Annotated in this window: 111 protein-coding genes; 52 read left to right on the top strand and 59 right to left on the bottom strand. The window is 70.3% G+C overall.

Translation table 11 applies throughout. The features are described from left to right. Positions 1 to 109 precede the first annotated feature (109 nt). Positions 110 to 604 (bottom strand): hypothetical protein, encoded by a 495-nt coding sequence (locus ACF088_RS30550; RefSeq protein WP_392379110.1) that lies wholly within the window; start codon positions 602 to 604, stop codon positions 110 to 112. Then, a complete protein-coding gene (locus ACF088_RS30545) occupies positions 604 to 1,092 on the bottom strand; it encodes an ATP-binding protein (protein WP_392379109.1) in 489 nt (162 codons plus the stop codon). The genes ACF088_RS30550 and ACF088_RS30545 overlap by 1 nt, the downstream gene beginning before the upstream one ends. 344 nt (positions 1,093 to 1,436) lie before the next feature. Here ACF088_RS30545 and ACF088_RS30540 point away from each other — a divergent pair, with 344 nt between their 5' ends. Together ACF088_RS30540 and ACF088_RS30535 are read left to right on the top strand one after the other, a co-directional pair. Beyond that, positions 1,437 to 2,306: a helix-turn-helix domain-containing protein gene (locus tag ACF088_RS30540; RefSeq protein WP_392379108.1), complete on the top strand. Its 870-nt coding sequence runs from the start codon at positions 1,437 to 1,439 to the stop codon at positions 2,304 to 2,306. 14 nt (positions 2,307 to 2,320) lie between these two features. Then, a complete protein-coding gene (locus ACF088_RS30535; protein ID WP_392379107.1) occupies positions 2,321 to 2,545 on the top strand; it encodes a DUF397 domain-containing protein in 225 nt (74 codons plus the stop codon). Between the two features lie 182 nt (positions 2,546 to 2,727). Here the strand turns inward: ACF088_RS30535 and ACF088_RS30530 are convergent, their stop codons facing one another. Further along, complete coding sequence (locus tag ACF088_RS30530; RefSeq protein ID WP_392379106.1) at positions 2,728 to 4,035, bottom strand: helix-turn-helix domain-containing protein; 1,308 nt, start codon at positions 4,033 to 4,035, stop codon at positions 2,728 to 2,730. Between the two features lie 183 nt (positions 4,036 to 4,218). On the opposite strand from ACF088_RS30530, the gene ACF088_RS30525 reads away from it, so the two are divergent. Then, complete coding sequence (locus ACF088_RS30525; protein ID WP_392379105.1) at positions 4,219 to 4,680, top strand: hypothetical protein; 462 nt, start codon at positions 4,219 to 4,221, stop codon at positions 4,678 to 4,680. Between the two features lie 105 nt (positions 4,681 to 4,785). Further along, positions 4,786 to 5,487 (top strand): class I SAM-dependent methyltransferase, encoded by a 702-nt coding sequence (locus ACF088_RS30520; protein ID WP_392379104.1) that lies wholly within the window; start codon positions 4,786 to 4,788, stop codon positions 5,485 to 5,487. Positions 5,488 to 5,591: 104 nt separating this feature from the next. Here ACF088_RS30520 and ACF088_RS30515 read toward each other — a convergent pair whose 3' ends face one another. The 9 genes from ACF088_RS30515 to ACF088_RS30475 form a co-directional block, all read right to left on the bottom strand. Then, positions 5,592 to 5,852, bottom strand: coding sequence for a hypothetical protein (locus ACF088_RS30515; protein ID WP_392379103.1), 261 nt, complete (start codon positions 5,850 to 5,852; stop codon positions 5,592 to 5,594). A 104-nt stretch (positions 5,853 to 5,956) separates the two neighbouring features. Next, positions 5,957 to 6,241 (bottom strand): hypothetical protein, encoded by a 285-nt coding sequence (locus tag ACF088_RS30510; RefSeq protein WP_392379102.1) that lies wholly within the window; start codon positions 6,239 to 6,241, stop codon positions 5,957 to 5,959. Further along, positions 6,238 to 6,903, bottom strand: a complete 666-nt coding sequence (locus tag ACF088_RS30505; protein ID WP_392379101.1) for a hypothetical protein — start codon at positions 6,901 to 6,903, stop codon at positions 6,238 to 6,240. The genes ACF088_RS30510 and ACF088_RS30505 overlap by 4 nt, the downstream gene beginning before the upstream one ends. Continuing rightward, positions 6,900 to 7,160, bottom strand: coding sequence for a hypothetical protein (locus tag ACF088_RS30500; RefSeq protein ID WP_392379100.1), 261 nt, complete (start codon positions 7,158 to 7,160; stop codon positions 6,900 to 6,902). The genes ACF088_RS30505 and ACF088_RS30500 overlap by 4 nt, the downstream gene beginning before the upstream one ends. A gap of 235 nt (positions 7,161 to 7,395) precedes the next feature. After that, positions 7,396 to 7,527, bottom strand: coding sequence for a hypothetical protein (locus tag ACF088_RS30495; RefSeq protein ID WP_392379099.1), 132 nt, complete (start codon positions 7,525 to 7,527; stop codon positions 7,396 to 7,398). A 630-nt stretch (positions 7,528 to 8,157) separates the two neighbouring features. Continuing rightward, complete coding sequence (locus ACF088_RS30490) at positions 8,158 to 10,095, bottom strand: ABC transporter ATP-binding protein (RefSeq protein ID WP_392379098.1); 1,938 nt, start codon at positions 10,093 to 10,095, stop codon at positions 8,158 to 8,160. Positions 10,096 to 10,151: 56 nt separating this feature from the next. Next, complete coding sequence (locus ACF088_RS30485) at positions 10,152 to 10,871, bottom strand: lasso peptide biosynthesis B2 protein (protein WP_392379097.1); 720 nt, start codon at positions 10,869 to 10,871, stop codon at positions 10,152 to 10,154. Continuing rightward, entirely contained in the window at positions 10,868 to 12,631 is a 1,764-nt protein-coding gene (locus ACF088_RS30480; RefSeq protein WP_392379096.1) for an asparagine synthase-related protein, read from the bottom strand. The genes ACF088_RS30485 and ACF088_RS30480 overlap by 4 nt, the downstream gene beginning before the upstream one ends. Before the next feature lie 186 nt (positions 12,632 to 12,817). Beyond that, positions 12,818 to 12,946 (bottom strand): lasso RiPP family leader peptide-containing protein, encoded by a 129-nt coding sequence (locus ACF088_RS30475; protein WP_392379095.1) that lies wholly within the window; start codon positions 12,944 to 12,946, stop codon positions 12,818 to 12,820. 203 nt (positions 12,947 to 13,149) lie between these two features. Between ACF088_RS30475 and ACF088_RS30470 the strand changes: the two genes are divergently transcribed. From ACF088_RS30470 to ACF088_RS30460, 3 genes are all read left to right on the top strand, one after another. After that, positions 13,150 to 14,397, top strand: coding sequence for a twin-arginine translocation signal domain-containing protein (locus tag ACF088_RS30470; RefSeq protein ID WP_392379094.1), 1,248 nt, complete (start codon positions 13,150 to 13,152; stop codon positions 14,395 to 14,397). Then, positions 14,384 to 14,599, top strand: coding sequence for a hypothetical protein (locus ACF088_RS30465; RefSeq protein ID WP_392379093.1), 216 nt, complete (start codon positions 14,384 to 14,386; stop codon positions 14,597 to 14,599). Before ACF088_RS30470 ends, ACF088_RS30465 begins: the two co-directional genes overlap by 14 nt. A gap of 204 nt (positions 14,600 to 14,803) precedes the next feature. Then, complete coding sequence (locus ACF088_RS30460) at positions 14,804 to 15,223, top strand: hypothetical protein (protein WP_392379092.1); 420 nt, start codon at positions 14,804 to 14,806, stop codon at positions 15,221 to 15,223. A gap of 248 nt (positions 15,224 to 15,471) precedes the next feature. Here the strand turns inward: ACF088_RS30460 and ACF088_RS30455 are convergent, their stop codons facing one another. The 9 genes from ACF088_RS30455 to ACF088_RS30415 form a co-directional block, all read right to left on the bottom strand. Next, entirely contained in the window at positions 15,472 to 15,696 is a 225-nt protein-coding gene (locus ACF088_RS30455; RefSeq protein ID WP_392379091.1) for a hypothetical protein, read from the bottom strand. Positions 15,697 to 15,729: 33 nt separating this feature from the next. Next, positions 15,730 to 17,526, bottom strand: coding sequence for a hypothetical protein (locus ACF088_RS30450; RefSeq protein WP_392379090.1), 1,797 nt, complete (start codon positions 17,524 to 17,526; stop codon positions 15,730 to 15,732). Positions 17,527 to 17,806: 280 nt separating this feature from the next. After that, complete coding sequence (locus tag ACF088_RS30445; RefSeq protein ID WP_392379089.1) at positions 17,807 to 18,496, bottom strand: hypothetical protein; 690 nt, start codon at positions 18,494 to 18,496, stop codon at positions 17,807 to 17,809. A gap of 352 nt (positions 18,497 to 18,848) precedes the next feature. Next, positions 18,849 to 19,487, bottom strand: coding sequence for a hypothetical protein (locus ACF088_RS30440; protein ID WP_392379088.1), 639 nt, complete (start codon positions 19,485 to 19,487; stop codon positions 18,849 to 18,851). 363 nt (positions 19,488 to 19,850) lie between these two features. Beyond that, positions 19,851 to 20,312 carry a hypothetical protein gene (locus ACF088_RS30435; protein WP_392379087.1) on the bottom strand — a complete coding sequence of 154 codons (462 nt, stop codon included), beginning with the start codon at positions 20,310 to 20,312 and terminating at the stop codon, positions 19,851 to 19,853. After that, positions 20,309 to 20,662 carry an HNH endonuclease gene (locus tag ACF088_RS30430; protein ID WP_392379086.1) on the bottom strand — a complete coding sequence of 118 codons (354 nt, stop codon included), beginning with the start codon at positions 20,660 to 20,662 and terminating at the stop codon, positions 20,309 to 20,311. The genes ACF088_RS30435 and ACF088_RS30430 overlap by 4 nt, the downstream gene beginning before the upstream one ends. 113 nt (positions 20,663 to 20,775) lie before the next feature. Next, a complete protein-coding gene (locus ACF088_RS30425; protein WP_392379085.1) occupies positions 20,776 to 22,251 on the bottom strand; it encodes a DNA-methyltransferase in 1,476 nt (491 codons plus the stop codon). 98 nt (positions 22,252 to 22,349) lie between these two features. Beyond that, positions 22,350 to 22,688: a hypothetical protein gene (locus ACF088_RS30420; RefSeq protein WP_392379084.1), complete on the bottom strand. Its 339-nt coding sequence runs from the start codon at positions 22,686 to 22,688 to the stop codon at positions 22,350 to 22,352. A 118-nt stretch (positions 22,689 to 22,806) separates the two neighbouring features. After that, complete coding sequence (locus tag ACF088_RS30415; protein WP_392379083.1) at positions 22,807 to 23,130, bottom strand: hypothetical protein; 324 nt, start codon at positions 23,128 to 23,130, stop codon at positions 22,807 to 22,809. A gap of 375 nt (positions 23,131 to 23,505) precedes the next feature. On the opposite strand from ACF088_RS30415, the gene ACF088_RS30410 reads away from it, so the two are divergent. After that, on the top strand, positions 23,506 to 23,748 hold the full coding sequence (locus ACF088_RS30410) for a hypothetical protein (RefSeq protein WP_392379082.1): 243 nt from the start codon (positions 23,506 to 23,508) through the stop codon (positions 23,746 to 23,748). A 579-nt stretch (positions 23,749 to 24,327) separates the two neighbouring features. Here ACF088_RS30410 and ACF088_RS30405 read toward each other — a convergent pair. After that, a complete protein-coding gene (locus ACF088_RS30405) occupies positions 24,328 to 24,681 on the bottom strand; it encodes a hypothetical protein (RefSeq protein WP_392379081.1) in 354 nt (117 codons plus the stop codon). A gap of 220 nt (positions 24,682 to 24,901) precedes the next feature. Next, positions 24,902 to 25,105 (bottom strand): hypothetical protein, encoded by a 204-nt coding sequence (locus tag ACF088_RS30400; protein ID WP_392379080.1) that lies wholly within the window; start codon positions 25,103 to 25,105, stop codon positions 24,902 to 24,904. 393 nt (positions 25,106 to 25,498) lie between these two features. Between ACF088_RS30400 and ACF088_RS30395 the strand changes: the two genes are divergently transcribed. Then, positions 25,499 to 26,116 carry a hypothetical protein gene (locus ACF088_RS30395; RefSeq protein ID WP_392379079.1) on the top strand — a complete coding sequence of 206 codons (618 nt, stop codon included), beginning with the start codon at positions 25,499 to 25,501 and terminating at the stop codon, positions 26,114 to 26,116. Positions 26,117 to 26,300: 184 nt separating this feature from the next. Beyond that, positions 26,301 to 27,698, top strand: a complete 1,398-nt coding sequence (locus ACF088_RS30390) for an IS1380 family transposase (RefSeq protein ID WP_392379078.1) — start codon at positions 26,301 to 26,303, stop codon at positions 27,696 to 27,698. A gap of 194 nt (positions 27,699 to 27,892) precedes the next feature. On the opposite strand, the gene ACF088_RS30385 is transcribed toward ACF088_RS30390, so the two are convergent. From ACF088_RS30385 to ACF088_RS30340, 10 genes are all read right to left on the bottom strand, one after another. Then, positions 27,893 to 28,192 carry a hypothetical protein gene (locus tag ACF088_RS30385; protein WP_392379077.1) on the bottom strand — a complete coding sequence of 100 codons (300 nt, stop codon included), beginning with the start codon at positions 28,190 to 28,192 and terminating at the stop codon, positions 27,893 to 27,895. Positions 28,193 to 29,003: 811 nt separating this feature from the next. After that, the gene (locus ACF088_RS30380) at positions 29,004 to 30,332 is read right to left on the bottom strand and encodes a DNA cytosine methyltransferase (protein ID WP_392379076.1); all 1,329 of its coding nucleotides are present in this window, start codon (positions 30,330 to 30,332) and stop codon (positions 29,004 to 29,006) included. Positions 30,333 to 30,508: 176 nt separating this feature from the next. Continuing rightward, on the bottom strand, positions 30,509 to 30,838 hold the full coding sequence (locus ACF088_RS30375) for a hypothetical protein (RefSeq protein WP_392379075.1): 330 nt from the start codon (positions 30,836 to 30,838) through the stop codon (positions 30,509 to 30,511). 280 nt (positions 30,839 to 31,118) lie between these two features. Next, entirely contained in the window at positions 31,119 to 31,628 is a 510-nt protein-coding gene (locus ACF088_RS30370; RefSeq protein WP_392379074.1) for a hypothetical protein, read from the bottom strand. Between the two features lie 60 nt (positions 31,629 to 31,688). After that, the gene (locus tag ACF088_RS30365) at positions 31,689 to 32,540 is read right to left on the bottom strand and encodes a hypothetical protein (RefSeq protein ID WP_392379073.1); all 852 of its coding nucleotides are present in this window, start codon (positions 32,538 to 32,540) and stop codon (positions 31,689 to 31,691) included. Between the two features lie 67 nt (positions 32,541 to 32,607). After that, complete coding sequence (locus tag ACF088_RS30360) at positions 32,608 to 33,438, bottom strand: hypothetical protein (protein WP_392379072.1); 831 nt, start codon at positions 33,436 to 33,438, stop codon at positions 32,608 to 32,610. Between the two features lie 187 nt (positions 33,439 to 33,625). After that, positions 33,626 to 34,429: a hypothetical protein gene (locus ACF088_RS30355; RefSeq protein WP_392379071.1), complete on the bottom strand. Its 804-nt coding sequence runs from the start codon at positions 34,427 to 34,429 to the stop codon at positions 33,626 to 33,628. A gap of 87 nt (positions 34,430 to 34,516) precedes the next feature. After that, positions 34,517 to 34,891, bottom strand: a complete 375-nt coding sequence (locus tag ACF088_RS30350) for a hypothetical protein (protein WP_392379070.1) — start codon at positions 34,889 to 34,891, stop codon at positions 34,517 to 34,519. A gap of 182 nt (positions 34,892 to 35,073) precedes the next feature. Further along, on the bottom strand, positions 35,074 to 35,295 hold the full coding sequence (locus ACF088_RS30345; RefSeq protein ID WP_392379069.1) for a hypothetical protein: 222 nt from the start codon (positions 35,293 to 35,295) through the stop codon (positions 35,074 to 35,076). A gap of 112 nt (positions 35,296 to 35,407) precedes the next feature. Continuing rightward, a complete protein-coding gene (locus tag ACF088_RS30340; RefSeq protein WP_392379068.1) occupies positions 35,408 to 35,695 on the bottom strand; it encodes a hypothetical protein in 288 nt (95 codons plus the stop codon). Between the two features lie 261 nt (positions 35,696 to 35,956). On the opposite strand from ACF088_RS30340, the gene ACF088_RS30335 reads away from it, so the two are divergent. The 12 genes from ACF088_RS30335 (at position 35,957) to ACF088_RS30280 (ending at position 46,558) form a co-directional block, all read left to right on the top strand. After that, positions 35,957 to 37,351 (top strand): hypothetical protein, encoded by a 1,395-nt coding sequence (locus ACF088_RS30335; protein ID WP_392379067.1) that lies wholly within the window; start codon positions 35,957 to 35,959, stop codon positions 37,349 to 37,351. Between the two features lie 185 nt (positions 37,352 to 37,536). Further along, entirely contained in the window at positions 37,537 to 37,899 is a 363-nt protein-coding gene (locus ACF088_RS30330) for a hypothetical protein (protein ID WP_392379066.1), read from the top strand. Between the two features lie 83 nt (positions 37,900 to 37,982). Next, on the top strand, positions 37,983 to 39,002 hold the full coding sequence (locus ACF088_RS30325; protein WP_392379065.1) for a hypothetical protein: 1,020 nt from the start codon (positions 37,983 to 37,985) through the stop codon (positions 39,000 to 39,002). A 164-nt stretch (positions 39,003 to 39,166) separates the two neighbouring features. Further along, entirely contained in the window at positions 39,167 to 39,589 is a 423-nt protein-coding gene (locus ACF088_RS30320) for a hypothetical protein (RefSeq protein ID WP_392379064.1), read from the top strand. Between the two features lie 92 nt (positions 39,590 to 39,681). Further along, the gene (locus tag ACF088_RS30315) at positions 39,682 to 40,611 is read left to right on the top strand and encodes a hypothetical protein (RefSeq protein WP_392379063.1); all 930 of its coding nucleotides are present in this window, start codon (positions 39,682 to 39,684) and stop codon (positions 40,609 to 40,611) included. A 91-nt stretch (positions 40,612 to 40,702) separates the two neighbouring features. Further along, entirely contained in the window at positions 40,703 to 41,056 is a 354-nt protein-coding gene (locus ACF088_RS30310; protein WP_392379062.1) for a hypothetical protein, read from the top strand. Between the two features lie 79 nt (positions 41,057 to 41,135). After that, on the top strand, positions 41,136 to 42,236 hold the full coding sequence (locus ACF088_RS30305; protein ID WP_392379061.1) for a phosphoadenosine phosphosulfate reductase family protein: 1,101 nt from the start codon (positions 41,136 to 41,138) through the stop codon (positions 42,234 to 42,236). A 36-nt stretch (positions 42,237 to 42,272) separates the two neighbouring features. Continuing rightward, positions 42,273 to 43,340, top strand: coding sequence for a hypothetical protein (locus ACF088_RS30300; protein WP_392379060.1), 1,068 nt, complete (start codon positions 42,273 to 42,275; stop codon positions 43,338 to 43,340). 145 nt (positions 43,341 to 43,485) lie between these two features. Further along, the gene (locus ACF088_RS30295; protein WP_392379059.1) at positions 43,486 to 44,373 is read left to right on the top strand and encodes a hypothetical protein; all 888 of its coding nucleotides are present in this window, start codon (positions 43,486 to 43,488) and stop codon (positions 44,371 to 44,373) included. A gap of 92 nt (positions 44,374 to 44,465) precedes the next feature. Continuing rightward, on the top strand, positions 44,466 to 44,894 hold the full coding sequence (locus tag ACF088_RS30290) for a hypothetical protein (protein WP_392379058.1): 429 nt from the start codon (positions 44,466 to 44,468) through the stop codon (positions 44,892 to 44,894). Positions 44,895 to 45,010: 116 nt separating this feature from the next. After that, positions 45,011 to 45,463 carry a hypothetical protein gene (locus tag ACF088_RS30285; RefSeq protein ID WP_392379057.1) on the top strand — a complete coding sequence of 151 codons (453 nt, stop codon included), beginning with the start codon at positions 45,011 to 45,013 and terminating at the stop codon, positions 45,461 to 45,463. 69 nt (positions 45,464 to 45,532) lie between these two features. After that, complete coding sequence (locus ACF088_RS30280; protein ID WP_392379056.1) at positions 45,533 to 46,558, top strand: esterase-like activity of phytase family protein; 1,026 nt, start codon at positions 45,533 to 45,535, stop codon at positions 46,556 to 46,558. Positions 46,559 to 46,630: 72 nt separating this feature from the next. Here ACF088_RS30280 and ACF088_RS30275 read toward each other — a convergent pair whose 3' ends face one another. Genes ACF088_RS30275 through ACF088_RS30260 form a run of 4 tightly spaced genes read right to left on the bottom strand, consistent with a single transcriptional unit; the run spans position 46,631 to position 49,410 of the window. After that, positions 46,631 to 47,203 (bottom strand): hypothetical protein, encoded by a 573-nt coding sequence (locus tag ACF088_RS30275; RefSeq protein ID WP_392379055.1) that lies wholly within the window; start codon positions 47,201 to 47,203, stop codon positions 46,631 to 46,633. After that, entirely contained in the window at positions 47,200 to 48,366 is a 1,167-nt protein-coding gene (locus ACF088_RS30270) for an MAB_1171c family putative transporter (protein WP_392379187.1), read from the bottom strand. Before ACF088_RS30270 ends, ACF088_RS30275 begins: the two co-directional genes overlap by 4 nt. A gap of 52 nt (positions 48,367 to 48,418) precedes the next feature. Then, positions 48,419 to 49,006 carry a toxin gene (locus ACF088_RS30265; RefSeq protein ID WP_392379054.1) on the bottom strand — a complete coding sequence of 196 codons (588 nt, stop codon included), beginning with the start codon at positions 49,004 to 49,006 and terminating at the stop codon, positions 48,419 to 48,421. Further along, positions 49,003 to 49,410: a hypothetical protein gene (locus ACF088_RS30260; RefSeq protein WP_392379053.1), complete on the bottom strand. Its 408-nt coding sequence runs from the start codon at positions 49,408 to 49,410 to the stop codon at positions 49,003 to 49,005. Before ACF088_RS30260 ends, ACF088_RS30265 begins: the two co-directional genes overlap by 4 nt. Before the next feature lie 334 nt (positions 49,411 to 49,744). Here ACF088_RS30260 and ACF088_RS30255 point away from each other — a divergent pair, with 334 nt between their 5' ends. After that, the gene (locus ACF088_RS30255) at positions 49,745 to 50,230 is read left to right on the top strand and encodes a hypothetical protein (RefSeq protein WP_392379052.1); all 486 of its coding nucleotides are present in this window, start codon (positions 49,745 to 49,747) and stop codon (positions 50,228 to 50,230) included. Positions 50,231 to 50,794: 564 nt separating this feature from the next. Continuing rightward, on the top strand, positions 50,795 to 51,175 hold the full coding sequence (locus tag ACF088_RS30250) for a hypothetical protein (protein ID WP_392379051.1): 381 nt from the start codon (positions 50,795 to 50,797) through the stop codon (positions 51,173 to 51,175). Between the two features lie 868 nt (positions 51,176 to 52,043). Here ACF088_RS30250 and ACF088_RS30245 read toward each other — a convergent pair. Further along, complete coding sequence (locus tag ACF088_RS30245; protein ID WP_392379050.1) at positions 52,044 to 52,931, bottom strand: LysR family transcriptional regulator; 888 nt, start codon at positions 52,929 to 52,931, stop codon at positions 52,044 to 52,046. Positions 52,932 to 53,449: 518 nt separating this feature from the next. On the opposite strand from ACF088_RS30245, the gene ACF088_RS30240 reads away from it, so the two are divergent. From ACF088_RS30240 to ACF088_RS30230, 3 genes are all read left to right on the top strand, one after another. Next, positions 53,450 to 54,223 (top strand): gamma-glutamyl-gamma-aminobutyrate hydrolase family protein, encoded by a 774-nt coding sequence (locus ACF088_RS30240; protein ID WP_392379049.1) that lies wholly within the window; start codon positions 53,450 to 53,452, stop codon positions 54,221 to 54,223. A 174-nt stretch (positions 54,224 to 54,397) separates the two neighbouring features. After that, complete coding sequence (locus ACF088_RS30235) at positions 54,398 to 56,137, top strand: carbamoyltransferase (RefSeq protein WP_392379048.1); 1,740 nt, start codon at positions 54,398 to 54,400, stop codon at positions 56,135 to 56,137. Between the two features lie 362 nt (positions 56,138 to 56,499). Further along, complete coding sequence (locus ACF088_RS30230; RefSeq protein WP_392379047.1) at positions 56,500 to 57,156, top strand: LysE family translocator; 657 nt, start codon at positions 56,500 to 56,502, stop codon at positions 57,154 to 57,156. A gap of 242 nt (positions 57,157 to 57,398) precedes the next feature. Here ACF088_RS30230 and ACF088_RS30225 read toward each other — a convergent pair whose 3' ends face one another. Next, positions 57,399 to 58,397: a LuxR C-terminal-related transcriptional regulator gene (locus ACF088_RS30225; protein ID WP_392379046.1), complete on the bottom strand. Its 999-nt coding sequence runs from the start codon at positions 58,395 to 58,397 to the stop codon at positions 57,399 to 57,401. 576 nt (positions 58,398 to 58,973) lie between these two features. Here ACF088_RS30225 and ACF088_RS30220 point away from each other — a divergent pair. The 7 genes from ACF088_RS30220 (at position 58,974) to ACF088_RS30190 (ending at position 66,890) form a co-directional block, all read left to right on the top strand. Further along, positions 58,974 to 60,008 (top strand): SGNH/GDSL hydrolase family protein, encoded by a 1,035-nt coding sequence (locus tag ACF088_RS30220; RefSeq protein ID WP_392379045.1) that lies wholly within the window; start codon positions 58,974 to 58,976, stop codon positions 60,006 to 60,008. A 249-nt stretch (positions 60,009 to 60,257) separates the two neighbouring features. Further along, on the top strand, positions 60,258 to 62,492 hold the full coding sequence (locus ACF088_RS30215) for an iron-containing redox enzyme family protein (protein WP_392379044.1): 2,235 nt from the start codon (positions 60,258 to 60,260) through the stop codon (positions 62,490 to 62,492). Further along, positions 62,489 to 63,106 carry a LysE family translocator gene (locus tag ACF088_RS30210; protein WP_392379043.1) on the top strand — a complete coding sequence of 206 codons (618 nt, stop codon included), beginning with the start codon at positions 62,489 to 62,491 and terminating at the stop codon, positions 63,104 to 63,106. Before ACF088_RS30215 ends, ACF088_RS30210 begins: the two co-directional genes overlap by 4 nt. After that, a complete protein-coding gene (locus tag ACF088_RS30205) occupies positions 63,106 to 63,858 on the top strand; it encodes a YggS family pyridoxal phosphate-dependent enzyme (RefSeq protein ID WP_392379042.1) in 753 nt (250 codons plus the stop codon). Before ACF088_RS30210 ends, ACF088_RS30205 begins: the two co-directional genes overlap by 1 nt. Beyond that, entirely contained in the window at positions 63,851 to 65,683 is a 1,833-nt protein-coding gene (locus tag ACF088_RS30200; protein ID WP_392379041.1) for a carbamoyltransferase, read from the top strand. Before ACF088_RS30205 ends, ACF088_RS30200 begins: the two co-directional genes overlap by 8 nt. 49 nt (positions 65,684 to 65,732) lie before the next feature. Beyond that, complete coding sequence (locus ACF088_RS30195; RefSeq protein ID WP_392379040.1) at positions 65,733 to 65,897, top strand: hypothetical protein; 165 nt, start codon at positions 65,733 to 65,735, stop codon at positions 65,895 to 65,897. 261 nt (positions 65,898 to 66,158) lie between these two features. Then, entirely contained in the window at positions 66,159 to 66,890 is a 732-nt protein-coding gene (locus ACF088_RS30190) for a hypothetical protein (RefSeq protein WP_392379039.1), read from the top strand. A 460-nt stretch (positions 66,891 to 67,350) separates the two neighbouring features. Here the strand turns inward: ACF088_RS30190 and ACF088_RS30185 are convergent, their stop codons facing one another. Then, the gene (locus ACF088_RS30185) at positions 67,351 to 68,355 is read right to left on the bottom strand and encodes a hypothetical protein (protein ID WP_392379038.1); all 1,005 of its coding nucleotides are present in this window, start codon (positions 68,353 to 68,355) and stop codon (positions 67,351 to 67,353) included. A 565-nt stretch (positions 68,356 to 68,920) separates the two neighbouring features. Between ACF088_RS30185 and ACF088_RS30180 the strand changes: the two genes are divergently transcribed. After that, positions 68,921 to 69,652, top strand: a complete 732-nt coding sequence (locus ACF088_RS30180; RefSeq protein WP_392379037.1) for a helix-turn-helix domain-containing protein — start codon at positions 68,921 to 68,923, stop codon at positions 69,650 to 69,652. Positions 69,653 to 69,698: 46 nt separating this feature from the next. On the opposite strand, the gene ACF088_RS30175 is transcribed toward ACF088_RS30180, so the two are convergent. The 4 genes from ACF088_RS30175 to ACF088_RS30160 all read right to left on the bottom strand — a co-directional run bounded on the left by ACF088_RS30175 (position 69,699) and on the right by ACF088_RS30160 (position 74,216). Beyond that, positions 69,699 to 70,676 carry a phytoene/squalene synthase family protein gene (locus ACF088_RS30175; RefSeq protein ID WP_392379036.1) on the bottom strand — a complete coding sequence of 326 codons (978 nt, stop codon included), beginning with the start codon at positions 70,674 to 70,676 and terminating at the stop codon, positions 69,699 to 69,701. 249 nt (positions 70,677 to 70,925) lie between these two features. After that, a complete protein-coding gene (locus ACF088_RS30170) occupies positions 70,926 to 72,254 on the bottom strand; it encodes an NAD(P)/FAD-dependent oxidoreductase (RefSeq protein ID WP_392379035.1) in 1,329 nt (442 codons plus the stop codon). Between the two features lie 164 nt (positions 72,255 to 72,418). Then, positions 72,419 to 73,708 (bottom strand): MAB_1171c family putative transporter, encoded by a 1,290-nt coding sequence (locus tag ACF088_RS30165; protein ID WP_392379034.1) that lies wholly within the window; start codon positions 73,706 to 73,708, stop codon positions 72,419 to 72,421. Next, on the bottom strand, positions 73,701 to 74,216 hold the full coding sequence (locus ACF088_RS30160; RefSeq protein WP_392379033.1) for a hypothetical protein: 516 nt from the start codon (positions 74,214 to 74,216) through the stop codon (positions 73,701 to 73,703). Before ACF088_RS30160 ends, ACF088_RS30165 begins: the two co-directional genes overlap by 8 nt. A 1,034-nt stretch (positions 74,217 to 75,250) precedes the next feature. Here ACF088_RS30160 and ACF088_RS30155 point away from each other — a divergent pair. Next, positions 75,251 to 76,963, top strand: coding sequence for a CocE/NonD family hydrolase (locus tag ACF088_RS30155; protein ID WP_392379032.1), 1,713 nt, complete (start codon positions 75,251 to 75,253; stop codon positions 76,961 to 76,963). A gap of 51 nt (positions 76,964 to 77,014) precedes the next feature. Here ACF088_RS30155 and ACF088_RS30150 read toward each other — a convergent pair whose 3' ends face one another. Beyond that, positions 77,015 to 78,091, bottom strand: coding sequence for a peptidase (locus ACF088_RS30150; protein ID WP_392379031.1), 1,077 nt, complete (start codon positions 78,089 to 78,091; stop codon positions 77,015 to 77,017). A gap of 359 nt (positions 78,092 to 78,450) precedes the next feature. Then, positions 78,451 to 79,386 carry an SDR family oxidoreductase gene (locus ACF088_RS30145; protein ID WP_392379030.1) on the bottom strand — a complete coding sequence of 312 codons (936 nt, stop codon included), beginning with the start codon at positions 79,384 to 79,386 and terminating at the stop codon, positions 78,451 to 78,453. Positions 79,387 to 79,694: 308 nt separating this feature from the next. On the opposite strand from ACF088_RS30145, the gene ACF088_RS30140 reads away from it, so the two are divergent. The 4 genes from ACF088_RS30140 (at position 79,695) to ACF088_RS30125 (ending at position 84,966) form a co-directional block, all read left to right on the top strand. Then, a complete protein-coding gene (locus ACF088_RS30140) occupies positions 79,695 to 81,323 on the top strand; it encodes an alkaline phosphatase D family protein (protein WP_392379029.1) in 1,629 nt (542 codons plus the stop codon). 125 nt (positions 81,324 to 81,448) lie between these two features. Further along, positions 81,449 to 82,783 (top strand): multidrug effflux MFS transporter, encoded by a 1,335-nt coding sequence (locus ACF088_RS30135; protein ID WP_392379028.1) that lies wholly within the window; start codon positions 81,449 to 81,451, stop codon positions 82,781 to 82,783. A 56-nt stretch (positions 82,784 to 82,839) separates the two neighbouring features. Further along, complete coding sequence (locus ACF088_RS30130; RefSeq protein WP_392379027.1) at positions 82,840 to 83,916, top strand: serine hydrolase domain-containing protein; 1,077 nt, start codon at positions 82,840 to 82,842, stop codon at positions 83,914 to 83,916. Positions 83,917 to 83,976: 60 nt separating this feature from the next. Continuing rightward, complete coding sequence (locus ACF088_RS30125) at positions 83,977 to 84,966, top strand: small ribosomal subunit Rsm22 family protein (RefSeq protein ID WP_392379026.1); 990 nt, start codon at positions 83,977 to 83,979, stop codon at positions 84,964 to 84,966. Positions 84,967 to 85,156: 190 nt separating this feature from the next. On the opposite strand, the gene ddaH is transcribed toward ACF088_RS30125, so the two are convergent. Both ddaH and ACF088_RS30115 read right to left on the bottom strand, forming a co-directional pair. Further along, positions 85,157 to 86,005, bottom strand: a complete 849-nt coding sequence (gene ddaH, locus ACF088_RS30120; RefSeq protein ID WP_392379025.1) for a dimethylargininase — start codon at positions 86,003 to 86,005, stop codon at positions 85,157 to 85,159. 144 nt (positions 86,006 to 86,149) lie between these two features. Then, entirely contained in the window at positions 86,150 to 86,302 is a 153-nt protein-coding gene (locus ACF088_RS30115; protein ID WP_392379024.1) for a DUF6243 family protein, read from the bottom strand. Between the two features lie 196 nt (positions 86,303 to 86,498). Between ACF088_RS30115 and ACF088_RS30110 the strand changes: the two genes are divergently transcribed. Further along, entirely contained in the window at positions 86,499 to 87,125 is a 627-nt protein-coding gene (locus ACF088_RS30110; RefSeq protein ID WP_392379023.1) for a TetR/AcrR family transcriptional regulator, read from the top strand. A gap of 162 nt (positions 87,126 to 87,287) precedes the next feature. Continuing rightward, positions 87,288 to 88,034, top strand: coding sequence for a bifunctional DNA primase/polymerase (locus tag ACF088_RS30105; RefSeq protein WP_392379022.1), 747 nt, complete (start codon positions 87,288 to 87,290; stop codon positions 88,032 to 88,034). 119 nt (positions 88,035 to 88,153) lie between these two features. Here the strand turns inward: ACF088_RS30105 and ACF088_RS30100 are convergent, their stop codons facing one another. The 4 genes from ACF088_RS30100 to efeO form a co-directional block, all read right to left on the bottom strand. After that, positions 88,154 to 89,026 carry a hypothetical protein gene (locus tag ACF088_RS30100; protein WP_392379021.1) on the bottom strand — a complete coding sequence of 291 codons (873 nt, stop codon included), beginning with the start codon at positions 89,024 to 89,026 and terminating at the stop codon, positions 88,154 to 88,156. Next, entirely contained in the window at positions 89,013 to 90,005 is a 993-nt protein-coding gene (gene efeU, locus ACF088_RS30095) for an iron uptake transporter permease EfeU (RefSeq protein WP_392379020.1), read from the bottom strand. Before efeU ends, ACF088_RS30100 begins: the two co-directional genes overlap by 14 nt. Positions 90,006 to 90,090: 85 nt before the next feature. Beyond that, positions 90,091 to 91,458: an iron uptake transporter deferrochelatase/peroxidase subunit gene (gene efeB / locus ACF088_RS30090; RefSeq protein WP_392379019.1), complete on the bottom strand. Its 1,368-nt coding sequence runs from the start codon at positions 91,456 to 91,458 to the stop codon at positions 90,091 to 90,093. Positions 91,459 to 91,481: 23 nt separating this feature from the next. Continuing rightward, a complete protein-coding gene (efeO, locus tag ACF088_RS30085) occupies positions 91,482 to 92,636 on the bottom strand; it encodes an iron uptake system protein EfeO (protein WP_392379018.1) in 1,155 nt (384 codons plus the stop codon). 277 nt (positions 92,637 to 92,913) lie between these two features. Between efeO and ACF088_RS30080 the strand changes: the two genes are divergently transcribed. Then, positions 92,914 to 93,579, top strand: a complete 666-nt coding sequence (locus ACF088_RS30080) for a PhzF family phenazine biosynthesis protein (protein ID WP_392379017.1) — start codon at positions 92,914 to 92,916, stop codon at positions 93,577 to 93,579. Positions 93,580 to 93,608: 29 nt separating this feature from the next. Here ACF088_RS30080 and ACF088_RS30075 read toward each other — a convergent pair whose 3' ends face one another. Next, positions 93,609 to 94,241, bottom strand: a complete 633-nt coding sequence (locus tag ACF088_RS30075) for a heme oxygenase (biliverdin-producing) (protein WP_392379186.1) — start codon at positions 94,239 to 94,241, stop codon at positions 93,609 to 93,611. Between ACF088_RS30075 and ACF088_RS30070 the strand changes: the two genes are divergently transcribed. Beyond that, positions 94,189 to 94,434 carry a hypothetical protein gene (locus ACF088_RS30070; protein WP_392379189.1) on the top strand — a complete coding sequence of 82 codons (246 nt, stop codon included), beginning with the start codon at positions 94,189 to 94,191 and terminating at the stop codon, positions 94,432 to 94,434. The two genes, ACF088_RS30075 and ACF088_RS30070, sit on opposite strands and share 53 nt — an antisense overlap. A gap of 91 nt (positions 94,435 to 94,525) precedes the next feature. On the opposite strand, the gene map is transcribed toward ACF088_RS30070, so the two are convergent. After that, positions 94,526 to 95,383, bottom strand: a complete 858-nt coding sequence (gene map, locus ACF088_RS30065; RefSeq protein WP_392379016.1) for a type I methionyl aminopeptidase — start codon at positions 95,381 to 95,383, stop codon at positions 94,526 to 94,528. Positions 95,384 to 95,448: 65 nt separating this feature from the next. On the opposite strand from map, the gene ACF088_RS30060 reads away from it, so the two are divergent. Continuing rightward, complete coding sequence (locus ACF088_RS30060) at positions 95,449 to 95,685, top strand: hypothetical protein (RefSeq protein ID WP_392379015.1); 237 nt, start codon at positions 95,449 to 95,451, stop codon at positions 95,683 to 95,685. 68 nt (positions 95,686 to 95,753) lie between these two features. Here ACF088_RS30060 and ACF088_RS30055 read toward each other — a convergent pair whose 3' ends face one another. Continuing rightward, positions 95,754 to 96,389: a hypothetical protein gene (locus tag ACF088_RS30055; protein WP_392379014.1), complete on the bottom strand. Its 636-nt coding sequence runs from the start codon at positions 96,387 to 96,389 to the stop codon at positions 95,754 to 95,756. A 185-nt stretch (positions 96,390 to 96,574) separates the two neighbouring features. Continuing rightward, the gene (locus ACF088_RS30050; RefSeq protein WP_392379013.1) at positions 96,575 to 97,534 is read right to left on the bottom strand and encodes a dihydrodipicolinate synthase family protein; all 960 of its coding nucleotides are present in this window, start codon (positions 97,532 to 97,534) and stop codon (positions 96,575 to 96,577) included. 163 nt (positions 97,535 to 97,697) lie between these two features. Between ACF088_RS30050 and ACF088_RS30045 the strand changes: the two genes are divergently transcribed. From ACF088_RS30045 to ACF088_RS30020, 6 genes are all read left to right on the top strand, one after another. Further along, entirely contained in the window at positions 97,698 to 98,384 is a 687-nt protein-coding gene (locus ACF088_RS30045; RefSeq protein WP_392379012.1) for a FadR/GntR family transcriptional regulator, read from the top strand. Positions 98,385 to 98,839: 455 nt separating this feature from the next. Next, a complete protein-coding gene (locus ACF088_RS30040) occupies positions 98,840 to 100,174 on the top strand; it encodes an ABC transporter substrate-binding protein (protein ID WP_392379011.1) in 1,335 nt (444 codons plus the stop codon). Next, a complete protein-coding gene (locus ACF088_RS30035; RefSeq protein ID WP_392379010.1) occupies positions 100,171 to 101,157 on the top strand; it encodes a carbohydrate ABC transporter permease in 987 nt (328 codons plus the stop codon). Before ACF088_RS30040 ends, ACF088_RS30035 begins: the two co-directional genes overlap by 4 nt. Beyond that, the gene (locus tag ACF088_RS30030) at positions 101,154 to 102,002 is read left to right on the top strand and encodes a carbohydrate ABC transporter permease (RefSeq protein WP_392379009.1); all 849 of its coding nucleotides are present in this window, start codon (positions 101,154 to 101,156) and stop codon (positions 102,000 to 102,002) included. Before ACF088_RS30035 ends, ACF088_RS30030 begins: the two co-directional genes overlap by 4 nt. A 146-nt stretch (positions 102,003 to 102,148) precedes the next feature. Beyond that, positions 102,149 to 102,880 carry an NADPH-dependent F420 reductase gene (gene npdG / locus ACF088_RS30025; protein WP_392379008.1) on the top strand — a complete coding sequence of 244 codons (732 nt, stop codon included), beginning with the start codon at positions 102,149 to 102,151 and terminating at the stop codon, positions 102,878 to 102,880. 127 nt (positions 102,881 to 103,007) lie between these two features. Beyond that, on the top strand, positions 103,008 to 103,217 hold the full coding sequence (locus ACF088_RS30020) for a hypothetical protein (protein WP_392379007.1): 210 nt from the start codon (positions 103,008 to 103,010) through the stop codon (positions 103,215 to 103,217). A gap of 63 nt (positions 103,218 to 103,280) precedes the next feature. Here ACF088_RS30020 and ACF088_RS30015 read toward each other — a convergent pair whose 3' ends face one another. Further along, the gene (locus ACF088_RS30015) at positions 103,281 to 104,087 is read right to left on the bottom strand and encodes a site-2 protease family protein (protein WP_392379006.1); all 807 of its coding nucleotides are present in this window, start codon (positions 104,085 to 104,087) and stop codon (positions 103,281 to 103,283) included. 174 nt (positions 104,088 to 104,261) lie between these two features. On the opposite strand from ACF088_RS30015, the gene ACF088_RS30010 reads away from it, so the two are divergent. Further along, complete coding sequence (locus ACF088_RS30010) at positions 104,262 to 107,780, top strand: BTAD domain-containing putative transcriptional regulator (protein ID WP_392379185.1); 3,519 nt, start codon at positions 104,262 to 104,264, stop codon at positions 107,778 to 107,780. A gap of 52 nt (positions 107,781 to 107,832) precedes the next feature. Here ACF088_RS30010 and ACF088_RS30005 read toward each other — a convergent pair whose 3' ends face one another. Together ACF088_RS30005 and ACF088_RS30000 are read right to left on the bottom strand one after the other, a co-directional pair. Continuing rightward, complete coding sequence (locus ACF088_RS30005) at positions 107,833 to 108,663, bottom strand: ABC transporter permease (RefSeq protein WP_392379005.1); 831 nt, start codon at positions 108,661 to 108,663, stop codon at positions 107,833 to 107,835. Continuing rightward, the gene (locus ACF088_RS30000) at positions 108,660 to 109,691 is read right to left on the bottom strand and encodes an ATP-binding cassette domain-containing protein (protein ID WP_392379004.1); all 1,032 of its coding nucleotides are present in this window, start codon (positions 109,689 to 109,691) and stop codon (positions 108,660 to 108,662) included. Before ACF088_RS30000 ends, ACF088_RS30005 begins: the two co-directional genes overlap by 4 nt. Positions 109,692 to 109,930 lie beyond the last annotated feature (239 nt).

Here is a 109,930-nt window from a genome sequence, read left to right as displayed (position 1 = left end):
GCAGCGCAGTCACGAACCGTCGGTCGGTGTCCACGGAGATCTCCAATCCCGACGCCGAGTGCGGCGTCGGATCGTCGGCAGATGGAAGGGAGGTGTAACGGAAGAGGAGTCATTCGTCGTCGCCCATCAGGTCGAGGAGCCCGCTGATTGCGAGGGCGTACCGGCGCAGGTACGACAGCGCGTCGCCGGGCGCTGGCTGTTCGTCACGCAGGGCGAGCAGTCGGCGCAGTTCCTCGGTGGGATATGCCGCGACGCGGTACGGGACGACCTGCATGAGCTGGCGGGTGGCTCGGCGGAACCGATCGGTGATCCTGGCCGCTTCCTCCTGAGTCAAGGGCCTTACACCGGTTGAGCGCTTGCGCCGAGGGAGAGGCAGGCCGAGGCGGACTAGTACCCCGTCGAGCTTCCGGACGGGGACTGCCCCGTCGGGGCGGTCGGTGAAGATCTCTTCAACGGTGTCGATCAGGTCCTCGCTGATCCCCTCAGCCGCGAGCGAGCGGGACAGGGCGTGGATAAGCCACCGCTTGTCCTCGTCCTCAGTGGAGAAGGAGACTGGTTCGCCCAACGCCGCGGCGGCAGTGATGACGTCGTAGAGGGGAGCCATCACGACCCTCCAGCAGGAATCCGGAAGGTTGCCCACGTCGTTGTGCCGTCGGCGCTGACGCCCCAGTCGCGCGCGAAGGCGGCGACGAGGTACATGCCGCGGCCGGATACGTCCTGGTCACGCGCAGTGCGTAGCCGGGCGGGGGCCGGGCTGGCGTCGCGGACTTCGATGCGGAGTTCGCCGTCGTCGGTGTTCAGCATCCGCAAGCTGACGGTCCCGAGCCCGTGCTTGATCGCGTTGGTGACCAGCTCGGAGACGACGAGTGCCACGTCCTCTGTCAGCGAGCGAGGTACGGCCCGCCTCCGCAGGAACGTCGAGGCGTCGTGCCGGACGCCGGAGACGCGGACCGGGTCCGGGGCGATGGCCACCTCGAAGACCTGCGACATCAGCGGGCGTAGCCTCGCTGTTGAGACTGGCGCCCCGTTGGTGCACTGCTGCCGCTCCAGGTCCATCGAGTCCGGAGCCCTGCTGATGGTGCTCTGGCGCATTGCTGGCCTCGGCTCAGTCGGAGGGGTTGGGAGTCTTGCCGGCGCGGCCCGGCCCCCGAGGTTTCCCCGGTTTGGCCGCCACCAGGGCCGGGACCGCGCACAATCACGGGGACACACCCCATGGGTGGCGCGGATAGCTGCTCGCCGTTCCGCGCTCTCAACTACCGTGCTGCATGTGCGATTTACTGTGCAAGGGCAATCGCGATTGTTCAGAGATTGGCAAATGCCCAAACACAGGCAAGGGGTTGTTCAAGGGGGTACAGGGGGTGGCACACTCAGGGGCACGACCCGCAACGGCATGGGACAGAGGGCGTGTTGAGCACCGACAGGGCTGGGGAGACTTAGTGGCAGCGAAGCGTGGAGCTACGTTCCGGCGCAGAGAGCTGGGCAAAGAGCTGAGGAAGCTCCGGGAGAAGAAGGGGGAAACGCTTCAGGAGGTCGCTAAGGCGCTCCGCTTCTCTCACACGAAGTTGGCGAGGGTCGAGATCGGAGAGAACGACCTTCCACGCGTCGGCGACCTGGAGGCGCTCATCGACTACCTCGACGACGGACTCCCGAAGGAAGACTTGGAGACGCTGCTCCAGCTGCACCGAGAATCGCTGAGCAAGGAACCGTGGACGCCTTACCGGGCGTACATGCCCTCGAAGATGCCGACGTACCGGGGGCTGGCGCAGGACGCCACAGTGATGCGTGCCTGGCAACCGAACTTCGTGTTCGGCTTGCTCCAGATAGAGGGCTACGCACAGGCGCTGTACCTGATCGCCAAGCCGGTGGATGAGACGACGAGCGAGTACATCGAGCAGAACGTTCGGCTGAGACTGGAACAGAAGGAACTGATCACTCGCTCCGAGGACCCGCTGGAGCTACGGGTCATCATGGACGAGACGGCCGTACGCCGCATGGTGGGCGGCCCCGAGGTGATGCGCGCTCAGTTCAGCGAGATCGTGGAGCTGGGCGAGCTGGAGAACGTAACCGTTCAGATCTTGCCTCACGATGTCGTGACCTACCGCTCGGAATCCAACTTCATTCTGCTGGACTTCTCCGAGACTCTTGACCCTGTCGTGCAGGTCGACATGCCCAACACCATCAGTGTTACGGACGAGCGGGCCGAGGTTCAGCGAAACGTCCGCCGCTTCGACGCGATGCGCGACAGCGCTCTGCCCCCGGCTCGAACGGCCGGGTTCCTACAACAACTAGCACGAGAGTGGAAGTAGCCATCAATACCAAGATGACGGCCTTTGATGTGGCCCCAGAATCCGCCTGGTTCAAGTCCTCGTACAGCAACGATACTGGTGGCGCATGTGTCGAGGTCGCGGACCTGACTGCTCAGGTCGGCATCCGTGACTCCAAGGACAAGTCTGGTCCGGCGCTCGTTGTGCCGGCCGCCGCCTGGTCCTCGTTCGTCGGGCTCGTGCGCTCCGGCGCCGCGGACTTCGGTGCACTCGACGCGTAGCGACTGACTCAGCTCAAGCGATAGGCGGCCTGTCTCCCCCCGCCCGTAACGGGGGGAGACAGGCCGCACTCGTACAGCCGTACCCGTATGGCGTCTGGAGCGTACCCGCGTGATCGCCGTTGAGGAGATGTCCGTGAGGGGGCGCTAGCCGCGTCAGCCTCGACTGGTGGGCCTCCTCGGCCTCAACGTCTTGTTGACACGGTGCGCGGCTGGCTCACGGCGGTGTGCAATTCAGCGACGCCGCTTGTGCGAGGGTGCCGCTCTGCCAACTCGTAGACGATGGTGCGGATGGCGGGCCGGTCTCGCACTTCGCCAGGGCTGGAGCGGTACGCGGACAGCAGCGCTTGGGCTGTCTGCTCCGGCCGCTGCCAGGCCCACCAGGCTCGTGCCATGTCGGTGCCCAGTCGGGCCTTGCGCTCGGCGGTCGGGAACTGCGCCGGGCACAGGTCTTTCCCGGCTTCCAGGGCGGCGCCGGCGTCACCGAGGGCCCAGTGCACGCCAACGGCGTACAGGTCCACGGCAGCCGAGCCGATGGGGAACAGGCGGCCTGCTGGCGCGGCCTGAGGAAGCCGCCGGGCGGCGCGGCGGGCTTCCCCCGTCATCGCCAGGGCCTCGGCGCGGCACCCACCACGGGCGGCGGTGTAGGCCAGGGTGCAGAGCATCTGGGCGTATGCGGATGCCGACGCGTCGGTCCGCAATCCCGTGGCCTCCACCGCGGAGGCCGCAGTGGCCATCAGCCGTTGAGCCTCCTCGTTGCGGTCTTGGTGGCGCAGAACGATCGCCAGTTCGCGAGCGGCGGCCGCCGATGCGAGTGGGGAGCCGGATACCTCAGCCCAGGTGCGGGCCCGGTCGGCGGTGAGGCGTGCCTGTTGGTAGGAGCCGAGCTTGCTCAGCACCGCGGCCGCGAGGCTGTACACGGTGGAGAGCCGGGCCTGATCGAGTTCCCTGCGCGACGAGGCGGCGGCGTGGCCGTCGGCGATGAGGCCGGGCAGGTCGGCAAGCAGGCGTCCGTGAGTGCCCTTGTCGTAGAGGGCGCGGGCGGTGGCCAGTCGGGCATCCAGGGACCCGCCCCCTGTCGGTGCGGGAGTATCCGCCAGAGCCTCGTCCAGCCCCAGCAGCAGGGCGGCCGGTCCGGCGACCGCCGTGGCGGTGAGCAGCGTTCGGCGGCGCATCGGGTCCTCCTCGGCGTGCGGACTGGCCGACACTCTAGTGGCCGTTGGCGCCGCCGGTGCGGGGGGCGCCAACGATCTCACCAAGACGTGTCGCGGTACACCGACTGCGAGGGCGGCTCGGTGTACCAGGGCCAGGTCCACGACTCTGCTGCGGCGTTCGAGCCTGGAGATCGTGGCTGGTGAACAGCCAAGCTCCTCGCCGAGGGCCGCGAGGGTCCATGAGCGGTGTTCGCGGCCGAGGCGGATGAGCGCACCGGGGCGCCTCTGCTCAGCTAACTCACGCGCCCTTGCGGTGTTCCAGAGCGGGTCAACGGGCATAGGCCCCTCCCACGCCGCACGACCGAGGGCTTCCACGGTACGGACACAGGGCCGACCCGTCGAGGTCGCTTGCATGATGTGCAAAACCAGTGCGCAGGAAGAAAGTTGATCTCCGCGGGGGCCTGCGGTGCGGTCTCCTGAGTGCAGCGCCCCGACTCGCGGGGCCCGTCCATCGGAGGCACCATGGCAACCGCAGTTGCACCCCCGGCCACCGACCCGACGACCGGCCCGTTCCGCTCCGCGCGGGAAGTCGTGCCGGCCGACCTGTGGGACAAGCAGGTCGGACTCCTTATGCGCGACTACCCCTACGACTCCATCATGGCCGCCCGAGTCCTCGGACAGGGGTACGCCTACCTGCTGACCGCGATGGCACACCGCGGTGAGTCGCTGGGGCTGGCGCCCAGCACGCTGGTCGACATCGGTGTCCACACGATCATCCTCGACACCATGGCCTACGCCGAGCTGTGCGACCGCTTCAACAGTGGGGACTTCCTGCACCACGTGCCCAAGGTCGAAATGAAGAACGACGGCTCCGTGATGAAGACGGCGCACTGGGTCGCGGTCGACGGCTGGGAAGTCGACCTGTCCCTGTGGACGGACGCTGCAGCATGCGGACCCTGCCACCACGGCAACGACTCGCACTGACCATCCCGCGCGACACCCGGGGCCCGGCCGATGATCGGCTGGGCCGCGGGCCCGCTCGGGTGAGATTCCGCAGAACCGGCCCGCCGCCCGACTGTGCCCGCCAGGATGGGGCGGGTGACGACCACCAGCACAGACCTCTGGCACCACTACGGCCGCACCCGGGCTGCCACCGACCGCGCAGTTCCCGCGACCTTCCACTGGAACTGGAGCCAGGACGGCGGCCCCGGAGCTGAACTCCTTGGCGACCTGTCTGGACGAGTCGTTGGCGACCTGGGGGCGGGTGCCTCCCGGCACGCTGCTTACCTGGCTGCCCACCACGACCTTGCCCAGATCGATGCTGTAGATGCCTCACCAGCGCAGTGCGTCATGGCCACCGATCTCTTCGGCCACCTTGCACCGCGACTACGCGTCGTTCCCTCCGATGTCGTGCAGCATCTGTGTGCTGTGGCCGACGCATACGACGTGCTCTACAGCGTCTTCGGAGCGCTTGACTTCACCGACCCCCGCGCCCTCCTGCCAGCAGCCGGGCAAGCGCTTCGCCCCGGCGGCCGGCTGGTGTTTTCCAGCCTCGCCCACTACCTGAACGGCGCGCCCGCTCAGCCGGAGGTGATGCCGGCCAATGTTCCGGCGAAGACCCCGACGGGGGAAGCGACCACGATGCGGCGCTGGGTACTCCAAGAGCAGGTCTGGACAAAGGTCCTCGACGAATCCGGGTTCACTCAGATCAGCACTGAGGTGCTACCTGCGACGGCTGAGGGGTCACGCGCTGCCGACACGCTGCTGGTGACCGCGGTCCGGCAGGGCTGAACCAGTCGCCTTCACTCCGTTCACTGCCCTCGGTCAGGTGGAGAGCGCTGGCGACGTTGGCTCCTATGTTCGCCTGTGGGTTCGCGGTGGGCTGGCTCCCGCGGCTACCTCTTCGGCGTGTTCTTCTCTGTGGCCGGCAGGTCGCGTTCCACGGTCTTGTCCCACCAGGCGTACGACCACTCGTGCCGGACAGTCATCCGCTCTGCCCACGGAAAGACCTGTCCTGCGAGACTCTGCACCGCGGCGACAAGAGCCTGTACGGCCTCGAAGCGGCGTTCATTCCGGATGTTGACGCGCAGCCCACGCGGTACGTGGAACTCAAATGTGAGCCGCAGGACTCTCGGCGAGTCGGTCTCGGTCGGCATCGGTACCCCCTCTGGATCAGCAACAGCCCTCAGTGTGCCGACTTTTCAGAGAGATGGTCCGTTCTCGCCGAGATTGGTCTATCTCGGCGAGAACTACGACTTGATCACCTGACCCCCTCGTTGAAGATGCGGATGATCTCCGTAGCCTTGTCGGTGCACGCCGTGCAGGAGTGGCGGTGATCGGAGCCGCAGATGGCCATGGAGAGCGCGTCGACAGCGCCCGTCGAAGCGATCCGCAGGAGGATCGGCCCCTTCCTTTGGTGGCTCTCGCACGCCTGGGTCTTGCCTTTGCGGACACCGCACGCGACCAGCGCCATGTGCTGTTCCAGCTCGACGAATTCTTCGGAATCGGGTGCCGTGTCGGGCACGGCGGTGAAGGTGGTACTCATCGGTTGCAGTCCTTCGGGGCGCGCGACTTGTGGTGGGCGATGGTCTTGAGGTCTCCGCCGACCTGCTCGTACGCAGTCATTTCCTGGCACGCGGTGCAGCGATAGGCGATGTAGCGGCGTAGGGGATCGGTCCACGACATCGGGCTGCCTTGGCGGCCGCCGGCCATCTCGCCGGGGCCCGGGTCCCCACACCACTCGCACGAGGGGTCATGGTGGGTGATGACGGGGGCGGCCGTCCACCGGGACCACGTGACTGGGCGGCCGCCGTGCTCGGCGGGCAGCTCCGCCTCGGCGTACATCACCGGGTCCGGAACGGTCTGGAGGTGGCGGCCGCGGCGGTCCGGATCGGATGCCGGTACAGGCAACTCCTCGACGGCGCCGGCGGGGACGAGCCGGGGCCCCTTCGGCTCAGGCTCTCCACGCAAGGAGCGCCGGCAGGCCAGGCAGATGCTCGACTCGGTCACCGGCCCGTCCCACGGCCGTACGCCCGGTGCCAGCTCTGCGTCCGGCTGGCACTCCAGGGGCACAGTGAACATGGGCACCGCTGGGGCCGTGACGCCCTCACTCGCGACGTGCAGCAGAGGACGGCCCGCGGCACGCACGACCAGGCGGCCGTCCCACTCGGGCGGGGCGGCCGGAGCCTCGACGGCAAGGGCGCTCACGAGTGCTCACCCAGCTCGGCGAGTTGGAGGGCGCCGGCAACGTTGGCCCACATGTTCGCCATGTCCACGGCCGTGCCGCGAAGTCGCACCCACTCCTCGGCGCGCGATGCGTAGGCGGTGGCTCCGCCGTGGTCCCGCTGGGTCGCGAACTCCCTCGCCTGCTGCTCATACTCGTGCGCGTACTTGTTGGCGTCCTCGGCGCAGTGTGCCCAGGTAGCAGCCTTCCCGGCGGCTTCGGCCGCGGCGGTCTCGCTCATCGGGTACGAGCCACAAGGAGAGGCCCAAGGCCGGTCGTCTCCGGGTTCTGCAGGTACGCGTTCCGGCGGGCGGTGTGCACGTTGCGCCGGGCGAGGCAGAGCACGCCGGCCGGGACGTGGCACTCCGGGCACGGCACGGAGTAGGAGCTTTGCCGGAAGCGGGCGGCGGTTACGTGCGCGGCGTCGTGCGCGGCATCGGCGGCCGGGGAGGGGATGACGGCGGTGAGCAGGGGTGTCACGCGTGGCCGACCTTCTTGTCCAGGACGGTGATGTTCGGGCGGGCCCCCTCTGGAACATCCTCGGTGAGGTGGACGTCGATGCCGTCGCGGTCATAGATCTGGAGGGACACGGGCTGTCTGTTGCTCATGGAGGGGCATCTCCTTGTTGTAGCGAGGGCGGGCCAGCCCTCAGCTCCTGTACGTCGAAGTGCCGGTTCTCGTTACAGTTTCTCCGTTCTCGCTGGTCAGAGGGCCGTGCAGTTCGACGATGACGAGGGACATCCGGGCCAATCCGGGGCGTACGGCATGAGCAGGGTCCAGTGCTTTCCTGGGCTGGGGAGTCCGGCGAGGAGCGGCTCGACCGCGGGCGGCGGCGGTGTGGATGGCGGGCTCGGGTCCGCGGCCGGCTTTTTTCGTGTCGCCTACTTCGGGGCGGCGGCCGCCACGGGCTGAGCCCCGCGGCGGCGCGCCAGGATCTCCTGGTACTGCTTGGCGGTGATGCGGACCACGGCGTCAGCCCTCCAGTGCGGCGGTACCGGCTTCGGTGAGGCGCCAACGGTGGCCGAGTACTCCCTTTTGCGTCGCGCCGTACTCCTGGTCTTGGTGAACCCAGCTCTTCTCCTCCAACCCCCTCATACAGCTCACCGAGAGGAGCCGGTCCGCGACGCGTCGGGAGCGGACTGCGCCGAGCAGGCACTGCCTGGTCCTTTCAACAGCGGCCGTCAACGTCGCCGTCAGCGACGGTGAGTACGAGCCGGGCCGAGGCCATGGCCTGGTGGCTACTGCTGAGGCCGAAGTTGATCCCCGTATGTCTGGGCCTGGGTTCGCCACATGGCCGCGTACTCGCCGTCCAGGTCGAGCAGGGACTCGTGGGTGCCCTCCTCGATGAGCCGGCCGCGGTCGAGCACGACGATCCGGTCCGCGCCCCGGGTCGAGCCCAGCCGGTGGGTGATGAGGATGACCGTCCGCCCGGCGCCCAGCGCCCTGATCCGCTCGTACATCGCCTCCTCAGCCCGGGGGTCGAGCGCGGAAGTCGGCTCGTCACAGATCAGGACGGGCGCGTCCTCGCGGTAGAAGGCTCGTGCGCCGGCCAGGCGCTGCCACTGTCCGCCGGACAGGTCCCGGCCGCCCCACTGCGACGGCGCCAGGTTGGTGTCGAGCCCGTCGGCGAGCTGTTCGATCACTTCGTCGGCCCCCGCCAACTTCGCCGCTGCCATCACGGCTTGGTCGTCGCCATTGCCCTGCCCGAGGGTGACGTTCTCCCGCGCGGACACGGGCCACCGGGCGATGTCCTGCGGCAGCATCGCCAGCTTCGACCACACTGTCTGCGGGTTGACATCGGCCAGGTCGACGCCGCCCCACTCGACCACGCCCTGCGTCGGCTCGTACAGACCCGCCAGCAGTTTCGCCAGCGTCGACTTCCCCGACCCGTTGGCGCCGACGATCGCCAGGGTCTCGCCGCGCCGTACGGTCACGTTCACCCGGTCCAGGGCGGGTGTTGTGTGCCCGGGGTAGTGGAAGGTGACGTCTTTCGCTCGGATCACGTCCGGCTCTGCCGGCACCGAACTCGTGAATTCCACGGCTCGCGTACGTCGTTCCCCGTCCGAGACGAAGTCGGCCCAGTCTCCCAAGTAGAGACCGGACTTGTAGGTCGTGTTCATCCCGGACACGAGTCCGGCTAGCATCATGCGGCTGGCCTGCACTGCCACCACCGCCGTGCCCGCTGCCGCTAGCGGCACCCGGCCGGAGACCACCAGCGCGGCCAGCGCCGCGTACACCAGCATCGCCGCCGCACCGGCCATAGCGTCGCCCAGGAGCTGGTAGCGGCCGGTCTCCCGGCCCACGCGGGCGGCATGCACCGTCAGCCGCTCGGTCACCTCTTCGAAGCGGCTCATCAGCCATGGCCGCATCGTCGCGGCGCGCACGTCCAGCGCGGTCGCCCGGCCGGCAGTGTTGTAGATCAGGGTGTGCCGCAGTCGCCGGTCGGCCAGGGTGTGGCGCTCCGCGCGGTGCGCCGAGCGGGCCGCCTGCACGGCTGCCGCCCCGCGAGGGACCACAGCCAGGAGCAGCAGAGGCAGAAGAAGAGGGTGGAGCGCGGCGAGGATGCCTGCGGAGGCGAGCAGCCCGATCAGAGCGGTGCTGACGGAGACCAAGGCGTCGACCATCAGGTGGGCATCCTTCGAGGCCCGGTTCGCGGCCTCGCTGTGGTCGCACCAGGCGGGATCGTCGTATGAGGCGAGGGGGACGCTCGTTGCGGCGTGGAGGTAGCGGAGTTCGGCGATGGCGTCGACTCGCGGGCCGATCCGGGCGGTGGTGGCCAGGGTGGCTGCGCCGATCAGGGAGCGGACGGCGGCGGCCGTCATGATGACGATGATCGCGGGAAGTGCGGCGCGCAGCCGGTCGGCAGCCGGGCCGGAGGCGAACAGCGGGGAGAGCGCGCCCTTGGTGCCGTACAGGCCGATCGCGGTGACGATGCCGGTGCCGATCTGGAGCAGGGCGGTGAGCAGTAGTGCGGGCCGGTCGGCTTGCCAGGCCAGGCGCAGGGCCGTGGCCGACAGGGCGGGCAGGCGCCGGGCCATGGTGGCGAAGGAGTCGTTCAGGGCGTCGTCGTGGCGTTCGGCGCTGACCGCGTAGTGCGGGAGGGCGTCCGTGGCGGCGGGGTGGGGGCGCCGCCGCCACGGTACGCGGGGCTGTGGTGCATGGTGCGTGGTTGTCATACCCGGCGCAACGCATCACCCGTACGGGTGGTTGTGGTGGCGAGGGGTGGCGAATTTCAGTTCGACGATTCCACCGTGAGGGCGGCCCGATACGGCCACACTCGGTCGGCGGGTTCCTGCCCGTGTACGGCGCCGGCGGTGGCGATCCAGGCGTGTGCACCCTGCGGCACGAACCGGGCACCTAGCACCCACGCCACCCGGCGGCCGATCAGCGCGGCGGCCAGGTAAGCGGCCAGCGACTCCTCCAGGCACGCCGCCCTGCCGGGCCACCACCCCACCGCCCGTCTTACCGCCGCGCACACCGCGTCGGCTTCTTCCGCGGAGGCGGCGCGGCCGCCCGGCAGCCGGCCCGCGAGCCGGGCGGCGCGCACCACCAGCCGTACGGGCAGGCAGCGCAACAGCACCAGCGCCGCCCCCAGCCCCATGTGCCCGGCCGCCCGCACACCCGGCCGCGGTCGGGTCCCGGCGTCGATGAAGCGGACCTCGACCCCGGCCTTCGCGGGCGGGTGGGGCGCGGCGGCGAACAGGTCCTCGGCGTCGAGCTGGTCGGCCAGGGCATCCATGTCGGCGCGCACCTGTCCCCGGGCGCCACCGTGCTGCGCCCAGTAGATGACCAGTTCCTCCACGGCGTGCTCGCGCGGTGTACCGGAGACGACCCTCCGCCAGAGCTCTGCTCCCACCGGATCGAGGAACTTCCACCTTCCGCGGGCGGTCCGCAGGTCCATCAGGGCCACCCCGTCCTCGGTGTCGGCGGCGAACACCGTCGCGGCAGTCACGCCGCCACCCGGGCTACGCTCGTTCGCTCCCACCACGCGGAGCGGCCGAGCGGCAGCAGCGTCAGCCACAGTTCGGCTACCACCAGGCCGTGCAGCGCCGCCAGCGGGATCGTCTCACCGCGGGCGCCGGCGTCGAGGGCGCCCATCACCCGATGCCGGTCAAGGAGCCCGGCCTGCACGAGGATGGAATCGGCCAGGATGCGGCGCACCGCCGGGGCGTGCGCCCGCAGCCCGTCGTACAGGCTGCCGGTGAACGGCGTCTTCGTCCGCCGCTCCAGTAGCACGTCCGGCACGAGGCCGTTGAACGCCGACCGCGCGAGCGGCTTGAACACGCCCGGCCGCGTTCGCTCCCAACCGGGTATCGCGTGACACAGGTCGACGACACGGTTGTCCAGCAGCGGAGCGTGCACGGGTAGACCCCACAGGGTGCGCGACATCTGGTCGAAGCTCGAGTGCCCATCACCCGTCAGTTCCAGGGCCAGCCGCTCGTGCAGCTTCCCCGGTGTCTCTCGCCGGTCCGCGCCGACGGCTCGCGCGCCGACCAGATCGGCCACCATCGAACGGCCCGACCGAGTCAGCCACGGTAGGGCCGCGGTGACACCGCACCACGCCAGGATGCGCGCAGCTCCCACCGGCCCGTCCGTACGGCCCGCCGCGACTTGATTGGCCAGCGCCTCCAGCGCGCGAGGGTAGGGGGTGGCGGCCGTACGGGCAGCCTGGGCCAGCAGCCCGACACCTGACGTACGCCGCGCTCGGGCAGTAGCGGTCACGCGCCACCAGGCCGCCGCCCGCTGCCTGGCCCGGAACTGATCAACGGCCATCGAGCCCACGGCGTCCAGCACGTCGTCCCCGCCCCGCCCGGTCAGGTGCAGCCGCGACCCGCTCCGCACCGGCCCCGCGAGCTGTACCTGCTTCATCCCCAGCAGGCCCAGGCTGTAGGTGGGGGTGTCGGTCAGCGGCAGGAGGTGCGGATCGTTCAGCCTGCCGAAGTGCCTCGCCGATCCCGTGCCGCCCTCCACTACCTGGTGGCGGATACCCGGCAGTTCGGCGACCACCCGCCGGGCGTAGTGCACGTCGTCCTCGTCCCGCATCCGGGCGTCGGTGTACGTCACCGCGAGCAGCGGCGTCCTCGCCGCGGCCAGCGACGCCACGACGCTGCTGTCCATCCCACCGGACAAGTCTGCCGAGATACGGCCGCCCATCATCGTCCGCCGCTCCACTGCCTCGACCACGGCTTCCTGTACGAGCGGCACAGCCTTGTCGAACGCCAGCCGGGCCACCGGCGACGTGACCGGCTCCGTACGCGGCGGCTGCCCCTCTTCGAGGACCAGAGCATGACCGGGCCGTACCCGCCCCACCCCGTGGAAATGCGACGAGTCGCTGAGCACGTCCACTCCCTGGAGCGTCATCTGCCCGAGCATCACCGCCGGGTCCGCCTCGTACCCGCCGAGCGCGGCCAGCGGTGCCGCCGCCGTGCCCCACAGCACCCGGCCGGCGAACCGCATCCAGAACACCTGCACCGTTCCCGCCCGGTCCCCCACGACCCGCCACACGCGGCCGGTGCGCACCAGCACCAGGGCCACGCCCGGCAGCCTGGTCGCTGGCATCCAGTCGCCGCGCGCCGCCGCGGCAGCAGCCCGCTCCAGTTCGACCACCGAGGCCAGGCAGCTACCGGCCACCACAACCGTGCTGTCCCCGAAGCCACCGCTCCGGATCTCGCCAGACCCGAACTCGCTCGCCCACACCTCCAGGCCGCTCACGCCGGCCACCTCGGCCGCCCCTTTCGGCCTCCATCCCAGCCCGTCAGCCATGGTCCCCACGATGAACCGCATCGTCGCCGTCCTCCTCTCTGCTCGTGCTCGAAAAGGGAAGGCGCCCAGCACGCCCGGCCGGTGGCCGTTCGTCCTGGGCGCCCATCATCCGCAGGCCCGCGTCAGGCCGCCGAATTACTGGTAGTACTGGGTGTCGTCCGCCTGGTCATTGCCGGCGGAGCCGAGCGTCACCTCGACGACGGTGCCGAGCTCGCTGACCGCCGGTGCGGTGTAGGTCTGTTCGGTCTTGTTCTCGTCGCTCATGATCGATCCCTTCGTAGAACGAACTGATGAGGCTTGCCAGTTGGCGCCGCCCGTCTCGCTGGGCGGTGGTCACATTCAACGGCCGATCGGTTCTGGTCGGGAGTGCCAGAAAGGGGTGCCAATTCCATTCAGGGGTGCCAGGTTGGGGGGCCAGAAGGGTGCCAAACGTGCACCGGCATTGACCGCATAGGGAAGGGGCGTCGATGGTGACTCCAGACGGGATCGGTCAGTTGCTCCGCGACGTGCGCGAGAGGGACGGGCGGTCGCGGATCGAGCAGGCTGAACGCCTCACTGCTGCAGGCCGCCACTGCACCGAGGAGAACGTCAAGCGGTGGGAGCTGGAGACAAGGCTGCCAACTCCCGTGTGGTACCCCGCGATCGTGTCGGTCTACGAGCTCGGGGAAGAACAGGTAAGAGGTGCCATCTCTGCCTCGCGCTGGTACCGCAAGCAGAAGAAGGAGAGTGAGGATGTGGAGCGCAGGAAGTTTCTGGGCGGGGCAGCCGCCACCGTAGGCACCGTGTCCCTGCCCGGCATCTCCCAGGCCCGCGAGCACATCGACAGCGCCCTGGCCAGCGCCGGCGAAGCCGACATCGCCTACTTCGAGGGTGTTTTCGAGCGCCACCGGGGCGGCTACGCCGGCCGCACCCCCGACGCCGTTCTCGGCCTGATGGAGCAGGACCTCGGAGAGCTGTCCGCCGCACTGCGCCGCACCAGGCACGCGGGCGACCGGAGCGATTTAGTCCGTTCTGCCGCCGGGATCACCGGACTCGTCGCGATCATCCAGCACGACCGCGGAGACCAGGCTGACGCACACCGCTGGTTCGCCATCGCTGAGAAGGTCGCCCGCGAGTCCGGCGACCGCCGCACCCTCTCCTGGGTCCTCGCCCGCCGCGCCATGGTGCCCCTCAACTACGGCGCCCCCCGCCAGGCCGCCGAGTACGCGCAGGCCGCCCGCCAGGCCGCAGGCCGCACCCCGACCGGAGCCGCCGCCCTGGCCAGCGCCGTGCACGCCCGCGCGCTCGCCGCCCTCGAAGACGCCGACGGAGCACGCAAGGCCGTCGCCAGCACCGAGGCCCTCCTCCAGAGGATCGATGGCGACGAGATCGCCGACACCTGGTTCGGCTACCCCGGCCAGAAGCACCACGTCCACCTCTCCCAGGCGTACACCCTCCTCGGCGACACGAAAGCCGCCTACCGCCACCAAGACGCCGCCCTCGCCCTCACCCGCTCCCCGTCGGTGATGACCCGCGCCCTCCTAGCCCTGGACACCGCCGCCTGCCTGCGCATCGACGGAGACCACCGGGAAGCCGCCACCATGGCCGCCAGAGTGTGGGATCGCCTCCCTGCCGAACACCGCAGCGGACTCATCCGCGCCCGTTCGACAACCCTCCTCAACCACCTTGACGGCCCCGCCCACGGCCACCTCCGGGAGGCGCTTGCTGCTGGCTGACCTGCTGCCAGAGGCCGTCCGCTCGCGCACGACCGTCCATGGTGGTGTGCACCATCGTGGAACTCCTGAACCGGGGTGCGCCGAGCAGGCCGCGCTCGCCTGGGACCACCTGACCGCTGACGGCGAGGAGCGGCGGGACCATCCCGACTACCTTCCCGTCTGGGAGAACCCTCAGCGAGCGGAGATCCGCATCTCGCTGTGACGAATACTCGCAGGAGAGGTGCAGTTGGCCCCGGCCCCACCCAGTTGGGCGCTCGGGTGCAGTGGGTGTTCCAGTGGAAGCCAGAGCGGAAAGTTGCAGGTCAGGTCCCCGGTGTCTTGATGGCGCGACGTTAGGGCGATGAGTCGCGCACTGTTCGGCGGCTGTCCCGCCCGGGACAGTGTTTCCGAGCACGAAGGAATGCACATGGTTGCGACCACTTGGACCCCGACGCTCACCAACGTCGTCGGCGTCGACGGTACGTCCGGTAGCGGCAAGTATGTCCACGTGAACGGCGTTTGTACGTTCACCGCTCAGATCGTCGCCAAGAAGGAGACCGTCTCGGCGTCCAGCACCGGATTCGGTCTGACCCTGCCGGTCCCGGCCGCGGCCGGAGTCCGCTACGTCTTCCAGGCCAGCCTCGATGGCCGCGACGCGGACAGCGGCGTCTGGACTGGCGAAGCGCAGATCTACGCCGGGTCGGACGGCACGAAGATCGACCGCATCCGGGTCACCAGCGTCTCGAACGGCGCCGCGGTGCTGAACGTGGAGCATTTGTACGGCGATGCTGAGGGGGCTGCCGAGGCGGAGATCATCACCGTCACCGGTTCGTATCCGACTGCGTGACCTCAGCTGTGCTGCGGGGCCGACGGAGTTTCGTTCGTCGGCCCCGCGGCCATTCTTGACGCGCCCAGATGATGCGAAGCCGCCTGCTCTTTCCAGCTCCTCACGCAGTTGGGGGTCTTTGCTCTGCAAGGAGACCCAACACAGGCAGCATCGCCGGATATGATGGTCGTCGGCCCCGGTACTGCATCCCCCGTCGGTACCGGGGCCTTCGCTGTCTGCTCGTTGATCAGCGCACGAGGAGCCGGGTCTCAGTTGGCGTAGTCGTGCTGAATCCGGTCTTGGACAGTGCGGTTGAGGACGGTGTCGACTGCCCGCTCGAGGGCGTCAAGGAAGGGGTCCGCGGCGGCGTCGAGGATTGCGGCCCGTGCGAATTCCTCATGGCTCTGACCGGCGGCCGCCGCAGCGCGCTGCACCCGATCGTTTTCAGCGGCCGTCAGGGGCAGGGAGAGAGCCGGAGCCCGGGCGATGTCCATGCGGGGACCGTACCAACGACACGTGGAAGCAGGTTAGTTGAGGAGGCCGCGGCGGCGCGGCTGGTTCAGAGGCTCTGGCTCGTACACGGCGAGCAGGGCGGCTTCCGCCCGGTCTGGGCTCTTCACGCCGCGGGCCTTCATGGTCTTCTTCGACTCGATGATGCTGTACCCGGCGGTGTTCGACCCTAGCTTGGGCGTGGAGAGCTGAATACCGGCTTGCCGGTCGACGCGCAGGCGCAGCCGGCCGGTTCCGGTCGCGGGGTCCGGTTGGAGGAGCGCCCGGGTAGCGAGCCACATCTCATCCCTCTTGCGGTACGGGCGCATGACGGCGCCCGGGTCATCCTGCGAGGGCGACTCGGACACCATGACGCCCACGATCTGCGCCTGGTGGGTGCCGTTCTCCGCCCAGACTTCCAGCATGCTGGTGGCGCCGTGGCCGATGCCGTTTTTGTCCGTCTTCACCCGGACGGGGTGGGGGGAGTTCAGGGCGTCGGCGAGGCGCTGCGCCGCACGGATCTCTTCCAGGATGCGCTCGGCGACCTTGACCTGGTTGTCGTTGGCCGTGCCGGAGCTGGCGTGCCGCATCTCGATAGCGTCGCCCACTGCCCGGTAGATGGTGAACTCGTCGCCGCCGTCCGCCGCAACATCGACGCCGAGGCGGACCCAGGCGCCTTCGCGCACCGTGTGCTTGGCGGTCTCGCCTTCCAGGCCAAGGTCGCACAGCCGGTGCCAGCCGGGGCCGGTCGGGTCGTCGTTGTTCTGGGCCTCCTCGACCCAGGTCACGGGGATCGCGAGGCCGCCGCCGCCCTTCGGGAAGCGAGCGTGCACCTTGGCGATGACGTACGGGTGGTCCTCGCCGTACTCGCGGATCGTGCGGTCCACCCAGTCCTGATCGGGGAGGTGGATGGCGAGGGAGTGGGGCGGGACACCATCGGGGCAGTCATTGCAGTACGGGACCCGCTCGCCGGTGATCGCCGGCGAGTCGAACGTGGCGATGGGGATGGTGACGGTGGACGGTTCCTCGGGGTCGTCACCCTCCTCGCACAGCGTCTCGAACCAGGACCGCGGGTCGTCCATCGCGGGGTTGCCGATGGCCAACATCCGCGCGTCGCCAGTCAACAGGTTGTTAGTGCCGTTGCCGATGGTGCGGGCGATACCGCCGGCCTCGTCGACGACGATGAGCAACTTGGGTGTGCCGTGGATGCCCTGCATGGCCGCTTCGTCGGTCTCGGGCGCGGTGAAGCCGTACGCCACGATGACGTCATTGCCCCACTGATCAGGGATTTTCCATTGGGTGGTGTCGCAGTAGCCGGGCAGGCCCGCGCGGGCGACGACCTTTCGGATGTGCGGCCACAATTGATTTCGGACCTGGCGGAAGCGGGTCGCGGTGGTGACGATGACCATGGTCCCGGGGGCGTTGACCGCTCCGGCCCAGGCAACGAGCCGGCCCGCAATCCACGTCTTGCCAACGCCGAAGCCGGCCGGGACAGCGGTTCGCTTGCTTACGGGAACGGCGTCGACGATCTCGCGCTGACGGCTCCAGATGCTTTCGCCGAGGACGTCCTCGATGAAGCCGGAGGGTGTGTTGCGCCACAGCCCATACATGGAGCCGGTGGCCCGCTCGACTTCCCGCATGACGTGCGGTCGCTCGCGGGCGGTGATGTCGTGCTTGAAGGCGTGGCGCCGGGCGGGTACGGGGGCGCGGAGCAGGATGTCGGCGACGTTGGCGGCGTCGCGGGACTTGACGCCCGGCTGGCGCCCGTTCCGCAGCTCTCGGGCCGGTGGGACCATGCGGGAGCGGGTGGGGGGCGAGAGCTGCGTGCGGGACATGGCGGGGAGAGTGCCGCCGGCGAGGTTCTAGTGTCGCGGCCTGGCCGGGGCCCATGCCCTGACCGCGGCCAGACCGCGAGGCTCCGGCACGAGCATGAACACGAACCTCCCTGCTGTCAGGGGTGAAGCCCGCGCCGGAAGTCTGTCGCCGGGGTGAGGCCCTGCACCGGGGGGAGGGAGCAGGGCCATCACCCCGGCCGGGGGGCGGCTGGAGTGCTTCCCGGGGGGCTCGGGGCACAGCGTCAGCCGCACTGTGTAGTACGTCGCACGCCGGATTCTGTTACACCTTGCCGGCGGTGGGCGGCGTCTGCTGCCAGAACTCGCGCCGGATGCCGGCGAACGGAGATGGCTTGCGGAACAGGGCGTCGACGCTGATCGGACGGGCGCCGAAGGTGAACGGGCCGTTCGGGGCGGTGACATCGAGGACATCGAGGTCGACGCCCGCGGCCATCAGGCACGTGGTCACCTTGTCCCTCGCGGCCTCCTGAAGGCGGGTCTTTTCCTCCTCGCTCACCGGCACGTCCCGAGGGCGGGTGCCGAGGGGGACGGTACGGAAGGTGACCGCGGTGACGCCCTTGGCGTCGCTGTTGAGGTCCCACCCGAGGGTGGTCTCGAGACGTGCGGCCGGTGCACCGATGAGCTTGAGGAACGCGGCGACCGCGGAGCAGCCGGGGCACGCGCAGTCCTCCGGGGCGTCCTCGGCGGCCGCGGGCTCCTCGGGGTCCTCTACGGCCGGCTCGTTGACGGCGGCCGCCCTGGTGGCGTCGAGGCTGGAAAGCAGGTCCTGCTCCTCCTCGGCTCGCCGTATCGCCTGCCGGAAGATCTCCATCTCCGATTCGGCCACGGCGCGCTCCACTGGGGAGAGCTGGAACCACGGGGTGGCGTCCTGGCCGGCGCTCTGGAGGAACGCCCGGCGGGCCTCGTAGAAGTGCCGGGTCAAGTTTGGCGGGAGCGTCGTGCGTGTGGGCATGGGTCGCATCGTCATGCCTGGGGGAACGCCAACGGCCGGAATCTGTGACACCTCCGCCCTGTCGCCGCTGCGGCATTGAAGGCCGGTTCGAGGGCCTTGGGAGGCGATGCACGCCGATGCCTGAGCGAAGCGAAGGCATCGGAACTCTTACTTCATTGTGGTGCTTGATCTTGTTACTAAAGGCGCCTGATCTAGCGGCACCCGGTCCCCCGGCGGCCCGTTCACCGGAAGCCGGATATTCAGGCCCCGGTCCCCGGAGCCTGATTTTCAGGCCCCGGTTGGACCTGCAGGGACAACGGAAAGACCGGCCCCGAACAGTGCTCGGGGCCGGTCTGCGAATGAGAGGGACAGGTCAGCTCTTGCGTGTCTTATCGCGTGCCAGGCGGGCCGTCCGTTGCTGTTGCCAGATCAGCTTCGTGCCCACGCCGGCGTGCTCGGCGATCTTCTCGCCGCTCCAGCCATACGGCTCCTCCGACAGGGCCAGTGCCGCATCTCGCATGAAGACCACCGCGGCGCCGCGTCGGGCCCGCGCCGCAGAAACGACGCTGGCGAGGCGAGGCAGCTCCTCGAAGGCATCCTCGACGCGCGGCACGCCGGCCTCTTCGGCGAGCTTCACCAGTTCCGGGCCAGTGACGTCGGGGACGGGCCGCAGCTCGTAATGCCCGCTCTCGGTGCGCCTCCGGTCGATGCCGTACAGCGCCTTGCTCAGGATCTCGCGATAGGCGGTGCTCGTGACGTCGATAGCGCGGGCCAGGCCGAGGACGTGCTCGTAGAACCACAAGGAAGCCACACCCTTGTCGCGGTCCTCGACGTGCAGTGCGATCTCGGCGTCCGCCTGGCGGATGATGTCGGCCGCACGCTCGATACGGTCGTCCGGGCGGGCAATGGCTCCCAACTCGTCCTTCACGGCGCGTTCCTCGCGCGCGCGGAGGTCCCCATAGTCGGGCGCCTCGACCTTCCTCTTCGAGTAGTTGATTCCGGCCTTGGGCATGGCTGCTGAGTCCCATCTCAAGCTGGGGCGCTGTGCTGCGCCTGACGTCGACTGGGGTGACCCCACGCCTGTACTGCCCAGAATGGTACAGCCACGAGAGTTACATGTCGGAGTGGACGTGGTGTATCGGTACTGACCTGCACCGGAGCACCGCAAACGCCACGCCGGCAACGATCAAAACATGCCCATGACCATCTCGTGCCAGGGTCTGCCCGGGGGCTGAGTCGCGGGGCGTGTCGGTGACCGCGATGCGTCCGACGCCGAGGCTCGGACCCTGGGGGATGCGTGCGGCCCACAGCAGCCATGGGCCGAAGCACAGTCCGCGCGGACGCCGTACGCGGGCTCTCACCGTGATCCGCGGGCTCACCGAGCACCGTCCTTCCGCAGAGCCTCACGCTCGGCCGCCCTGTGCTGGAAGTCGGCCCACTCGTCTCGCGGAAGCATCGCGCACACGATCAGCGACAGCCGCCCCACGACGACCTGCAGGCCGCTCCTCTTGGCGTTGGCCTCCGGCCCGTACCGGGCGAAGCCGACCGCGAAGAACGCGGGGTAGTTGTCCCGGCGCACGAGGTACACCCCGGCGGTGAACCGACCGACGTCGACGAAGTGCGCCCGCCGGATGGATCTGACCAGCTCCAGCACGAGGAACACGGCGGCCGCGGCCCCGGACCAGCACCACCACAGCGTCAGGGCGATCAGCACGTTCACGGTCCATTCGCCGGCGCGGTACCGGCGCAGCGGCGTCCAGAACGGAGACCGGAAGCGGACAGTGCCCTGGTCCGTTCGGGACGTCGAGTAGCCGCGGACGCGGCGTCTGCGCCTCATCGGTCGGCCGCCACGGTCGTGGCGCGGACACCATCCGGGGTGAGCCGGTACTCGCTGCCGTCGGAGTAGCGCACCAGGACCTTGCCGGGCAGCTCCGGCCGGCGGACCTTCCACCCGGCCTCGTACGACTGCCGCGGGTTGTCCTCGAACCAGCCGTTGCACCTCGTACACGCGGTCAGCAGGTTGTCAGCCTGGTTGATCCACGGCTCACGGGCGCCGCCCATTCCGCGGTTCACCCGGTGGTGGATGGTCAGGTCCTGCCGACCGCCGCAGCGCACACAGGCGCAGCCGTCCCGCTCGTAGACCATCGCCTTCACCACGTCGGTGGGGCCGGTCCGTCGTCGTGCCACAGCACTGGTCTCCTCGTCTGCCCCGGGCGCCGGGCCGCTGAGTCGCGGTCCTCGATCGGGCACGCCCTGGGCGAGGCGGGGAGAGTGGACGGCCGACGAACCTTGCGTCGCGCCTATCCGCGGGCGTCGCGACGCAACCGGAGGCGGCACAGTTCGGCGTACTCGGCCTTGGCCTCCACACCGATGGAGTCGAAGCCCTCGAGCCGGGCGGCCTCCAGCGTCGTGCCGGTGCCGGCGAACGGGTCCAGGACGAGCCCGCCGGGCACGGTGAGCAGCCGGACCAGCCAGCGCATCAGCGCGACTGGCTTCACCGTGGGGTGCACGGTGCCGTCCGGCAGGCGCGGCCGCTCGCTGGCCGGAGCCTTGGCCTGGTAGCGGAACGCCGGGTAGAAACGGGAAGCTCCGCCGGAGTCCGCGCCCCGGACCGGCTTGCACGCGGTCTGGCCCTTGAAGTCGCCGTAGACGTCGCGGAACTTGTCGGCGCTGCGGCGTCGCGGGTTCGCCCCGGAGGTGAGGCGCCCCGACTGGCCGTCCAGCTCGGCGACCGGGCACCCGTCCGCGCAGCCGTCCGCGCAGCCGTCGATGATCCATCCCATCTCGTCGACGGTCCACGCGTGGGACATCAGGACGTTGGTCGGCCAGCGCCCCTCCGCGTCGCCGGGCGGCGTCTTGCTCGCCGCGGTGTTCATCGCACCGGTGCCGTACGCCAGGACGTTGGAGGCGACCGTGCCCTCGAGCGGCTTCCGCGCCAGGATGATCGGCTCGTGACTCGGCTTGAGGGCGGTGTTCCAGCCGTCCCAGCGGGCGGCCTCGGCGGTCGCCGGGGCGGTCACGTCGAACGTGTCGGAATGGAGCTGCGGGAACACTCCGGAGCCGCCGCGGGCACGGTGTCCCTTGCCGATGACCTTCCGCTCCTCCCACGCCTCCCCGGGCGCGTTCTTCCGCCCGTTCAGCTCCTGCACCAGGTCGTCTACGAGGACCGGGGCCTTGAACCCCATCTCGGTCTTCAGCTGCTCCCACTGCTCGACGGTGGGGACGGAAGCGGTCTTGGTCTGGGTTGTCCAGTGCTGCGCCATGCCGTTGAAGCCGAACAGGTCGTCGATCTGCGGGTTCGTCCAGCTGACGGAATCACGGAGCGCGGCAAACTCCGCGGTGAACCGGCGGCGGGCGGGGTAGTCGTCGCGGCGCCGGTCGATCAGCTTGCCGACGTCCTGGCCCTTGGGGAAGCCGGTGCCGTACAGCCAGTGCAGGGAGTCGCGGATCTCGAAACCCGCGTCCTCGACGGCCACGGCCATGCGGTGGTAAGTGCGGGTCGCGCCGAAAGCAGCCAAATGCCCGCCCGGCTTGAGGACGCGCAGGCACTCCGCCCACAGCTCCACGCTGTACGCGATGCCGGAGGCGTCCCACGCCTTCCCGAGGAAGCCCAGCTCGTAAGGCGGATCGGTCACGATCGCGTCCACGGAGGCATCGGGGAGGGTCCGAAGGTGGTCGAAGGCGTCCGCGCAGTGCACGACCGGCTCAGGCCCGGTCAACTCCTCCACGGGGATCAGGGCTTCCTGCCCGGCGGGGGCGAGGTTCGTTGCCGCCACGGGATTCGTCCGTCCTGTCCCGCGCGTCGGGCCGGCCGGGAACGGCGGCCGCGGGGGAACGGCGGGAGCGAGGCGGGACCATGAGCCGCCGGTGAGGCTTACGTCGCGTCCATCCGCGTATGGAGCTGCGCCCAGGTGGTGATGCCGAGGAAGTCCTCGGCGAATCCGGCGAGGGTGTCCGCCCAGAGGACGTAGGGGGTGCCGTGCCGCAGGTACGACAGGACCATGAGGTCGACCAGGAGGTCGTCGCTGAGGACCGCGAGGGTGGCGCGCCGGTCGGTGGCCGTGGCCATGGTCAGGTGCTCGAGCTGGTCGACGCGGGCGAGCCAGTTGGGGACGGCCGAGGTGCGGGAGCACAGGCCGCTGTCGACGATGTGCCGGGCGCGGACGGCGAGGGTGGCGAACCGGGTACGGGGCTGTGCGGCAGTCGTCAGCATGCCCGCGGACCGTAGGCACCCGCGCGCCTACCGTCGCGCGCTACCGTGATCGCCGGCGTGAGGTGACGTGAATCCACAGCTCTGGCACGTCACCTCACCCCGGCTCACACCGGCCGGGTCAGCCCGAGCGCTGGGCGGCGAGTGCCCGCTCGAGCGCATCGAGCATCGTCACGATGTCGTCGACCTTCACGTAGGAGATCGCGAACGTGACGGTGCCGTCGTCCACGTTGAACTCGTACTCCGTGTAGTTCTGCTCGTCCTCGTAGTGGTACTGGCCGGGCTCGGCCTCGGCGAACCCGCCCGCCCCCTCGTCGAACCAGTCGGCGCCCCAGCACTCCGTCATGGCCGTGCCGACCGCGGTCTTCGGGACGTCCTCGAACTCGATCGTGGCGCGCCCGTGGTCGTCGAGGCACACCTTCCCCTCTCCCTCTCCGGGCGTCACCCAGCACAGGGTGGGCCCGAAGCACTGGCATCGGGCGGCGGATGTGAGGGCGGGGAACGCTGAGGTGAAGGCTTCCTGAGCCGTCTTCTGGTGTAGCTCCCACGCCCCGTACCAGCGATCGAGCGCTTCCTTTACGTGTGCTTCCACGTCTTCTCCCGTCTGCCCACACCGCGAGGCGCCGAGGCGGCGGCCGCATGAACGCGGTGCGAGCGAGCGGGCACGGTGCCCGTGGCAATCGGCTTGCGTCCGGGGGAACCGCAGGTCAGGGCGAGAGATGTTGATCACTAAGCCGTGCCCCCACGGTTTGACCGGATCTGGTCGAACACCGGTAAAAACAAGTGCCGGTCGTCCGGCCCGGTTTCTACCCTGCTGGGCATGACGGAGCTGACGGATCACGAGGTACGGGCCCGACTGCGGGCGCACCAGGACGGCGGCCCCATCAGCCGCCTATTCGAGACCGGTGAGATCGCCGAGGAGACGTTCGCCGCGCTGGGTGTGCGCGCGGACCGCTGCGATGCCGAGGGCCTGGCCGAGGAAGCCGAACAGGTTTCGGACGTAGCCGAGTACGTGAGCACGATCGGCGAGCGCCCGCCGGTGTCCAACTGGCCCACCCGGTAGAGCGGGTCCCGTGTTCCCGGCCGGCTACGGCCGCCGGAACGATCACGTCGCACTGCCGCTCCGGCAGTCTGGATGGCTGCACCCCGGCTGCGGGGTCGTGCGGCCGGGGCGCGGTGCGCGCTCGAGGGGTTACGACTCGTCGCCGCTGTGGTGCCGCCTGTGCTGGAGCACTCCGGATCGAAGATGTTGCATCCGCCGTCGGCCGGGTCATGGGGCATGGTCAGGTTCGGCTTCGGGCCGGTGGTCGGGTCGATGGAGGAACCCGGGGTGCCGGGTCCCGAAGCGGCCGTGGCGGTCGGCAACGGCTTCGGGCTCGGGTCCGTCGACGAGTTGTCCCCGACGATGCCGAGCACGCCGAACACGACCGTGAGAATCGCGCTGACCACGAGCAGGGCCAGGATCGCGCGGTCATAGAACAGGCGGGTACGGCAAGTGCCGTCCGAGATGAGTTCGGCGGGCTCCAGCTTGGCCGGACAGGAGCTGCAGGTGGGCGTGGGGGCGGGGTCTGACACGTGAGTCCTTCGGTCCGGGAACAGGAAGGGCGGACCGTGTCCGACCCGGACGCCTTGCGTCGCGTCGTCACTTCGTGAGTCGGACCGGCGGCGGAGCCGGCGCCTTCGGGGCAGGGGCAGCCGGAGCCTTCGGGGCGGCCGGGGGCTTCGCGGTGGACGCCTTCGGCTGCTGCGTGCCGCTCCCGGAATTGTTGGTATTGGCGGCCGCGGCGCCCGTACTGCTACCGGGCAGGCACGTCACCGGGTCGACGGTGCCTTCGACGGCCGGGGCGCAGCGCCCGGAGGAACCGTCGCGGTCGCTGTCGTCGCCGCTGGCGGCCAGGAGCGAGAACAGGGTCACCAGGCTGACGAGGAGCCCGATCGCGATGGAGACGATCAGGCGGGTGGGTCGGTCGTTCGGCGAGGGCAGGAGTTTGGTCACGGCGCGGCCTTCCAGGCGAAGAGATGAGGCCGCGGATCGTGGAGGCCGGGACGGTCTTGCGTCGCGCGGTGCCGAATCGACTGCCCGTGCGACCCGTGGCCAGGATGTACCGGGCATGGCGTCGGCTCCGAGCCGTCCTGGAAGGCTGACGTGCAGCGCCAGGGGCGATTGCCGCAGGCGCTGCAGCGTCGGTTGCGGTTCAAAGCCGCGAGCCCTTCGGCTACAGGTAGGTGATCTCCCGCTCCGCGGCGAGGAGATCGCCGTCCAGCGGGGTGTCGGTGAGCAGCGCGCGGACTGGGCGGCCGTCGACGTCGACGTCGATGACGTGCCCGGCCGGGGCGGAGCTGCGGAAGGTGATGCGGCGGGTGCCGAACAGCGGGCCCGGGTTGATCACCAGGTAGGTGCGGATGGGGCGGTCAGCCATGGCGTGGCCTCTCGACTGGGGCGCGCCTCGGACGGGCACCCTGTATCCCTTAGCCTCGATCCACCGGTGAAGTCGTTCTCCTGGCGCCGGATATGGCAGCGCGGATGTCCTCTGACCTGGGGCGATAGGCCTCTTCTAGGGTTCCGTAGCTCCGGTTCGGTAAAGCATCTACAGGATGCGTTCCTCTCATGCCGCCGCGGCGGTCCGTGCCGTCTTCGGCCCGGTCCGATGAACGCAACGGAGCGGTCTCGGCCATGCATTGCTGAAACCGGACACCCTGACTCGATTCCGGACTAAGGGGATCGGGGCGGGCTAACGTTCCCCTTTGCGGACCATTGCTACCCAGATCGATGGCGCGTTCAGGGGTAGCCGACCAGCGATAAGGAGTACACCGTGATCAGCGCAGCGGAAGTGATCGGCAGTGAGGTGCGGCTGTTCCGGGGGGACCAGGTGATCGTCCTCAGCCTCTCCGATGCCAGCGTCATCTACAACGGGCAGACGACCCTTCACGGATCCTTCGCCAAGGTGCCACCGAAGTTCGCCAACGGCATCGACGGGGCGTACCTCGTTGGCGGCGATATCCGGTTGTTCAGGGGCGGACGACTCGTGGTGATCAGTACGACCAACGGCAGCTGCACCTACAACGGCACGATCACCGGGCACGGCGCGCACGCCAAGGTGACGGCGGACTTCTCCCAGGACATCGACGACGTCATCCACATCGGCAGCGACGTCCGCATGTTCAAGGGCGACCGTCTGCTGGTCCTCAGCGCGAGCAATGGGAGCGTGACCTACGACGGACTCATCACCCAACATCCGTCCTTCACCAAGCTTCCGGCCGACTTCTCCGGGGACTTCGACGCGGTGCACTCCGTCTACCAGGAGGAGTGCCGTCTCTTCAGGGGCGACCGTCTGGTGGTCCTCAGCTGGCGCGATGGGCACGTGGTCTATGACGGACCGACCATCAAACACGCCTCGTACGCCAACCTCCCGGCAAGCTGGTTGAGCTGAGGCTCCTCGATCGCCTACGAGCCCCGGCAGCCTTCCCGGGCGCCGGGGCTCGCCTCGGTGAACCGAGGCTGAGACTCACCGGGCGATAGTGGCCCCAGGCTTGGACATCAGGACGCGGGCGCACTCTGAGCTGGGACGATGGGACTTCCTACGGTCCCAGGTCCACAGAGAGAGCACCCGCGAGATGCATTTTTCGCATGCTGCCTCGGCAGTGTCCGCCGCGTTCGATGAGGCGAATCTGGTCACGTGCGCCGGGCTGGTCCCGGTGATGCGGCTGGCAGAGCGGTGCGGGCTCGCCCGTCTGGTCGCGGACAATGTGAAGCTGAGCGGGGCGAAGAACAGCGCCGGTGCCGCTGCGGACGCCAAGGTCATCAGCATCGTGGCCGGGATGGTCGCGGGCGCCGACAGCATCGACGATCTGGACACCCTGCGACACGGCGCGATGCCGACCCTGTTCAGCGGGATCCGTGCCCCTTCCACACTGGGCACATTCCTGCGCGCCTTCACCCATGGCCATGCCCTTCAACTGCATGCTGTGCACCGCAGGTTCCTGGCCGAACTGGCCGCGCACACCCCGCTGCTGCCCGGCGCGCGGGAGACGGCGTTCATCGATGTCGACTCCACCCACAAACGCGTCTACGGCCGCGCCAAGCAGGCCGCCGAGTACGGCCGCTTCAAGGGCATCCGCACCCTGCATCCCCTGCTCGCCACCATCTGCACCCCCCACTCGCGCCCGGTGATCGCCAGCGTGCGGATGCGCCGCGGCAAAGCAGCCGACTCCCGCGGCGCCTCGAAGCTCGTCAGCGAGGCCCTGGCCACCGCCCGCGAGGCCGGCTGCACCGGCAACCGAATCCTGCGCGCCGACTCCCAGTTCTACAACGCCGGTGTGATCGCCGCCTGCCGCCGGGCCGGCGCCCGCTTCTCCATCACCTGCGGCATGAACCCCTCCGTCAAACGCGCCGTCCTCGCCGTCCCGCAGGAGGCATGGCAACAGATCACCTACCCCACCGCCGTACCCGATCCCGACACCGGTGACCTCATCTTTGATGCGGAGGTCGCCGAGATCCCTGCCTACACCGCGTTCGCAAGCCGCAAGAACAGCGAGCACGTCACCGCCCGGCTGATCGTGCGCCGTGTCCGCGACCTGGCCAAACCCGCCACCGTCGGGGAGCAGGGCGAGTTGTTCCCGGTCTGGCGCTACCACCCGTTCTTCACCGACAACCCCGCCGCAACGCTTCAGGCGGAGCGGGAACACCGCCACCACGCCGTCGTCGAGCAGGTCATCGCGGACAGTAAAGCCTCCGCCCTGGCCCACGTGCCCTCAGGGCACTTCCATGCCAACGCGGCTTGGCTCACCCTTTGGGCGATGGCCTACAACCTGCTGCGGGCCACCGGCACGCTGACCTCGGCCTTCCATACCAGGGCCACCACGGCGACCCTCCGCACCCACCTGGTCCAGGTCCCGGCCCGGATCGCCCGCTCCGCACGGCGCATCACCCTGCACCTTCCACGCAATTGGCGCTGGCAGCAGGCATGGACGCACCTGTTCGATGCCGTCCATGGCCCACCCGAGCCCGCCTGACCCCTCGAATCCCCGCCCACCAGGGCCCGACCGGAACCGAACCGTGGAAAAGCTGGGCAGACCGGCGGCTCCAACCTGCCCCGGCATAACCACCCCACCCGGAACAGGCTCAACAACACATCAGAAGATCACTCCCACGCCCGTCGGTGGATCAAGGCTTAGTTGGTCTCGGGCCGGATTGGACAGCAGTGTCCCTACCGGGGCGGCTCGTCGCCGGCAATCCGGTCGAGGTCGGCGTCGAGGGCGGCCAGGCCCGGCTGGTCGAGGAGTTCGCCCATCGCGACGCCCCGCATCTCCGGCTGGTACGCCGCGGTCACCTCCTCCGCGGTGACGCCGAGGCCGCGCGCAAGCTGGGCGGTCTGGGCGTTGTCGAGCCCGTTCGTGGCAGCGATGGCGGCCCAGACGTGCAGCTTCTTCTTCGCATCCTCGTCCAAGTCCCAGTTCATGGCGCGGGCGTGGCGGCACATCCAGTCGTAGAACGACTCGGCGGTCATCTGGCTCCGATCTCGCACGGCGGGTCAGTGCGTCAACGATCCCGCGAGTCCGGGCGCGGTGGGCGGCGTTCTGCGAGAACGGCGCGGAAACAGCGGCGCCCGGCCGCCGCGGGGGTACGGGGCCGGGCGCCGGGGTGCCGTCAGGTGGCGGCGTCGACATCCGCGCAGACCAGGGGACAGCGCCTTCGCCCGCTTGAGCGTCTGCCTGGCCCGACCAGGGCCGGGCCCGTGCGTCCTTTGGCCAGCCGGGCGACGCGTCCCGGCCGGGGCGCTCTCTGGCGCGGCCGGTTACCTCCGGCCAGTCGGGGTGTAGTTCCCTGGACCAGGGGAGGCGGGCCTACAACGCGTGGAGGGCGGCGTACAGCTCGGCGGCCGTGCGCTGCGCCCTTGTTCGCGCGGCTGACAGCAGCCCCGTCCGGCGCCGACGGCAGCTTCGTCGGCGGGGGTTGGCATGACCACGCAGACCGGCGGGGCCAGGCGCTTCACGACGACTTCCGCGAGCTTGAAGCGGACGTCCGTTCGTATTCCGCGCGCATCTCCGGGTCGCTCGAAATGCGGTCCCAGGCCACGCGGTCCACAAGCTCCTGGTAGCTGATCTCCTCCCCGTTCACGGTGACGTGGCGCTCAGCTTCACGGGCGCGGCCAGGGGCGGCGGTTGGAGCCAGTAGGCGGCCGAGGACGGCTCGGAGGGGTACGGGTCGGTGCGCTCATGCTCGGGGGAACGCGGGGCCGCCGAGAGCTGTTACAGCCGCCCCGGAAACGACGGCGGCCCCCGCCCGGGGAGGGGCGGGGGCCGGGCGCGCCCGGGGCGCTACGTCGCCAGCTCGTAGTCGTCCGGGGTGAGCATGTCGTCCATGTCGTAGAGCTGGGCGAGGTAGTCGCGCACCAGAGCCTCGCCGAGGCCGCCCAGGACTCCGCTGAGGACGATGGCGGCCATGATTGGGGAGACGACGTCGGCGGCCTGCTGGAAGGCGCTGGAGCGGCTTCCCTGCCACGGGTAGGAGCGGCGGAAACCGACGAGCAGTCCGGCCTCGGCCTGAGTGAGGCGGTAGCCGTCGCTCTCGCGCTTCCAGGTGCGGGACTTGCCGGTGAGGCACCAAGACGGGCCGTCGGCGGAGAACGTGTTGCCGCCCTTGGCCCGGCCGGACTTCGGGTCGACGGGGCGGTTGCCGCGGGTGTTGACGCGCTCCCCCGGCTTCCAGCCGAGGGCCTGAGCCATGGTGGTGGCGGGCAGCGGGCGGATTTGACGGGTGATCGTGGGGGAGTAGCGGCGGGAGGCGATCATGTAGACGCGCTTGCGGCGGGACGGCAGGCCGTAGTCCGCAGCCTCCATGATCTCGTGGCTGGTGTAGAACCACTCGGCGCACTCAAACTCGATGGTCAGGTCGCTGATGATCTCCTCCGGCAGGTTGCTGGACTGCTCCATGGCCATCCAGCGGATCGGCGCACCGGCGGCCTGCAGGGCGATCGGCCAGATGGCGACCTCCAGCATCAGGGCGATGCGGGGGTCAGTGACGCCCGCGGCCAACTCGCGGACCTCGTCCCAGGTGGCGCCGGAGCGTGGGGCGAAGCCGTCGCCGTGGCACCCCTTGCCGTCCGGGTCATCCGGGTCGCACTCGCACTCGTCGACCTCGTCGTTGTGGTGCCACTCCATGGGGATGAACCCGGCAGCCTCGCCGACGTAGGCGATGGCGTGGCCCAAGATCTCGATGTTGCCCTGCTCCAGGCCGGAGAGCTTGCCCGCCGGGGAGAAGGCAGGGCACGGCGGGCTGATGATGACGGCGGCGGTGTGGCGCAGCGCGATGTGTTCAGGGTCGAGGGTGGTGATGTCGGCGCAGATGCGGCGGTGTCCGGCCTTGCGGGCGGTGGCGCAGGCGTCCGGGGAGATGTCGACGCCGACGGAGTCGACGGCCATGCCGAGGACGGCGGCGATCCCTTCCGACCAGCCGCCGGGGCCCGCGAACAGCTCGACAACGCGGATCGGGTCGCCGGGGAGCGGGGCGAGGAGCCACTCGGCGGGCCAGGGGGCGGCGGCCTCTTCGAGGACCGGGAGCACCTTGGCGGGTATGGGCAGACCGGCCTTGCGGGCGAGTGTGGCGACGTGGACGGCGGTCTGGACTTTGGCCGGGAGGGTCCTCATTGCGGGTTCCTTCGTTCGGGACTTGTTGGCGGCTGCTCTCCACCAACCCGCCTGATAGTACAGCAATGAGACTCACCTGAAGGGAGGTAAGGGAAAAGGCCGGGATAGGTCTCGTGGCTGTGTCATTTCAGAAGGGCTGCCCGGCGGCGGGAGAGAGGCCGGGTCGGGCGTAGCGCTCAGCAGTAGCGACAGGACGGGGGCTTGTAGTGCCGTCCTTCGTGCTCGGCAATCGGCGTCAGACGCACCGTGCACCGCGGGCCGTTGTCGGCAGCGGACTCCTCGGGCCCGATGCCGGCCTCAGCGACCAGCCGCGCCCGCTCCTCCTCGGCGCACCACCGGATCGCCTTCTCCGCGCAGCACTCCGACCGCCAGCACACACAGCGGTAGCGGCCCTGGCAGTTCTGCCGCCGGTCACACGCGCACCGGCAGTCGTGCGGGCGGCACCCCTCCTTGTGGTCCACCGGGTTCAGTACCGCGGCGAGCAGCGGCAGCGCCGCGGCCAGCATCGCGAAGGCCCGGTTCCCCCCGCTCCTCCGCGTCCAGAAGTGACCGGTTCTCCTCGTGCATCGCGTACAGGGCGCGCCCGATGACGGTCGGCGAGTGCCGTGGGCACCCCTCTGCGCCCGGCTGCACCTCGGCACGGCACGTCCGGCAGAACACCGGGTCGTGCGTGGGCATGTGGTGTCTCCAGTCGGGTGGGCGGGGTCGCGCCCGGCGAGCAGTGCCGGGCGCGGCAGGGAACGCCCGGGGGCGCCGGTCTGTGACACCGGCGGCCGGGACGGCCGGTTAGTCGACGGGCGTGGGCGGCTCGGCGCGGTCCTGCGGCGGGCACTTGGCGCCATGCAGCGGGCAGACGGATGGGGCGAGGGGGATGCCCAACAGGGTGCGCTCCGCGTTCTCCTCGCCGCCGTGCATCGCTTCGGGCGCCAGGAACGAGAGGAAGGCGTACGGCGCGGTGTTCTCCACGCGCTGCAGCAGCTCCAAGACACTGTCCGGGGCACGCGGGTCGTGCGAGCCCCACAGCGCGGCGATGTCCTCTGGGACCGCCGGAAGCCACTCGGCGCCGCGGACCGCGAAGCTCCACACGATCTTGCCGTCCGCGGCCCGGATGGAGTCGAGTTCCAGCTCGTCGTAGTCCTCCTCGTAGGCCGACCGCTTGACGACCAAGACCGCCGCGGCGGGGAACTGGGCATGCAGCGTGTAGGCGACGAGCGGCAGCATCGCGCCAGCGGCGGCGCGCGCCTTGTCCTGTGCTTCCTCGAACACGGAGATCGGGGCCAAAGGGGCGATGCTCACGGGTGTGCGTCCTTCCAGGCGGGGTACGCCCCGAGGCCGGCCTCGGGGCGCGGGGGCGGGTCAGCGGCAGAGCTGCGGGGCGAGGTAGATCAGGAAGTCCACGCCGACGCCGTGGAGGTCGATGGACGCGGGGGTGGTGTCGTGCGCGCGGGAAACGGGGTCAAGGGCCGGGGCGGCGTACCCGTACGGGCCGCGGCCGGTGCTGAACGCGAGTCCAGCCTGGTCGGTCTGCTCGACGTGCCCGTGCCGGGCGAGGACGGCGGCCAGGCGACGCTGCAGACGGCCGTGGACACGGGGGACCTCGGGGCGCCCGGCGGCGGCCGGGGGCAGGAAGTAAGCCACGGCCTTCTCGACGGCGCGCACCGGGCCCTGAATCTGGACCTCGGCCACGGGGTTCGTGCCGTGCAGGGTGACGGAGTACCGGGCGCCGGACGGCGTCCCCCACGCGAGGGTGGAGGTGTTCGCCAGGAGACCGACCCGGTTGTACGTCGCCGCACCCTGCAGGCGCATCGCGTGCCCGATCTCGTTCAGCAGCTCCAGCCGCCCCATCACGCGGGGGCCCTCCTTCGAGGCCCGACCGGCGGCCTCGTCGTCAAGGACGGGCAGGACCAGGCGCAGCACCTCACGCGCGACGACGGCCGGGCTCATGCTCTCGAGCCGGAGGTCGGGGCGGGTCGGCTCGCGGTCGGGGAGCTGCCAGCCGATCTGTGTGTCCCAGGTGCGGGCGACGAGGACCAGGGCGCGGCCGCCCTGCATGAGGCGGGCGGCAGGGTATCGGGTGGTCCACCACGCGTTGCGGGGCTCGACGGTCCACGGAATGCCGGCACGCCGCGGGAGAAGGACGGAGACGCGTCCGGCGAGGGTCTGGGCGGGGCACACGGGGCGGGCGGGGGTGGTAGTGGTCGGGGTCATGATGGGGGCCTTTCGAGGGGGCCGCGCCCCTGGGAGCAGTCCGGGGACGCGGCCGGGCGGGAAGGGGTCAGACCAGGTACGCGGTGGTGGCAAGCAGCAGGTCGACGCCGAGTCCGCCGATCTCCGCGACCACGCGCTGGTCGTCGTCGGCGCGCTCGGTCGGGTCGTCGGCCGTGGGGGTGGCGATCCAGCCGGAGGGTTCGTAGCGGGCGCCGAACTGGACCTGGCCGTTCTCCACCGGGCGGAGCTGCGGAAGCCGGTCGGTCAGGTTTCGCGTGAAGGCGCTCCCCGCGTGGTCCTCGGCGCACCCGGCGTACGGGGTGGTCACGGCAGGCAGGAAGCCGTACAGGCCGCGCACGGGCCCGTCGTAGGTCAGGAGCAGGCTCCAGTTCAGGCCGCAAACCCATAGGCCCCAGGTGCCGTGGGTGCTGGTCGTCCACGTCAGGCCGGGCCCGTCCACGCCCTCGGCCGGGACGGCGTGGGCGCCCTGGTCGATCAGCGCGAAGCCGAGTTCCAGCAGCTCCGCCGTGCGGTCGGAGAGGAGCTGATCCCGTCCCTTCGTGCGGCCGGTCTCCCGGATTTTGTGGGCGTCCAGGTCGGGGAGGACGGAGCGCAGCACACGCGCGGCGAGGGTGAGGGCGGGGGCCGGGTCGGTCGCGTCGACTACTGCGTCGGGGGTGACGGGGAACAGGCCGGGCCGGTCGGCGAAGACCTCGATGCGGCCCGCTTCTTCGGTGACGATCAGGGAATGACGGCCGTTGCTGAGCCGGGACGTGGGGGCGTTGTTTCGGATGCCGTACGGGGCGTGGCCGACGGTCCAGCGGGCGCCCCGTCGGGCGGGCAGGAGCGCGGCGAGCGGCGCGGCGATCTCAGCGGGGGTGACGGCGGACAGGGTCACTGCGGTGTTCCTTCGTTCGGGACGATCCGGCGCGGTGCTCTCCGGCCGGGGATCTGGTCATGCGGGTGGTGCTTGCGTCGCGCCGGGGGCAGCTCGTACGTCCGACCCCGGGGCGCGGCGGACTATGTGGCCGTGGGCCAATGGGCCGGGCGGGCGCGGTTTGTCTCACGTCCGCCCGGTGGGCTGGTCAGCTGAGGGAGTCGTACAGCTCCCGCGCGGCGACGGCGGCGGCATTGCGGTGGCTGTCGTCGTTGCAGGTGGCGATGGTGGCGCCGCGGTGGGACACCATGCGGACGGCGGTGTGAGTGACGCCCTCGTCGCTGACGTGGCACGGAAGGCGCCGGTCCTTGAGACCGAACGTCACGGTCTGGCCGTACGCGTCGTGGGCGCGGCGCAACGCCGTGGGAGTGCCCGGGGTCGGGATCTCGACGGCGGCCGGGACGGCGGGCCGGTTGGCCGGGCGGTCGGTCGGGACGGCTTGCAACTCGGCGAGGTGGGCGTGCTTCCAGTGCAGGCGGAAAGCGTTCTCCAGCAGGAGCGCGACGATGTCCTTGCCGGTCATGGTGCCGATGGCGGCGTGCAACACCAGGAGCTTGGCGAACAGGTCCCCTTCCAGGACGATCAGCACGGGGCTGCCGGGGAGCAGCGACGGGGGCAGGTCGACGTTGTTGCCGAATACGGGAGCGGTGACGTACTGGGTGAAGCGGGGCGGGAACCCGATCGCGGGGTGGGTGGCGGCGATCTCGTCGGCAGCGCGGAGCGCCTGTGAGGCGTCCCAGTCCATGGTGTTCGTGATCACGATGCCGTCCCAGGTGCCGGGTTCCTCGGTCTCCAGCGAGTGCGCGGCGGTGTCCAACAGGGTGGCGATCTCCAGCAGGGCGGCGCGGCCCTCAGCGTTCGGCAGCGGCGCGGGGTCGGCGGCGCGGGTGCGGGCGATGGTGGCGATGGTGCGGGCGCGGTCGGCGGCGTCGAGGGCGTTGGGCGTGGGCATGGGTGTCTCCGCTTCTGGGAGTGGTGGGTGAGGTAGGGGCGGGGCGCGGCGGGAGGAAGGGCCGCGCCCCGGCGGCCTGAGGGCCGGTCAGACGGCGATCAGCGCGGCGCGGACGCCCTTGTACTCGGCCTTGCGCGGCTTGTACTGCGCGGCGATCTGCGCGACCTGGGCGCGGGTGTACCGGTAGACGGTCTTGACGACGTTCCGCGCGCCGTCGAAGGAGCGGCGGATACGGGCGCGGCGGCCCTTGATGCCCGCGTTCTTTGCGGCGGTGCGCAGGGCCTTGACGACGCCCTTGACGGTGGCGGCGTCGGCGCCGGTGGCGATGACGTGGGTGGCCAAGGAGCGGGCACCGGAGCGGACACGGCGGGCGGCGTGGGCGACGGCGCGGCGTTCGGCGGAGGCGGCGCGGTTGGCGCGGACGCGGTCACGGAGTACGCGGCGGGCAGTGGCAGAAGCCATGGTGGTGATCCTTCGTTCGGGACTTGTTGGCGGTGCTCTCCACCAACCCCTTGATGATACAGCAATGAGACTCATGAGTGCTATGAGATCCGGGGTGAAATCGAATATTGCGCAAGTGGGTTGACGTTCTCGGTGGTCCGCAATGTATGCCTGGAGTCGCATGGCTGTACCGTCCATGCGATCTAGAAAAGGGTGTCGGGCTGCTCGGGGAACGTCGGGGCCGGCGCATGGGCGCCAGGGGTGCGCGCGGTCGCGATGCCGTCCCCGAACAGCGGTGCGGTGCCGTACTCGTCGGGGACGGCGGGGATGTGCCGACCTTCGAAGTCCGGTGCGGCTGGGGCATCGCGGTCGAAGTCGGTGGGCGCCATGTGCAGCCAGTTGCGCCCGGGACGCTGGGCAGTCACTGCGATCTCCTGTCCGGTGCCGGGCCGGGGTGTGAGCGGCGCACCCCCGGCCCGGGGTCAGCGGGCGGTTGGCCCTCGTTGGCGATCGTTCAGGCGTACGCCGGACGCTCAGCTACCGTCGCGCACGGGGCGGCGAGCTCGGCGCCGCGCCATCGCTGGCGGCGGTGGGGGTTGGCTGGGCCGCGGCGTCCGGGTCGGTGCCGGTGCAGGAGGCGAAGGTGCCCGGGTTGCCGCGCCACTCGATGCCGACGGAGCAGCCGGGCGTGCCGATGGTCATGCCCGCGTTCCGCCCGCTGTAGGTGTGCGTGACGGACGCGAGCCCGAGGGTGGCGACGGTGATACCAGCTGCCAGGAGTGCGACGGGGCGGGGGTGTTGGGATAGGAAGCGCAGCATGCGCATGGTGGTGGTCCTTCGTTCGGGACTCCCGGGGTTGCTCGACCCCGGGCCGCCGGGTGGCGGGGCTCCAGAACGTACACACTCGACACGGAAAAGTACAGCCATGAGACTGGCGGGGAGGTGTGCCACGTCAAATCATCTCTCATCTATGGATGATTAGGTGTGCGCGTTGCGCTGAAGTCGTATTGCTGTACTGTTCTTCTGGCGGTTCACCCCGTCGCCCCGGAGAGCAACCGGGGCAGTCCCGAACGAAGGAACACCACCGTGATCACTGCCACCGAGCGCGCCGACTGGATGGCGCTGCAGATCTTCATCGCTGCCAACCTGCACAACGGCCGCGTCGTCACGCACGACCTGGTGGACGCCGTCATGAGCCGCGACTACGAGAAGGAGTGCGGCAAGGCGAACAAGGAGAACGTGCGCCGCATCATCCGCAAGCGCGCCGCGAACGAGGGCGTCCGGGTCATCTTCACCGAGGACGAGCGGTACTGGGCAATCCGCGAACAGCTCCACCACATGAGCGGCAACGAGGTTCACGCGCTGCGCGACGAGATCGCCGAGGGAGGCGACGACGACCCGCGCGGCTGGGACCAGGCCCTGGTGAACGCCATCTCCGTCCGGATGTCCAACCGCCCCGTCGCGCCCCGCCTTCGGGGCTGCACGCCGGTCTCCATCCGCCTGTGGCACAAGCCGCGCCCCGTCGCCGAGGAGCGCCCGGCCCCCGCCGAGGAGATCCCCCCGGCCGCCGCCTTGCCCGACAGCGCACCCGCCAACGACATCACCCCCCGCGCGCTCGCCGAACTCGCCGAACGCGTCCACACCGCCCGCTTGACCACCCCCGAAAGCAATGACCTGGTGAGTGCGTTCTACGCCCTCGAGGACGCCCGAGACGCCCTCAGCAGCGCCCACACCGCCGCCTCAAAGGTGCACGCGCTCCGGCAGGCAAGAACCGCTATGGACGCCGCCCGGACACTCCTTCAAGCCCCGCGCAACTTCACCGCGTTCGCCGCATACGCTGCCGCCGACGACGCCGCTCTCCGCATCCGCCCCGAGGACCTGACGCGTCTCGCCCGCCACCTCCTGGCCCTGGCCCCCAGCGCACCATCCCCGCAGCGCCGTGCCCTGGTCCCCGCCCACACTGCTGTGGAGGTCGCCGCCGCCGCGGTGAAGACCGCGGACACGCTCGAGGGGCTGGCCGGCGTACAGGCGAGCAACGCCACGCACGACCAAGCCCACGCCGCCATCAACCAGGCACGCGCCGCGATCCTCGCCATCGAGCCGACCGCCAAGCAGATGCGCGGCATCGACATGCCTGTGACCCCTGTCGCCATCCGCGCCGCTGCCCGCGCATACCTCGCCGTCAGCGCCCGCCCCGAGGAGCTGTCCGCCATCGACACGGGCACGCCAAGCGTGCAGGTGTGGTGCCGCAACAGCGGAGGACTCGGCCGCGAGGTCATCGCGACCATCACCGCGGGCGTCCGCGCCGAGATCGGCCACGTACCCGCGCACCCGCCGATCGTGCTCCGCTTCCGCCGACTCGACGGGCGCCTGAACGCCGTGGAGAACGCTCGCCGACTCCTGTGGCGCGCCACCCCTGCGAAGCGCTACCTGCGCGTCGAGGGCGTCCCGGTCGAGTTCTTGCAGGACTCCCGGGTGTGAAATCCGACCCGCGGCGCCGCCCGCCGACCCCCGCGCGGGCGGCGCCGTCGAGCCCCATACGCGCACGCGCGCGTGTTGGACGGTCCCAGAAGTCCCATAACCCCACCTCTCTGCCCTGTTGCCCGCTGTTTCGGCGTCCGGGTCCACCGTGGTCTGTTCGCCGCTCCGAGGAAGGTTTCAACCCCATGCCCCTGCCGTCCTGGCTCCCGTCCCACCTGCCCACCGCCGATTCGTCGAGGTGGACGTGGGAGTCGTTCGCCAACGAAGTGGCTCGTCTGTTGGGACTCAGCCCGACCGCGCACACCGGTGAGTTCGAGCGCAGTTCCGAGACGGATCACATCTGGCTGCTGTGGCAAGCGGAGCGGGGCGGAGCGAGCGTCCTGGTGGAACGGCCGTACGGGGAGCTGCGCGCGGCCGTGCGCATCAAGGTGTGGTGGCACCAGTCCCCTGACCCGGCCGATGTCGCCGCGATGGTCCGGGCGTACGAGCGGCGCGGGCGCGTCCAGTCCCTTCGGTCCCTGCTGGCCCGGGTGCTGCGCCGCCGCTGAGCCCCTGAGTGTGCCGGTCGCAGTCCCGCGGCCGGCCTCCCCGCGGCGGAGAGTTCCGCCGCCCCAGAGGAAGGAACGAGCGCGTGAGCGCATACGTGGAGATCCCCAGCCCGTGCGAGTCGGCCCCCGGCCGGTTCACCGTCGACCTGGTGTTCCCCGTCCAGTCGAAGCGCAGGGCGAAGCAGCACCACGATGTGGCGTGGACCCTGGCCGGCGTCCACGGCCTTGAGGTGTCGACGCCGTACAAGGTGAACTCGCGCTGGTCCATCTACGAGGAGAAGTGGGGGAACGGGGAGCGGCACGGATGGCTGGACGAGCGGCGGCTGCGCGTCGACGGCCCGGCGCGCGCCCTGGCCCGGTACCTGGTCGCCTTGGAGCGGGTCCTGGACGAGGTGGAGGCCCTGGCAACCCGGGCAGTCCGCGTGTTCGGCGCGTGGAAGCGGTCCGTCGAGGCGGAGCCGTTCCTGGAGTACGAGGACGCGACGACCATGCGCGTTCGGGCCCGGGAGTTCCGCGCGGACGTCCTGCACGCCCTGGCACAGGGGCTGGGCGCCCGTCGGCGGACCGCGGGGGAGCGGGACAGCTCCCGGCCGCTGTGGGAGCAGTACGGGGCCGTCGCCGAGGAGGTGTGGGCCTCCGCGGGCGCAGTTGACCTCGAGCGGGCCGACGACAGCACGGTGACGGCCCTCATGGCGCGGATGGTGCCCGCGGTCGTCGCCGAGGCAGAGCGCCTGGCCGCGCTCGAGGCCGCCCAGGTGGAGCGGGAGCGCCTGGAGGCGGAGCGGGTGGAGCTGTTCCGGCAGGCCGACGCGGAGCTTGCGCGGGAGGCCGATGAGGCGGACGCCGAGCGGTACGCGCGAGATGGGCAGGAGGGCCTGTTCCCCGTGTCGGAGGCCCGGCCGCTGCTGCTGGTGCCCCCGGCCCGTCCGGTGAAGCCGCGCTGCGCGCCCCGCAAACGCGTGGCCATGGTGGCTCGGTTCCCCGCCGGGATCAGGCACGTTGCGATCAGCCGGGAGCAGGTGGAGTGCGTCTCGCCTGCCATCGCGGCCGCCGTGTGGCCGGAGGTGAGCGGGGACCGCCGGCGGTACGCCCCCGCAGCCTGACCCCCGCCGCGCCCCCCGTGAGTCTCAAATGACTCAGCAAGAAGACTCGCGGGGTGCACTGCGCCATTTTCTGAAGAGGTGCTACACACCAGAGTCTTATTGCTGTACTGTTTTGCTTGTTGGTGGAGAGCACCACCAACGTCCCGAAGGAAGGAACGCCGCTGATGAATGCTGTCCTGGCTGTGAAGCCCATGGAACAGCTCTCCGCGCAGTACGGGCCGATGCGTACCGTGCTGAACTCCGATGCCCCCGCCGACGTCCCTGCCGAACAGGCCGACGTCTTCCGCTTCAACCTGCTGGGCGGGAAGGGCAAGCGGGAATCCGTCGTCAACGGCGCGGACGGCAAGCCGGTGCTGATTATCCGGTTCGTCGAGTACATCGACCCCGTAACCCAGAAGACGCGGTATGGCGTCGACTACTGGTCGGTCCTGCGGTACTGGGCCAGCGACCACCAGGCGGGCGCCGTGGCGGAGCTGTCGTACGAGAAGGCCGTGCGCGACGAAGTCCGGTACACCCGGCTCCAGCTCGCCCCGGAGCGGTTCACGCATGGCGTGGCCAGCTTCTACGACCTCACCGACGTCTTCTGACCGGTCCGGTCTCCTCTCGCCGGGGCGCGACGTTCACCGCCGCGCTCCGGCACCCTCCCCCAACCTTCTTCCGCACACCAGGAGTCCGAACCATGGCCAGCACCAAGACCACGTACCGCACCACCCACCCGGGCACCAACGAGGAAGTCACCTTCACCAAGGGCGGCCGCCCCATCCGTTGGATCACCTGGGGCGACTTCGGCGACGGGTTCGTGCACTTCGGCTACAGCTCCCAGGAGACATACGAGAAGGCAGTAAAGGCCCCCCGGTCAACCAACCCGTACGCCAAGCGGTACGAGGCGACTCCGGCGACGGTCGTCGAGGACGAGACCCCCACCGGTGCCGCGGCCGCCGAGAAGGCCGGGGAGCGCCCCATGCGTGCCGGTCTCACCGTCACCCCCGACTCGCCCCGGCCCGGCGAGATGAAGCTGAACGTGGAACTGGACGGCGAGATGATCGGCGTCGTCTTCGACGAGTCCCCGGCCAAGCTGGCGCGCGGCGGGTTCGCTGCCTGGTCCTCGAAGTGCCGCAACCGCGGCGGCATCGTCGGCTTCTACCCGTCGAAGGAGGAGGCGGCCGAGGCAATCGCCGACCTGTACGCCGAGGACGGCCCCGCCGGCGCCAAGGCCCCCGAGGACGCCGAGGAGCGCGCCGTGTTCCTCGCGCTGCCCACCGACCGCCGGAACGCCACCGCCCGTGAGGCCGCGGACGTGCACCACGGCACGCGCACCGTAGCCGAGTGCTGGACTGAGGCGCTGGCGTGGGACGAGGGTGAGCACCCCGGGGCCGACCCGGAGACGGGTGAGCCGGTCTATGTCCGTACGCACTCCGCGACGACCCGGCACCTGCCCAACCCCGACAGGCGCGGCCGCCGCACCCTGTGCGGGCAGGCGTGGCAGCTCGCCTCCTGGTACCGCCACAACGGGAAGATCCAGCGCCCCGACGGCTGGATGATCCGCGAACTCCCCGACTGCGGAGGGTGCGGGAAGTCGCACGCCGCCCGGCAGGCCCGCGCCGCGTAGCAGCTCCCTCCGGCCGGGGCGCGTCCCCCACCCGTGCCCCGGCCGTACGCCGCCCCGTTCCGCCCGCTCCACTGACCTCGAGGACTTCACCATGCATGCAACGATCCGCGCCCACCGTGCCCGCAAGGCCCGCTCTCCCCTCTGGACGGACCGCTGCCCGCGCCCCGCCAGCGTCCGGTCGACGAGCACCACCGTCGGTGCCGCCCGCGCCTGCCTCGCCCGCTCGTACCGGTACGGGGAGCGCCACACCATCCCGTGGCTCAAGACGCAGGTGACGCGGGGCGAGTGGCGCCACAGCGTCCAGCGGGCTGCGATCCAGCACGGAGGTATGGCGGCTGCGACTGCGTGGCGCTCCGGGGCATACGGCCGCCCCGTGCCCTTCCCGCCGGTCGACCGCTCGATGCTCCCGCGCGAGGAGCGCATGGGCCGCCCGCGGCGACGGTAGCCGCCCGCCCGGCCGGGGCGCCCGCACCACCCCGGCCGCACTGCCCCTCTCCGCCCACCTCACCCCCAGGACACCCGCCATGCAGACCGCGACCCTCTTCGATCTCCCCGCCATCCAGACCGGCCGGCAGGTCGCCCCTGTGGCCGCTCCGGCGAAGAGGGCGCGCCGCCCGCGCAAGGTGCACGCGTCCGTGCCGCTCAAGCCGTCCACGACCGTCCCCGACGAGCTGATAGCCGAATCGGACTGGGTGGTCGTGAACTCCAGTGGCGGTAAGGACAGTCAGGCGATGCTGTCGTACGTCGTCCGTCGCGCGAAGGCCCTCGGGATGCTGGACAAGGTGGTCGTCGTCCACGCGGACCTGGGGGACATCGAATGGGCCGGCACGAAGGCCCTCGCTGAGGAGCAGGCCCGTCTCGCCGGGGTCCGCCGGTTCGAGGTGGTGAAGGCGAAGGGCGCTGATCTCCTCGGGCGTGTCCTGATCCGCTTCGGCAAGCTCAAGGCGAAGGCGGAGCGCGAGGCGATCGAGGCGGGCCTCGACCCGACCGCGGTGAAGGTCCCCCCGGCTTGGCCTTCGAGTTCAGCACGCTGGTGTACGAGTGACGTGAAGCGAGGGCCGATCTGGACCCTGTTCACCAAGCTCGCCGCGGAGCTGTCCCACCTGGGCCGCCCGGTCCGCATCCTCAACTGCATGGGGCAACGGGCCGCCGAGTCCGCGCCGCGGGCGAAGCTCGCCGAGGTGGAGATCGACCGCTCCGCGAGCAACGGCAAGCGGCACGTCACCGTATGGCGCCCGATCCACGGGTGGAGCGACGCCGAGGTGTGGCGGGAGATCGCCCGATCCGGTCTGCCGTACCACGAGGCATACGACTGGGGCATGCGCCGCCTGAGCTGCAGTTTCTGTGTCCTCGGGTGTGAGGCCGACGTGGTGCTCGCCGCGCGGCTGCGCCCGGACAAGGCCGCCGAGTACGCGGACATGGAGGTCCAGGTCGGCGCCGACTTCAAGCATGGCTTGTCCATGGCCGAGATCATCCGCCGCGCCGCCGAGCTGGAGAAGGAACTCGGCCCTGTGCGGCGGCCGCCGGCCGGGACAGCGATGGCCGGGTTCGTCGGCAAGTCGACGACCGCCATGTACCTGGGCCGCCGTGACCTCCTCCGCGAGCGACTGACCCTCGCGTCCTGACCCCTGAACCACCCCACCAAATTCCGGAGAAGACCCGTGTCTGTGTTCACCACCGCCTACACCACCGACAAGCTCACCCGGGGGCAGCGTCGCGTCATGCTCGCCGCCGTCGACGCGGACGGCCGACTGCCCGACGGCGCCAATCAGCGCGTCCTCAACAACATCACGGAGTCCTGGGCCCGCACGGACGCGGCGGCCGGGGGTCGGTTCCTCACCGCCGAGGGGCGCGCCGCGCTTGCACCGCTGGGCCGCTTCTCCCTCCTGGCGCGGGCCAACCCCCTGACGGGGTCTCTGTCGGGCACGACCGGGCACAGTGACACGCTCGCCCTGGTCCGCGACGGTCTTGCCGTCCTCCAGGACAGTGAGGGCCGTCCCGTGCCCGTCGCGGACCGCTGGGAGCGCGGAATCTCCCTGCGCATAACCGAGCGTGGCCGGAGACTGGTCGGCATGCCGCTGACAGCTCCCGAGTTCGCCGAGCGCTTCCCCGTGTACTCCCGGGCGATGTGGAAGCGAGAGGGGGAACCCGCACGGCTCGTACAGATCCTCGGCTGGCCGCTCACAGACGGCACCGTGCGCGTACTGCCGGAGGGTGCCCGTCTGAGCTACTCGCAGAGGACGGAACGACCCGTGCCGGCCGGGCAGATTCACCCTGCGCCCCAGGCCCCCACGACCACCGTGACCAACCGATCCGACGACCGAAGGAAGACGATGACCGACAGGACGCCCGAGCCGACCCTGGACGACGACCTTGAGGCGCTGCGCGGGCTTGCCGCTGCGGCGATGAAGCCGATGACGCCCCGCGCGGAGACCTGGGAGCAGGTCAAGGCCCTCGAGGCGCGCGCCACCACGGGTTACGAACTGGCGGCGCGGTTCACCGAGTTCGACCAGCGGGCAACGGCCGACCGTCGTGCGCCGAAGGAGTGGGGGATCGGCCGGGAGCTGTCCGAGGAGCGGATCGCGGCCGAGCTGGAGCAGCGGCCTGAGCTGCGAGCCCTCGGGGGGTTCGTGGCGACCCTGGCCAAGCTGGGGATGGCGCCGTGGCAGATGGCCAACCTGGTCCGCACGGTGCAGGCAAACCACCAGGCCGGCGCCGACGAGAGCTGAGCGCCGCGGAAGCGTGGCGGGGGCCGTCCGGTCGGGCGGTCCCCGCTTTTCATGGACTCCCCCTTTCCCGTGAGTCTCATTGCTGTACTATCTGTGGTGTTGGTGGAGAGCGCCGCCAACGAGTCCCGAACGAAGGAATTTTCGCGTGCTTTCTGCCGTCCTCTTCGACCTTCCGGCATCCGCTGAGAACAGTGCAGCCATACGTCCAGCCGCCCCGCAGAACCCTGGCCGCCGCTCGTACGACGACATCGACCGCGTGACGTACCTGGGCACGCATCAGCCGTCGTGGCTCGCCCGGCCGGAGTTCGGCGAGGACTGCGTCCCGCTGTGCGTCGCGAACCACCGTCTCTCGGGCCGCAAGACCCTGCCGCGCGCCATAACCCCGTGGATGCTCGACAGCGGCGGCTTCACGGAACTGTCGAAGTACGGGCAGTGGACCCTCACCCCGTACGAATACGCCGCGGCGGCGCGCCGGTACTACGACGAGATCTCCATGATGGACGCCTGCGCCATCCAGGACTGGATGTGCGAGGACGAGATCCTGGCGACGACCGGGCTGACGGTGGAACGCCACCAGTACAAGACCGTGGCGTCCTTCCTCAACCTCATGACGCTGGACGCGGATCTGCCATGGATGCCCGTCCTCCAGGGATTCACCCTCGACGACTACCTACGCTGCGTGGACCTGTACGAGCAGGCCGGTGTAGACCTCACCCTTGAGCCGGTCGTCGGCATCGGGTCCGTATGCCGTCGGCAGGCCACGAACGAAGCCGTCCGCATCATCGAGACCCTGTGGTCCATGGGCATCCGGCTCCACGGGTTCGGCTTCAAAGTCACCGGCCTTCGCGAGACGGCGCACCTGCTCTACTCCTCAGACTCCCTCGCGTGGAGTCTGAACGCCACCAAGCGGGCCCCCTTGCCCGGGTGCACGCACAAGCACTGCGGGAACTGCCCACGGTACGCCCTGGCGTGGCGGAACCGTCTCCTGAACTCCCTCCCCGATCACCGGCAGCTCCTCACCCTGACCGCCTGATCCACCAGATTTCCGGGGCGTCCATCACCGGGCGCCCCGGTACCACCGGCGGGTGAGCACCCCGCCCCCGACCCGAACGAAGGGACACCACCATGTACAAGAAGCCCGACCTGAACGGCCCGCTCATCCGGCTCCGCGAGAACGCCGCGGCGTGGAAGGCCAATCTCGCCCGCCTCACCAGCCCCGAGGGGATGAAACAGGACACCTACGCCTGGCCGATCGCACGCATGGAGGAGCGCGACGATCTCGCCAAGCAGATCGTGGACGACTTCACCGCGCTCGACGAGGTGATGTCGTCGCACCACGGCATCGGCAATGCCGCCCCGGCATCGTGGAGCGTCGACGCGCTCACCGACGAGGACCTGGCGAACGTCAAGGCCGACTGGCCGGAGCTGGGCATGTTCGCCGACGACACCGTTCGCCGAGTGGCTGACGTCATCGGCATCCGCATGGTGCGGGCGATGGCACAGGAGGCCGTACGACGAGCCCCCGGCATCCTCCAGGCACGCGACTCCCAGTAGGCACCACCCCGCCGTCCATGGCCCGCCCCAGCCCGGGAGCGGCGCCATGGACGGCGCGCCCGTTCGCACCCGGGGCCGGAGAGCACCGGCCCCGTCCCAAAGGAAGGAACCGCCCCATGCCCCGCGCCACCCGTGTCAGCACGATCCGCCGTCACCTCGCACAAGGTGGGCTCGTCGACCTCGAACTCGACGAGGCCACGCAGAAGGCCAGCCACCCCACCGAGCACGAGACCGACGGGTTCGCCGCCCGACAGCACGTCAACGCCGCCGGCACGCTGATCGTCCTCGTCGGCGCGTACGGCCCGGACTGGTTCACCACCATGCGCGAGGTCCGTCACCGGCTGGAGCAGCCGTACGTGAAGTGCACCGTCGACGGCGATGCTTCGGGCCTCGGAGACCATGAGGTTCTGGCCTGGTGGGCGACGTCCAAGGAACTGCAGGCCCGCAAGCGTGCTCAGGCCCAGCAGCAGGCCCCGCTCCTCGCCCTGCTGCGCAAGCAGGATGCCGCCGCCAAAGCAGCAGCGGAGCGGCGGGCCCTGGAGGACTCCGGCCAAGCCGGTCTGTGGTGACCATACGTCCGTCTCGCCTTCGGGGAATGCGAATCCGCAGTTGTCAGTGGCATGACGTATTTTCCAGTCATGACGATTCGTTCCGGCCTGTGTGCCACCCTCGCCGCGGTGGTGACCGCCGCGACCCTCACGACCGCGGCAGCGCCCGCTCAGGCCGTTTCCCGCACCCGTGCCTGCTCGTCCTCCGCGAGCCTGAACGGGTTCTCCGATGCGCTGGACAAGACCACCGTTGACGGTGTCTACGTCGGCAACCTGTCCTCCCTCGCGGTAGACACCAACGGCCGCCTCACCGCGCTGTCCGACCGCTCGCAGCTCTTCTCCCTCGACCGGCACAACCGCCCAAACGGCGTACTGCCCCTCGTCGACGAAAACGGCCAGCAACTCGACTCCGAGGGGCTGGCCATCGAGCGTGACGGTACGCGGCTGGTGACGTCCGAATACGAGCCGTCCGTGCGGCGATACGACCGCCAGGGCCAGCTCCTCGGACAGCTCCCCGTCCCCGAAAACCTCAAGACGTACAAGGTCACCAACCGGGCCTTCGAGGGCCTGACGCTCGACGACCGCGGCCACAAGCTCACCGCCAGCATGGAGGGGTGGCTGACGACGGACGGCACCGACACCCGTCGCTTCCAGACGTGGCAGCGCGGGCGCCACGCCGAGTTCCGGACCGACCGTCAGTTCGCGTACATGGGCGACACCGGCTACGGCATCTCGGAGATCGCGGCGACCGGCGACGGCCGCCTCCTGGTCCTGGAACGGTCCTTCAACACCACCGTCGGTTGGACGGCGCACCTCTACGTCGCCGACCCGCGGCGGGCCACAGACGTCAGCAGCGTGACGGACTTGGCCGACCAGGACCAGCGGGTGCGCTTCGCATCGAAGACATTGGTCGCCAAGCTGGAGGAGTGCCCCTCTCTCGACGCGCCAACGCGGTTCCCCGTCCAGGCCAATCCGCTCGTCGGCAATATCGAGGGGATGGCGATTACCGGCCGGCGCCACGGAGTTCTGCGTCTGACGCTCGTTGCTGACGACGACCAGAGCCCGGCCGCGATCACGCGCTTGTACGGGATGGACGTCCGGCTGCCGCGCCGCTGACGCCATTGGACATGGATGTGGGCCCGGACCGTTCGTCGGTCCGGGCCCACATCCATGTCGAGAGAGGCCGGTTCACACCGCCAAGAAGGCGGCCGCGGTCGCCGCGCCCAGAGAAGCGCCTGCCACGGTCTGAGCGACGGTGTGGTACGTCAGCGCCACCCGGGACCAGCACACCGCGATGGTCAGCAGATAGGCGAGCAACCACCAGGGCGAGTGGACGACGGCGAGCAGCGCGGGGACCGCGGACGCCACCGCAGAGTCGACGCTGATCTTCCAGACCGTGTTCACCGTCAGGAGGACGACAGTCATCGCCCACAGGGCGAGCATGGCGACGAGGATGCCGGCCGGTGCGCCACCGAGGACCATGACCAGCGAGCCGCAGCCGATCGACCCCAAGATGACGAAGAAGATCGGCGCCCTCTTCTTACGGTCCACCACGTGCCGGTCACCCCAAGTACCCCGCGCCCGCTCCCACTCGATGTACCCGGCCGGTATCAGTCCGGCGCAGAACGCGCCGAGCAGCCCCCAGAGGATACCGGTCCAGTCGCCTGCAGCAGCCAGGCCGATGCCGACCATGCCGGCCACCAGGACGTTGCGGGGCTGGAGAATGTCGGTGACGGTCCGGGCCGTTGTGGTTTCGCTCATGCGGCTTCCTCCGCGGTCGTGAGCAGGCTCTGCGCCTGCGCCGTGCTGCTCTTCCGGTATGCCCTGGCCACTTGGCGCAGCCATGCGACCTCTCCGTCCTGGTCGACGGCCGCGGGCTGCTCGAACGCCGCGACCGGGCCCGGGGGCGCTCCTGCCGCCTTGGCCGCGAGCGCTGCCTTGATCCAGTAAGCCTGGGCGACGGCACCGTGAGCGGCCTTCTCCCTGGCGGCCGCCATCAGGTCGTCGGGGACGTGATGCCGCAGTTTCTCGATCGCGTCGGCGACATCGTGGACCCACCGGTCGAGCTGGAGCTCGGCGTCCATGTCGCGGCGTGTCAGCTCTCTGTACCGGGAGCGCGGCGGCTCCATCGGGATGCCGGGGAAGGCTGCCATCAGCTCCCGCCACATGGGGTACAGGCGCGCGAGGGCCCACCAGGCGCGGGCACGGCGGAGGCCCGCCTCCGAGGCCGGGACCGACACGCCGAGCGCGAACAGCACAAAGAGGAGGAGCTGCATCGCCTCGGTGGAGGACTCGATCTTGTGGGCCACGGCATAGCTCGGCTGGTCGGCGAGCCAGACCCACATGGCCAGCATGCGGCCGAAGGCGTACACGACGCCGAGCACCATGGCGAAGGCCATCATGCCCAGTCCGACGCGCAGCAGCCCGCGCCTCTCACGGCGGAACGCCCCGGCCCACTGGTAAAGACAGATGGCGGACGCAGAGCCCAGGTAGATGTAGAAGACGCTCATATAGGCGGTGGCACCCCACTGCCCGGCGTGATCGCTGACGAAGTGGTCACTCGGCACCGAACGGTCGACGATCGTGAAGAACATGACGGTCATCAGGGCGAAGGAGGCGAGGGCCGTCTTGGTCGCCACGCGCTGGATGAGGCGGGCCACGCGCACGGCACGGGCCATCTCGCCGTCGGCGGGGTACTGCCCGTAGACCGCGACGATGTAGTACATGATCGACAAGATTGCCGCGCCGGCCGAGTAGTGCTTGAGCAGGATCGAGGCGTCCACGATCGAGCTGTTGTTGAGCCCGATTCGGACGATCTCCGTCTTGGTCCACAGGGCGATGGAAAAGCCCACGAAGCAGCCCCAGAGGGATCTTCGGCGGGCGTCGGAACCGCCAAGCGCACGCCAGACGGCGACGGCGGTCATCAGAGCGGCTACGAGGTAGCCGGCTATGTCGAGCACGAGGGTGGTCCTTCAGTTACGAGCGGCGGAAGAGGCTGCGAAGACGGCGCCCTGTTCGGGAGCTGCCGCCGGCGGGCCGAGAGAGGGTGTCGCCCAGGCGGCCGAGCATGTCGTCCGTCGGCACATCGCGGGCCATGCGGGGAATGAGGGAAGCACCCACTTCAGCGATCCGCTCTTCCAACGTGCGGTAGTTGGAGCGGGCCTGCACGGTGACCTTGCCCGCCATGACGCGCTCGACCAGGTCCGGCCCGAAGACAGGCAGCAGCGCCCTGAGTTCGTCGGCGCTGAGCTGAGTGCCGTGGTCCAGCCACTCGTGGACCAGCTCATGCAGCTTCACGTGCTCGGTCAAGTAGGCCGACGGCCGCTGACGGTGGAGGATCACGCTGAAGCCGGCGTCCTTGATTCTCAGCCCGCACGCCGTGCTCGCGGTGATCATCGACTCGGGGATGGGCTGCATGATGATCCGGCGGCCGCGGGCAATCTCCATGTTGATCCGCAACTGCTCTACGGAGAACGGGTTGGGGATCGGAAGGCCCTTCAGCCCGATCTCACACAGCTCCCGTACCTCGCTCAAAGACAGCTCGGAGGAGGGCGTGTCCGTCATGCCTGCGGTTCCGCCGGACGCTCCTGCGCTTCCTGGCGCGCCTTTTCCACCAGGTCCAGCGCGAAGTTGAGCAAGTCGGGCGAGAGTCCCCCCTCGGCGATCCCTCGCCCGGCGATCCCGCTGATGCCGCCCGCGCGCTTGTCGACCAGGAAACGGAGCCCGGCGAACACTTCTGCCTCAACCTCCGATTCCGGCTTGAAGAAGCGCCAGTCGCAGTCGAAGCCCAAACCCAGGGCCTGCAGCGTCTCGTCCCGAACCTCAGTGAGCTGCCCCTTGCGGAGCTTGCCGAAGTAGCTGTGCGACAAGGCGCCCCCGCGGCGCTCCACGATTCGACAGAACTCCCGGTCGCTCGGGGCGCCTTCGGGGTACGACTCCTTCAGCAGGTAGTTGATCTTCTCCTGCAAGGTGCGTGGCTCATCTCTCTCGCCAGCACTCATCTCCGCCCCCAGGCTGCTCATGTCCACTTTTGCGTGGTTTGCTTCAAAATGGCTTCGTCACTCTAGACCACGCCGTCGTACGGGAGTTCGCGTCCTGTCTACGCTCCGACCTCGTGATCCGTGCGACTCTCATCCGGCTTGCGTAAACACTCTACGTCACTGTTAACTCGATGACACACAGGGTCGCCTGAGAGGCAGTGCGGCCGGATTTCGCCGTGCCCTGAAGCTGCGCACGGGACTGCCCGGCTCGGGGGAGCGGGCAGCCCCGTGCGCCCACTCGATGCGATGGAGTGATGGAAGAGTGACGATCTCCGACGCAGAGCCCCTGCTCTGGGCCTCCAGCCTCCGGAACGCCGCGGCCAGGCGGAACGCCGACGTGCCACAGGTTCTCCTGTCGAACAGCCTTGAATTTCGGCTCGGCCCCGAACGTGCGCCCGCCGAAGCCCTGCGCCGCTCACGCCGGTTCGCCGCAATGGTGCTGCCAGCCCTACTCGGCCCGGTGCCGAACGCGGCAGTCGTCGCCGAGTCGGTGCTCGGGGTCCTCACGGAGCTGGTCGACGTCACCGCGCGGCATCGCGCAAGCGTGGACCTGGCAGGCCGAATCTCGTGCGACGGAACCCATGCCCTGCTCACCGTCGGGGAGATGGACCGCCCCCTACCGGAACCGGAGACTGAGCCGGGCCTGTTCATCGTGCATCGCACGGTCGACGACATCGGCCAGTACCGAGGCGACGAGGCTGGGTACGTGACCTGGGCGGCCGTGCCGATCCCGCCGAAGGCTCAGTAGCTCCTCCGGTTCGCTCCGCATCCTGCCCCTGAAGGTCCAGCCGGAGCCCCGTTTCCGCCGCCCGTCGACTATGTCGACGGCCGCCTGCGACCACCGCATAAAAAGTTGGCCACTAAAGCGCACCTGGGTTCGCGGGGCGAAATTTGTGGGGGTGCAGGCTCGAAATGGGTCTCCATTCTGTGGCGCCTGCCGAAGGCCATGGGCTCGGGGTGGGGTACCCCGCGCGCTGCCTGTCGGCAGGCTTTAAGGGGGCTGTCGGCCTCGCTATCGGGAGGCTGTCCGGGGTTAATTCGGCTGTCTGTTTGGGGCATGCGAGTCGCCCCCTGCAGCATCGCGTTTGTAGCGACCTGGCGCCTGGTTCGATCCGGGGCCTCTGAAATTTCAGAGAGGTGCACGCCGGGCGCCGGTACGAGTAATGACAGTGTGGCGCACGTCACAGGTCGTGTCCGCATATTGGACTCCTCGTGGGGCCCTGTGTAGTTCGTCAAGGTGGCGGGTTGGGTTGCCGGTGGCGCCGGCAGGCTGGAGGGGGAAGTGGTGGGGACGTCAGATGGAGGGCCCAAGGTGAGGGGCGTCGAGGAGTGGCAGGACGTCTATGGCCTGCTAGAGGCTGTTCGGCAACGGTCGAACGCATGGGTGTGCAACGGCTCGTTGGAGGAGCTGGCGGTACTGATGTCCGGGTATCACCTCGCGCTTCAGGTCCACGATGTCGATGAGCCGTTCGCATTTCACCGTGGGAGTGGAGAGTTCGCCTCTTGGCTCAGCAGGACCCGCGGGTGGTCGATGGCGGCAGGGTGGGACGCCGCGATCGCGGAAAACCTGCCTGGCGAACCTCCGCTGGATGCCTTCTTTCGGCTCGTGGATGAGTACCGCGAGTTCTCAGGTACGTCGGTTCGCGAGCCCTTGCACCGCGCGGCGCCTGTTCAAGCTGATCGTGCGGGCTGAGGTTCATGGAAGGTTCCATCGCGGCGGCATCGCGAAGAGGGTGCCTGCCCGCCGTCTGGAGAGAGAGCCATCGGGGGCGTGCCGGTCGAGGTGAAGCAGCAGCGCGGCCGTGGCTCAAGGTCAAAAAGTTACGTAGCCACTTAAGTAGCCATCGGGGTGGCGATCCTCCACGTTCATGCAGGTGACAGCGTTGCGGCGACACTCCCCGGCGTACAGGCCGACTCGTCCGCCCTTAGCTGGGACTTTGCCTCGGAAAGGGCCTCTGACCTGCGTCGGAGGCCCGTTCCGGTCTTTCGGGGGCTTGCCTGTCAAAGCGCCGCGCGGACGACGCCCGTCACATCCGCTACCGGAGAGGCGGTTGGCGCTGCGATCGTGGTCTTCCTCGAATCGCTGACTCGCCATGGAGGCCGCCCTCCCGCAAGTGCGCAGGAGCGACACGACGCGAAACAAGGAAGCACCTCGACGCCCGGAGCGGTGACGGAGGAAAGCCGCACGGCAATCGACTTCGCCCGACGACGGTGTTCTCCCGAGCCTGCAACGGCACAGTCCCAGCCCACCAAAGAGGGCCGCTTCGCCTCTCACTGACGCAATTCCTTCGGCACCGCACGAGTTGCGCCCCGCGACGCGACGCGTGGCCACTCCGCGCCGGCTCCTGATGTGCCGTCCCAGCCACTTCGACGTCACCTGCTCGATCAGTCCCTGGATGCATCCGGAAGAACCCTGCGACAGCAGCCTCGCGCTCACAAGGGGGAGCACCTGTACGAGCTGTGCCAGTCCCTCGGCCACACCGTGGAAGTCATCGAGCCCTCGCCCGGGCTACCCGGCACGGTGTTCGCAGCCACTGGCGCCACCATGATCGACGGCAAGGTCAGCCGTCGCCGAGAAACGCTTTCACCAGCACCTCGGCCGGCCCCTGCGGCGTGTGGCTGTACAGGAGTTCGGTGCGGTGGACCAGCTTCGGGGATGCCAGGGCGACCGAGGTGATACGGGGGTCCCGTGCGGCCACGGACTGTGGAAGAACGACCAGGCCGTGGCCTGCGGCGGCGAGTTCGAGGACGGTCTGCACATCCATCCCTTCATAGGAGAAGGCGCCCGGGAACGGATGGCTTCCGCAGACGTTTCGCAGGTGGGTGAGCGGGGTCGCTGCCTCCGGCGCATCGATCCATTGCGCGTCCGACAGATCGGCGAGGTGGACGTGTCCGCGCCCCTCCAGGGGGTGTCCCGCGGGCAGGAGCACCGCTACCTCCTCCTCGTGGACCACGGTGGCCTTCAGCGGACCGATGTCGGGAAGCTGCAGTGGATCGTTGGAGGCCACCACTCCCTCGATGACCCCGAAGTCGAGTACCCCCGTCACGATCTGCGCGGCTACCGCCGCACGCTCGAGCACCCGCAGGGTGATTCTCGTTCCCGGGTGGTCCTGGCGTAACCGGGCAAGTATTTCCAGGAGGCGTGAGGTCACCGCAAGCGGCGAAGCCCCCCAATGCAGATGGTCGGCGGGTGAGGTGACCGGCCGTGAGACATCGACGCGTGCGGCCTCCATCCGAAGGAGGAGCGGCCGGGCGTGCTCCAGCAAGCGCGCCCCGGCGGGAGTCAACGAGACAGGTCGCCGGGTCAGCAGAGCCACCCCGAGATCGTTCTCCAGGGAGGCCACGTGCTGCGAGACCGCGGACTGGGTGTACCCCAACTCGCGGGCGGCATCCGAGAAGGACGAGCGTTGGGCGACCGCAACGAAGGTCCGGAGCAGATGAACATCCATCTGCATCAAGATAGCTAATGATGATCAAGAGATCGTTGTTGGTCAACGACTCGGCGGGGTTGCCATGATGACGGCATGTCATCGGGACGGAGGGCCCTCACGACCCGCCTCGCTCTGGTCGGTGATCGTTCCCGGCAGGTGCAGGCAGACGTCCGCATCCCTGCGATCCTGACCGCCCTCGCCGACTTCGACGCGCGCGTCCGCTGCCACGCCCGTCGTGCGCGCAGGCGCCACGCCCGCTACCTGCCGCCGGTACGGCGTGACCGGTGGCGAGCCGGCTCGGGAGTGTTGATGAGGTCAAAAGAAAGCCAAACCCTTGACTTCTAAAGGTCTAGATTCATACCTTAAAGACCTCCGTCAAGGGTGCTTGCATCAAACTCTGCTGTTCAGCGGAGAACTTCATCAGTCGATGCCAGCTACTTCCCAGAAGTCGGGACCGAACGCCCCCTGCCTCCCAGTGTCATCGGGCCTAGAAGTCGGTGCGCTGGAAGCGGTGTCCGGATGCATCCGGCATCGCGATGAAAAGCGAGGACCTCGTGCAGAAGCCGCTCATCGGGATCACCACCTACCTCGACCAAGCTCGGTGGAGGGACTGGGACATGGACGCCGTACTGCTGCCGGCGGAGTACCCACGCCTGGTGCAACGGGCCGGCGGTCTGGCGGCGATGCTGCCGCCGGACGAACCCGCGATGGCCGACGCGGCGGTCGCCCGGCTCGATGGTCTGGTGATCGCGGGCGGCCCGGACGTCGATCCCGAACGCTACGGCCAGCCGCGGCATCCGCGGACGGGGCCGCCGGCCCCGGAGCGGGACGCATGGGAACTCGCCCTGATTCAGGCGGCGTTGCGCTGCGGTATCCCGTTGCTGGGCATCTGCAGAGGCATGCAGCTGATGAACATCGCCTGCGGGGGCACGCTGGTTCAGCATCTGCCGGATGTGGTGGGTCATGACGGGCACGCAGTCCAGCCCGGGACCTTCTCCGAGCACGAAATCCGGATCGTGGACGGCTCACGACTCGCCACCGTGATCTCTGGCAAGGTCGCTGTCCCGAGCTACCACCACCAGGCGGTCGACGAGGTGGGCAGCGGGCTGCGGGTCAGTGCCCATGCCGAGGACGGCACCGTGGAGGCCGTCGAGAGCGCATGCGGCGCATTCGCGATCGGCGTGGAATGGCACCCCGAGATGGGTGACGACCTGCGGGTCATGTGCGCACTGGTGGACGCCGCAACCGCCCGGACAGCAGAGCGGGCCGAATCGCCGGCACCAGGGCCGGCCCACCAGGTCACGGCATGACCGCCGCCCGCGTACCGCATCGCTCACCGTCGAGGACAACTCGCCGCTCCGTCCCGCCCCTCGGGTGAGCGGAAGCCTCCCCCGAAACAGCAGCTGCAGTCCCACGGTCGACCCGCGGGCACACCGCTTCCGGCTGCCGACCGCCGTGCTCCATCACGACCAGAAAGGGATGACATGACCTACATCCTCGGCCTGAACCTCAGCCATGACCGATCCGCTGCCCTCGTCAAGGACGGCAAGGTCGTGGTCGCCATCGAGGAAGAGCGCCTGGACCGGATCAAGCACTCCGAAGGCTTCCTCGTCCAGGGATACTTCGAACGGCTGACGAAGGTCCTGCCCATGAGGGCCGTGGCCTACTGCCTCGACACGGCAGGCATAGGCATCGACGACCTCGATCTCGTCGTGGGAAACCGTCCGCTCGGCGACGGCGCGGTATGGCGCATCCTTCGGGAACTCCCCATCAAGGACAAGAGCAAGGTCCACGCGATCCCGTTCCCCTCTCACCACCTTGCCCATGCCGCGACCACCTACTACACGTCCCCGTTCGAGGACGCCGCCGTACTGATCGTGGACCAGGCAGGCAGCCGCGGTCCTGACCAGATGATCGAGAAGCACACCGCTTTCGTCGGCGAGGGGACCACTCTGCGTTCCGTCGCCGCCACCAACTATCCGGCCGACTATTCGGACCTGAGCTTGGGGTGTTTCTATGACTTCTTCACGACGAAGCTGAACTTCATCACCCGGTACGGAACCCCCGACTTCGGCCTGTTCGAGTGCGGCGGCTACCCCGAGGCCGGGAAGACCATGGGCCTGGCTCCGTACGGTCGGCCACGGCCCGAATGGGGCGACTGGCTGACGCTGGACGGTTTTGACATCAAGGTCTCGCAATCCGGCCTGGAGAAGATCTGGAAGGAAATATTCACCGCGGAGAGCGACGGCTACGAGTCGAAGGCCCCTGATTCCTGGCAGCACCAGTTCGCCAAGGACGTGGCCTTCAAGGTGCAGGACGAGCTCGAGAAGGCGATGCTCCATCTGGCCCGCACCACCCATGAGCTGACCGGCAAGCGCAATCTCTGCCTGGCCGGCGGCATCACGCTCAACTCGGTGGCCAACCAGCGCATCAGGGCGGAGGGGCCGTTCGAGAAGGTCTTCATCCCCGCACCGGCCGGCGATTCGGGCAACGCGATCGGCACGGCCCTGTACGGCTGGCACGAGATCCTCGGCGGCAAGGAGCGCAGCCCGCTTCGTACCGCTGCCCTGGGACGCAGGTACGCGCGCGAGCGCGTCGAGCAGGCGCTGCAACCGTACGAGAGCAAGCTCGACTGGCGAGAGACGACGACTGACGAGGTCGCGGGTCTCCTTGCCGAGCACTACTTCGTGGGCTGGTACCAGGGAGCCTCCGAAATGGGACCGCGGGCGCTGGGCCACCGCAGCATGCTCGCCGATCCCCGGCACCCCCGTACGCGCGACTATCTCAACACCACGATCAAGCACCGCGAGGTCTTCCGGCCCTACGCTCCCTCCGTCCTGGCCGAGAACGTCTCGGACTGGTTCGACTTCACCGGGGAGAGCCCCTTCATGCTGCTGGTCCCCGCGGTCCGCGAGGCGAAGCGGGCTCAGGTGCCGGCGATCACTCATGTGGACGGGACAGCACGAGTGCAGACCGTCCATGAGGAACTCGACCCCGAGTACCACGCGTTGATCAGTGCCTTCCGGGCGCGGACCGGCGTGCCGATGCTGCTCAACACCTCCTACAACGACAACGGCGAACCGATCGTCGAAACTCCCGAGGACGCCCTGCGCACGTTCTTCCGGACCGATCTGGACTTCCTCTACCTGGAAGGCTTGCTGGTCAGCAAGCCCGGCAGGACATCCCTGCCGGAGGGCCACCCGCGCGAGACCCCCCTCGCCTGACGGACGCGACCGCATGCCTCCGGGGTGGCACCCGAGACCCGAGCGGTGCCGCCCCGGCCCGTGCTCGACCCCGAAGCGGGGGTCGAATGCCGGGCGACGCGGCGCAGTGCCGACGGCAGCACCGGGCTCTCCCTAGCCGACGCGCCCCGTATGGACGCCTACAAGCTCGTTGTGGATGGGGGCTACCGCTCTCTGTACAGTCTCGACGTTCAGCAGCAACTGGAGTTCCGCTCGGGCATCACGGGTCTGGACTGCGACTTCGGGCGACTGCGTAGTAGCCACCACTCCCACTCCGCCCCCGACTTGGCCGGTTGTCCGAACCGGCCAGATCAAGCGAAGCAACAATTCAATGGTGAACATTCATGAGTATCCTCGCATCCATCTGGTCCTTCACACTCGTCGTCGGGCTCCTCACCGTTATTCCAGGACTCGACACCGCGATTATCGTCCGGACCTCCGTACTGGGGAATTATCGCCGTGCCTGGGGGGTCGTGCTGGGAATCCAGAGCGGCACATTGTTCTGGGGAACATGTACGTCTCTCGGGATCACCGCGCTCCTCACCGCGTCGCAGGTCGCCTATAACGTGGTGCGCTGGGCAGGCGCTGCCTATCTGCTCTGGATGGGCTTCCGCATGCTTCGGGACAGCATGCGGAAGCCCAAGGACGAAGGGGAGAACACCGAGACCACCGAAGCCGATGAGATTCCCAATGAAACGGGCAGACTGCTGGCCGGTTGGCGGCGGGGAACTCTCACGAACGTTCTCAACCCCAAGGTGGGCGTCTTCTACGTCGCCATGCTTCCTCAGTTCATTCCGGTATCTGCACCGCACCTTCCGATGGGTGTGCTGCTTACCTGCGTGCATGTGGTTCTGGGGACGCTGTGGTCGGCGATGCTGGTCTTCTTTGCCCGGTCGGCGCGCCGCTGGATCCAACGCCCCGTTGCCCGTCGCCTTCTCGACCGGGTCACCGGAGTCGTGATCCTCGGGTTCGGCATCGTGGTCGCACTGAGCGACTCCTGAGCCCCCGCACGCGGGGATTGCCGTCCACGGGCCCTCTGGATTCCCACGACTCAAGCAAGCCCAGGGGCACGACACGCTGTTGATTCCGCACGTCCGGTTCGGGCGCCCGTTCCGAAGCCCCAAAGCTGCGAGGCATCGCTGTCTCCGCGTATGCCCGGAGGAGCAGCTGCACCTGCCCCTCGGAAAGAAGAGATCGCCGGTAAAGGGATCCAGGTCCGTCGGTGACTGCCTGCCGAGCCGGATCAACTTCCCGTGTCGATATGCGAGGAGATCCGGGGCGCCATGCCTTGTTCCCGTAGGTGGTGGGAGTGCAGAAGGTATCCGAGATGCAGCCTGTTCCTTGCTCCCAGCCTCCGCATGAGGTCCGAGACGTGACGCTGGCAGGTCCGCAGTGACATCCCCAGCCGACGGGCGATGACCTTGTCCTCGAGCCCCTCTGTCAGCAGATGGGCAATCGTCGTCTTGATGTCGTCCAGGACTTGGCCGGCGGTCACCGGGTCGTATCGCAAGGGGAAGGGAAGGGCCGTGCTCCAGGCCGGTTCGAATGCGGTCCGCATGACATCGACCACATGTGGATCCCGGACGATCAATGCGCCGTACCGGTCGTCGCGCAAAGGGGTCACCGCCACCTTGCCGTCGAAGAGGAGCAGCTTCATGAATCCGTCGCTCCGGGTACGGACTTCTGCTCCCCGCCCGGTGACGTGCTGGACGAACTCCGCGGTCGCGGGGCTGAATCGCGCCGTGTGCTGGTAGAGGGTCCGCAGCCGGACGCCGCGGCCCAGTAATTCGTCGGTGCGCTCCAGTGATTCCTTGAGCGCCTCGGCGGGCCGGGCCCCACCCGGCTGAGCGGTGATCACTTCCTCGGTGGCCTCGGCGGCGAGCTGGGTGAGGGCCCGGCGGACCGAGGGAAGATCCGGTATGACCTCCAACGGGCTCGTCCCGGCCCCGTGCAGCGTGGCGTTCTCGTAGACCTGCGCGAGTTCGGAGTACACCTCACGGATGGCGTCCACCTCGCGCTGACGACGGTTGAGCTCCCTGACGATCGGCCAGACGAGCTGCACCCTGGCGCATTCGGGCGAGAGGGCCCGCAGGACGCCCTTCTCCCAGGAGGACGTGCACAGCAGCCTGAGCGTCATCAGCTTGTCGATCGCCTGGTCCAGGGACTCGTCGGACAGCCGTGTCCGCGTGCGCACTTCGTGGGTCGAGATGCCTTCGGGGACTTCGGCCAGGAACCGGTACACAGCCCGGGCTTCCTCCCCCAGAACAGGCCATTCCCCTGTGGCATGAAGGCCGGATACCTCCACGTTGCACACCCCCGGTGTGTCTGAGCCGCGCGGCACATCGATACCTGGCACGCCGGAGGCCGACTCCGGAGGCAGAGCACCCGGGAAACGGCCTCGTTCACCCAATCACTCTTACGTTATGCCGAGTTGGGGAATGCTCGGCGATGGCTTCGACATTCACCACAATTGGCTGGTTTCTCCCCCTGCGGTTCCCGGTGGGGCGTCGGCCCCGCCCCGTGACGCATCTGCGCCAGACGCAGACACGACACCCCGTGTGTGTGTACGCACCGCCCGTTGTCCCGCAGGCTCAATACGGTGCCGGTCCCTTGAAGACCCGGATGAACACACGGATGAACACACGGATGACGACACGGAGTTGCCATGGCGCTCACCGCACGATGTCCGGCTGTACCCGTATGCGACGCCCTGACCAGCGGCCCGTCGGCTCTCGGCCTTGGCATGACCGCCGACCTCGGCTGGGGAGACTGAGCGTTCCTCCTCCCCGGCAACCGTCCGCTGACAGGAGTTTCGTCCGTGAACGCAAGGCGCTATTCGCTGACCCCGCAGATGGCCCAGTACGACGACTTCGTCGATCGCGGGGAGACCCGCTGGGTGCCCTACCTGATGTACTTCCACCGGGCGGACTACCGCTCCGGCGTGGTGAACACCGATCGTCTCGGATTCCGCGTCTCCCATGGCGCGTCCGGCTCCGCCTCCGTCGCCGACGCTCCCGCCGACGGCACGGTCAACGTACTGGCAGGCAGCTCCACGGCATTCGGTGTGGGCACCACCGGCGACGCCGCCTCGATCCCGTCGCGCCTGTGGACCCGGCACGCGCCCTCCGCCCCCTGGCTGAACCTCGGTGCCCGCGGATACTGCTCCACCCAGGAGATGATGCTCTACCTGCTGCACCGCGAGATGCTGCCGCCGGTCGACCAGCTCGTCATCCTCTCCGGGCTGAACAACCTTGCGCTGGCCGGCCTCCCCCGGGCCCTGCAGGGCGATTACGGGGCCTTCTTCTTCTCCGGCGAGTACTACCAGCAGATGGAGGAGCTGCGCTCGCGCCACCGCAAGGCCAAGCGCACCGGCCGGCTCGGGCGCGGCGAACGCCGGTCCGCCGCGCCGCCGGCACCCGCCGATGAGGCGCCGTTGACGCTCGACGAACGGCTGGCGACCGCCGTCGAGCGCACGGCGCTCGACCTGGAGCGCTTCCGGCTGCTGGCCGGCGCATCCGGCACCCGGATCTCGTTCGCTCTTCAGCCGCTCGCCACCTGGGTGCGGGATACCCCCTCGCGCGAGGAAGCCGAGCTCTTCCACGAACTGGACCGCAAGCAGTCGACGTTCTGGCAGCTCTTCGGAGAGATCGCCCCCGCCGAGGTCGGCCGCCGTTACGCCGAGGGCATCGCGCAGGCGTGCGCGAAACACGATGTGGCGTTCCTGGATCTCAACCCGCTCGTGGCGGATGCTGCAGATCCCGGGCAGTGGCTGTTCGTGGACCGCGCGCACTTCACCGACGAGGGCTACGACCTGGTGTCCGGTCTGCTGGCCACGGGCCTGGGTCTGTCCTGACCGCGGGCCCGGGTCTGTCCTGGCCACGGGCCTGGGCCGGTCCTGGCCACGGGCCCGGGTCTGTCCTGACCGCGCCGTCGAGCCCCGCATCACACCCGTCACTCCTGAAGGGAACCTCCCATGGCACTGCTGCGTAAAGTGCTCGGCTTCTTCCAGCGCAAGCGCAAGGCCAAGACCAAGGACGACGCCTCCATCTACCCGATGTTCTGACACCCCGGAACCGGAACCGGAACCACAGGAGGAGCGTCGATGCAACGCCAGCAGGCGGCGGCCGACACCGCCGGCCTTCGTTCCCGGGCCGTCGCGGAGGACTTCCGCACGCTGTACGTACAGGCCGCGGACCCGGAGGGGTTCCCCCCGCCGGTGGCGATCCCCGACGAGTACTCCCGTGCGCTGACGGCATCCGCAGGGGCCCTGGAGGACTGGGAGCACCGGGCCGGCGCATGGTCGGCCCGGGCCGCCGACGGCTATCGGGCACTCGCGGCCCGGGCCGCCGACCAGGAGTCGCGCGACGCCCTGGTCCGCCGGGCAGCCCTCGGCGCGGCTCCGCTCGCGCTGGTCTCGGGTGCCTGGCTGCAGTGGCTGAGCAGTCCCGGCAACGGTGACAGCGAGCTGACGATGCGCACGCTCTCGCTCTACGCCCAGGACCTGGGCGCCGGGCATCCCGGAGCCGACCGGGGCAGCGCGTACCGGGCGCTGCTGCACCACCTGCGGCTCGCGGAGCGCACGCTACCCGCCGCCCGGCTGACCCAGGTCCCGCAGGTCTCCGACCTGGCCTTCGCCTTGCCCGGGCCGCTGCTGGCCATGAGCCGGCGGCCCGACGAGCATCGCACGGAGCTGGTGGGCGCCGATCTGTGTCTGCGGGCAGTCGGGCTGCTTCCGCCCCTTGCCGCGGTGCGTGAGCTGCTCCCGGCGGCGGCCGACTGGACCGCCCTGGACCCGGGGGCCGCCCGTCGGGCGGATACGCCGACCGGACTTGCGCTCGCACGTGCGGCTGCCGCCGCGCTGCCGGCGAGGACCCCGGACTCGCCGGGGCTGATCGCCGGTTTCCGCTGGGCCCTGGACATGCTGCAGCGATGGAGCAGCGGCCTGTACCAGGAGGTGTCGGCAGCCCTGGACCCGGCCTGTGACATGGCGGAGCTGCTGAGGCTCAGGGCCCGCGAAGCGGCTCTGTACCACCAGGAGTTCGAGATCGAGGGCCGCTCGCTCGGCGACTGGTTCACCGAGGCCCGCACCGCACCCCACGGACTGCTCCGGGCACTCGCGGCCAGTCGCCTGGTCAGGCCGGGGAGCCCCGAGCGCAGCCCGCTGCTGCGCGGCCTGATCTCCGAGAACGGCCCGATGTTCCGGATCTTCTCACCTGCGGACGAGGCCGTGATCCGGCGCTGGATCCGTTCACTGCCCGAGGGCGCGGACCGCAACGGACAGGACACGGTCACAGTCACGGTCGCTGACACGGACACGGACACGGACACGGACACGGACACGGGCACGGGCACGGGCACGGACACGGACGCAACGCCGGCCCTCCCCGCCCCGGTGGCGGCGGTACGACGCGAGGCAGCGCGGCCCGACCGGGCACCCGGCACCCTGCGCGAGGCGTACCACCGCCTGCTGGGCCGCGATGACACACCCGCGTTGCGCCGGTACGCCACGGGGTACGTGCACGGCTGGCTGGCGCGCTCCCGCGTCGGCTGGGACACGGCCGGGCAGCTGCCTCCGCAACAGTGGAATCCGCGGGGGCTGCGCCCGTGGCTCCAGGAGCAGCACGACCGGCACGGCCGGGAATTCGAGCAAGGGGCGGGCGCACCCCTGCCCACCAAGGAGGCGCTGGTCGACTCCACCGTGCAGCTCGCTCCCCTGACCCTGATAGACGGTAGCTGGCTGCAAGGCTTCACGGACTACGGCCATGCCTCCTCGGACGTGGGCCATCTGCTGTTCTCCACCTACTGGGACGAACTCGGCAACGGGGACCTCGGCCTCAACCACCCCCTGATCTACCGCGAGGTCCTACGGGAGATGGACGTCGAACTGCCGCCCACCGCCTCCCGCGAGTTCGCGCAGTGGCCGGGATTCCGCGAGGAGTCGTTCGAGCTGCCGGTGTACTGGCTGTGCATCGGCCGGCTGCCACGCACCTTCCTGCCGGAAGTGCTGGGGCTGAACGTGGCGATGGAGCTGTCCGGCGTCGGCGGCAGCTACCGGCGCGCCCGTATCGCCCTGGAGAAGTACGGTTTCAGCACCCGCTTCGTCGACATCCACAACACCATCGACAACGTCGCCACGGGCCACTCCGCCTGGGCCGCCGACGCGGTGGACGCCTATATGGCCACCGTGCCCTCCGTGCTGGGCCCGGGCTGCGAACCGGGGATCTGGGAGCGCGTCAGGACGGGCTACCGGTCGTTGAACCCGCCGGGCGGACTGCGCGCCAGAAGGGCCGCCCGCCATGCCACGCGCGCATACGAGAACAAGGGAGAGCTGCATTGAGTCACGTCCTCGCCTTCATCGCCATCGCCCTGGTGGTGAATCTGACACCGGGGCCGGCGATGCTCCACTGCGTCGCGAGCAGCGTCAGCAGGGGGCCGCGGGCCGGTATCAGGGCAGCTCTGGGCGTGGAACTCGGGGTGTTCGTCTACGTCGTGGCGACCGTGACCGGGCTCGCCGCGCTCCTGGTCTCGGCCCCTACGGCCTACACCATGGTGCAGCTCATCGGTATCTGCTTCCTGGCCTACATGGCCTGGACGAGCATCCCGCGCGGCAAGCAGGGCGACGGGGAGGACGGTGTCGCCCAGCGGGCTTCCGGTGGCCGCCCGTTCGTCAAGGGCTTCCTGCTCAATGTGTCCAATCCGAAGATCGCCCTGTTCTTCCTGACCATCCTTCCCCAACTGGTGCCCTCCGGAGCAAGCTCCTGGCAGCTCCTCGCCTTCGGCCTGGGTTTCAACCTCTCCGGATTCACCGTCAACACCCTGGCGGGCCTGCTCGGCCACCAGCTCGCCCCGGCCACCGACCGGCTCGGCCCGGTGCGCAACGTCCTGCCCTGGATTCCTCCCGCGGTGTTCCTCGCCCTCACCGCGGCCGCGCTGTGGAGTGTGATCATGTGATGCGAGAACGGCTGGAGGCCTTGCGGGCCCGAATAGACGCCGCTGCCACGGCAGCGGGCCGGCGCCCCGAGGCAGTGGAACTGCTCGCCGTGTCCAAGGGGCACCCGGCCTCCGCGATCCGCGAGGCCCGCACGCTCGGCCTGGACCGCTTCGGCGAGAGCTACGCCGGCGAAGCCCTCCCGAAGACGGCCGAACTCCGCGGCTCGGGTGTCCAATGGGTGTTCCTGGGGCCGATCCAGAGCAACAAGACCAGACTTCTGGCGGAGAATTTCTCCTGGGTGCTGGGGCTCTGCTCGCAGAAGGCGGCCCGGCGCCTCGACGCGCAGCGCCCCGACGACCTGCCGCCGCTCCAGGTGTGCATCCAGGTCAACGCCGACGGCGATCCCGCCAAGGCGGGCCTCGCCCCTGATCAGCTCGACCCGTTCCTGGAGTCGGTCCAGGGCCTGAGGCGCCTGACCGTACGCGGCCTGATGACCATTCCGCGCAAGGCGGTGCCCGCCTCACCTGCCACGCCCACCACGCCCGCCACCCCCGTGACCGGCCCGCACGCCTTCGAGGTACTGGCCGAGCTGTTCGCCAAGCAGGTCGCGGCAGGGCACCGGTGGGACACCCTCTCCATGGGGATGAGCGGCGACTTCGAGGCCGCGATCGCCGCCGGATCGACCCAGGTGAGGCTCGGGACGGCACTGTTCGGCCCACGGCCCGCCAAGCCCGGCACCCGGACCCCAGGAGTGGACGCTCACCATGACTGACCTCGTTCTGGGTATCTCCGCCTACTACCACGACAGCGCGGCAGCCCTCGTGGACGGCACGACCATCATCGCCGCCGCGCAGGAGGAGCGCTTCACCCGGCGGCGCCACGATCCGTCCTTCCCGGCCCGCGCGGTGTCGTACTGCCTGGCCGAGGCGGGCGCGACACTGCGGGACGTCCGCGCAGTGGCCTATTACGAGGATCCAGCGCTCAAGTTCCGTCGCGTGCTGGCCTCGTACGCAGGCGCCGCGCCGTTCGGCTTCCGCTCGTTCCGGGACACCCTGCCGGAATGGCTGCGCTGGAAACGGCGGGCCGAACAGACCGTCCGGCGGGAGCTGGCGGCACTCGGCCGGGGAGCGGTGCCGGACATCGTCTGCCGCCGCCACCACGAGTCACACGCGGCCTCCGCGTTCTTCCCGAGCCCCTACGAGTCAGCGGCCGTGCTCTGTATCGACGGGGTGGGCGAGTGGGCGACCACCTCGCTCTGGCACGGACGCGCAGACCGGCTCGCACCACTGGCCGAGCTGCGATTCCCCCATTCACTCGGCATGCTGTACTCCGCGTTCACCTACTTCTGCGGATTCAAGGTGGACTCCGGCGAGTACAAGCTCATGGGTCTGGCTCCCTACGGCACGCCCCGCTACGCCGACCTGATCCGCGAACGGCTGATCGATCTCAAACCCGACGGTTCCTTCCACTTGGACATGCGCTACTTCGCGTACCTGCGCGGCCGGGTGATGACCGGCCGTCGCTTCGAGGAACTCTTCGACGGGCCGCGCCGCCGCCCCGAAAGCCCCCTGACGGAGCGCGAGTTCGACCTGGCCGCCTCGGTGCAGCAGGTGACCGAGGAAGCGGTCCTGCGCCTGGCCAGGACCGCGCAGCGGCGCACCGGGGAGACCCGGCTGTGCCTGGCGGGCGGGGTGGCGCTCAACTGCGTTGCCAACGGCCGGGTGATCCGCGAGGAGATCTTCGACGGCGTGTGGGTGCAGCCGGCGGCCGGTGACGCGGGCGGTGCCCTGGGCGCGGCGCTCGCCGTCGCGATGGAGGGCGGCGCCGAGCGCACCCACCTCGGGAGCGGCGGGGACGCCATGTCCGGAGCCCTGCTGGGCCCCGCCTACCGGGACGAGGAGATCCAGGCGTACCTGGACCGCGCCGGTGCGCCGTACACCCGGTTCGAGACGGACGCGCTCGCGGCCAGGGCGGCCGCGGAGCTGGCGCGGGGCAAGGTGGTCGGCTGGTTCCAGGACAGGATGGAGTTCGGGCCGCGCGCCCTGGGCGCCCGGTCGATCCTGGGCGACCCCCGCGACACCGAGATGCAGTCCGCGATGAACCAGAAGATCAAATTCCGGGAGTCCTTCCGCCCCTTCGCACCGGCCGTCCTGGACGGCGACGCCGAGGACTACTTCGAACTCAAGCAGGAGAGCCCCTACATGCTGGTGGTCGCGGACGTGGCCGCCGCCCAGCGGCTGCCCGCCGAGGACTCCGGCGCCCGCGGACTGGAGCGGCTGAAGGTCCACCGCTCTACCATCCCGGCCGTCACCCATGTGGACATGTCGGCCCGCGTGCAGACCGTGAGCCAGGAGACCAACCCGGCCTTCCACCGGCTGCTGACCGCCTTCAAGGCCGAAACCGGCTGCCCGGTCCTGGTGAACACCTCCTTCAACGTGCGGGGAGAGCCCATCGTCCGCTCGCCCGAAGAGGCCTACAGGTGCTTCATGCGGACCCGGATCGACGTCCTCGTGCTCGGCAGCTTCCTGCTGCTCAAAGAGGACCAGCCGGCCTGGAGCGAGGACGGCGACTGGCGCGACGAGATCCCCCTCGACTGATCGGACGAGGCCCCCGACCGATCATCTGCCGGACCAAGGAGAACTGCCCATGACCATGCGGAACCTCGCACTCCTCCTCCTCTACTGCCTGATCGTCGTCCCGGCGGGGATCGTGGCCAGCCTGGGGCGCGACCCCCTGCGCCGCGGTGTCGACCGCGCCGCCGAGACCTACTGGATCGACGCTGCGGGAGCGCGCACAGGCACGAAGGCATGAGGGCCGGGCCCGTAGGGCTCGTCGGCGGCCACCCGGTTCACCTGCGGCACAAGGACGCGGACCGCCGGGGTGGCGGCTGCGGTTCTGCCCCCCCCGGCCGGCAGTAAGAACCGCCGCCGTGGCCCCTGCGGTCGCAGTGCGGACGAGGGGGGCGCGGTGGAGCGGTTGCGGGGAACGCACGAGGGCCGCACCGAGGGCAGCAGCCGCCCCGTCTCGAAAAATTATTCGATAGGGGGTGGCGGTCGCTGCTACCGTGCGGCTGTGGCGAAACTCAACCAGATCATTGCCGTGGAGAAGGGCGTCAAGTCCAAGTCCCACCAGGACCTGACGTCTGCTCATCACGGTTTGCAGAAGCCCGCGTTGCTGGCCGGGATCTCCCGTACGTATCAGCCCAAGGACGAAGAGGGCGAGCAATTGCCGCCCGAGGCGACACGGGTGCAGGTGAAGGCCGAGGACGTGCTCCGGGAGACGGCCACGACGCTGACCCGGCTGTTTGATGTGACCGCCACCAAGGACTGGGCCAACTGCACGGCGCGGGCCGATGTGACGGTGGAGGGGCGGACCCTGCTCGGCCGGGTGCCCGTGTCGTACCTGCTGTTCCTGGAGAAGCAGCTCACGGACCTGAACACCTTCATACGGAAACTGCCGGTACTCGACGCGTCCGAGTCGTGGGTGCAGGACCCCTCTACGGACGCCTGGAAGACCGAGCCGGTCAGGACCGTACGGACCAAGAAGGTGCCCCGTAACCATGTGAAGGCGGAGGCCACCGAAAAGCATCCGGCGCAGGTCGATGTGTACTACGAGGACGTGCCGGTCGGTTATTGGACGACTGTGAAGTTCTCCGGCGCGCTGCCTGCCCGCCGTGTGAATGAACTGCTCGACAGGGTCGAGAAGTTGCAGCAGGCGGTGAAGTTCGCCCGTGAAGAGGCGAATGGGGTCGAGGTCACTGACGAACGGGTGGGTGAGGTCGTCTTCGGCTACCTGTTCGGGTAGCGTCTACAACTCCCCGGGCGCCTCCGTGCGGCCGGGGTGCGCGAGGAGCGCAAGCTGAAACTGAAGCTTGTCGTGACGAACGCGGTTTCCAGTGGAGGTTCAAGCCCTCCCCGCGGCACTTCCGGGTCGCGGTAGCCCAACTCGGCAGAGGCAGACCGCATCAATCTCAGACTCTTGCTCCAGTCTCAGTATTCGCCACCGATCGCCGGATCGACCGGGCCGGGCCTGGGTCGTCGGATGCCGGTTCAAGTCCGGCCCGTGCAGCTCTTTTTTCGATGCGCGGTAGTTCAAAGGCAGAACACGACGACATGATGACTGACCCGCGCTCTTCACCGTGCCGGCGTGCGCAAGGGGTGGCACCACAGGGCTCGGGGGCAGGCTACGCCCCCGGGCCCGCTCCTTTGTCCTTGGCTTCCTTGGCTTCCTTGGTTTCCTTGTCTTCGGGGCGGTGCCGGCCGGGTCAGCCACTGCGTTCGGGGTGGATGTCCTTCCCCGGCAGGGCGAGGTCGGTGCAGCCGTGGCGCTGTGCCTGGTCGCGGGCGAACGCGATGAGCAGGCCGCGCATGTCGCCGCCCGTCATCGGAGTGCGGCCGTGGGACGGGGAGCTTCTGATGTGGAAATTGGCGGCTTCGCCGTCGCAACGGGCGGTGGCACGGCCGAATCCTTCGCTCATCAGGGGGCCCTTCGCGAAAGAGGTATGGCTCCAGGTTCCGTACCAGCCGCCGAAGTCGGCGTAGTCTTCCCCGAACCCCGGGTCGTGCAGTGAGCAGCTGGTGACGGGTGTGTGGGTGTCGGTGCGCAGAACGGCCTGCCAGGGTTTGCCGGAGGGGCTCCGCGGCAGCCGGGTCTTGTCCAGCCAACTGCAGGGTGTGCCGGCGGTCTTGTCCAGCGCCACCGGGTGGGGGTGGATCTGGGGATGTCGGGGCAGGGGCAGCGGATCGGCTCCGCAACCGGTGCTCTTCGATGCCGAGTTGGCGGCGGAGACCGCAATCCGCAGGGCGGCAGGGGTGCCTTGCCGACCGTTCCAGAAGCCCATCACCTTGGTCAGCAGATGCTTCTCCCGGCCGTCAACGTCACGTGGCAGGTCCGGGCAGGCCTGCACGATGTAGTGGCCCATGCCGACCTTGAACCCCGGGATGCCCGCGGGGAAGGGAAAGTCCGGTTCCAAGATGGTGTCGAACGCACGGGACAGCTCCCGATCGGCCTTCCAGGTATCGGTGGTGACGCTCACGGACAACGAGAATTGGTCGTCGTCGACATTCACCCCGCAGGACATCCGGTCCAAGGCGGGATCCATGCGCTCCTCGGCCGCCTGCAGGCGCTCATGCGGCAGAACGTCGGCCAGATCGTCCGCCGACAGGCTTCCCCCGCAGATCGTCGCCGCGTACCACCACGGCTGCCACAACGGCTTGAGCGCATACGCCCCGCCGGCAAGCACGGCCATCACCACCACGACGACGGTCACCGTACGCCTGCTCGGTAAGAGCCTCCGCCATCTGCTCGCTGTTCCCGCTGTCATCGCTCCCTCTCGGATCGACGGCGGAGGACCGTATGTCCCGACGCCTCGATGTCCCGACGACCGGACGGCCTGACGCCCCGATGTCTCCCGGGGGCCCGCAGAGATGTCTGCCGCCGACGTCGGTAGTTGCCGGTCCTGCGCGGTGTCGTGGACCGCGGCCTCGACAGGCGGTCGTGGCGCCGGGCTCTCCCCTGTGGAGCCCGGCACCACCGCTCGGAAGGCGGCAGTTGCGCGGCACGAAAACCGTGCGATCGGCCCCCCGTGCAAGGTGAACCCAGGTCGCACAGCGGCACCGCCCTGGCGAGGATCCTTCAACAACACCGCGTTGTCAACAATCGTTTAACTCGGGAGCGTTGATGGCGGCCTCCCGGGCCGCGGAGGGGGCAAACCTGACACAATTGTGGTGCCGTTCATGGCGTACGGTGCTTGCGACCGCTAATCTCGGAGTGGCTGCGAGTGCGCCGCCGTCCCCCCCCCGCCTGTCTACCCGACCAGGAGACCGCCCCTCGCCATGGATGCCTCCCACGTGCACCCGGCGGATGGTCTCCCGGCCGTCGTCGCAGCGATCGACGAGCTTCTCCGGGACCTGGGCCTCGGACGCGACGTCATCGACATCGACCACCTCTCCCACCGGACGGGCATCACGGTCCCTCGCGTCCAGGCGTTGCTCGATCACACCGGCAAGGAATCCGAGAACGTGCAGGACTCCTTCCAGGACCGCCTCGTCTTCCTGCGGGACACCCGTCGCAAGCCCGACGGGAAGAGGTACACCCTCGACGAGATCGGTGCGGGGGCCGGTATCTCCCACGGTCAGGTCGGCTACCTCCTGAACGGAAAGCGGAAGAGCCCCGGGCTGGACGTCACCCGGAAGCTGGAGAAGTTCTTCGATGTCGAGCCCGGCTTCTTCACCGCCACCGAGCGCCAGGCGCTCTACCGGGCACTGCGGTCGACGCACGAGCAGCTGACCCATCTTGCGCTGCTCAGGGGCAAGGGCATCGACCGGCTGGCGATGCGCAGCGGCACCAGTGGCGACAGCAAAATCGACCGGGAGCTGCGGGAGGCGCTTTCCGAGGCCCTGAGCCGGCCGGAGCGCGAGGACCCCGAAGTGCGGGAGCTGACGGACCGTATGTGTTCCCTGCCCACCAGGAGCAGAAGGCGGGTCTTTCCGCTGATCCAGGGGCTGCTGGGGCTGGCGCGGCCCGAGAGCGACGAGGGTCCGCCGCCCGGCCGGCGCGGCACCTGAGCGGCACGGGATGTCCGCGGTCTGCACGGTCTCGATGCGGTGGGGCTCAGCTCCCGCCGACCGCTCCCGGTGAGGTGCCGGCGGCTGCCGGACCCGCGTCACGACGGCGACGTGCTGCCACGTACTCCCGGCCCAGAAGCCGGAGCGCCGCAGCGGCATCCGGCCGGGCGGACCCGTCGAGCAGCGCGGTTCCCTTCCTTGCCACTGCCCGCAGGGTGAGGCCCTGGATGCCGATGAGAGCGCGGACGAACGGCCGGCTTCGGGCGTGCACCAGATCCACGAGCCCGTACGACGCCTTCAGCCCCGCACGGATCTGCCGCGCCTGGTCACCGACCAGCCCCCGGAAGCCCTCGGGGGCGCCGCCCTCGCGGGTCAGGCCGGTGCGGGTCAGGCTGGTGCGGGTCAGGCCGTGCCGGGCGAGGAGTTCTTCCGGGATTCCCAGGCGCCCGTTGCCCAGGTCCTCGGCGAGGTCGTTGAGGAAGTCGAGACGCTGACTCGCCTCGATGAAGCTCCGGCAGCCGGCCAGGTACGCGTCCGCGGGCGCCCCCGCGTCGAGCAGGCAGGCGATGAGCATGAAGGCGGGCAGCGAATAGCCGTCGATGTAGTGCTGGAAGTCGCTCTCCGAGGCAAAACCCTGCCCCTGCACCTCCAAGGGCGCGCCGGCGAGGAAGTCTTCGACGTACTGCCGGAGCCGGGGATGCCTGGCGATGGTGTCGAGCAGCGTCCGCAACACGGGCTGGTCGGCTTCGCCGCTCTTGAGGGCGGCGTGCACCCGGCCCTCCCAGTCGGTGAGCGCAGCGATACGTTCACCGACCGGCCCTTGGTCGATGAGGTTGTCGCTGTGGTGCATGAACGCGGTCGCGGCGATGACGTCGGGCACGAGCCGGGCGGGAAGCAGCAGGCGCACGGCGGTGTACTCGGCGCGGGCGTACCGGGCCACCAGCCGGCGCTGCTGGCTGTAGTCGCGACGCAGCGAGGGGTCCGTGATCTCTGCCAGGTCGAGCGTCTTCGGCCACGTGGCCATCGTCAGCTCCCCTCCTTGTCGACGGTGCAGCCTCACCTTAGGTGATCGCGACCGAGGGGCCCGACCTGGTCCGTCCCGGCATCGGCGGACCGCGCCGCGTGGTGCGCCGGCCTCCGGACGCAGCGGCAAGGCACCCCGGCCGGGCGGGAGTTGCCGCTATCGGCCGGGACGCCCTGCGCAGGAGGGGCGGTGTGAGGAGGGGCGGTGCGAGGAGGGGCGGTGTGCGGAGGGACGGTGTGCGGAGGGGCTTCAGCGTGTGGTCAGTACCCGTGCGGCTCGGGCCAGCACTCGGGGGTGGGTCAGCGATTTCGGATGCCGGCGCATGTGCACGACGTCCATGAATGCCTGGTTGACGCCGGGGTCGAGGACGGACGCTTCCATGATCTTGTCACCGGCCCAGCGGGCGAGCCGGTAGCCACGGGGGTACGGGCCCTTCACATGAGGCTGGGCGAGGTCCGCGGTCGCCGACACCTGCCAGGCCGCATCGACCACCACGGCGGCCCGCCGGAAGTACTCCCAGGCCGGATCGTGCGGAGGAGTCCCGGCGCGCAGATACGCGGACAGACACGAGGCTTGCAGCGCGGCAAGCGTCAGGCCCTGCCCGTATACCGGGTTGACCGAGGCAACGGAGTCTCCCACCGCCACCAGCCCACCGGGGAACCGCCTCAGCCGGGTGAAGTCGCGTCGCCGGCTCTCCGGGAAGGGGAAGGTCCGGACGTCGCCGAGCAGGGTGCACCGGTCCGCCACCTCGTGCAGGGGAGTGACACAGCGCCGCATCCGGGCCAGGAAATCGGCCGGATCCCGCCCCGGGCGGTGATCGGTGTATCCGGCCAGTACCACCATCCAGCGGTTGTCCTCCACCGCCACCATCGCCCCTGGTTCGCTGAGCGTGGGCTGGTATCCACTGGCAGGGCCCGGCGACGCGTGCGCGACGACCGTTGCGGGCAGTTCGTCCCCGCGCCGGAAGACGGCCGTGGCGTAGCCGAGGTCGATCCGCATCCGGTGCAGCGGGGCGTGGTCCCACCCACTGCGGAGCAGCCAGGTGCCGAGGCGGCTGGACCGCCCCATGGCGTCGACCACCAGGTCGGCATCCAGTTCGCCCTGCCGACCGGCAGGAGGTGACGTTTCCTCAGCGGTCGAGTACCGCACACCGCTGACCCGGCCGGCGCTGAAGCGCAGATCGTCGGCGCGCCCCTGCAGGACACGGACATTCGGCAGGGCCGTCACCCGCCGGCGGACCCGGCTTTCGATGAACGGCCGGGTGGCACCCAGCATCCGAAGGCCGGGAACCGGAGCCTTGAGCGCTCCGTCGACGTAGAACTGCACCTCCGGTCCGGTTCCCAAGCGTGCCCCGCCGGCGACGAGTTCGCCGGTGATGCCCGGGAACCAGCGTTCGAGGTGGGTGTGCCCCATGGACAGCAGCGCATGCAGTTGGTGTCGATGCGGAGCGCCGTGCCCCGTGCCGTCTTCCCCCAGGGCATCCGCTTCGAGGATGACCACGTCGTCGGCGTGATCGCTCAGCACGCGAGCGGCGTACAGGCCGGCAACGCTCCCGCCCAGGACCACAGCTCGTCTCATAAGAATCCCCCCATTTGATCCATGTGATGCGATGACGCCCCGCCACCGGGCGCCGGGCATGGTCGGGTGCCCGGGGCCGGCACGGGAGCGGGCCAATTCTGCCGCAGCCGTCCGGCGGGACAGGCGGGCGCCAGGCTCCCCCCGCGTGCCGGGACGCCGCGTCGCTACGGCCGCTCGGTCACCTCGGCGGCGGAACGCTGAACGCGCACGGCCTGCAGTGCCGTGGCGACCAGCGGGGCGGTGAGCGCCTGGGCGACGCGCAACAGCCGTTGGCGTTCGTCGGAGGCGGGAGTGTCCTCACCGGGCAGCGCCACCTGCGGGCCCCCGGGTGCCGGGGGATGACCGGAAAATCCCTGCAGCGCCGCTTCGCGCCGAGCGGTTTGCAGGCGCTGGGCCGCGTCCCGCAGGGCAGCAGCCGTGGCGGCCGCTTCCAGTTCCCGCGCCGAGAGGCGGCGGGCGTCAGCCTTCCCCCGGGATGTCCGGTGTTCGTGCGCGGCGTACACCGCGGCCGCGGGCAGGGGCGACACCCAGGGGCGCAGCGCGCGCATCCCGTCCAGGATCTCGATCACGCGGCGGTGCAGATTGAAGCCCACGTTCCATGCCAGACGATGGCTGCGTGCGCTGTCCACGCTGAAGGCGAGGTCCTCGTCGACCCCTTCGACGACGAGATCCCACAACGGCTGCAGGGCTTTGATGTCACGCCGTTCGCGCAGCCATGCGCCCACCGCGGCTCCCGAGAGGCCGTAGCTGGTGATCAGGGCGCCGATCGAGCCGAAGGTGGAGCCGAGTACCCCTACCGTGTCCAGGGTGTGGTTGCCCAGGGCGGCCAGCGTGATGGCCGGGGCGCAGCACACCACATAGCCGAAGACGAACAGCATGGCGATGCCGAAGGAGCGCAGTGCGCGCTGGAACCGGGGGTCTTCGAGCTTCACCATGCGGCACTGCCGGTAGGTGCTCAGGGTTCCGCAGGCCAGCGTGGCAAGGAAGACCCCCAGGAACACCTGGATCAGCGGGTCGGTCGCGAAGTTGGTATTGAATTTCAGGGGGTCCGGCGGACCGGACAGGTCGGCGGAACAGAACGCCACGACCATGACGGCCGGCGCCGCGACGTACGCCGCGGACCACATCGTGACCCTGCGGCGCAGCACCGGCGGACGCTGCCGCAAGCGGGGATCCCACAGCATCGTGAGCAGGTGGAGAAGGGAGAAGCAGGTCAGGATGCCGATGTAGACGGGAAGGGTGGCGAAGCTGGGGACGCCGGTGAGTTCCCCCAGCCTCCGGTACCCCGCTGGAGCGGCCATCGTGAACACCAGGCCGGACGTCACGAAGTTCACCGTGATCAAGGACAGCGTGGGGGTGGGATCGCGCAGCAGCGCCAGGCACTTCCACCCGGCAATCACGAAGTCGAGGATCGCAATGGCCAGGTAGACGACGTTCGAGGCGCTCTCAGACACCGGACCTCCGGTGGGAGAGAGCCGAGGAGAGGAACCCGTTGGTGCTCTGATCGCGCCGCAGTTCGAGGTGGCGCTGAAGCATCACGGTGGCGAACGCCTCTGCCCGTCGTTCATGGACGCTGTCGTAGTGCGACCGGTTCAGTACCTGCAGCACCGGGCCCGTCTTGAGCCCGGGGAGGAGTTGCCGCACGGTTTCCTCGGTCATGAGCCGGCCGGAGGAGTCGTCGTCGGCCGGATGCTCCTCCCACAGATGGAACAGCTCGTGAAGGCTGGCATGGAGGCGGGTCAGTTCGTTCGCGGTGGAATCCACCACGATGAAGTCCCGGTCCTTGCCCCGGGCGCAGAATCCGGACACCTGCGCAGGAAGCGGCACTTCAGTGATCGTGATCGGCTTATTGCGCCGCACGGCCACCGCGTCGACGAGGCCCTGCATGTCCCGTACACCGGAAAGCCGGAGATCGCGATGGACGAGACGGGTGACGGACCAGGTGGCGAAGAAGACCGCCAACTGCTCTCGGAGTGAGGTCCACGGGGAGCTGCGAGGCCGGTGGCGAGGGGGCTGCGGCAGCGCTGCTCGCTGCGCTGGACCATGACGGCGGGGCCACCACATGAACGGATACTCCTACGGCTGTTGCTGCGCTCGGGGTGAAGGGGGCGGTACGGGGCCCGGGACGACGCCGGGCCCGGTGGGCGTCGGAAGGCGTGCGGTCGTGGGGTCGTGGGGTCGTGCGGTCGTGGGGTCGTGGCGAGGCCGGTCTTCAGGGCCGGCGGTGCCGCCGGTGGGCTGCCTCTGCGGTGACGGTCGCGGTGACGGTCGCGATGACGCTCGCGGTGACGGTCGCGGTGACGAGAACCGGGCGCGCCACGGTCCCTCCTCTGCTGGGGCGTCGTGCGGGTGGGTGTACCGATCTCAGCCAGAGTGACTGTAGGGCTACCGAGGGATACCGCACGGCATGTTTCCGGCGGGACGAGACGGAGGAAGCCCTTACCCGGCCAAAGATGGTGTTGGTCCGGACACGGTCCGTCCTCCCCGCCGGCGCTTCGAGGACGCCCCCCCTGCCCGCCGGAACGCCCGCACCGCCCCGCAATTCGCTGCATGTCCAACCCATTTCGACTGGCGAGAGTGTAGTGCAGCCCCTGCCCTTCGTGAGGGACAAGTTACCGGCTGCTCCCGGGTGGCCCTGCGGGCGGGATACCCGGGAACCTGCTGGTCAGAGCGGTGCATCGGGAAGAATCCGGCGGACCGGCCGACTCGTCCGTACGTCGTGGCCGTCGCTGCCGACTCGTCGTCCGCACGTCGCGGCCGTCCCTGCCGTCCCTGCCGACTCGTCCGTACGTCGTGGCCGTCCCTGCCCCCAGGCGTTCCCTCGGCATGCCCCGGCGCCCCGCCGCCCCGGCGTCCTGCCCTCATGCCGTGGCGCCCCCGCGGATCCCCGCGGACAATGGGAGTGGGGAGTGGGGAGCGGTGCCGGCCCGTCGGCCCGGACGGTGGGCGCCGCGGTAGTGCTCAGTGCTTCGGGGGACTGCTCCGAGGACGGTGTGATGCTCGTCGACTGGGATGCGCCGATCACAATGGACGACGGGGTCGAGCTCCGCGCCGATGTGTTCCTGCCGGACGACGGTGAGACCCACCCCGTGATCATGAGTCATGGGCCGTACGCCAAGGGGCTCGCCTTCCAGGAGGGGTTCGCGCCCATGTGGCGCACTTTGGAGGACGAGCACCCGGATGCGGTCGCCGGGTCCTCGAACCGGTACCAGAACTGGGAGACGGCCGATCCGGAGAAGTGGGTGCCCGACGGGTACGTGGTGATCCGGGTCGACTCGCGCGGTGCCGGCCGGTCCCCGGGCTACCTGGACATCTTCTCGCCGCGCGAGACGCGGGACTACTACGAGTGCATCGAGTGGGCGGGGGCCCAGCCCTGGAGCAACGGCAAGGTGGGGCTGCTCGGCATCTCGTACTACGCGGTCAACCAATGGCAGGTCGCTGCGCTGCGGCCGCCGCACCTCGCGGCCATCTGTCCCTGGGAGGGGGGCACCGACTTCTACCGTGAACTCACCCATCACGGCGGGATCCTGCACACCTTTCTGCAGCAGTGGTACCCGGTGCAGGTCGCCTCGGTGCAGCACGGGGTGGCCGGCAGTCCCTGGCACCGGATCACGGGCGTTGCGGTCACCGGTCCCGGGGTGCTGAGCGACGAAGAACGGGCGAAGAACGCGGCCGACACGGTCGGCGCGGTGCACGATCATGCGCTGCTCGACGCCTACTACCGGGAGCGGACCGCGGATCTGCCGCGGATCACCGTCCCCGTGCTGTCCGCGGTCAACTGGGCGCATCACCTGCACACACGGGGCGGGTTCGAGGGGTACGCGGAGGTCGCGAGTGACCGGAAGTGGCTGGAAGTGCATGGGCTGCAGCACTGGGTGGAGTTCTACACGGACTACGGGGTCGGCCTGCAGAAGCGGTTCTTCGGGCACTTCCTCCAGGGCCGCGACACCGGTTGGGACGACCAGCCGCCGGTCCTCCTCCACGTCCGGCGGGCCGACGGCAGCTTTGCGCAACGGCCGGAAGGGGAATGGCCGTTGGCGCGGACCGAGTGGACGGCGTTCCATCTCGATCTCGACCGCCTGGCGCTCGCGCCGGCCGCGGCTTCCGGAGAGCGGAGCGCCGCTTTCGATGCGCTCGGCGACGGTCTGACGTTCTGGACCGAGCCGCTGACGGCGGAGCTGGAGCTGACCGGGCCCGCGTCCGCGTCGCTGCGGGTGGCCTCGTCGACCACGGACGCCGATCTGTTCCTCACCCTCCGGGTGCAGGACCCCGGCGGCCGCGATGTCACCTTCGTCAGCGCGATGGACCCGCACGGGGCGATCGGACTGGGCTGGCTGCGGGCCTCACTCCGCAAGCTGGACCCCGCGCGCAGCGAGCCGTACCGGCCGTGGCACACCTTCGACGAGCGGCAGCCGCTCACCCCTGGTGAGCCGGTCGACCTGCAGATCGAGATCTGGCCGACGTCGGTGGTCATCCCGGCCGGCTACCGCCTCGGCGTCTCGGTGCAGGGCCGGGACTTCGCGTTTCCGGGTGCGGGGCCGTGGCCGTCGGCGTTCGGGGTCGCGATGCGGGGCAACGGCACGTTCGGGCACACGGATGCCGAGGACCGGGGGTCGGAGGTCTACGCGGGCCGGACGACGCTGATCAGCGGGGGGCAGCAGCCGTCCTTTCTGCTGCTGCCGGTCGTTCCGGAAAGGGATGGCGGGTGAGGGGGGCCGCACACGGTCCGGCCGTACGGCCCCCGGGGCGCGGGTGGGAGGTCAGGACGACTGGGCCGTGGTGTAGAGGTTCTTGGCGTCGTCGCCGAAGTACGGGCCGAACATGGTGTTGGCCCAGAACTGGTAGCCGAAGCTGTTCACCGAGGACTGCAGACCCGTGCCGGTCTTCTCGTCGAACGAGGTGAACCAGGGGCCGCCGCTGGAGCCGCCGGTCATGTTGCAGGCCAGACCGTGGTCACCGGAGAACAGCGGGTCCTTGAAGGTGGTGCCGCTGCAGTAGATCAGCTTGCTGCCGTCGTAGGGGGCGGCCGCGGGGAAGCCGAAGGCGTACATCGTCTTGCTGTAGCCGGAGTTGAACGACAGGCCCTGGCCGCCGACGACATCGGTCAGCTTCTTGCCGTCGAGCGGGGCCACGACCGCGGCACCGACGTCGTAGTTGATGTCCTCGCTCGCCGTCCACTGCGGAGTGGAGAACGTCTTGGTGGCCGCCCACTTGCCGTACGGTGCCTCGCCGTCGTGGTAGCCGGGGACGAAGACCCAGTCGGTGTGCCAGACGCCGCCCAGCTTCACACAGTGCCCCGCGGTGATCACCGTGCTCTTGTTGCCGCTGGTCACCGCGTCGCCGGAGCAGGCGGCCGTGCGGCCCTGGTAGGTGAAGAACACCCGGCCGGTGGTCTTGGTGACCGCGCCGCCGCCGGTCCAGGGCCCGCCGGCCTGGGGGAGCACGCCGGGGAGCGGCGGGGTGGCGGAGGGCGCCTTCGGGGCCTGCCGGAGCCGCGGGAGCTGCGGGAGCTGCGGGAGCTGCGGGAGCGTGGGGGCCACCTTCAGCGGGGCGCTGCGCGGGACCGCGGTGGCGGGGGAGCCCTTCGCGGGTGCGGAGAGGTCCAGGGGAACGGCGCTGCGCATCCGGTCCGCGGTCCAGAAGGCACCGGGGGCGGTCTGCGGGGCGGGGGAGCGGTGGGAGTTCTGCGGGGTGGCGGCGGCCGAGCCGGTGGGGAGCAGCAGGGCGAGCAGCGTACCGGCGGCGGTCAGGGTGCCGAGGGCGGCCCGGGACCTGGGCACGCGGCGTGGCGCGGGTATGCCGTGAACTGCCGGTATGCCACGAACGGTTCGTCTCACGCGTAACTCCTTCTGCGGGGGCCGCGCGCGACGGGGCGCGCACGGCCGCGGGGGAACGGGGCCGCGCGCGGGCGGTCCCGGCAGATGAGTGGTGCGGATCCGAGGTAAGGGTGCCACCGGAAGCGACAGGAGGGCAGGGGTCGTACGGGGATTCGACGCGCCGGTGCGGCGGGCCGATGCGCTGGGCCGGTGCGCTGGGCCGGTGCGGCGGCTCCCCTCCCCGGCCGGGCGAGCGCCGCAATCCGGCCCGGCAGCGGATTCTCCCCGGCGCCTTCCTCGGCCCGCCTTCAGCCCCGCCCGCTACCTCGCTCCCAACCCAGCCCCCAGTCCAGCCCTCAGCCCAGCCCTCAGTCCAGCCCTCAACCCCGCCCGATGTAGGGCATGGTGGTCGCCATCACCGTCGCGAACTGCACATTGGCGGTCAGCGGCAGCGCCGCCATGTGCACCACCGTGCCGGCCACATCCGCCGCGTCCATCACCGGCTCGACCGCCAGTTGGCCGTCCGCCTGCAGAATGCCGGTCTGCATCCGGCCGGTCATCTCGGTTGCCGCATTGCCGATGTCGATCTGGCCGCAGGCGATGCCGTACGGACGGCCGTCCAGGGAGAGCGACTTGGTCAGGCCGGTCATCGCGTGCTTGGTGGCGGTGTACGCGACGGAGTGCGGCCGGGGCGTGTGCGCGGAGACCGAGCCGTTGTTGATGATGCGTCCGCCCTGCGGCTCCTGGGACTTCATGGCACGGAACGCGGCCTGGGCGCAGAGGAAGGAGCCGGTGAGGTTGACGTCGACGACCGCGCGCCAGTCGTCGTAGGCAAGATCCTCCAGCGGCGCCGCCCGGCCGAACGTGCCCGCGTTGTTGAAGAGCAGATCGACCCGGCTGAAGCGGTCGCGGACGGCGGCGAAGAGGGCGTCGACCTGGTCGGGGCGGGTGACATCGGTCGGCACCGTCATGATCGTGGGGCCGCCGGCGTCCACCGGGCCCGCCAGCCGGGAGGTTTCGGCCAGTGCCTCCGCGCGCCGCCCGGCCAGCACCACCGTCCAGTGGGCGGCGAACAGCGCATGGGCGACCGCCCGCCCGATGCCGGAGCCGGCGCCGGTCACCACGGCGACCTTCCGGGGCGCCGCCCCGTCCTGCCGTGCCTCCTGCGGCACGGGTGCCGTCTGTGTGCTCTGTCCGCCCCGTGAGGTGGGGGCCGGCAGCGTGGGCCGGTCCGCGGTCGCCGTGCCGCCCACCTGCCCGGCCCGTGCCATCGGCGTCGTCCGCGCTGCCCGTGCCGGCTCTGTGTTCTCTGCCATGGCGGCAGCGTAAACGGCGTACGGCGGGCGGACGGGCCGCAGCCGCCGCGACTCAGCCCGTGGTGTGGAAGCGCTCCAGGGCCGCGGCCTTCGCGGCGGTGCACTCCTCCTCGGTGAGGATGCCCTCCCGGCGCAGCTCGCCCAGTTCACGCAGGCGCGAGGCACGTAGGGTGCCGCGATTGTCCGGTCGCGTCCGTTGCGGGACCGGTCCTCATCCACCTGTCATGCATGTGTCGTGCACGGGACAGCGCCGCGCCGTCCCGCGGCCCTCCAATCACTGGGGACAACCACCGCCAGGGGAGGGCCAGATGACGCACCACGCACCGCACGAGCAGGAGATCCGGGCCGCTGCCGCACACTTCGGCCGCCGCCGCTTTCTCACCGTCACCGGAGCCGCCGCCGCGCTCGCCTTCACGACCAACCTCCCGGGCGCCGGCGCCTACGCCGCCGAGGCCGATGCGCGGAAGATCACCGAGAACCCCTTCACCCTCGGCGTCGCCTCCGGGGACCCCCAGCCCGGCTCCGTCGTGCTGTGGACCCGGCTCGCACCGCGGCCGTACGAGGTAGGCAACGGCATGCCGGACGCCAGAGTCACCGTCCGCTGGGAAGTCGCCTACGACGAGCGCTTCAAGCGGCTGGCCGGCCAGGGCCGCGCCGACGCACACCCGGAGTTCAACCACTCCGTGCACATCGAACCCACCGGCCTCGCACCCGACCGCGTCTACTACTACCGCTTCCGCGCCGGCAGCTGGATCAGCCCGGTCGGCCGCACCCGCACCGCGCCCGCCCGCTCCGCCCGGCTCTCCGAGCTGAAGCTCGCCGCCGTCTCCTGCCAGGCCTACCACGACGGCTACTTCACGGCCTACAAGCACCTGGCCGAAGAGGACCTCGACGTCGTCTTCCACCTCGGCGACTACCTCTACGAGTACCCGGTCAGCGCGGCCGGCGGCGTCCGCAACTACACCGACCGCAAGCTGCCCGCGCTCTTCAACCACGAGACGGTCACACTGGACGACTACCGGCTGCGCTACGCCCTCTACAAGTCCGACCCGGACCTGCAGGCGGCGCACGCCGCGCACCCCTTCATCGTCACCTGGGACGACCACGAGGTGGAGAACAACTACGCCTCCGACATCAGCGAGGACAACCTCCCGCCCGCCGAATTCCTCGTCCGTCGGGCTGCCGCCTACCGGGCGTACTGGGAGAACCAGCCGCTGCGCCGCCCCCAGCGGCCCCAGGGCTCCCACGCCCAGCTCTACCGACGCGTCCAGTACGGGCAGCTCGCCCAGTTCGACATCCTCGACACCCGCCAGTACCGCTCCGACCAGGCCTACGGCGACGGCTGGCACGCCCCGGGCCCCGAGTCCCTGGACCCCGAGCGCACCCTGACCGGCGCCGCCCAGGAGCGCTGGCTGATCGACGGCTGGCGGCAGTCCTCCGCGCGCTGGAACGTCCTGCCGCAGCAGGTCACCTTCTCCGAGCGGCGCAACGCCACCGGCGCCGGCTACCAGCTGAGCATGGACGCCTGGGACGGCTATGCGGCCTCCCGCGACCGGGTCCTTTCGGGCGCGGAGTCGGCAGGCGTGGACAACCTCGTCGTCCTCACCGGCGATGTACACGTCCACTACGCCTTCGACATCAAGAAGGACTTCAAGGACCCCGGCTCGCGCACCGCGGGGGTGGAGTTCGTCACCAGCTCGATCGCCAGCGGCAAGGACGGCGCGGACAAGCCCGCCAACTGGGCCACGTACCTGGCCGCCAACCCGCACCTGAAGTTCTACAACGGCCGGCGCGGCTATGTCACCGTCACCCTCGGCCAGGACACCGCCCGCGGCGACTACCGCACGGTGCCCGCCGTCACCACCCCCGGGGCCCCGGTACACACCGCCGCCTCCTTCGTCTCCGAGGCGGGTGATCCGGGGCTGAAGCCCGCCTGACCGGGACCTGCGACCTAGGACCTCCACACGTCCGGTTTCCGTCCAAGGGACCGGTCCGGAACCCGCCGGGAGCCGTCCCGTGCATGACACCATGGTGCCGCCCTCGACGAACCATGGAGACACTGATGACGGAGCCCGGCGCGGCCGATGCCAAGGACCTTCCCGCCATAGCCGAGCGGGGCGCGGCAGCAGCAGCGACTGCACCGGCCCCGCTGCCCGAGTCCCGCCGCACCGGCCTCCTCGTCACCCTCGTCCTCGGCGGCCTCACGGCGGTCCCGCCGCTCTCCATGGACATGTATCTGCCCGCCCTGCCGCAGGTCACCGCGGCCCTGCACAGCCCGGCCGCCACCGTCCAGCTCACCTTGACCACCTGCCTGGCGGGCATGGCGCTGGGCCAGATGATCGTCGGCCCGATGAGCGACAAGTGGGGCCGCCGCCGCCCGCTGCTGGCCGGCATGGTGATCTACATCCTGGCGACCGCGCTGTGCGCGCTCGCCCCCACCGCCGAACTCCTCATCGCCTGCCGCCTGTTGCAGGGCCTGGCGGGCTCCGCCGGCATCGTCATCGCACGGGCGATGGTCCGCGATCTGTACGACGGCGTGGCGATGGCCCGGTTCTTCTCCACCCTGATGCTGATCTCCGGAGCGGCACCGGTCGTCGCCCCGCTCATCGGCGGCCAGATCCTCCAGATCACCGACTGGCGCGGCGTGTTCGTCGTCCTCACCGTCGTCGGGGTGGCGCTCACCCTCCTGGTGTGGCGCAGGCTCGACGAGACCCTGCCGCCCGCCCGCCGCCACTCCGGCGGCCTCCGCCAGACCCTGCGCACCATGCGCGATCTCCTCGCCGACCGGGCCTTCTCCGGCTACCTCCTCGTCGGCGCCTTCGCCTTCGCCGCCCTGTTCGCCTATATCTCCGCCTCGCCGTTCGTCATCCAGGAGATCTACGGCGCCTCCCCGCAGACCTTCAGCCTGCTCTTCGGCATCAACTCGGTCGGCCTGGTGTGTGTCGGCCAGTTCAACGGCAAGTTCCTGGTCGGCCGGGTCCGCCTCGACAAGGTGCTCGGCACCGGACTGGCCGTGATCGCGCTCGCCGCCGCCGGGCTGCTGGTGATGTCCTCCGGCATCTTCGGCCGTCCCGGCCTGGTCCCGGTGGCCGCCGGCCTCTTCGTCCTCATGTCGGCGATGGGCCTGGTCATGCCGAGCACCAACACCCTGGCGCTGCTGCGCACCCCGCATGCGGCCGGCTCCGCCTCCGCGCTGCTGGGCACCTCCACCTTCCTGCTCGGCTCGGTGGCCTCGCCGCTCGTCGGCATCGCGGGCGAGCGAACGGCCCTGCCGATGGCTCTCGTACAGCTCTCCTGCGCCATATTGGCGCTCGTGAGCTTCCTGGGAATGTGCCGCCCGTGGCAGCGTAGGGGGGAGAGCAACGGGAGCACGGCCGGCGAGAGGACCAGGCTCTGAAGGCACCGAGACTCACCTACGGCACGCCGACCCGGGCGGGACTGGACCCCGCCTGTATGGAGCGGCTGGTCCGCGGCGTGCGGGCGCTGCCCGAGGGGCGTCCGCCCTGGGCGCCCGGAGTCGTCGTCCTGGCCGGCCGCGGCCCCGTCGTCGCCGCCGAGGCCGCCGCGGGCTGGGCACTGCGCTACCGGGCCTACGACCCGGAACGCGATCGCGGCCTCGATCTGCCCCGCGACCTGTGGGAGCCGATGCGGGTCGGCACGGTCTTCGACCTCGCCTCGCTCAGCAAGCTCTTCACCGCCGTCGCCGCCGTCCAGCAGATCGAACGCGGCCGGCTGGCCCTCGACGACGAGGTCCGCGCCGACCTGCCCGCCTTCGCCCCCGGCATCACCGTCCGGCAGCTGCTCACCCACACCTCCGGCCTCGCCCCCGAGCTGCCGTTCCACGACCACCGGGCCCGCGCCGCCCAACTGGCACTCCTGTGGGCGGAGGCGGCAAACCCCAGTGGCCGCCCCGGCGCCGGGCACCGCTACTCCGACCTCAACCTGATCGCCCTCCAGCTGATCCTGGAGCGGCGCACCGGGCACCGGCTCGACGCCCTGATCCGCGACGGCATCACCGGCCCGCTGGGCATGTCCAGCACCACCTACGGCCCGCTGGCGCCGCAGGGCGTGGCGGCGACCGAGGACCAGCGGCGGCCCTGGGCCAAGGCGGACCGGGGCCTGGTCCGCGGCGAGGTGCACGACGAGAACGCCTGGGCGCTGGGCGGGGTGGCCGGTCATGCGGGACTCTTCTCCACCGCCCAGGACCTGGCCGTGCTGTGCCGCACCCTGCTCAACGGCGGCGCGTACGGCACCGCCCGGATCCTCGGCCCCGTCGCCGTCGCCGCCCTCCTCGACCCGCCCGGCCTCGGCTTCGGTGTCGACCAGCCGTACTTCATGGGCGAGTTGGCGGGCCGCGGCGCGGCCGGACACACCGGCTTCACCGGCACCAGCCTGGTCCTCGACCGGGCCACCGACACGTTCCTCGTCCTCCTCGCCAACACCGTCCACCCCCGCCGCCGCAACGGCGGCAGCGCTCCCCGCGCCGCGGCCGCCACCCGGCTGGCCCGCGCGGTGTCCCGCGCCACCTGACCAGGCAGGGCATCCCACGACCAGGCAGGGCATCCCACCGGGCCCCGTAGAATTCCCCCCATGCACGAGGAACTGCGCGCCGCGCTGGCGGGCCTGCTCGACGGCCTGCCGCCCAAACAGGCCGCGCAGGCCGTCGAGCGGCTGATCGCCAACTACCGGGGACGTACCCCCACCGACGCCCCGGTCCTGCGCGACCGTGCGGATGTGGCCGCGTACGCCGCCTACCGCATGCCGGCCACCTTCGAGGCGGTACGCGCGGCGCTGGCCGCGTTCGCCGCTCGGGTCCCGGACTGGTCCCCGGCCAGCCATGTCGACATCGGCGGCGGCACCGGCGCCGCCACCTGGGCCACCGCGGCCACCTGGGAGGGCTCCCGCAGCACCGTCCTGGACTGGGCACAGCCCGCCCTCGACCTCGGCCGGGAGCTGGCCGCCGAGACCCTGCCCGACACCACATGGCAGCGGGCGACCATCGGCGAGGGCTTGTCGGTCCCCGCCGGCACGGACCTCGTCACCGTCTCCTACGTCCTGGGCGAGCTCCGCCCCGAGGACCGCCGCGCCGTCGTCGCCGCAGCGGCCGCCGCGGCCTGCACCGTCGTCCTGATCGAACCCGGCACCCCCGAGGGCTACCTCCGCATCCGCGAGGCCCGCACCCAGCTCACCGAAGCCGGACTGCGCATCGTCGCCCCCTGTCCGCACAGCGACACCTGCCCCATCGTCCCGCTGGTCCGGAGCGAGGGGGCGCCCCCGGCGGCAGCCGGGGGAGACTGGTGCCACTTCGCCGCCCGGGTCAACCGCTCCTCCCTCCACCGCCAGGTCAAGGGCGGCTCCCTCCCGTACGAGGACGAAAAGTTCAGCTATGTGGCCGCGACCACCCTCGACGCCACCCCCGCCCCCGCCCGCATCATCCGCAAACCCCAACTCCGCAAGGGCCAGGTCCTCCTGGACCTGTGCACGACCCGGGACGGCCTGCAGCGCACCACGGTGACCAAGCGGCACGGCACCCACTACCGCGAGGCCCGCGACGCCTCCTGGGGCGACGACTGGTCCTGACCCGACCCCCACACGGGCCCTGAGCCGCCCCTACGGGCCCTGGCTTCACCCCCCACACGGGCCCTGAGCTCACCCCCACCGGGCTTGGCTCCGACACCCCGCAGCCCCGGCACCGCACCACTCACCCACGCGAGGCCACAGCCCACCCCGCCCCCACGCCCCGTCTCGCACCGAAGGCGGCACGTGGGATTCAAGCCAAACGCAGTTCCCCCGTCACACACTTCACGCTTCCCCCGCCCTTCACCAGCTCGGCCAGATCCATCCCGATCGGCTCGTACCCCCGCTCCCGCAGTGGCCCGAAGAGCCCCACCGCCGCCTGCGGCAGCAGCACATGCAGACCGTCGGACACCGCGTTCAGCCCGAACGCCGCCGCATCGGCCGGGCCGGCGATCAGCGCGTCGGGGAACAGCCGGGCCAGCACGGCCCGGCTCCCGGCGGAGAACGCGCCGGGGTAGTACATGATCTCCGCCGCGGGGCCGCCCGACCCGCTGCCGCCGCCGTCGAGCACGCACAGCGCCGTATCGAGGTGGTAGAAGCGCGGGTCGACCAGATCGAGGCCGATCACCGGCCGGGCGAAGTACTCCTGGGCCTCCGCATGGGAGAGCGGACTGCTGCGGAAGCCGCGGCCGGCCAGGAGCCAGGAGGCGGTGACGGCGAAGTCGCCCTCGCCCTCGTTGATGTGCTGCGGTGTGTGTACGTCGGCGAAGCCGTGGTCGCGGTACCAGCGGGCGTGCACCGCGGCCTCGCCGTGCCGTTCGGCGAAGGCGAACCGGGCGCCGAGCACCCGCCCGTCCACGACGGTGGCGCCGTTGGCGGCGTAGACCATGTCGGGGAGACCGGGGTGCGGCGCCAGCTCTTCGACGGTGTGGCCGAGCGCGCGGTAGCGGTCGCTCAGCTCCTCCCACTGGGCCTGCGCAAGGGCGAGATCGACCGGCTTGCCGGGGTCCATCCACGGGTTGATGGAGTAGCCGACCCGGAAGTGCGTCGGCGGGCACATCAGATAACGGCGGGGGGTGGCGCTGCGCCGGGGGATACGCAAGGAAGGCTCCTCACGGTGGTGGCACTCGGGCGGGTGCGGGATCTCGTACGCGCTCCCACATCGTCCGCCGCACGGAGCCCCGGCGCCCCGGACCGTGCACCGTTCGAGTGGCCCGCCACCGGGTCGGCGCCCGGCCCCCCCGGCTCACTCCTCCTGCGCCCGCTCCTGGAACTTGCGCAGCAGTTCACGACGCCGTTCCTGGGCCTCGGTCCGTCCCGCTCCGCCGCGGTCCGTGGCAGCGCCGCCGCGCAGTGCTCCGCGCGAGAGCTTGGCGCGGGTGCCGCCGACCCCGAGCATCCCGCCGGCATTTCCCTTGCTCAGGGGATTCCCCTTCCTCTTCGCTTTCCTCTTGTTCGCTTTCCCTCTCGGGTTTTTCCCGGTTTTTCCTCTGCACCAGAGCGAGACGAAGCGTCTCGCTCGATCGCCACCATGAACGAGACGTCGCGTCTCGTCAAGACGATACGTCTCGCCTCCTCTCGCTAGACTCCGCCGTATGGCCGACAAAGCAGCCCCCGACTCTCCCCCTGGCTCCGCCGGGGGGACCCCCACCCGCCGCAGCGAACGCTCCCGCCGGGCGATCTTCGATGCCGCCCTCGCCCTCGTCGGCGAGGTGGGCTACGACAAGCTCACGATCGAAGGCATCGCCTCCCGGGCCGGGGTCGGCAAGCAGACGATCTACCGCTGGTGGCCCTCCAAGGCCGCCGTCCTGCTGGAAGCCTTCACCACCGATGTGGACGAGGACTACGCGGCGGGTCTCCCGGACACCGGCGACCTGGCCGCGGACCTGAAGTACGTGCTGCGGGCGACCGCCGACGAATTCAACGACCCCGCCTTCCAGGCGCCGTACCGCGCCCTCGCGGCGGCCGGAGCGAACGACGCGGAGCTCTCCGGCGCCTTCGTGGCCCGGCTGCTGGAGCCCGGTATCCGCGTCTACGTCGACCGGCTGCGGGCGGCGCAGGAGGCGGGCGAGGTGGCCGCCGGTATCGATGTGCGGATCGCCGCCGAGATGGTGCTGAGTCCCTTCTCACAGCGCTGGCTGATGCGTACCGGCGAATTGACCCACGACTTCGTCGACACCCTTGTCGACCAGGTGCTGAGTGGCCTGCGCCCGCGCGACTGAGCGCACCGGGCACCCGGCGCCGGTGGCGGCATCCTGTCGTCGATGACCTGAATTGCCGGTATTGGTCCGCCCTTCGTTCACCCCGGATCTCCACACCGGTCACCCGAGGCGCAGGATGGTGGCAGCATTGATCCCAGACCACCGCTCGAAGTGAGGGGATAGATGGAACGCAAGAGCAGGTTCTCCCAGTGGCTGCGCCGGCCGAAGAGCGGATCGGACGGCGGCGATACGGACACGGGATCAGCGGCTGCGCGCAGCCGCGAGGACCTGCTGCTGGCGGCGGCCGACGCGGGCTTCCCCGTGGCTCCGGCGGCGCACCCCTCCGGCTACGGCTGTTCCTGTGAGCGCATCGGCTGTCCCACCCCCGCCCGCCATCCCATCTCCTTCGGCTGGCAGACCGTCGCCACCACCGACCGCGACAAGGTCGCCGCCTGGGTCCGCACCCTCCCGCAGGCCAACTTCATCACCGCCACCGGCATCACCCACGATGTGCTGGACGTCCCCGTCGAGGCGGGCCGCAGCGCCCTGGGACGGCTGGACGCGGCGGGTATCGACGTCGGGCCGATCACCCTCAGCGGCGCCGGTCTCCACGCCGGCCGGATGCTCTTCTTCACCGCCACCCGCGGCACCCCGGACGACGAGGACGAGTGGTGGCCCTGCGAGCTGGACTGCCACCCCGAGACCATGGACGAGCACCCGGGGCTGCGCTGGCACTGCCGCGGCAGCTATGTGCTGCTGCCGCCCTCGGCGCTGCCCGGCGAGCAGCCCGCGGTGAGCTGGCTGCGCGGCCCCGAGCTGGCCCTGCCCGACCCGCTGACGCTGCTGGAATCGCTCACCGACGCCTGCGCGGAGTTCAACGACCGCGAGCCGCACCACCACGAGGCGGCGGCCTGGCCGATCGGCCGCTGAGCGGACCGCATCACCCCTCCGCTCACCCCGACGCACACCGATCCGCTCACCCCGTACGCACACCGAAGGGCCGCCGGGTCACCCCGACGGCCCTTCGCGCACGAGCGGATTCCCGCCGGCTACAGAGGCTTCACCGCGGTCTTCGCCTCGATCCGGTTGAGGACCGCGACCTTCCCCCCGGCGCTCTTGGCGGGCACCTTGACCGTCTGACCGGAGACCGTGGTGAACAGCATCCGGTTGGTCTTCTTCGGCGGCCCCTCGACGAGGCCCTTCAGCTTCCCGACCGAGATCGTCGCCCCGGCGAACAACGTCTGCTGCTGGTGGTAGACGGTCGAGAAGAACACCAGCGCACCGCCGTCCGTGGTCCGCAGCGCCACCGGCGGGTAGTTCGCGGGGGAGTCCTCCCACATGATGCGCTGGCCGGGCCGGTTGGCGTCCCTGGCCCGCTGGGCCCGCCAGCCGTCGGTCTCCCGTCCGGACGCGAAGGTGCCGCCCTTGCCGGAGTTGAGGTACTCCGCGTAGGTACGGCTCAGCTCGCCCGGATCGACCGCCAGACCGGACTTCGCGCCGGCGGGCACCGCCTCCGCGTAGCCCTTCTCGTCCGTCTTCAGCTCCGGGGCCTTGTTGTCCTCGAACGTCGCCAGATACACCGCGCGCCACTGCTCGTCGATGTCGTTGCGGCTGAACACCAGGAACCAGCGGGTGTTCTGGCCACGGGCGTTCTTGCGGTTGCTGGCCGCGTCCGCGATGAAGTACTTCGGCCAGCCCGCCTGCTGGGGCACGGTGAAGTGCGGATCCGTGAACGCCAGGTCCGCGAAGCCCGGATTGCCCTGCGGCCGCAGGGCGTGTGCCGCCTTTATCCCGGCCTGGTCGATGGCGAGCAGCGCGCCGCCCTCGAAAGCGGGGTTCAGCGCCGGATCGAGCTGACGGTTGGCCTTGTTGAAGCTCTCGGTGAAGTGCGTGAGCGCCTTGGTGCCCTCAGCCTTCGACACCGCCGGCAGCATCTCCCTCTCGCCGTGCACCGTCATGCACCCGCTCACTATCACCATTGCCGCCACTGCCGACGTCAGTGTTGCGGGCACCCGGAACGGCGACCTGCGTGTCATGGGGCTCGGGCTCCTTCGGGGCGACCGGGGCGGACGGGGCGGCCGCCGGGGTGGCACGATTCGGCGCCACCCTACCGGGGGCGAAGAAGATCGTGAGCGTGGGGACCAGATACAGAGCCCACACCGTGACCTGAAGAACGGTCGGGTCCGGCTGGAAGTTGAAGATGCCCTTCAGCAGGGTGCCGTACCAGCTGTCGGCCGGAATCTGTGCGCTGATGTCGAACGCCTGCGAGGCCAGCCCCGGCAGGAGGTCCGCCTCCTGCAGATCGTGGAAGCCGTACGCCAGCACGCCCGCCGCGACCACCACCAGCATGCCGCCGGTCCAGGTGAAGAACTTCGCCAGGTTGATCCGCACCGCACCGCGGTAGAACAGCCAGCCCAGCGCTACGGCCGTCAGCAGGCCCAGCAGCGCCCCGACCAGCGGCCGGACGCCGTCGTTGGCGGACTGCGCGGCGGTCCAGACGAACAGCGCGGTCTCCAGGCCCTCGCGGCCCACCGACAGGAACGCGGTGACCACCAGCGCCACGGTGCCCATCTGCAGCGCCGCGTCCAGCTTGCCGTGCAGCTCCTTCTTCAGATGCCGCGCGGTGCGCCGCATCCAGAAGACCATCCACGTCACCAGGCCGACCGCAAGGATCGACAGCGAACCGCCCAGTGCCTCCTGGGCCTTGAAGGTCAGGGTCTGTGACCCGAACTGCAGCGCCGCACCGAACGCGAACGACAGCACCACGGCGAGCGTGATCCCGAGCCAGACCGGACGCAGCGCCTCCCGCCGCCCGGTCTTGACCAGATAGGCGATGAGGATGCAGACGACGAGGCTGGCTTCCAGGCCCTCGCGCAGACCGATCAGGTAGTTGCCGAACACGCCGGTTCCTTCCCTTCCTTCATGGGGCCGACGCTCTTCTTCCCGGCGTCGGCGGTGTTCGATGGTGTCGGCGGTGACGACGGTGTCAGGCGAACAGCTCCCGGCCCCACCAGTCGTCCGCGTTCCGGACGCCCGGCGGCACCGCGAAGACCGCTGAACCCACGTGCTGGATGTATTCGTTGAGCGCGTCGTCGGCCGCCAGCCTCTGCTGGAGGGGGACGAAGCCGTGGCGTACGTCCCGCTGGTAGGCGAGGAAGAACAGCCCCGCGTCCAGCCGCCCCAGGCCGTCCGTCCCGTCGGTGAAGGAGTAGCCGCGGCGCAGGATGCGTATCCCGCCGTTGGAGTCCGGGTGCGCCAGGCGGACATGGGCGGTCGGCAGCATCGACTTCAGATGCGGGGTGTCCCGCTCGTGCTTCTTGCCCACCGGTGCACCTTCGCCCTTGTCCCGGCCGAAGATGTCCTCCTGCTCCTTGCGCGAGGTGCGGTCCCAGGTCTCGATGTGCATCCGGATCCGGCGCGCGACGAGGTAGGAGCCGCCGGCCATCCAGCTCTCCTTGCCCTTCGCCTCGCCGTCCGCGACCCAGACGTGCTTGTCGAGCGCGGCGGTGTCGGTGCCCGCCAGGTTGTGGGTGCCGTCCTTGAAGCCGAACATATTGCGCGGGGTCTGCGCGTCCGGCGTCGTCGAGGACGTCTTGCCGAAGCCCAGCTGCGACCAGCGGATCGCGACCTTGCCGAAGCCGATCCGGGCCAGGTTGCGGATCGCGTGCACCGCCACCTGCGGGTCGTCCGCACACGCCTGGACGCACAGATCGCCGTCGCTGCGCGCCTTGTCGAGGTTGTCGCCGGGGAACTGCGGCAGATCGATCAGGGCATCGGGCCGCCGGGCCTTGATGCCGAACCGGTCCTTGCCGTCCTTCTCGAACAGCGTCGGGCCGATGCCGAAGGTGAGGGTGAGCCGGGACGGCGGCAGCCCGAGCGCTTCACCGGTGTCGTCCGGCGGAGCCTCGGCGAGCCCGCCGACCGCGCCGTCACCGATCGCGTCCCCCGCCGTCATCCGGGCCGCCGCCTTGGTCCACTCCTTGAGCAGCGCGATCAGCTCGTCGCGGTCGTCGGTGGTGACATCGAACGAGGCGAAGTGCAGCCGGTCCTGGACGGCGCTGGCGATGCCCGCCTGGTGCCTGCCGTGGAAGGCGACCGCGGAGCGCGAGGTCGCGTCCGCGTCGGCCGGCCGGGCGTCGCCGCCGGTGCGCAGCGCCGCCGCCGTACCGCCGGCCGCGACCGCGCCCAGCGCCAGGCCGGCGCCTCCCCAGCCGAGCAGGGAACGCCGGGACGGGGCGCGCCCGTCGGCGGTCTGCCCGGCCGTGCCGTTGGCGGTGGCCTCGCCGTTGGCGGTGGTGGTGCGGCCCTCGGCGCTCGTGCCGTCCTCGCCGGTCGTGCCCTCGTCCTGCGTCATCGTGATCCTTTGCCCGCGTCGGACTACTTGGTGGTGGCCACGGCGGCGGCCAGCTTGGACAGCGGCTCGGCCAGCGCGTTGACGCCGTCGGAGAGCTTCTTGCGCTCGCTCTTGCCGACCGTGTCGTAGGAGGCGAAGCCATCGGCGGACTTGCTGTCGCGGTGGTCGTCGAGCAGCGCGCGGATCGCCTTGAACTGCTTGTCCAGCTCCTTGGCGAGCGCCGGCTCGTGCTGGGCGACGACCGGCTTCAGCAGCTCGTACGCCTTCTCGGCACCCTCGACATTGCCCTGGAAATCGACCAGGTCGGTGTGGCTGTAGCGCTCTTCCTCACCGGTGACCTTGCCGGTGGCCACCTCGTCGAGCAGCTCCTTGGCGCCGTTGGCCATGCTGGTCGGGGTGATCTCCGCCTTCCCGACCCGCTTCTGCCAGTCCTTCAGATCGGTGAGGAGCTGATCGGCGAGCTTCTTGTCGTCCCCGGAGATCTTCTTCTCCTCCCACAGGGACTTCTCCAGCTTGTGCCAGCCGGTCCACTTCTGGCCCTTCTCCACACCGTCGGCGCGCACATCGACCTTGGGGTCGATGTCACCGAACGACTCGGCGACCGGCTCGGTGCGCTCCCAGCCCACCCGCGAAAGGGCGTAGGCCTTCTTGGCGGCCTCGGCGTCGCCGCTCTTGACCGCGTCGGCGAACTTCTGTGCCGCCGGGAGCGTCCGGTCGGCCTGCTCCTGGACGTAGGTGCGGTACGCGGCGACCGCGGCATCCAGCTTGGGGTCGCGCTTGGTGCTTGCGCCCTTGCCACTGGCGGTCACCTTCTGGCGGATGCCGTGGCCCTTCATGCCGGGCTTGCAGGCGACCTCGTACGAACCGGCCTTGATCTCCGCGGTGATCTCCGCGTGGGTGCCGGGACCGATGTTCTCCCGCTCGGTCACGATCCGGTCGCCGGGCGCATAGACGTACACCTCGGTGACCTTGGAGCCCTTGTTCTGCACCGCGAACCGGACATGTCCGGCAGGGAACTCCTTGGCGGAGAGCTCACAGCTGGAGTCGGTCGCGGTCACCTCGATGGCGCCCTTGCCGCCGCCTCCCTTGCCGTCGTTCTTCGCGGCGCAGCCGGCGACGGCGGTGACGGCCGTGGCCGCCGCGAGGGCGACGACGACGGAGGAGCGATGGGCTCGCATACGGGGGCTCCAGGCGGCTCGGGTGGAACGGATAAGGACTACGCGAACGATAAACAGTCATGAAGATCGCCACTAAGGCGGCCCTAACTTATCTGAGGCTTACCTGTTTTCGCCCGCCCCGTCCAGTGATCCCGCTCTCATGAACAACGGCCGGATCACGGATTGACCCACGCCCGGTCACGGAACCGTCATGCGGCGGTCAAGGTAAGGGTCACGCCGTGCGACGGATGATGACCGGCGGAATTCCGGTCCACCGGCCTTGCGGTTCACTGTCTGGATGACCGAACTCGATGTGCTGCGGGTGTTCTGCGGGCCCGACGGCGCCGGCGGCAATCTGCTGGGCGTCGTCCGCGACGGGGCGGCCCTCCCCGGTGCCGCCGAGCGCGCCGCCCTCGCGGCCGAACTCGGCTTCAGCGAAACCGTGTTCCTCGACGACGCGAGCCGGGGCACCGTGGACATCCACACCCCGAGCGTCCGGCTCCCGTTCGCCGGGCATCCGTTGGTCGGTCTGGCCTGGCTGCTGCGGAGCCTGGGGCGGCCGCCGCGCACCCTGCGCCCGGCGGCCGGTGAGGTCGCGGTCCGCTTCGAGGGGGACGTGGTCTGGGTGCGCGGGCGCGCGGAGTGGGTGACCGCGCGCACGACCCGGCGGTACGCCTCGGTGGCCGAGGTCGACGCGCTGCCCGCACCGCCGCCGGGGGAAGGCTGGCTCTACGCCTGGGCCTGGCAGGACGAGGCCGCGGGCGTGGTCCGGGCGCGGGCCTTCCCGCGGCGCGGTGACGGCGTCGTCGAGGACGAGGCCACCGGCGCCGCCGCCCTGCTGCTGACGCACGAGCTGGGGCGCCCGCTCGACATCCGGCAGGGCGCCGGCTCCCGGATCCTCACCCGCCCGTATCCGGACGGCACCATCGCCATCGGTGGACGGGTGCGCCCCGATATGCGGTAGCGGTCGTGGAAGGGCCCGGAGGGCGGCCCCTACGCGCTCAACGGGAACTGCTCACCCAGCTCCCGGAAGACCGCGCTGTTCAGCCGGAACGCACGCTTGCACTCGTCGACCACCCGCTGCTTCTCCAGGTCGTCCACCGGAAGGGCGTCCAGCAGCGCCCGGTACTCGCGCTTGAAGGCGGCCGGGTTGGCGATGTCCTCGAAGACGTAGAACCGCACCCCGTCGCCCTTGCGGGCGAAGCCCCAGGTCTTCTCGGCGGTCCCGCGGATGATCTGGCCGCCCGAGAGGTCGCCGAGGTAGCGGGTGTAGTGGTGGGCGACGAAGCCGGCCGGCCAGTCGCGGGCGCAGGCGGCCACCCGGTCGGCATAGGCGGCGGTGGCCGCGAGCGGTTCCAGGCCGGTGCGCCAGGAACGGCCGCCGAGGTGGGCGAGGTCGCGCTCCAGTGCGGCGGTGCGGGCCAGCTCGGGGCGGATGAAGGGGCCCGCGACGGGGTCGGCGGCCAGCGGCCGCGGCCCGGAGGTGTCCTCCAGCGCGCGGTAGACGAACCACAGCTGCTCGGTGTAGCGCCGGTAGGCGGCGACGCCGAGCCTGCCGCCGAGGAGGTCGCTCATGAAGGAGGAGTTCTCGGCCTCGGTGTGCTGCTCGTGGGACGCAGTGCGGATGACCGCCGAGAACGGGGTGAAGGCGGCGGACGGCGCGGACGGCGCGGACGGCGCGGAGGGCGCGGAGGGCGCCGAGGGCGTGGACGGGGTCGGGCTGGACGCTTCCAAGACGGACCTCCGGGGGGCCGAGGGGAGCGGACGGGAACAGGCCGGCTCCACCGAGCCGCCGACCCGGGCTCACCTAACTACTTAGGCTTACCTAAGTCAACCCGTTCCCGACGTCCTGTCGGTAACGAGCCTACGCCTGTTCCCGACGCCCTGTCGGTAAAGTCCCCCGGCTCCCGTCAGGGCAGCGTGAGGATCTCGGCCCCGGTGTCCGTGACGACCAGCGTGTGCTCGAACTGCGCGGTCCGCTTGCGGTCCTTCGTCACCACCGTCCAGCCGTCGTCCCACGTGTCGTAGTCGTGGGACCCCAGCGTCAGCATCGGCTCGATCGTGAAGGTCATACCGGGCGTGATGTCGGTGGTGTGGTGCGGGCTGTCGTAGTGCGGAACGATCAGGCCGGAGTGGAAGGAGGAGTTGATGCCGTGACCGGTGAAGTCACGGACCACGCCGTAGCCGAAGCGCTTGGCGTACGACTCGATGACCCGGCCGATGATGTTGATCTGACGGCCCGGCTTGACGGCCTTGATCGCGCGGTTCAGGGCCTCGCGGGTGCGCTCCACCAGGAGCGTGGACTCCTCGTCCACCTCGCCGCACAGGTAGGTGGCGTTGTTGTCGCCGTGCACACCGTTGATGTACGCGGTGACGTCGAGGTTCACGATGTCGCCGTCCTTGAGGACGGTCGAGTCCGGAATGCCGTGGCAGATGACCTCGTTGAGCGAGGAGCACAGGGACTTGGGGAAGCCGCGGTAGCCGAGCGTGGACGGGTAGGCGCCGTGGTCGCACATGAACTCATGGGCGACCCGGTCCAGTTCGTCGGTCGTCACACCGGGTGCGATCAGCTTGGCGGCCTCCGCCATCGCCTGCGCGGCGATCCGGCCGGCGATCCGCATCCGCTCGATCGTTTCGGCGTCCTGCACCTCGGGCCCCGTATACGGGGTGGGCGCGTCCTTGCCGACATATTCGGGGCGCGGGATCGAGGCGGGGACGGGGCGGGTGGGGGAGATCTTCCCCGGGACAAGAAGAGACTGGCCAGACATGCCAGCGAGTGTATCCGCGGGCCGTCGGGCAGGATGGTGGCACAGAGCATCCACAGGAGGCGGCAATGGCGCTGTTCAAGAGGCGTACGGTCGGCAGGCCCGGCGAGTGGTTCTACTGCCTCGAACACCGGACGGTCGAGGAGGGGCCCCAGTGCCGCGCCGCCGACCGCCTCGGCCCGTACGGCACCCGCGAGGAGGCCGAGCACGCCATGGAGACCGCCCACGAGCGGAATGTGGAGTGGGAGACCGACCCGAAATGGCACGACGGCCCGGGCCGGGAGAAGAGCGGCGGGGAGGACTAGACCGGTCGGCCCGCCCGGCGTCCCGACCGCGAGCGGGGGAGCCGGTCGGCGCTTTCCGGCCTCGTGGGCTACCAGCGAGGCGGCGGCGGGGCGGTCAGTCCGTCCGCGAGGCGGGCCAGGCGGTCGCGGAAGCGGCGGTGTCTGCGGGGCGCGGGCAGGCTGTTCTCGCCGGCGGCCGCGCTCACCAGATGCTGGACCGTGTCGAGGTCGAGGTCGGCCGGTGCCCCGTCCTTGCCGTCGGGTGGGGGCAGGGGCGGGGGTGCGGCGAGCGCGTCATGTGCCAGGGCGTGCAGATCGCGGTCGCCGCCGTCCAGGGCGAGCACCGTCGCGCCGTTGCGGCGGGCGTCGTGCACCCGCTCCAGCAGCCCGGCGCCCGGCTGCTCCGGCGTCACGACCAGCAGCGTCTCGCCGCGTCCGGCCGCCGCCAACCGGCCGAGCCCCACCGCAAGATGGGCCGGTGCCCCGCCGGGGACGCGGTGGCGCACCAGCGTCGGTGACAGCTCGGGCAGGCCCGACCAGGCGGCCTCGTCGTCGAGGTGGGCGGCCAGGTGCCAGGGCTCGTACGAGGCGCTGCCGACCAGCAGCAGCCCCCCGCCGTGCGGGGTGACGGCGCCGCGCAGGGTCCCCGCGAAGCGGCGGGTGGCCTGGACCCACTCGGTCCCGGCGAGAACTTCGCGCAGCAGGGCGACCCGTACGGCATCCATGGCCCGGCATCCTGCCGCAGCACGGCGCTGTCCGGTTGCGGTTTCCACGGGTGTCACCCGTACGGGATGTGTGGGGTGTGTCTGTAGCGGGATGGTGGGGGATGTGGGGCGGCGGAGAAGGGGGCAGGGGGGAGGTAGGGGCGAGGCGGGAGGGCTGCCCCGGCCCGTCGCTGCGTGCTGCGGTCTTATCGGACGGGCTGCAGGCCGGCGGCGGTGAGCCGACGTCCTACCTCCGCCACGGCCGCTTCGCCGAGCGGGCGCTGCGGAAAGGCGGTGGCGCCCCCGTCGATCACGCCGAGGAGGTGGAGGGCCGCCTTGAACGCACCCAGCGCGGAGGAGCTGCGGCCCATCTCGGGCTCGGGGCCGGCATCGACCATGGCGAACAGGGTGGTCAGCCGCTCCTGTTCGGCGGCCGCCCGCTCCCAGTCGCCGGCCCGGGCGGCGTCGTAGAGGCGGACATAGGCCGCCGGGTCGACATTGCCGATGCCGGGGACGACGCCGTCCGCCCCTGCCAACAGGGCCGCATCCACGGTCAGTTCGGAGCCGGTGAGGACCGAGAAGCCGGGGGCGGGGCCGGTGTTCCGGGCGGTGCGGCCGCCGAGTGCGACGAGCAGGCGGCGCAGCGACCCCTCGTCGCCGCTGCTGTCCTTGAGCCCGGCGAGCGTGCCGTCCTCGGCCAGCTCCCGCACCAGCGACGGGGTCAGCTTGCTGTGCACGGCGACGGGGATGTCGTAGGCGAACAGCGGGAGGTCCACGGCCGTGCGGAGGTGGCGGAAGTGCGCGGCGATCTCCCGTGGGTGGGTGCGGGTGTAGAAGGGGGCGGTGGCGACCAGGGCGTCGGCGCCGAGGGCGGCGGCGGTCCGGGCGTGGTCGAGGACCCGCGGGGTGGTGGTGTCGATCACCCCGGCGAGCACCGGGACCCTGCCGTCCGCGGCCTTGAGGACGGTCTCCAGCGCGGTGCCGCGCTGGGCGTCGGTGAGGTAGGCGACCTCGCTGGTGGAGCCGAGGGCGAACAGCCCGTGGACGCCGCCGTCGAGGAGGTGGTGCACCAGGCGGGTCAGCGAGGCGGTGTCGATCTCGCCGCGCGGGCCGAGCGGGGTGCAGACCGGCGGGATGACGCCGTGCAGGGGGGCGGGCAGTGCCATGGGGGCTCCGGGGTCTCCGAGTCCGACACAGGACATGGGATGTCCTATGTCGAGCACAATAGACCTGTTCACAGGCGGTCGGTCAAGGATCCGCGGCCCGGTGGGGGCGGGCGGCGGACGGGCCGGCGGTATGGCAGACGCGGGAGCGGGAGAGGGAGTTTCCATGGCGCGAGGGACGATGGCCGAGGATGTGCAGGCGCAGATCAAACAGTTGATCCTGCAGCGCGGGCTGACGCCGGGTGATCCGCTGCCCACCGAGGCCGACCTGGTCGGTCTGCTCGACGTCAGCCGCAACTCGGTGCGCGAGGCGCTCAAGGCGCTGCAGGCGATGCGCATCGTGGAGATCCGGCACGGCTTCGGCACCTACGTCGGCCCGCTCACCCTGGAGCCGTTCGTCGAGGGCGTCGCCTTCCGTGCCGCGGTCCGTCACCACCAGGGCGAGGCCAGCCTGTACGAGCTGATGGAGGTCCGCGAGGCGCTGGAGGCGGGCCTGATCGGCACCGTCGCCCGGAACCTGCCCGCCGAGGATCTCGCCGTCCTCAAGGGACTGGTGCAGCGGATGGCGGAGGAGGCGCGGGGCGGACAGGTGCAGAGCGCCACCGACCGGGCCTTCCATCTCGCCCTGTACCGCTCGATGGGCAACCACCTGCTGAGCGAGGTGCTGGACGCGTTCTGGGCGGCGCTGCGACGGGTGCGGGAGGACCTCTTCGACGACGGTCCCGACCCGGACGTGACGCATCGCCAGCACAAGGAGATCGTCGACGCGTTGGAGGCGGGTGACGGCGACCGGGCAGTGGAGGCGATACACCGGCACTTCGACGGCATCCGGCGCCGGCTGACGGAGCAGTGAGGGGCCCGGCCGGCCGGGCAGGGGGGAAGGGGCCGGCCTGGCCGTGCTGCGTCCGGCAACCGGTGAAGCGGGACAAGGGCGCGGCAGAGGTGCGGTAGGGGCGCGGCAGAGGTGCGGTAGGGGTACGGCGGAGGTGCGGTGAAGGTGCCGCTGCGGGTGTTGCCGTCCTCGTTCGCCGGGATGTCACCCCGCGTCGACGGGGTCTTTGCCGACACGGGAATGCCCCATGTGCGGTGTCTTGACGGCAAGTTGGGCACTCCCTATGGTCACCGCAGGACGAGGGACATCCTACGTCCTTGCCCGTTGGGGGTGACCCATGGCGTACGAGAGCTCCCGGCGGCCGGCTCCGGCCTCCCGCGCCTCGCCCGTGGGAGCGCCCGACCGCTCCACGGGGCGGGCGACTTCAGCGCGTACCGGACGATCCCCTTTCGCCGCATCCCCGTGGAGGAGCCGCTATGAGCAACCGCACCGTGCACCGCAGAACGGTCCTGGGCGGGGCGGCCGCCGTCGCCGCCGGCTGGGCACTCGCCGGCTGCGGCGACGGCGGGGACGGCGACGGCAACGCGCCCCGGGAGCGCAAGAAGGGGCAGCAGATCCAGCTGGCCTTCTGGTCCTGGGTGCCGGGCATCGACAAGCCCGTCGACCTCTGGAACCGCAAGAATCCCGAGGTGCAGGTCAAGGTGGAGAAGGTGTCGGCCGTCAACGGCCAGCAATACGCGAAGATGCACGCCGCCATCAAGGCCGGGAACCCGCCCGACCTGGGGCAGCTCGAATTCCCCGTCGTCCCCGGCTTTCTGCTCGACGACGGCCTGCTCGACCTCGCCCCGCTCGGCGCCGCCCGCCACAGGAACAAGTTCTCCGGCTGGCAGTGGCAGCAGTCCGTCTTCGGCAAGGGCATCTACGCCATCCCCCAGGCATCCGGACCGATGGGGCTGTTCCTCCGCCAGGACCTCTTCGACAAGTGGGGCGTGCAGACCCCGCGGACCTGGGACGAGTACGAGGCCGCCGCCAAGGCCGTCCGGAAGAAGGGCGCCTGGATCGAGACCTTCGCCCCCACCAACGGCAACCGCTTCGCCGGCCTCGCCTGGCAGGCGGGCGCCAAGTGGTACCGGACGCACGGCGACACCTGGATCGTGCAGATCGACGACGCACCCACCCGCAAGGTCGCCGACTACTGGGATTCCCTCGTCGGGCAGAAGCTCGTCAAGACCATCCCGGACCGGCAGAACGCCTGGTACAAGGATCTGCAGACCGGCGCCATCCCGGCCTGGGTGGGCGCCAGTTGGGGCGATGCCCTGCTGGCCGGCAACGCGCCGGGCACCAAGGGGGCGTGGCGGGCCGCACCGCTGCCGCAGTGGAAGGCCGGCGAACAGGCCTTCGCCAACTGGGGCGGCTCGACCACCGCCGTCTTCGCCAAGGCCCGCTACCCCAAGGACGCCCTGGACTTCGCCGTCTGGCTCAACACCGACCCCGAGTCGATCGCGCTGCTCATCGACGGCGGCTATGGCTTCCCCAGCGCCAAGAAGGGCTATGCCACCGCCGATCTCGATGTCGACAAGGACTTCTTCGGCGGTCAGGCGTACAGCAAGGTCTTCGCGGCTGCCGGGGCGCATGTGGACACCAGCTGGCGGTGGGGGCCCGGGGTGGACACCCTCTACCAGCGGCTCGGCGACGCCTTCACCGATGCGCTCGCGGACGGCAGCTCCTTCCGCTCGGTCCTGACGAAAGTGCAGGCCCAGACCGTCGCCGACCTCAAGGGCAAGGGCCTGAAGGTGGAGAGCGGCGGGTGAGCCGGGTCACGCTGGGCCGGCCGGACCCGGTCACCCGCGGCGCGGCCCGCAAGGACACCGGGCGCCGCCCGCGCCGCGCCACCCGCACCGAGGCCCGCAACGCCCGCGCCGCCGCCGTTTTCGTCCTGCCGTTCCTCGCCCTCTTCGGTCTCTGCTTCCTCGCCCCGATCGGCTACGCCCTCTACGAGAGCCTGCAGAAAACCCAACGCACCGGCCCGCTCGGCCTCGGCGGCCGGGAGCACGAGTCCTTCGCCGGCCTCGCCAACTACGCCCATGCCCTCTCCGACGACCGGTTCCTGGCCGGCTTCGGCCGGGTGCTGCTCTTCGGCGCCGTCCAGATCCCGCTGATGATCGTGCTGGCCACCGCCCTTGCGCTGCTGCTGGAGAGCGCGAGCGCCCGCGGGGTCGCCTTCTTCCGCAGCGCCTTCTTCCTGCCGTACGGCGTGCCGGGAGTGATCGCCTCGATCCTGTGGGGATTCCTCTACGTGCCGGGCATCAGCCCGCTGGTGAAGATCGCCGAATCCGTGGGCTGGAGGGTCGACTTCCTCTCCCGCGGCACCGTCCTGTGGTCCCTCGCCAATATCGTCACCTGGCAGTTCACCGGCTACAACATGCTGGTGCTGATCGCCCAGCTCAAGGCCGTACCGGGGGAGCTGTACGAGGCGGCACGGATCGACGGGGCGAGCGCCTGGCAGGTCGCCCGGCACCTCAAGATCCCGCTGATCCGGCCTGCGCTCGTGCTCACCGGTGTCTTCAGCATCATCGGCACCCTCCAGCTGTTCGCCGAACCCATGGTGCTGCGCCCGCTGGCCTCCTCCATCGACTCCGGCTTCACCCCCAACCTGCACGCCTACAGCGAGGCGTTCGTCGGCAACAACCAGCAGGTGGCGGCGGCCGAGGCGGTATTGCTCGCGCTGGTGGCGTGCGCAGTGTCCTTCGGCTTTCTGCGGCTGGCCGGCGGGCGCGCCGGGGAGCGCGGATGACCCGGCCACCGGTCCGCCACCGGATCATCACCGCCTCGCTGCTGACCGTCGCCGCGCTCTACTTCCTGGTGCCCGTCTACTGGCTGGTGGTCTCCGCCACCAAGAACAGCGCCGACCTCTTCGGCACCTTCGGCTTCTGGTTCTCCGACCATCCGCACCTCCTCGACCACCTTGCCGACGTCCTCACCTACGACCACGGCAGCTACGCCCGCTGGTTCGCCAACTCCCTCTTCTACGCCGGGGCCGGCGCGGTCTGCGCCACCCTGCTGTCCGCCGCGGCCGGCTATGCGCTGGCCAAATTCCCGTTCCGCGGCCGGGAGGCGATCTTCAACGTGGTGCTCGCCGGGGTGCTGATCCCCGGCACCGCGCTGGCCCTGCCGCTCTACTTCCTCTTCAGCGCGATGGGGCTGTCCAACACCTACTGGGCGGTGCTGATCCCCAGCACGGTCAGCCCGTTCGGCGTGTATCTGTGCCGGATCTACGCGACCGCCGCGGTCCCCGACTCGCTCCTGGAAGCGGCCCGGATCGACGGCGCGGGCGAGGCCAGGATCTTCGGCGGGCTCGGGCTGCGGCTGATGACCCCGGCGCTGGTGACCGTCTTCCTGTTCCAGTTCGTGCACATCTGGAACAACTACTTCCTGCCGCTGGTGATGCTCTCGGACTCCGACCTCTACCCGGTCCAGCTGGGCCTGACCTCCTGGACCGGCTACGCCGACCGCCAACCGGTGCTCTACCAGTACACGGTGGGCGGAGCCTTGCTGTCCGTGGTGCCGCTGATGGTCCTGATGACGGTGCTCCAGCGGTACTGGCGCACGGGCCTGACCGAGGGCAGCGTGAAGGCGTGACGGTCCGCGGTGACGTCGCGACGGGTTCGCCGTGACGGCCTGACCCGCTCGCGGTGACGGTCTCCACCGGCTTGCCCTGACGGTCTGACCGGTTCCGTGCCGACGGCCTGACCGGTTCGCGGTCAGCGCGTGACAGGATCGCTGTCATGACTACTCCTGACGATGCCCGGTCCCCGAACGCCGCGACCCGCGCGAAGGCCGCCCTCAAGCGTGACCCCTGGGACCTCCCCGACGTCTCCGGCCTGGTGGTCGGCGTCCTCGGCGGCACCGGCGACCAGGGCCGCGGCCTGGCCTACCGGCTCGCCCGGGCCGGCCAGAAGGTGATCATCGGCTCCCGGGCCGCCGAGCGCGCACAGACCGCCGCCGACGAACTCGGCCTGGGCATCGAGGGCGCGGAGAACGCCGTATGCGCCCGGCGCAGCGATGTGGTGATCGTCGCCGTGCCGTGGGAGGGCCACGCAAAGACCCTGGAGGCGCTCCGCGAGGAGCTGGCCGGCAAGCTCGTCATCGACTGCGTCAACCCGCTCGGCTTCGACAAGAAGGGCGCCTTTGCGCTCAAGCCGGAGGAGGGCAGCGCCGCCGAGCAGGCCGCGGCCCTGCTGCCCGAGTCCCGGGTCACGGCCGCCTTCCACCACCTGTCCGCGGTGCTGCTGCAGGACCCGGAGACCGAGCGGATCGACACCGATGTGATGGTCCTGGGCGAATCCCGCGCCGACACCGACCTGGTGCAGGCGCTGGCCGCCCGTATCCCCGGTATGCGGGGCGTCTTCGCCGGTCGGCTGCGCAACGCCCACCAGGTCGAGTCGCTGGTCGCCAATCTGATCTCGGTCAACCGGCGCTACAGGGCACACGCGGGGCTGCGCCTCACCGACGTCTGAGCCGTCCGCCCGCAGCGGCAGCCGGCAGCGGCACCGGTCAGCGGCCGCCGCCGGACCGCCGACCGGTGCACACGGGGCATGGGGGACACTGGGGAGGACCGCACCACTGTCGACAGGAGCCGCCCCCATGCCCCTCTTGCCCCCGCCCGGCCCGGCCCGCCGGCTCGCCCTCATGGCCCTCGCCGTGTGCGTCCTCGCCGTCGCCGCGGCCGTGGTCGCGTTCGCCCAGGGCAGCTTCTTCGGCATCGTCTGGATCCTGCTGGCGGGCATCTCCAGCAACATGGCGTGGTTCTACGTACGCAGGGCGAAGCTCCAGCGGGCGCAGCAGGCCGGCTGAGCCCGGCCCCTCAAGCCGGCCTGCGGAGCCCGGCCCCTCAAGCCGCCCGGCCGGGCCCGGCGCTCAGAAGAGGCCGCCGCTCTGCGGCAGCTGCGGCTCGCCCTGCCAGAAGCGGAAGAACTCCTGGCCGAGGTAGGTGTCGAGCGAGGAGACGCCGAGGCCGTGCAGGATCGTGTTCACCAGCCCGAAGAAGGCCTGGTTGATCTCCGGGACCCACAGCAGCCCGAAGACCGCCAGCAGTCCGAACGGCGCGAACGGTTCCACCTGCCGCCGCAGCTTGTGTGACAGCCACGGCTCGATCACCCCGTAGCCGTCCAGGCCCGGAACCGGCACGAAATTCAGGATCGCGGCGGTCACCTGCAGCAGCGCCAGGAACGCCAGCGCGAAACGGAACGGGGCGGGCACACCGGCCAGCCCGTGCAGCCAGAACGGCGCCGTGCACACCGCCGCGAACACGATGTTGGTCAGCGGCCCGGCCGCCGAGATCAGACTGTGCCGCCAGCGCCCCTGGATCCGGCCGCGCTCGATGAACACCGCGCCGCCCGGCAGTCCGATCCCGCCCATGATCACGAAGACCACCGGCAGCACGATGCTGAGCAGCGCATGGGTGTACTTCAGCGGGTTCAGCGTCAGATAGCCCTTGGCCTCCACCGAGATATCGCCGCTGTGCAGCGCGGTCCGGGCGTGGGCGTACTCGTGCATGCACAGCGACACCACCCAGCCGGACACCACGAACAAGAACACCGCGAACCCGGTGTTCGCCGCGAGCGTTTGGCTCCACACCGCCCAGCCGGATACCGCCATGACGGCGACGAGCGCGAGGAAGACCGGGCTGATGCGGCGGTCGGCGCGTCGGATTGCTGTGGTCATGGTGCGGGGCTCCCGGATGTCTGGTGAGGGGCAGCCATGACCGTAACCGTGTCACGGCGGCCGGCGCACGGTGGTGTGCCGGCGGACCCGTTCACGGACCCCTGCCCAGGACCCGTGACACCGAAAACGACGCTCGGTGCCCGGAGCGCTCCGGCCTTCGACGACAATGGGCCGGTGCGCTACGGAATTCTCGGCACCACCCAGGCCGACCGGGCCGACGGCACCCCCGTCGCGATCGGCGGACCACGCCTGCGCGCGCTGCTCGCCGCCCTCGCGCTGCGCCCCGGCCGGGCCCTGTCCCCGGACGTGCTGATCTCCGACATCTGGGGCCTGGACCCGCCCGCCGACGCGGCCGGGGCACTGCAGGCGCTGGTCGGCCGGCTGCGCCGTGCCCTGGGGCATGCCGCGGTCGCCTCGGCCGACGGCGGCTACCGGCTGTGCGCCGAGCCCGACGCCGTCGATCTGCACCGTTTCGAGCGGCTCACGGCGGAGGGCGGTCGGGCGCTGACCGCCGCGGACCCGGCCGGCGCCGCCGCCCTGCTCGACGACGCCCTGGCGCTCTGGCGCGGCCCGGCCCTCGCCGATCTGCCGGACGCGGGTGTCGAGGCCTCCCGCGCCGAACGCCGCCGGCTGGACGCCCAGCGCACCCGCCTCGCCGCCGACCTCGCCCTCGGCCGGGCCGACCGGGCGCTGCCGACCGTCCTCGCGCTGTGCCAGGACCACCCGCTGGACGAGCCCCTCCAGGCCCTGCGGCTGCGCGCGCTGCGCGCCGCGGGCCGCACGGCGGAGGCACTGGCGGCCTACGAGGAGATACGCACCGGCCTCGCCGACCGCCTCGGCGCGGATCCGGGCCCGGAGCTGCGCGCCCTGCACGCGGAACTGCTCCGCCCGCCGGCGGAGACGGATGTGCCGCCTGTGCAGCCCCACGCCCCTGGTGTCACCCAGGCCTCCGGTGTCACCCAGACCCCTGGTGCCCCTCACGCCCCCGATGCCACCCACACCCCCGGCACCGCGCACCCGCCGGGCGCCGTAGCCCCCGCAGTCCTCCCCGCCCCTGGAGCCGTCCCCGCTCCTGGAGCCGTCCCCGCCCCGTACCTCACCCCGCCCCGCCCCCGCCCCGGTAACCTCCGTGCCCGGCTCACCTCCTTCGTCGGGCGGGACGCCGATCTGGCGGCGATCCGCGCCGATCTGGCCGAGCACCGCCTGGTGACGCTGCTGGGCCCCGGCGGCGCCGGCAAGACCCGGCTGTCGCAGGAGGGCGCCGAGACCGCCGCGGCCGCCCTGCCGGACGCCTGGCCGCACGGCGTATGGCTCGCCGAGCTGGCACCGGTGGACGATCCGCAGACCGTGCCCGAGGCGGTACTGACCGCGCTCGGTGCCCGCGAGACCGTCGTCCGCGGCACCACCGCGGAAGGCCTGCGGGCTGCCGCCGACCCGACCGCCCTGGACCCGCTCGGCCGGCTCGCCGAGCACTGCGCGGGACGCCGGATGCTGCTCGTCCTCGACAACTGCGAGCATGTGATCGGCGCCGCGGCCGAGCTCGCCGAGCGGCTGTTGGCCGACTGCCCCGGTGTGACGGTGCTGGCCACCAGCCGGGAGCCGCTGGCCGTACCGGGCGAGGTGCTGCGGCCGGTCGAGCCGCTGCCCGCCCCCGTCGCGCTGCGGCTGCTGGCCGACCGCGGGGCCGCCGCCCTGCCCGGCTTCCGTATCGAGGCCGACGAGGAAACCACGGCGGCCTGCACCGAGATCTGCCGCCGGCTGGACGGACTGCCGCTCGCCATCGAACTCGCCGCGGCCCGGCTGCGGTTGCTGACGCCCCGCCAGCTCGCCGACCGGCTCGACGACCGTTTCCGGCTGCTGACCAGCGGCAGCCGGACCGTGCTGCCCCGCCAGCAGACGCTGCGCGCCGTCGTGGACTGGTCCTGGGACCTGACCGACGAGCCCGAACGGGCCGTGCTGCGCCGGCTGTCCGTCTTCGCCGGCGGCTGCGATCTGGCCGCTGCCGAAGAGGTGTGCGCGGGCGACGGCGTCGACCGGCGCGAGGTGGCCGGGCTGCTCGGCTCGCTGATCGACAAATCGCTGGTGGTCGCGGCCCCGGCCGGCCAGGCGCTCGGCGGCAACCGCTCCGGTGGGGGGCAGATGCGCTACCGGCTGCTGGAGACGGTGGGGGAGTACGCGGGCGAGCGGCTGGACGAGGCCGGGGAACGGGCCGGTGCCGAGCGCCGCCACCTCGTCGCCTACCGCGAACTGGCCCGTACCACCGACCCGTTGCTGCGCGGCCCCGGCCAGCGCGCGGGCATGGAGCGGCTGGAGCTGGAGCACGACAACCTGCGCACCGCGCTGCGCCGTGCCCTCGCCGCACGTGACGAGCACGAGGCGTTGTGCCTGGTGCTGTCCCTGCAGTGGTTCTGGTCGCTGCGCGACCACCGCAGCGACGCCCGCCACTGGGCCACGGCGGCCGCCGCGCTCGGCCCCAACCCCTTCGCCCCGCCCGCCGAACCGGCCCCCGACCTGTACGAGAGACCCATCGACAGCCCCCCGCCGATGGCTCCCGAGCAACTGCAGGAGGCCCGCCGCGAGGTCCGGCTGGTCGCGCTCTCCAGCAGGGACAGCGATATCGAGGCGCTGCACGATCCGGCGATGCAGGAAGAGCTGGCCGGGATGCTCACCGTCTACCGCACCGGTATGCCGCAGACCTGCAAGGTGCCCGGCGCACTGTGGTACTACGCGGTGCTGATCACCGGACGGTTCGACGAGCTGGCCGAGCTGGTCGAAGGCGCGGTGCAGGCCTGCCGCGACTTCACCTACGAATGGGAGCTGGCCTACATCCTGCAGTTTCGCTCGAAGATCCTCAACGACCGCCCCGGCGGGCTGGCGCAGGCGGCCCGCGATGCCGACGAGGCGCTGCGCACCTTCCTGAGGATCGGCGACGCATGGGGCGTGGCCGAGGCGCTGGCGGGACGCGCCGAAACCCATGAGAAGCGGGGTGCGTACGCGCAGGCGGCCCGCGACTACCGGGCGGCGATGGTGCACGCCGAGAACCTGGGGGCGCACGGCCAGACCCTGCTGCTGCGCTGCCGGCTGGGTGCCGTACTGATCGAGGACGGCCAGACGGAGACCGGCGAGCGGATGCTGCGCGAGGTGCTGGCCGAGGCGGTGAAGGGCAACAGCGGCCGGGACACCGAGCCGTTCGCCCGGCTGACCCTCGCGATGTGGCTGACGACGAAGGGGGCTCTCCGGGAGGCGCGGACGCAACTGCATGTGGTGCGTGAGCTCTTCACCCCGCGCGCCCCGGACCTGTTCTCCGGGATGCTGGAGTCGTTGCTGATCTCGGTGGACCTGGACGAGGGCCACCGCGACGAGGGGCTGCTGGCGAGGTTCCGGACGGCCATGGACGCCATGCAGGACTCCCTGACGCAGATGGTCGCGCCGGACCTGCCCGTGGTGCAACTCCTCACCGGTGCACGGGTGCTGATGGCGCTGCGCGGTGCGTCCGCGGGGCGGGACGCGGCCCGCCTGGTGGGGGCGTACGACGCACTGCGGGCGACCAGCCACGTCCCGCCGCGGATCATCCGCGACGACCGGGCCCGTACCGAGGCGGCCGCGCGGGCGCTGTCGGGCGATACGGCCTATGCGCAGGCGTACGCCGAAGGCGGTGGCCTCTCCCTCGGAGAAGCCACCGCCCTCATCTGACGCGAGCCGGGCGAAGGGCCGTCCCACAGGGAAACCCCCTGCGGGACGCGCGTCAGGTCTTCTTGCGGAACTTCGCCACCGCGAGCGGCATGGTGACGGCCGTGATGGCGACCGCCCAGCCGAGGGTCATCAGCGTCGGATGGGCCACCGCCCCCTTGGCGTTGATCAGCGCACGGGCCGCATCCGCCAGGTTGGAGATCGGGTTGACCTTGGTGAAGCCCTCCAGCCAGCCGGGCATCGACGTCGTCGGCGCGAAGATCGACGAGCCGAACTGCAGCGGCATCATCACCAGCATGGCCATGCCCTGGACCGCCTGAGGGGTCTTCACGGCGAGCCCCAGCAGGATGAAGATCCACATCAGCGCCGCGCCGAAGGCGGTGCACAGCGCGATCGCGCCGAGGAACTGCCCGAAGCTGCCGCGGATTTCCATGCCGAGCAGGAAGCCCATGCCGAGCAGGATCGCGGTGGCGATCAGCATCCGGCCGATCTCGACGACGATCTTGGCGATGAGGACCGAGGACCGGGCGATGGGCATCGTCCGGAAGCGGTCCATCACGCCCTTGCGGAAGTCCTCGTTGACGCCGGTGCCCACCGCCATGGCGATGTTCATGCCCATCATCGCCATCATGCCGGGTACCAGGCGCTGGATGTATTCGTGCTGGTTGCCCTTGCCGGCGATCGCGCCGCCGAAGACATAGGTGAACAGCAGGATGAAGATGATCGGCATCAGCAGGACATCGAACATCGACTCCGGGTCCTGCTTGATCTGCAGGACGTTGCGACGCACCAGCGCCCCGATGTGCCGCAGATTGGCCCGGAGGCCGATCCGGCCCTCATCGGCGCCGGCCTTCACCCGTGGCGCCGTCATCGTCGCCGTACTCATACCGACACCCCCGCGTACTGCTCGTCCTCGGCGTCCTGGGACCCGGACCCGGGCCCGGAGGTCTTCTGACCGGTGATGGCCAGGAACACCTCGTCCAGGCTGGGCAGATGGGTGCTGATCCCGGCGAGCGCGATGCCCTCCCGGCCGAGCACGTTGACCACCGCGGTCAGCTGCTCATCGCTGATGATCGGTACGTTGACCACACCCCCGTCGTGGTCGGCGGTGGCACCCGCGATGCCGTCCAGACCGGCCCGGGCGATGGCCCCCGCCGTCCGGTCCAGCTCGCCGGGGTCCGACGGCCGGATCTGCAGCGTCCGCCCGCCGACCTTGGCCTTGAGCTCGTCCACCTGCCCCTCGGCGATCACCCGGCCGCGGTCGATGACCGTCAGCTCGTTGGCCAACTGCTCGGCCTCTTCCATGTATTGGGTGGTCAGCAGCACCGTGGCACCCTCGCGCACCATCCGCTGGACCTCCTGCCACACCTCGTTACGGGTGCGGGGGTCGAGGCCGGTGGTCGGCTCGTCCAGGTAGAGGACCGCCGGTTGGCCGATCATCGAGGCGGCGAGGTCGAGCCGGCGGCGCATACCGCCGGAGTACTTGGCCGCGGGCCGCTTGGCGGCCTCGGTCAGCGAGAACCGTTCCAGCATCTCGTCCGCGCGGCGGCGGGCGGCCTTGCGGGACAGATCGAGCAGCCGCCCGATCATGTAGAGGTTCTCCCAGCCGGAGAGCTTTTCGTCGACCGAGGCGTACTGCCCGGTCAGGCCGATGGTGCGGCGCAGCGCGCGGGGCTGGCGCACCACATCGAAGCCGGCCACGACGGCGCTGCCGGCGTCCGGCACCAGGAGGGTGGACAGGCACCGTACGAGGGTCGTCTTGCCGGCGCCATTGGGGCCCAGCACGCCGAGCACGGTGCCTTCCTTCACGTCCAGGTCCACCCCGTCGACGGCCTTGACCGTGCCGAAGTGCTTGACCAGACCGCGCACCTCCACGGCGTTGCCGCCCTTGGTGGTTATCGTCTGTCGCGTCATGCCCCCAAGGTGCCAGCCGCCACCGACAGCGCACCGACAGTCTGCCGACAAGGCTTTCGGCCCCCACGGTTTCGCTGCGCTTTGCCTCGGCCCGTTTTCGGCTTTCGCGCCTGCGCCTGGTGGCGGGCGGGTCCGCTGCGCGGGGCGGGTCCGCTGCGCTTTGCCTCTGGCCCACGTTTTTGGCTGGCCCGCCGTGGGGGCTGCTCGCCGTTGCGCCTGGCGGCGGGCGGGGTCCGCTG

The organism is Streptomyces sp. NPDC015125, from assembly GCF_043080045.1.
Classification (GTDB): domain Bacteria; phylum Actinomycetota; class Actinomycetes; order Streptomycetales; family Streptomycetaceae; genus Streptomyces.
This window is presented reverse-complemented; position numbering and strand designations above follow the sequence as displayed.

What these genes read in the sequence shown, in the direction of transcription:
- ACF088_RS30445 (WP_392379089.1), bottom strand. Translation starts at nt 18,496, where the DNA reads ATGCCCACACGCACGACGCTCCCGCCAAACTTGACCCGGCACTTCTAC.
- ACF088_RS30215 (WP_392379044.1), top strand. Translation starts at nt 60,258, where the DNA reads ATGCAACGCCAGCAGGCGGCGGCCGACACCGCCGGCCTTCGTTCCCGG.
- ACF088_RS30520 (WP_392379104.1), top strand. Translation starts at nt 4,786, where the DNA reads ATGGGGCGGGTGACGACCACCAGCACAGACCTCTGGCACCACTACGGC.
- ACF088_RS30275 (WP_392379055.1), bottom strand. Translation starts at nt 47,203, where the DNA reads ATGAGCGAAACCACAACGGCCCGGACCGTCACCGACATTCTCCAGCCC.
- ACF088_RS30265 (WP_392379054.1), bottom strand. Translation starts at nt 49,006, where the DNA reads ATGACGGACACGCCCTCCTCCGAGCTGTCTTTGAGCGAGGTACGGGAG.
- ACF088_RS30020 (WP_392379007.1), top strand. Translation starts at nt 103,008, where the DNA reads ATGCCCCTCTTGCCCCCGCCCGGCCCGGCCCGCCGGCTCGCCCTCATG.
- ACF088_RS30270 (WP_392379187.1), bottom strand. Translation starts at nt 48,366, where the DNA reads ATGACCGCCGTCGCCGTCTGGCGTGCGCTTGGCGGTTCCGACGCCCGC.
- ACF088_RS30495 (WP_392379099.1), bottom strand. Translation starts at nt 7,527, where the DNA reads ATGAGCAACAGACAGCCCGTGTCCCTCCAGATCTATGACCGCGACGGC.
- ACF088_RS30135 (WP_392379028.1), top strand. Translation starts at nt 81,449, where the DNA reads ATGACGGAGCCCGGCGCGGCCGATGCCAAGGACCTTCCCGCCATAGCC.
- ACF088_RS30435 (WP_392379087.1), bottom strand. Translation starts at nt 20,312, where the DNA reads ATGAGGCGCAGACGCCGCGTCCGCGGCTACTCGACGTCCCGAACGGAC.
- ACF088_RS30040 (WP_392379011.1), top strand. Translation starts at nt 98,840, where the DNA reads ATGAGCAACCGCACCGTGCACCGCAGAACGGTCCTGGGCGGGGCGGCC.
- ACF088_RS30240 (WP_392379049.1), top strand. Translation starts at nt 53,450, where the DNA reads ATGAAAAGCGAGGACCTCGTGCAGAAGCCGCTCATCGGGATCACCACC.
- ACF088_RS30235 (WP_392379048.1), top strand. Translation starts at nt 54,398, where the DNA reads ATGACCTACATCCTCGGCCTGAACCTCAGCCATGACCGATCCGCTGCC.
- ACF088_RS30380 (WP_392379076.1), bottom strand. Translation starts at nt 30,332, where the DNA reads ATGAGGACCCTCCCGGCCAAAGTCCAGACCGCCGTCCACGTCGCCACA.
- ACF088_RS30420 (WP_392379084.1), bottom strand. Translation starts at nt 22,688, where the DNA reads ATGCTGACGACTGCCGCACAGCCCCGTACCCGGTTCGCCACCCTCGCC.
- ACF088_RS30055 (WP_392379014.1), bottom strand. Translation starts at nt 96,389, where the DNA reads ATGGATGCCGTACGGGTCGCCCTGCTGCGCGAAGTTCTCGCCGGGACC.
- ACF088_RS30500 (WP_392379100.1), bottom strand. Translation starts at nt 7,160, where the DNA reads ATGAGCGAGACCGCCGCGGCCGAAGCCGCCGGGAAGGCTGCTACCTGG.
- ACF088_RS30060 (WP_392379015.1), top strand. Translation starts at nt 95,449, where the DNA reads ATGGCGCTGTTCAAGAGGCGTACGGTCGGCAGGCCCGGCGAGTGGTTC.
- ACF088_RS30180 (WP_392379037.1), top strand. Translation starts at nt 68,921, where the DNA reads ATGGATGCCTCCCACGTGCACCCGGCGGATGGTCTCCCGGCCGTCGTC.
- ACF088_RS30195 (WP_392379040.1), top strand. Translation starts at nt 65,733, where the DNA reads ATGACCATGCGGAACCTCGCACTCCTCCTCCTCTACTGCCTGATCGTC.
- ACF088_RS30390 (WP_392379078.1), top strand. Translation starts at nt 26,301, where the DNA reads ATGCATTTTTCGCATGCTGCCTCGGCAGTGTCCGCCGCGTTCGATGAG.
- ACF088_RS30170 (WP_392379035.1), bottom strand. Translation starts at nt 72,254, where the DNA reads ATGAGACGAGCTGTGGTCCTGGGCGGGAGCGTTGCCGGCCTGTACGCC.
- ACF088_RS30305 (WP_392379061.1), top strand. Translation starts at nt 41,136, where the DNA reads ATGCAGACCGCGACCCTCTTCGATCTCCCCGCCATCCAGACCGGCCGG.
- ACF088_RS30315 (WP_392379063.1), top strand. Translation starts at nt 39,682, where the DNA reads ATGGCCAGCACCAAGACCACGTACCGCACCACCCACCCGGGCACCAAC.
- ACF088_RS30375 (WP_392379075.1), bottom strand. Translation starts at nt 30,838, where the DNA reads ATGCTGGCCGCGGCGCTGCCGCTGCTCGCCGCGGTACTGAACCCGGTG.
- ACF088_RS30525 (WP_392379105.1), top strand. Translation starts at nt 4,219, where the DNA reads ATGGCAACCGCAGTTGCACCCCCGGCCACCGACCCGACGACCGGCCCG.
- ACF088_RS30545 (WP_392379109.1), bottom strand. Translation starts at nt 1,092, where the DNA reads ATGCGCCAGAGCACCATCAGCAGGGCTCCGGACTCGATGGACCTGGAG.
- ACF088_RS30200 (WP_392379041.1), top strand. Translation starts at nt 63,851, where the DNA reads ATGACTGACCTCGTTCTGGGTATCTCCGCCTACTACCACGACAGCGCG.
- ACF088_RS30115 (WP_392379024.1), bottom strand. Translation starts at nt 86,302, where the DNA reads ATGCTCGGGGTCGGCGGCACCCGCGCCAAGCTCTCGCGCGGAGCACTG.
- ACF088_RS30140 (WP_392379029.1), top strand. Translation starts at nt 79,695, where the DNA reads ATGACGCACCACGCACCGCACGAGCAGGAGATCCGGGCCGCTGCCGCA.
- ACF088_RS30355 (WP_392379071.1), bottom strand. Translation starts at nt 34,429, where the DNA reads ATGCCCACGCCCAACGCCCTCGACGCCGCCGACCGCGCCCGCACCATC.
- ACF088_RS30330 (WP_392379066.1), top strand. Translation starts at nt 37,537, where the DNA reads ATGCCCCTGCCGTCCTGGCTCCCGTCCCACCTGCCCACCGCCGATTCG.
- ACF088_RS30080 (WP_392379017.1), top strand. Translation starts at nt 92,914, where the DNA reads ATGACCGAACTCGATGTGCTGCGGGTGTTCTGCGGGCCCGACGGCGCC.
- ACF088_RS30245 (WP_392379050.1), bottom strand. Translation starts at nt 52,931, where the DNA reads ATGGATGTTCATCTGCTCCGGACCTTCGTTGCGGTCGCCCAACGCTCG.
- efeB (WP_392379019.1), bottom strand. Translation starts at nt 91,458, where the DNA reads ATGACGCAGGACGAGGGCACGACCGGCGAGGACGGCACGAGCGCCGAG.
- ACF088_RS30460 (WP_392379092.1), top strand. Translation starts at nt 14,804, where the DNA reads ATGGTTGCGACCACTTGGACCCCGACGCTCACCAACGTCGTCGGCGTC.
- ACF088_RS30280 (WP_392379056.1), top strand. Translation starts at nt 45,533, where the DNA reads ATGACGATTCGTTCCGGCCTGTGTGCCACCCTCGCCGCGGTGGTGACC.
- ACF088_RS30000 (WP_392379004.1), bottom strand. Translation starts at nt 109,691, where the DNA reads ATGACGCGACAGACGATAACCACCAAGGGCGGCAACGCCGTGGAGGTG.
- ACF088_RS30015 (WP_392379006.1), bottom strand. Translation starts at nt 104,087, where the DNA reads ATGACCACAGCAATCCGACGCGCCGACCGCCGCATCAGCCCGGTCTTC.
- ACF088_RS30475 (WP_392379095.1), bottom strand. Translation starts at nt 12,946, where the DNA reads ATGAGCGACGAGAACAAGACCGAACAGACCTACACCGCACCGGCGGTC.
- ACF088_RS30530 (WP_392379106.1), bottom strand. Translation starts at nt 4,035, where the DNA reads ATGCCCGTTGACCCGCTCTGGAACACCGCAAGGGCGCGTGAGTTAGCT.
- ACF088_RS30400 (WP_392379080.1), bottom strand. Translation starts at nt 25,105, where the DNA reads ATGGCTGACCGCCCCATCCGCACCTACCTGGTGATCAACCCGGGCCCG.
- ACF088_RS30515 (WP_392379103.1), bottom strand. Translation starts at nt 5,852, where the DNA reads ATGCCGACCGAGACCGACTCGCCGAGAGTCCTGCGGCTCACATTTGAG.
- ACF088_RS30310 (WP_392379062.1), top strand. Translation starts at nt 40,703, where the DNA reads ATGCATGCAACGATCCGCGCCCACCGTGCCCGCAAGGCCCGCTCTCCC.
- ACF088_RS30440 (WP_392379088.1), bottom strand. Translation starts at nt 19,487, where the DNA reads ATGCCCAAGGCCGGAATCAACTACTCGAAGAGGAAGGTCGAGGCGCCC.
- ACF088_RS30470 (WP_392379094.1), top strand. Translation starts at nt 13,150, where the DNA reads ATGGTGACTCCAGACGGGATCGGTCAGTTGCTCCGCGACGTGCGCGAG.
- ACF088_RS30145 (WP_392379030.1), bottom strand. Translation starts at nt 79,386, where the DNA reads ATGGCAGAGAACACAGAGCCGGCACGGGCAGCGCGGACGACGCCGATG.
- ACF088_RS30285 (WP_392379057.1), top strand. Translation starts at nt 45,011, where the DNA reads ATGCCCCGCGCCACCCGTGTCAGCACGATCCGCCGTCACCTCGCACAA.
- ACF088_RS30535 (WP_392379107.1), top strand. Translation starts at nt 2,321, where the DNA reads ATGACGGCCTTTGATGTGGCCCCAGAATCCGCCTGGTTCAAGTCCTCG.
- ACF088_RS30350 (WP_392379070.1), bottom strand. Translation starts at nt 34,891, where the DNA reads ATGGCTTCTGCCACTGCCCGCCGCGTACTCCGTGACCGCGTCCGCGCC.
- ACF088_RS30450 (WP_392379090.1), bottom strand. Translation starts at nt 17,526, where the DNA reads ATGTCCCGCACGCAGCTCTCGCCCCCCACCCGCTCCCGCATGGTCCCA.
- map (WP_392379016.1), bottom strand. Translation starts at nt 95,383, where the DNA reads ATGTCTGGCCAGTCTCTTCTTGTCCCGGGGAAGATCTCCCCCACCCGC.
- ACF088_RS30045 (WP_392379012.1), top strand. Translation starts at nt 97,698, where the DNA reads ATGGCGCGAGGGACGATGGCCGAGGATGTGCAGGCGCAGATCAAACAG.
- ACF088_RS30510 (WP_392379102.1), bottom strand. Translation starts at nt 6,241, where the DNA reads ATGAGTACCACCTTCACCGCCGTGCCCGACACGGCACCCGATTCCGAA.
- ACF088_RS30230 (WP_392379047.1), top strand. Translation starts at nt 56,500, where the DNA reads ATGAGTATCCTCGCATCCATCTGGTCCTTCACACTCGTCGTCGGGCTC.
- ACF088_RS30175 (WP_392379036.1), bottom strand. Translation starts at nt 70,676, where the DNA reads ATGGCCACGTGGCCGAAGACGCTCGACCTGGCAGAGATCACGGACCCC.
- ACF088_RS30365 (WP_392379073.1), bottom strand. Translation starts at nt 32,540, where the DNA reads ATGACCCCGACCACTACCACCCCCGCCCGCCCCGTGTGCCCCGCCCAG.
- ACF088_RS30125 (WP_392379026.1), top strand. Translation starts at nt 83,977, where the DNA reads ATGCACGAGGAACTGCGCGCCGCGCTGGCGGGCCTGCTCGACGGCCTG.
- ACF088_RS30155 (WP_392379032.1), top strand. Translation starts at nt 75,251, where the DNA reads ATGCTCGTCGACTGGGATGCGCCGATCACAATGGACGACGGGGTCGAG.
- ACF088_RS30030 (WP_392379009.1), top strand. Translation starts at nt 101,154, where the DNA reads ATGACCCGGCCACCGGTCCGCCACCGGATCATCACCGCCTCGCTGCTG.
- ACF088_RS30455 (WP_392379091.1), bottom strand. Translation starts at nt 15,696, where the DNA reads ATGGACATCGCCCGGGCTCCGGCTCTCTCCCTGCCCCTGACGGCCGCT.
- ACF088_RS30205 (WP_392379042.1), top strand. Translation starts at nt 63,106, where the DNA reads ATGCGAGAACGGCTGGAGGCCTTGCGGGCCCGAATAGACGCCGCTGCC.
- ACF088_RS30105 (WP_392379022.1), top strand. Translation starts at nt 87,288, where the DNA reads ATGGAACGCAAGAGCAGGTTCTCCCAGTGGCTGCGCCGGCCGAAGAGC.
- ACF088_RS30340 (WP_392379068.1), bottom strand. Translation starts at nt 35,695, where the DNA reads ATGCGCATGCTGCGCTTCCTATCCCAACACCCCCGCCCCGTCGCACTC.
- ACF088_RS30550 (WP_392379110.1), bottom strand. Translation starts at nt 604, where the DNA reads ATGGCTCCCCTCTACGACGTCATCACTGCCGCCGCGGCGTTGGGCGAA.
- npdG (WP_392379008.1), top strand. Translation starts at nt 102,149, where the DNA reads ATGACTACTCCTGACGATGCCCGGTCCCCGAACGCCGCGACCCGCGCG.
- ACF088_RS30290 (WP_392379058.1), top strand. Translation starts at nt 44,466, where the DNA reads ATGTACAAGAAGCCCGACCTGAACGGCCCGCTCATCCGGCTCCGCGAG.
- ACF088_RS30070 (WP_392379189.1), top strand. Translation starts at nt 94,189, where the DNA reads ATGAAGGAGGAGTTCTCGGCCTCGGTGTGCTGCTCGTGGGACGCAGTG.
- ACF088_RS30410 (WP_392379082.1), top strand. Translation starts at nt 23,506, where the DNA reads ATGACGGAGCTGACGGATCACGAGGTACGGGCCCGACTGCGGGCGCAC.
- ACF088_RS30385 (WP_392379077.1), bottom strand. Translation starts at nt 28,192, where the DNA reads ATGACCGCCGAGTCGTTCTACGACTGGATGTGCCGCCACGCCCGCGCC.
- ACF088_RS30130 (WP_392379027.1), top strand. Translation starts at nt 82,840, where the DNA reads ATGGAGCGGCTGGTCCGCGGCGTGCGGGCGCTGCCCGAGGGGCGTCCG.
- ACF088_RS30490 (WP_392379098.1), bottom strand. Translation starts at nt 10,095, where the DNA reads ATGACAACCACGCACCATGCACCACAGCCCCGCGTACCGTGGCGGCGG.
- ACF088_RS30320 (WP_392379064.1), top strand. Translation starts at nt 39,167, where the DNA reads ATGAATGCTGTCCTGGCTGTGAAGCCCATGGAACAGCTCTCCGCGCAG.
- ACF088_RS30110 (WP_392379023.1), top strand. Translation starts at nt 86,499, where the DNA reads ATGGCCGACAAAGCAGCCCCCGACTCTCCCCCTGGCTCCGCCGGGGGG.
- ACF088_RS30050 (WP_392379013.1), bottom strand. Translation starts at nt 97,534, where the DNA reads ATGGCACTGCCCGCCCCCCTGCACGGCGTCATCCCGCCGGTCTGCACC.
- efeO (WP_392379018.1), bottom strand. Translation starts at nt 92,636, where the DNA reads ATGCGAGCCCATCGCTCCTCCGTCGTCGTCGCCCTCGCGGCGGCCACG.
- ACF088_RS30005 (WP_392379005.1), bottom strand. Translation starts at nt 108,663, where the DNA reads ATGAGTACGGCGACGATGACGGCGCCACGGGTGAAGGCCGGCGCCGAT.